General features: G+C 69.1%; 85 protein-coding genes (1 of these 85 running past the window's edge). 43 read left to right on the forward strand and 42 right to left on the reverse strand.

Going from position 1 to position 115,343, the window contains the following annotated elements; all coding sequences use genetic code 11:
- Positions 1–195 (reverse strand): cellulose binding domain-containing protein (locus tag JOD27_RS33550; protein ID WP_239570141.1); only part of this gene is annotated, 195 nt, incomplete at its 3' end.
- A 370-nt stretch (positions 196–565) separates the two neighbouring features.
- On the opposite strand from JOD27_RS33550, the gene JOD27_RS33555 reads away from it, so the two are divergent.
- From JOD27_RS33555 to JOD27_RS33585, 7 genes are all read left to right on the forward strand, one after another.
- Positions 566–1,330 carry a pectate lyase gene (locus JOD27_RS33555; protein ID WP_204766340.1) on the forward strand — a complete coding sequence of 255 codons (765 nt, stop codon included), beginning with the start codon at positions 566–568 and terminating at the stop codon, positions 1,328–1,330.
- A gap of 603 nt (positions 1,331–1,933) precedes the next feature.
- Positions 1,934–2,818 carry a cellulose binding domain-containing protein gene (locus JOD27_RS33560; protein ID WP_204766341.1) on the forward strand — a complete coding sequence of 295 codons (885 nt, stop codon included), beginning with the start codon at positions 1,934–1,936 and terminating at the stop codon, positions 2,816–2,818.
- Between the two features lie 40 nt (positions 2,819–2,858).
- Positions 2,859–3,860: a TerC family protein gene (locus JOD27_RS33565; protein WP_204766342.1), complete on the forward strand. Its 1,002-nt coding sequence runs from the start codon at positions 2,859–2,861 to the stop codon at positions 3,858–3,860.
- Between the two features lie 51 nt (positions 3,861–3,911).
- Positions 3,912–5,339, forward strand: a complete 1,428-nt coding sequence (locus JOD27_RS33570) for a hypothetical protein (RefSeq protein WP_204766343.1) — start codon at positions 3,912–3,914, stop codon at positions 5,337–5,339.
- Positions 5,339–5,935, forward strand: coding sequence for a VOC family protein (locus JOD27_RS33575; RefSeq protein ID WP_204766344.1), 597 nt, complete (start codon positions 5,339–5,341; stop codon positions 5,933–5,935). The genes JOD27_RS33570 and JOD27_RS33575 overlap by 1 nt, the downstream gene beginning before the upstream one ends.
- Positions 5,936–5,978: 43 nt before the next feature.
- The gene (locus tag JOD27_RS33580; RefSeq protein ID WP_204766345.1) at positions 5,979–6,557 is read left to right on the forward strand and encodes a TetR/AcrR family transcriptional regulator; all 579 of its coding nucleotides are present in this window, start codon (positions 5,979–5,981) and stop codon (positions 6,555–6,557) included.
- Positions 6,554–8,140 carry a CocE/NonD family hydrolase gene (locus JOD27_RS33585; protein ID WP_204766346.1) on the forward strand — a complete coding sequence of 529 codons (1,587 nt, stop codon included), beginning with the start codon at positions 6,554–6,556 and terminating at the stop codon, positions 8,138–8,140. The genes JOD27_RS33580 and JOD27_RS33585 overlap by 4 nt, the downstream gene beginning before the upstream one ends.
- A gap of 3 nt (positions 8,141–8,143) precedes the next feature.
- Here JOD27_RS33585 and JOD27_RS33590 read toward each other — a convergent pair whose 3' ends face one another.
- Positions 8,144–9,214, reverse strand: coding sequence for a serine/threonine-protein kinase (locus JOD27_RS33590; protein ID WP_204766347.1), 1,071 nt, complete (start codon positions 9,212–9,214; stop codon positions 8,144–8,146).
- 35 nt (positions 9,215–9,249) lie between these two features.
- Positions 9,250–9,837, reverse strand: a complete 588-nt coding sequence (locus JOD27_RS33595; RefSeq protein WP_204766348.1) for an NADPH-dependent F420 reductase — start codon at positions 9,835–9,837, stop codon at positions 9,250–9,252.
- Positions 9,838–9,903: 66 nt separating this feature from the next.
- On the opposite strand from JOD27_RS33595, the gene JOD27_RS33600 reads away from it, so the two are divergent.
- Together JOD27_RS33600 and JOD27_RS33605 are read left to right on the forward strand one after the other, a co-directional pair.
- Positions 9,904–10,275: a winged helix-turn-helix transcriptional regulator gene (locus tag JOD27_RS33600; protein ID WP_307830479.1), complete on the forward strand. Its 372-nt coding sequence runs from the start codon at positions 9,904–9,906 to the stop codon at positions 10,273–10,275.
- 88 nt (positions 10,276–10,363) lie between these two features.
- Positions 10,364–10,771, forward strand: coding sequence for a hypothetical protein (locus tag JOD27_RS33605; protein WP_204766349.1), 408 nt, complete (start codon positions 10,364–10,366; stop codon positions 10,769–10,771).
- Between the two features lies 1 nt (position 10,772).
- Here the strand turns inward: JOD27_RS33605 and JOD27_RS33610 are convergent, their stop codons facing one another.
- Positions 10,773–11,780: a LacI family DNA-binding transcriptional regulator gene (locus JOD27_RS33610; RefSeq protein ID WP_307830480.1), complete on the reverse strand. Its 1,008-nt coding sequence runs from the start codon at positions 11,778–11,780 to the stop codon at positions 10,773–10,775.
- Positions 11,781–11,905: 125 nt separating this feature from the next.
- On the opposite strand from JOD27_RS33610, the gene JOD27_RS33615 reads away from it, so the two are divergent.
- From JOD27_RS33615 to JOD27_RS33650, 8 genes are read left to right on the forward strand one after another with little or no spacing between them, the layout of a single operon-like run.
- Positions 11,906–13,405 (forward strand): sugar ABC transporter ATP-binding protein, encoded by a 1,500-nt coding sequence (locus tag JOD27_RS33615; protein WP_204766350.1) that lies wholly within the window; start codon positions 11,906–11,908, stop codon positions 13,403–13,405.
- A complete protein-coding gene (locus tag JOD27_RS33620) occupies positions 13,402–14,436 on the forward strand; it encodes an ABC transporter permease (protein WP_204766351.1) in 1,035 nt (344 codons plus the stop codon). Before JOD27_RS33615 ends, JOD27_RS33620 begins: the two co-directional genes overlap by 4 nt.
- A complete protein-coding gene (locus JOD27_RS33625) occupies positions 14,429–15,388 on the forward strand; it encodes an ABC transporter permease (RefSeq protein ID WP_204766352.1) in 960 nt (319 codons plus the stop codon). Before JOD27_RS33620 ends, JOD27_RS33625 begins: the two co-directional genes overlap by 8 nt.
- Entirely contained in the window at positions 15,385–16,446 is a 1,062-nt protein-coding gene (rhaS, locus tag JOD27_RS33630; RefSeq protein ID WP_204766353.1) for a rhamnose ABC transporter substrate-binding protein, read from the forward strand. The genes JOD27_RS33625 and rhaS overlap by 4 nt, the downstream gene beginning before the upstream one ends.
- Complete coding sequence (locus JOD27_RS33635) at positions 16,443–16,760, forward strand: L-rhamnose mutarotase (RefSeq protein WP_204766485.1); 318 nt, start codon at positions 16,443–16,445, stop codon at positions 16,758–16,760. The genes rhaS and JOD27_RS33635 overlap by 4 nt, the downstream gene beginning before the upstream one ends.
- Positions 16,761–16,778: 18 nt before the next feature.
- Complete coding sequence (gene rhaI, locus JOD27_RS33640) at positions 16,779–17,933, forward strand: L-rhamnose isomerase (protein ID WP_204766354.1); 1,155 nt, start codon at positions 16,779–16,781, stop codon at positions 17,931–17,933.
- Complete coding sequence (locus tag JOD27_RS33645) at positions 17,933–19,957, forward strand: bifunctional aldolase/short-chain dehydrogenase (RefSeq protein WP_204766355.1); 2,025 nt, start codon at positions 17,933–17,935, stop codon at positions 19,955–19,957. The genes rhaI and JOD27_RS33645 overlap by 1 nt, the downstream gene beginning before the upstream one ends.
- Positions 19,958–19,965: 8 nt before the next feature.
- Entirely contained in the window at positions 19,966–21,279 is a 1,314-nt protein-coding gene (locus JOD27_RS33650; RefSeq protein WP_204766486.1) for a rhamnulokinase, read from the forward strand.
- On the opposite strand, the gene JOD27_RS33655 is transcribed toward JOD27_RS33650, so the two are convergent.
- Genes JOD27_RS33655 through JOD27_RS33670 form a run of 4 tightly spaced genes read right to left on the reverse strand, consistent with a single transcriptional unit; the run spans position 21,227 to position 25,814 of the window.
- Positions 21,227–22,906: an amylo-alpha-1,6-glucosidase gene (locus tag JOD27_RS33655; protein ID WP_204766356.1), complete on the reverse strand. Its 1,680-nt coding sequence runs from the start codon at positions 22,904–22,906 to the stop codon at positions 21,227–21,229. The two genes, JOD27_RS33650 and JOD27_RS33655, sit on opposite strands and share 53 nt — an antisense overlap.
- Before the next feature lie 11 nt (positions 22,907–22,917).
- Positions 22,918–23,721, reverse strand: coding sequence for a carbohydrate ABC transporter permease (locus JOD27_RS33660; protein ID WP_204766357.1), 804 nt, complete (start codon positions 23,719–23,721; stop codon positions 22,918–22,920).
- Entirely contained in the window at positions 23,718–24,596 is an 879-nt protein-coding gene (locus tag JOD27_RS33665; protein WP_204766358.1) for a carbohydrate ABC transporter permease, read from the reverse strand. The genes JOD27_RS33660 and JOD27_RS33665 overlap by 4 nt, the downstream gene beginning before the upstream one ends.
- Complete coding sequence (locus JOD27_RS33670; RefSeq protein WP_204766359.1) at positions 24,597–25,814, reverse strand: sugar ABC transporter substrate-binding protein; 1,218 nt, start codon at positions 25,812–25,814, stop codon at positions 24,597–24,599. It lies immediately after the preceding gene.
- Between the two features lie 168 nt (positions 25,815–25,982).
- On the opposite strand from JOD27_RS33670, the gene JOD27_RS33675 reads away from it, so the two are divergent.
- Together JOD27_RS33675 and JOD27_RS33680 are read left to right on the forward strand one after the other, a co-directional pair.
- The gene (locus tag JOD27_RS33675) at positions 25,983–26,996 is read left to right on the forward strand and encodes a LacI family DNA-binding transcriptional regulator (RefSeq protein WP_204766360.1); all 1,014 of its coding nucleotides are present in this window, start codon (positions 25,983–25,985) and stop codon (positions 26,994–26,996) included.
- 125 nt (positions 26,997–27,121) lie between these two features.
- A complete protein-coding gene (locus JOD27_RS33680) occupies positions 27,122–28,351 on the forward strand; it encodes an SGNH/GDSL hydrolase family protein (protein ID WP_204766361.1) in 1,230 nt (409 codons plus the stop codon).
- On the opposite strand, the gene JOD27_RS33685 is transcribed toward JOD27_RS33680, so the two are convergent.
- The 4 genes from JOD27_RS33685 to JOD27_RS33700 form a co-directional block, all read right to left on the reverse strand.
- A complete protein-coding gene (locus JOD27_RS33685) occupies positions 28,335–31,412 on the reverse strand; it encodes a family 78 glycoside hydrolase catalytic domain (protein ID WP_204766362.1) in 3,078 nt (1,025 codons plus the stop codon). The genes JOD27_RS33680 and JOD27_RS33685 overlap by 17 nt on opposite strands.
- Positions 31,413–31,682: 270 nt before the next feature.
- Complete coding sequence (locus tag JOD27_RS33690; protein ID WP_204766363.1) at positions 31,683–31,931, reverse strand: hypothetical protein; 249 nt, start codon at positions 31,929–31,931, stop codon at positions 31,683–31,685.
- Positions 31,921–32,463 carry an RNA polymerase sigma factor gene (locus tag JOD27_RS33695; protein WP_204766364.1) on the reverse strand — a complete coding sequence of 181 codons (543 nt, stop codon included), beginning with the start codon at positions 32,461–32,463 and terminating at the stop codon, positions 31,921–31,923. Before JOD27_RS33695 ends, JOD27_RS33690 begins: the two co-directional genes overlap by 11 nt.
- Positions 32,460–33,941 carry a sodium:solute symporter family protein gene (locus JOD27_RS33700; protein WP_204766365.1) on the reverse strand — a complete coding sequence of 494 codons (1,482 nt, stop codon included), beginning with the start codon at positions 33,939–33,941 and terminating at the stop codon, positions 32,460–32,462. Before JOD27_RS33700 ends, JOD27_RS33695 begins: the two co-directional genes overlap by 4 nt.
- Positions 33,942–34,030: 89 nt before the next feature.
- Here JOD27_RS33700 and JOD27_RS46245 point away from each other — a divergent pair, with 89 nt between their 5' ends.
- From JOD27_RS46245 to JOD27_RS33715, 3 genes are all read left to right on the forward strand, one after another.
- Positions 34,031–34,258 carry a DUF3311 domain-containing protein gene (locus JOD27_RS46245; RefSeq protein WP_275591870.1) on the forward strand — a complete coding sequence of 76 codons (228 nt, stop codon included), beginning with the start codon at positions 34,031–34,033 and terminating at the stop codon, positions 34,256–34,258.
- Positions 34,255–34,584 carry a hypothetical protein gene (locus JOD27_RS33710; protein WP_204766367.1) on the forward strand — a complete coding sequence of 110 codons (330 nt, stop codon included), beginning with the start codon at positions 34,255–34,257 and terminating at the stop codon, positions 34,582–34,584. The genes JOD27_RS46245 and JOD27_RS33710 overlap by 4 nt, the downstream gene beginning before the upstream one ends.
- Before the next feature lie 86 nt (positions 34,585–34,670).
- Positions 34,671–36,767: a carbon starvation CstA family protein gene (locus tag JOD27_RS33715; protein ID WP_204766368.1), complete on the forward strand. Its 2,097-nt coding sequence runs from the start codon at positions 34,671–34,673 to the stop codon at positions 36,765–36,767.
- A 63-nt stretch (positions 36,768–36,830) separates the two neighbouring features.
- On the opposite strand, the gene JOD27_RS33720 is transcribed toward JOD27_RS33715, so the two are convergent.
- The 5 genes from JOD27_RS33720 to JOD27_RS33740 all read right to left on the reverse strand — a co-directional run bounded on the left by JOD27_RS33720 (position 36,831) and on the right by JOD27_RS33740 (position 46,871).
- Positions 36,831–38,681 carry a DUF1996 domain-containing protein gene (locus tag JOD27_RS33720; protein ID WP_204766369.1) on the reverse strand — a complete coding sequence of 617 codons (1,851 nt, stop codon included), beginning with the start codon at positions 38,679–38,681 and terminating at the stop codon, positions 36,831–36,833.
- Between the two features lie 94 nt (positions 38,682–38,775).
- Complete coding sequence (locus tag JOD27_RS33725; protein WP_307830481.1) at positions 38,776–39,846, reverse strand: beta-galactosidase; 1,071 nt, start codon at positions 39,844–39,846, stop codon at positions 38,776–38,778.
- 432 nt (positions 39,847–40,278) lie between these two features.
- A complete protein-coding gene (locus JOD27_RS33730; RefSeq protein ID WP_204766371.1) occupies positions 40,279–41,409 on the reverse strand; it encodes an HNH endonuclease signature motif containing protein in 1,131 nt (376 codons plus the stop codon).
- 349 nt (positions 41,410–41,758) lie between these two features.
- Positions 41,759–44,017, reverse strand: a complete 2,259-nt coding sequence (locus JOD27_RS33735; protein ID WP_204766372.1) for a cellulase family glycosylhydrolase — start codon at positions 44,015–44,017, stop codon at positions 41,759–41,761.
- A gap of 145 nt (positions 44,018–44,162) precedes the next feature.
- Entirely contained in the window at positions 44,163–46,871 is a 2,709-nt protein-coding gene (locus JOD27_RS33740; RefSeq protein WP_204766373.1) for an immunoglobulin-like domain-containing protein, read from the reverse strand.
- A gap of 475 nt (positions 46,872–47,346) precedes the next feature.
- On the opposite strand from JOD27_RS33740, the gene JOD27_RS33745 reads away from it, so the two are divergent.
- Positions 47,347–48,642 carry a jacalin-like lectin gene (locus JOD27_RS33745; RefSeq protein ID WP_204766374.1) on the forward strand — a complete coding sequence of 432 codons (1,296 nt, stop codon included), beginning with the start codon at positions 47,347–47,349 and terminating at the stop codon, positions 48,640–48,642.
- Here JOD27_RS33745 and JOD27_RS33750 read toward each other — a convergent pair.
- Entirely contained in the window at positions 48,639–49,241 is a 603-nt protein-coding gene (locus JOD27_RS33750; RefSeq protein WP_204766375.1) for a DUF4386 domain-containing protein, read from the reverse strand. The genes JOD27_RS33745 and JOD27_RS33750 overlap by 4 nt on opposite strands.
- A 46-nt stretch (positions 49,242–49,287) precedes the next feature.
- On the opposite strand from JOD27_RS33750, the gene JOD27_RS33755 reads away from it, so the two are divergent.
- The gene (locus JOD27_RS33755) at positions 49,288–49,947 is read left to right on the forward strand and encodes a TetR/AcrR family transcriptional regulator (RefSeq protein WP_204766376.1); all 660 of its coding nucleotides are present in this window, start codon (positions 49,288–49,290) and stop codon (positions 49,945–49,947) included.
- 24 nt (positions 49,948–49,971) lie between these two features.
- Here JOD27_RS33755 and JOD27_RS33760 read toward each other — a convergent pair whose 3' ends face one another.
- On the reverse strand, positions 49,972–51,471 hold the full coding sequence (locus tag JOD27_RS33760; RefSeq protein ID WP_204766377.1) for a discoidin domain-containing protein: 1,500 nt from the start codon (positions 51,469–51,471) through the stop codon (positions 49,972–49,974).
- Between the two features lie 517 nt (positions 51,472–51,988).
- The gene (locus JOD27_RS33765) at positions 51,989–53,005 is read right to left on the reverse strand and encodes a LacI family DNA-binding transcriptional regulator (RefSeq protein ID WP_204766378.1); all 1,017 of its coding nucleotides are present in this window, start codon (positions 53,003–53,005) and stop codon (positions 51,989–51,991) included.
- Between the two features lie 437 nt (positions 53,006–53,442).
- On the opposite strand from JOD27_RS33765, the gene JOD27_RS33770 reads away from it, so the two are divergent.
- Together JOD27_RS33770 and JOD27_RS33775 are read left to right on the forward strand one after the other, a co-directional pair.
- Entirely contained in the window at positions 53,443–55,692 is a 2,250-nt protein-coding gene (locus tag JOD27_RS33770; protein WP_204766379.1) for a rhamnogalacturonan lyase, read from the forward strand.
- Positions 55,689–56,690 carry an SGNH/GDSL hydrolase family protein gene (locus JOD27_RS33775; RefSeq protein ID WP_307830482.1) on the forward strand — a complete coding sequence of 334 codons (1,002 nt, stop codon included), beginning with the start codon at positions 55,689–55,691 and terminating at the stop codon, positions 56,688–56,690. The genes JOD27_RS33770 and JOD27_RS33775 overlap by 4 nt, the downstream gene beginning before the upstream one ends.
- A 130-nt stretch (positions 56,691–56,820) precedes the next feature.
- Here the strand turns inward: JOD27_RS33775 and JOD27_RS33780 are convergent, their stop codons facing one another.
- On the reverse strand, positions 56,821–58,581 hold the full coding sequence (locus JOD27_RS33780; RefSeq protein WP_204766380.1) for a rhamnogalacturonan lyase: 1,761 nt from the start codon (positions 58,579–58,581) through the stop codon (positions 56,821–56,823).
- Between the two features lie 153 nt (positions 58,582–58,734).
- On the opposite strand from JOD27_RS33780, the gene JOD27_RS45410 reads away from it, so the two are divergent.
- Positions 58,735–58,860, forward strand: coding sequence for a LacI family DNA-binding transcriptional regulator (locus JOD27_RS45410; RefSeq protein ID WP_239570146.1), 126 nt, complete (start codon positions 58,735–58,737; stop codon positions 58,858–58,860).
- On the opposite strand, the gene JOD27_RS33790 is transcribed toward JOD27_RS45410, so the two are convergent.
- The 4 genes from JOD27_RS33790 to JOD27_RS33805 form a co-directional block, all read right to left on the reverse strand.
- The gene (locus JOD27_RS33790) at positions 58,832–61,507 is read right to left on the reverse strand and encodes a cellulose binding domain-containing protein (protein WP_204766381.1); all 2,676 of its coding nucleotides are present in this window, start codon (positions 61,505–61,507) and stop codon (positions 58,832–58,834) included. The two genes, JOD27_RS45410 and JOD27_RS33790, sit on opposite strands and share 29 nt — an antisense overlap.
- Before the next feature lie 95 nt (positions 61,508–61,602).
- On the reverse strand, positions 61,603–64,440 hold the full coding sequence (locus tag JOD27_RS33795; protein ID WP_204766382.1) for a glycoside hydrolase: 2,838 nt from the start codon (positions 64,438–64,440) through the stop codon (positions 61,603–61,605).
- Position 64,441: 1 nt separating this feature from the next.
- Positions 64,442–65,854 (reverse strand): BNR repeat-containing protein, encoded by a 1,413-nt coding sequence (locus JOD27_RS33800; protein WP_204766383.1) that lies wholly within the window; start codon positions 65,852–65,854, stop codon positions 64,442–64,444.
- A 25-nt stretch (positions 65,855–65,879) separates the two neighbouring features.
- The gene (locus tag JOD27_RS33805) at positions 65,880–66,218 is read right to left on the reverse strand and encodes a hypothetical protein (protein WP_204766384.1); all 339 of its coding nucleotides are present in this window, start codon (positions 66,216–66,218) and stop codon (positions 65,880–65,882) included.
- Positions 66,219–66,460: 242 nt separating this feature from the next.
- On the opposite strand from JOD27_RS33805, the gene JOD27_RS33810 reads away from it, so the two are divergent.
- The 6 genes from JOD27_RS33810 (at position 66,461) to JOD27_RS33835 (ending at position 75,055) form a co-directional block, all read left to right on the forward strand.
- The gene (locus JOD27_RS33810) at positions 66,461–70,123 is read left to right on the forward strand and encodes a glycoside hydrolase family 2 TIM barrel-domain containing protein (RefSeq protein WP_239570149.1); all 3,663 of its coding nucleotides are present in this window, start codon (positions 66,461–66,463) and stop codon (positions 70,121–70,123) included.
- A 550-nt stretch (positions 70,124–70,673) separates the two neighbouring features.
- On the forward strand, positions 70,674–72,206 hold the full coding sequence (locus tag JOD27_RS33815) for an amino acid adenylation domain-containing protein (protein ID WP_204766386.1): 1,533 nt from the start codon (positions 70,674–70,676) through the stop codon (positions 72,204–72,206).
- Positions 72,203–73,432, forward strand: a complete 1,230-nt coding sequence (locus tag JOD27_RS33820; protein ID WP_204766387.1) for an FNR domain-containing protein — start codon at positions 72,203–72,205, stop codon at positions 73,430–73,432. Before JOD27_RS33815 ends, JOD27_RS33820 begins: the two co-directional genes overlap by 4 nt.
- 10 nt (positions 73,433–73,442) lie before the next feature.
- Positions 73,443–74,216 (forward strand): enoyl-CoA hydratase/isomerase family protein, encoded by a 774-nt coding sequence (locus JOD27_RS33825; protein WP_204766388.1) that lies wholly within the window; start codon positions 73,443–73,445, stop codon positions 74,214–74,216.
- Positions 74,217–74,225: 9 nt separating this feature from the next.
- A complete protein-coding gene (locus JOD27_RS33830) occupies positions 74,226–74,735 on the forward strand; it encodes a sigma-70 family RNA polymerase sigma factor (RefSeq protein WP_204766488.1) in 510 nt (169 codons plus the stop codon).
- The gene (locus JOD27_RS33835; RefSeq protein ID WP_204766389.1) at positions 74,732–75,055 is read left to right on the forward strand and encodes an anti-sigma factor family protein; all 324 of its coding nucleotides are present in this window, start codon (positions 74,732–74,734) and stop codon (positions 75,053–75,055) included. The genes JOD27_RS33830 and JOD27_RS33835 overlap by 4 nt, the downstream gene beginning before the upstream one ends.
- A gap of 73 nt (positions 75,056–75,128) precedes the next feature.
- Here the strand turns inward: JOD27_RS33835 and JOD27_RS33840 are convergent, their stop codons facing one another.
- Genes JOD27_RS33840 through JOD27_RS33865 form a run of 6 tightly spaced genes read right to left on the reverse strand, consistent with a single transcriptional unit; the run spans position 75,129 to position 80,862 of the window.
- Positions 75,129–75,842: a cupin domain-containing protein gene (locus tag JOD27_RS33840; RefSeq protein WP_307830483.1), complete on the reverse strand. Its 714-nt coding sequence runs from the start codon at positions 75,840–75,842 to the stop codon at positions 75,129–75,131.
- On the reverse strand, positions 75,836–76,723 hold the full coding sequence (locus JOD27_RS33845; protein ID WP_204766390.1) for a DUF6807 domain-containing protein: 888 nt from the start codon (positions 76,721–76,723) through the stop codon (positions 75,836–75,838). The genes JOD27_RS33840 and JOD27_RS33845 overlap by 7 nt, the downstream gene beginning before the upstream one ends.
- Entirely contained in the window at positions 76,705–77,787 is a 1,083-nt protein-coding gene (locus tag JOD27_RS46935) for a Gfo/Idh/MocA family protein (protein WP_204766391.1), read from the reverse strand. The genes JOD27_RS33845 and JOD27_RS46935 overlap by 19 nt, the downstream gene beginning before the upstream one ends.
- Positions 77,784–79,091, reverse strand: a complete 1,308-nt coding sequence (locus JOD27_RS33855) for an ABC transporter substrate-binding protein (RefSeq protein ID WP_204766392.1) — start codon at positions 79,089–79,091, stop codon at positions 77,784–77,786. Before JOD27_RS33855 ends, JOD27_RS46935 begins: the two co-directional genes overlap by 4 nt.
- Positions 79,092–79,106: 15 nt before the next feature.
- Positions 79,107–79,949, reverse strand: a complete 843-nt coding sequence (locus JOD27_RS33860; protein WP_204766393.1) for a carbohydrate ABC transporter permease — start codon at positions 79,947–79,949, stop codon at positions 79,107–79,109.
- A complete protein-coding gene (locus JOD27_RS33865; protein ID WP_204766394.1) occupies positions 79,939–80,862 on the reverse strand; it encodes a carbohydrate ABC transporter permease in 924 nt (307 codons plus the stop codon). The genes JOD27_RS33860 and JOD27_RS33865 overlap by 11 nt, the downstream gene beginning before the upstream one ends.
- Positions 80,863–80,994: 132 nt before the next feature.
- On the opposite strand from JOD27_RS33865, the gene JOD27_RS33870 reads away from it, so the two are divergent.
- A complete protein-coding gene (locus JOD27_RS33870) occupies positions 80,995–81,801 on the forward strand; it encodes a C39 family peptidase (RefSeq protein ID WP_204766395.1) in 807 nt (268 codons plus the stop codon).
- Here JOD27_RS33870 and JOD27_RS33875 read toward each other — a convergent pair.
- Complete coding sequence (locus JOD27_RS33875; protein ID WP_204766396.1) at positions 81,762–83,639, reverse strand: phosphatase PAP2 family protein; 1,878 nt, start codon at positions 83,637–83,639, stop codon at positions 81,762–81,764. The two genes, JOD27_RS33870 and JOD27_RS33875, sit on opposite strands and share 40 nt — an antisense overlap.
- A gap of 115 nt (positions 83,640–83,754) precedes the next feature.
- Positions 83,755–85,722: a hypothetical protein gene (locus JOD27_RS33880; protein WP_204766397.1), complete on the reverse strand. Its 1,968-nt coding sequence runs from the start codon at positions 85,720–85,722 to the stop codon at positions 83,755–83,757.
- Positions 85,723–86,062: 340 nt separating this feature from the next.
- Here JOD27_RS33880 and JOD27_RS33885 point away from each other — a divergent pair, with 340 nt between their 5' ends.
- From JOD27_RS33885 to JOD27_RS33900, 4 genes are read left to right on the forward strand one after another with little or no spacing between them, the layout of a single operon-like run.
- Complete coding sequence (locus JOD27_RS33885) at positions 86,063–87,019, forward strand: carbohydrate ABC transporter permease (protein WP_204766398.1); 957 nt, start codon at positions 86,063–86,065, stop codon at positions 87,017–87,019.
- Positions 87,009–87,845: a carbohydrate ABC transporter permease gene (locus JOD27_RS33890; RefSeq protein ID WP_204766399.1), complete on the forward strand. Its 837-nt coding sequence runs from the start codon at positions 87,009–87,011 to the stop codon at positions 87,843–87,845. Before JOD27_RS33885 ends, JOD27_RS33890 begins: the two co-directional genes overlap by 11 nt.
- Before the next feature lie 30 nt (positions 87,846–87,875).
- Complete coding sequence (locus tag JOD27_RS33895) at positions 87,876–89,177, forward strand: ABC transporter substrate-binding protein (RefSeq protein WP_204766400.1); 1,302 nt, start codon at positions 87,876–87,878, stop codon at positions 89,175–89,177.
- Positions 89,178–89,199: 22 nt separating this feature from the next.
- The gene (locus JOD27_RS33900; RefSeq protein WP_204766401.1) at positions 89,200–93,303 is read left to right on the forward strand and encodes a glycoside hydrolase family 38 N-terminal domain-containing protein; all 4,104 of its coding nucleotides are present in this window, start codon (positions 89,200–89,202) and stop codon (positions 93,301–93,303) included.
- Between the two features lie 63 nt (positions 93,304–93,366).
- Here the strand turns inward: JOD27_RS33900 and JOD27_RS33905 are convergent, their stop codons facing one another.
- From JOD27_RS33905 to JOD27_RS33930, 6 genes are read right to left on the reverse strand one after another with little or no spacing between them, the layout of a single operon-like run.
- Positions 93,367–94,920, reverse strand: a complete 1,554-nt coding sequence (locus JOD27_RS33905) for a glycoside hydrolase family 43 protein (RefSeq protein ID WP_204766402.1) — start codon at positions 94,918–94,920, stop codon at positions 93,367–93,369.
- A gap of 13 nt (positions 94,921–94,933) precedes the next feature.
- On the reverse strand, positions 94,934–95,953 hold the full coding sequence (locus tag JOD27_RS33910; RefSeq protein WP_204766403.1) for a glycoside hydrolase family 10 protein: 1,020 nt from the start codon (positions 95,951–95,953) through the stop codon (positions 94,934–94,936).
- Positions 95,954–95,976: 23 nt separating this feature from the next.
- On the reverse strand, positions 95,977–99,036 hold the full coding sequence (locus JOD27_RS33915; protein WP_204766404.1) for a glycosyl hydrolase 115 family protein: 3,060 nt from the start codon (positions 99,034–99,036) through the stop codon (positions 95,977–95,979).
- 25 nt (positions 99,037–99,061) lie between these two features.
- Entirely contained in the window at positions 99,062–99,877 is an 816-nt protein-coding gene (locus JOD27_RS33920; RefSeq protein WP_204766405.1) for a carbohydrate ABC transporter permease, read from the reverse strand.
- Between the two features lies 1 nt (position 99,878).
- Positions 99,879–100,853 (reverse strand): carbohydrate ABC transporter permease, encoded by a 975-nt coding sequence (locus JOD27_RS33925; protein ID WP_204766406.1) that lies wholly within the window; start codon positions 100,851–100,853, stop codon positions 99,879–99,881.
- Positions 100,853–102,136, reverse strand: a complete 1,284-nt coding sequence (locus JOD27_RS33930) for an ABC transporter substrate-binding protein (protein ID WP_204766407.1) — start codon at positions 102,134–102,136, stop codon at positions 100,853–100,855. Before JOD27_RS33930 ends, JOD27_RS33925 begins: the two co-directional genes overlap by 1 nt.
- Before the next feature lie 132 nt (positions 102,137–102,268).
- On the opposite strand from JOD27_RS33930, the gene JOD27_RS33935 reads away from it, so the two are divergent.
- The 4 genes from JOD27_RS33935 to JOD27_RS33950 all read left to right on the forward strand — a co-directional run bounded on the left by JOD27_RS33935 (position 102,269) and on the right by JOD27_RS33950 (position 109,700).
- Entirely contained in the window at positions 102,269–103,282 is a 1,014-nt protein-coding gene (locus tag JOD27_RS33935; protein WP_204766408.1) for a LacI family DNA-binding transcriptional regulator, read from the forward strand.
- A 16-nt stretch (positions 103,283–103,298) separates the two neighbouring features.
- Entirely contained in the window at positions 103,299–105,602 is a 2,304-nt protein-coding gene (locus JOD27_RS33940) for a beta-xylosidase/alpha-l-arabinosidase (RefSeq protein WP_204766409.1), read from the forward strand.
- 407 nt (positions 105,603–106,009) lie between these two features.
- The gene (locus JOD27_RS33945; RefSeq protein WP_204766410.1) at positions 106,010–107,098 is read left to right on the forward strand and encodes an aldose epimerase family protein; all 1,089 of its coding nucleotides are present in this window, start codon (positions 106,010–106,012) and stop codon (positions 107,096–107,098) included.
- 82 nt (positions 107,099–107,180) lie between these two features.
- Positions 107,181–109,700 (forward strand): NPCBM/NEW2 domain-containing protein, encoded by a 2,520-nt coding sequence (locus JOD27_RS33950; protein WP_204766411.1) that lies wholly within the window; start codon positions 107,181–107,183, stop codon positions 109,698–109,700.
- Positions 109,701–109,756: 56 nt separating this feature from the next.
- Here the strand turns inward: JOD27_RS33950 and JOD27_RS33955 are convergent, their stop codons facing one another.
- The 3 genes from JOD27_RS33955 to JOD27_RS33965 form a co-directional block, all read right to left on the reverse strand.
- Complete coding sequence (locus tag JOD27_RS33955; protein WP_204766412.1) at positions 109,757–112,477, reverse strand: ABC transporter substrate-binding protein; 2,721 nt, start codon at positions 112,475–112,477, stop codon at positions 109,757–109,759.
- Positions 112,478–112,601: 124 nt separating this feature from the next.
- Positions 112,602–113,348, reverse strand: a complete 747-nt coding sequence (locus tag JOD27_RS33960) for a class I SAM-dependent methyltransferase (RefSeq protein ID WP_204766413.1) — start codon at positions 113,346–113,348, stop codon at positions 112,602–112,604.
- A 24-nt stretch (positions 113,349–113,372) separates the two neighbouring features.
- On the reverse strand, positions 113,373–114,491 hold the full coding sequence (locus tag JOD27_RS33965) for a substrate-binding domain-containing protein (protein WP_204766414.1): 1,119 nt from the start codon (positions 114,489–114,491) through the stop codon (positions 113,373–113,375).
- A gap of 103 nt (positions 114,492–114,594) precedes the next feature.
- Here JOD27_RS33965 and JOD27_RS33970 point away from each other — a divergent pair, with 103 nt between their 5' ends.
- Positions 114,595–115,343 carry the 5' portion of an ABC transporter substrate-binding protein gene (locus tag JOD27_RS33970; RefSeq protein WP_204766415.1) on the forward strand. The gene runs 577 nt beyond the window's last position, so only the first 749 of its 1,326 coding nucleotides appear in the window; the start codon lies at positions 114,595–114,597; its stop codon lies off the right edge, out of view.

Raw genomic sequence — 115,343 nt, forward strand, 5'->3', positions numbered from 1 at the left:
GACCCGCTGCCCGTCCGGGAACGTCCACGTGAGATTCCAGCCGTTCAGCGCGTCACCGTCGTTGCGGATCGTCGCCGTCGCACCGAAACCGGTGCCCCACTCGTTGGTGATCTGGTAGGTGACAGTGCAGGCGACCGCCGCGGGTGCCGCCACAGCGGGCACACCACCGATCACCGTCACAGCCGCGATCGTCATTGCCAGTGCTCGTCGAGTCATGCCGCGCCGCCTCTCGACAACTGGGAGCGCTCCCAGATTTCACGGCACTGTAACGTGGGCCACGTCGGCCAAGCGGCGGCACTCAAAGTAGTCGCTCCGCCACTCAGAGCTGCGGATTGCGCCCTCCGATGCAAGGATCGTTGGTCCGCGCGTTTCTCTTACCGGCCTCTTGCTGCTCTCTTCGAGTGGTTTCTCTGGGAACGCTCCCGGAGCGCCAATAGCACGTACCCAAACGACCCGACAATTCGACGGTTTTCGATTCGAACTGTCGACGATAATTGACAGGAAACAGATACCCCGCACTACCATCTTGAATTACCGCCGCGCATCCGAAGCAAACGGAGCGCACATGAAGAAACTCGCAGCAATGGTCTTCGTCGCTGCGCTGGCCACAATGCTCGCACCCCAGGCGCAGGCCGCGGGCAGCACGTTTCCCACGCCCACCGGACCGAAGCCGGTCAGCGCGACCATCAAGGTGCCCTCCGGCACCTACGACGGCGGCATGAAGCGGTTCTACGGCACCGGGAACCTCGGGTCCGGAGGCCAGAACGAGAACCAGGACCCGATCTTCCAGCTCGCGGACGGCGCTACGCTGAAGAACGTGGTGCTGGGCGCCCCCGCCGCGGACGGTGTGCACTGCCTCGGCACGTGCACGCTGACCAACGTGTGGTGGGAGGACGTGGGCGAGGACGCGGCCACGTTCAAGGGCACGTCGTCGTCGCAGACCATGACGATCAACGGCGGCGGCGCGCGCAAGGCGTCCGACAAGGTGTTCCAGCACAACGGACCGGGCACGATGTTCATCCGCGACTTCCAGGTGGACGACTTCGGCAAGCTCTACCGGTCCTGCGGCAACTGCAAGAAGCAGTACCAGCGCAACGTCGTGCTGGAGAACATCACGGCGTTCTCGCCGGGCAAGACACTGGTGGGCATCAACACCAACTACGGCGACACGGCACGGCTCTCCAAGATCACGATCGTCGGCGACAGCAGCCGCAAGATCGTCGTCTGCGAGAAGTACCGCGGTGTCACGAGCGGTGAGCCGACGAAGATCGGCAGCGGCCCGGACAGCACGAACTGCCTCTACAGAACGTCCGACGTGACGTACCGCTAGTGAAATGGCCCCCGGGATGAGTTCCCGGCGGCCATTTCCTCACCATATTTCGACAGTGTGCGAACCGATGTGCTCGAAATTCCAGTCGTCACCGATTCCCGGCGACGACGAAAACGACGCTTCTCCGTTTTCGTCGAGGCTTGCGCGAGACGAGATCCCACGACGCCGTGTTGACGAACCCCAGCGCGCGATCCGTGAACCCGCCACCCGATCCCGTTGCCGCTGAGCCATGAGCCGCCACAAGCCGTTCCCGGTCCCACGGTCGTGCCCGCCCAGCATCTGCCGCACGTGCCTGAGCTTGGCCGCGAGCCGGTAGAGCGGCTCGGTGCCCGTACCCTTCGATCCCGAAATCGACAAAATTCGATTCGAACAATTCGAAATGACCTGCACACCCGGCCACTCGTGTGTCAGGTGACATGCTCATCACGATCTGTCAGGTTGTCGCACCATGTTTCGACGACACCACCAGGGCGTTCGATGTGATTCGACGGCCAGATCGTCGAACGGAACTTGTCAGTCTCGTATTGACCGCACCCACCGTCTGGTCTAACTTTCCCGGCCATTGCCCAGCTCCACTCGTACCACCGCAGTACCGGGGGAAGAATGAGACCCAGATCGACCGTTCTGGTGATCGGCGCGATATTCCTGGTGACTGGATGCACCGGCACGCCCACTCCGATCGCGGCCGGACCGCCGTCCAGTCACCACCTCGTCGCGCCGCCGACCATCGCGAACACGCTGACCGTCCAGGGGGTGGAGGACGGCCGCACCGTCCTCCTGTCGGACGGCACGCGGATCCGCATGGCCGGGCTCGCCGCGCCGGAGGAGTGCTGGGCGGGCGCCGCCACCGCGTTCGCCAAGGCGTTCCTGCTCGACAAGCCGGTGAAGGTCGAGCCAGGCGATCCCACGACGGTCGACGAGGTCCCGTTGTGGCTCGCGGACGGCACCGAGTACGCGTTGCTCGCCGTCAGCCAGGGGGTGCTGCGCCACGCCTCGCCGCACGACGCGGCGTTCCGCGACGCCGAGGACGCCGCCGCGAAGGCGGGGCTGGGCCTGTGGGGTGATCCCTGCCGCGGCCGGCCCAAGGGACCCACGAGCACCCCACCGCAGCCCCCCGCCGCCCCCACGCCGAACCCGGCGCCGACCACGACCACCGCCGCTCCGGTGTTCGGGTGTGCCATCACCTACCGCGTCACCTACCGCTGGAACACTGGCTACAACGCCGACGTGACGATCATCAACACCGGGAACGCGCCGATCTCCGGCTGGACGCTGCGCTGGACGTTCACCCGCGGCCAGATCGTGACGGACATGTGGAACGCCACGGCCAAGCAGTCCGGCGCCGAGGTGAGCGCCACCAACGTCTCCTACTCCGCCACCATCGCGGCCGGAGCCTCCCAGCTGGTCGGGTACACGGGAAACCTCCGCGCGGACAACCAGGACCCCATCGGCTTCTCGGTCAACGATCACCCGTGCGAGATCCGGTAACGTCCTTTTAAGACGGACAGGACTTCTCGGAGGAATGGCTGTGCTGGAGATCAGCGGACTGACGTGGGCGGTCACGATCGGGTTGATCGTGCTGCTGCTGGCGGTCGACCTCGTGCTCGCCGCGTGGCGGCCGCACCGGATCGGCTTCCGTGAAGCCAGTCTGTGGTCGGTGTTCTACATCCTCGTCGCCGTCGGCTTCGGCGTGTGGTTCGCGATGGCGCACGGCGGCGAGTTCGGCGCGGAGTACTTCGCCGGGTACATCGTCGAGAAGAGCCTGTCGGTCGACAACCTGTTCGTCTTCGTGATCATCATGACGACGTTCCTGGTGCCGGAGGAGCACCAGCACAAGGTGCTGACGTTCGGCATCGTGCTCGCGCTGATCATGCGCGGCATCTTCATCGCCGTGGGTGCGACGCTGCTGTCGTTGTTCTCCTTCATGTTCCTGCTGTTCGGACTGCTGCTGATCTACACCGCGGTGCAGCTCTTCCGGCACCGCGACGAGGACCCCGACGTCGAGAACAACGTCGTCGTGAGGACCGCCCGCAAGCTCCTGCCCGTCACCGACGACTACGTCGGCGGCAAGATCTTCACCCGCGTCGACGGCAAGCGCATGGCCACTCCTCTGTTCGTCGTGCTGGTCGCGATCGGCGGCGTCGACCTGCTGTTCGCGCTCGACTCGATCCCCGCGGTGTTCGGCGTGACCGAGGAGCCCTACATCGTGTTCACCGCCAACGCGTTCGCACTTCTCGGCCTGCGCGCGTTGTTCTTCCTCGTCAAGGGTCTGCTCGACCGGCTGGTGTACCTGTCGGCCGGTCTCGCGGTCATCCTCGCGTTCATCGGCGTGAAGCTGATCCTGCACTGGGGCCACGTCGACGTCTCCGCCTCGGTTCCCGAGGTGCCCACCCCGCTCAGCCTGGGCGTGATCATCGCCATCCTCGTGGTCGTAACCGCCGCCAGCCTGATCAAGACCCGCAACGACCCGGCGGCCAAGGCGCACCCCGGTTCGCTGCGCGGACATCAGGAACCCAGCGAAACGGACTGACACCGTGGGATGCTGCCCCTTACGCGATCCCGCCGATCTCGGAGGTGCGCCTTGGGTGCCGGCACGTACGGAGACGCCGCCTACCGCTTCCTCGTTCCCGGCGCGCCGCACCACAAGCGCACCGACTCCGACCTGTTCCCTGCCTTCGACTCCGCGCGTGCGGCCACGCTCAACGTGTTCCGGGCGAGGCCCGGCGTCCAGCGCCCGAGCCTGATCTCGTCGTGGTCGGGGACGATCGAGAGCCTGCTGCTGTCGTTCCCCTCCTACGGGGTGCACGCCGCCGAGCTTGCGGCGGGCTACCGCTCCGTGATCGACGCGATGAGGGTCGGAACCCGGTTCGTCGTGGTACACCACGAGAGTGACCGGCAGGTCGTCGAGGGGTGGTTCCGCGGGCACCCGGCCGCGAACGTGTCGTACGTGCCGATGCCGGACTACATCGACTTCACCGACTGGGCCGAGGACGGCTACCTGGCGCTCGTCGACGCCGACGACGAGACGAGCCTGACGTACCTGCTGGAGCCGTGGTCGTTCCCGCGCTCGGGCGACTCGCTGATCGCGGACAGCGTCGAGGAGCACACGTCCGTGCGGGCGAGCCAGGCGCCGCTCGTGTTCCAGGGCGGCAACTGCCTCATCGGCGACGACTTCTGGCTGCTCGGCACCGACTACTTCCTCGACACGCTGGAGCTGATCCGCAGCGGTGAGCTGCCGATCAGCGTGCCGGAGGGACGCACGGAGGTCGAGTTCGTCCGCGAGCTGTTCGGCAGGCACGTCGACAGCGGACGCGAGCTCCAGCTCGTCGGCACGAAAAGCCCTCTGGGACTGAAGAAGTACTACGCGACCGTGGAGAACGGACAGTACCTGCTCGACCTGCCCGGTGGCGGCACCGGCGACCTGCAGCCGATCTTCCACATCGACATGTTCGTGACGCTGGCCGGTCCCGGCGACGACGGCCGGTTCCGCGTGCTCGTGGGCAGCCCTGCGCTCGCCGACTCCGCGCTCGGCACGAAGTCGCCGTTCGCCCTGCAGACCGCCTACGACGAGATCGCGGCCGAGTTCGACCGGCGCGGGTTCGCCGTCGGGCGCAACCCGCTCGTGCATCGGCCCCAGATCACCCAGCGGCTCACGTTCGCGGCGCTGCGCGACTTCGCCGGCACGCCGGACGGCGCCGAGCTGCGTCAGGTCGTCGCCGAGTTCACCGCGGCGGGCGCACGGCCGGAGACCACGATCCAGGTTCGGTCGTGGCACCACATCACCTGGAACAACTGCCTGGTGGAGAACAGTTCCAGCGCGGGCAGGACCGTCTACCTGCCGACGTTCGGGCACGGCGAGCAGGCCGACCTGGCGGTGATCGACGAGGAGATGGAACGGCTGTGGACCGGCATGGGGTTCACGGTGGTCCGGCTCGCCGACTTCAACGCCTTCGCGAGCAGGCTGGGTGTCGTGCACTGCATCAAGAAGTACCTGGGACGGGGTGCGTGATGATCGACCACCTGATCTACGCCGCGCCGGATCTGGACGCGGCGGTGGACGAGGTCGAGGAGCGGTTCGGCGTGCGGGCCGAGGGTGGTGGTCAGCACCTCGGGCTGGGCACGCACAACCGGTTGCTCGCGCTCGGACCGCGGACGTACCTGGAGATCATCGCTCCGGATCCGCGCCAGCCGGAGCCGGAGCTGCCACGACCGTTCGGAGTGGAGGGTGTGACGCGGGCGGGCCTCGTCGGCTGGGCCTTGTCGTGCGACGACATCGAGCAGGCACGAGAGGCGGCGGCTGTCGCGGGCTTCGACCCCGGTGCCGTGATCGACGGGCAGCGGCAGACCGCCTCGGGCGAGGTGCTGCGGTGGCGGCTCACGTCGAACGCGCTCACCGGAGGCGTGGTCCCGTTCCTGATCAGCTGGGGCGACACGCCGTCACCGGCGTTGTCCGCGCCGGCCGGGCTCGTCCTGGAGTCGCTGCACGTCGAACATCCCGATCCGGCGTTGATCACGCCACGGCTGCGCGCTCTCGGGGCCGACGTCGAGGTACGGCTCGGTGCCTCCGCCCTCGTCGCCTCCATCTCCGGACAAGAACTCAGATAAGTAACACTTGACTACTTAGTAACACTTGCGCACGATCTGCGGCATGGATCTGCACGAGGTCGAGCCTGCGCGTGATCCACGGGTGCGCCGCACCCGTGCGGCCGTGCTGCGGGCCGCCTTCGACCTGGTCACCGAACGCGGCACGACGGCGGTCACGATCTCCGAGATCGCCGAGGCCGCGGACGTCAGCCGCCGCGTCGTGTACCAGCACTTCGGCGACCTCGACACGGTGCTGCTGGAGGCCGGGCTCGACCTCGCGCGGCGTGAGCTGCTGCCCCGTCTCACCGACTTCCGCGACGTCGTGGACGGGCGGACGGAAACCCTCGTCCTGGCCCGCCACTTCGCCGACCACAAGGTGTTCTACCGCGCGCTGCTGACCGGGTCCTGCGCCCACGCGCTGGACCGCGGTCTGATCAGCCTGATGCTGCGGGTCAACCGGCCCGGCATCGAGCACCTGTACGGCGACCGGCTGAGCCCTCAGGCCGTCGACGACCTCGCCGCCTTCATCACCGGCGGCGCGGGCTCGTTCGTCACCGCCTGGGTGATCGAGGGCGCGCACGATCCGGAGGCGTTCACCGACCGGTTGATCGCCGTGATCTCCGTTCTGATGGAGGCTCGATGATCAGCCATCTGATCGAGCGCAAGCTGAAGCTCTCACCACCGCTGACCCGCGACGTCGTGGTGCAGAAGGATTTGCGCGTGCCGATGCCCGACGGCGTCGAACTGCTGGCGGACCGGTGGATGCCGCGCTCCGGCGGCGACGGGCTGCCGACCGCGCTGGTCCGCTCCCCCTACGGCCGCCGCCTGTTCGGTCAGATGCTCGCGCGGCCACTGGCCGAACGCGGCTACCAGGTCGTGATCCAGAGCACGCGTGGCGGGTTCGGCTCCGGCGGCACGTTCGACCCGATGGTCCAGGAACGCGCGGACGGGCTTGCGACGCTGGACTGGCTCGTGGCGCAGCCGTGGAGCGACGCGATCGTGCTGTACGGGCTGAGCTATCTCGGCCACGTGCAGTGGGCGGTCGCCGACCAGTTGCCGCCACAGGTCAAGGCGATGATCCCGATCGTGACCGAGTCCGCGCTGACGCTCGAGTTCCTGCGCCCCGACGGAATGTCACTGGAGACACCGTTCGGCTGGGGTGTGCTGGTCGGCACCCAGGAACGCTCGCTGGCGTTCCTGCGCAAACCGCTCCAGGACAAGAAGACCGCGCGGGCACTGCGGACGCTTCCGTTGCGCGACGCCGATCTCGCGGCGTTGGGCGAGCGTTCCGCCTACATCCAGGACATCCTCACCCACGACGCCGATTCACCGCGGTGGGAAGGACTCGACCACAGCCACCGGGTCGAGGGCGTCACCGTGCCGGTCAGCTCGATCGGCGGCTGGTACGACATCTTCCTGCCCGGTCAGCTGCGTGACTTCCAGGTGCTGCAGGCGAACGGCCACCCCGCCCGGCTGACCGTCGGCCCGTGGACCCACGCCGAGTTCAACTCCACGCCGATCGACGAGGCCGTCGAGTTCGGGCTGGCCCACGCCCGCGGTGTGCAGCCGCCGGACCGCGCGCCCGTGCGACTGTACGTCATGGGCGAGGAAGCCTGGCGCGACTTCTCCTCGTGGCCGCCTCCCGGATATTCGCCGCGGCGCTTCCACCTGGGTTCCGGTGGTGTCCTGACCACGGAGTCTGGCGAGTCCTCAGTGGACACCTACCGGTACGACCCTGCCGACCCCACTCCGGCGGCGGGCGGTGTGCGCCTGGCGGCGGACAGCGGCCGCGTCGACAACACGGCGCTGGAGGACCGGCAGGACGTCCTCACCTACACCACGCCCGTGCTGGACGCCGACGTCGAGGTGATCGGCGAGATCAGCGCCGAGATCTGGTTCTCCTCCAGCCTTCCGCACGCCGACGTGTTCGTGCGGCTCTGCGACGTCGATCCCGACGGCCGGTCGTGGAACATCTGCGACGGCCTGGTGAGCCTGACCGGGGCCGACGAACCCCAGTGCGCCACCGTGCGGTTGTGGCCGACGGCGTACCGCTTCCGGCGTGGGCACCGCATCCGCGTGCAGGTGTCCAGCGGCGCTTTCCCGCGCTACGCCCGCAATCCCGGCACCGGAGAGCCCCGCGCCACGGCCACCACGTTGCTCGCGGCCGACCAGACCGTCCACCTCGGACCGGAGCGGCCGTCCGCGATCACGCTGCCGGTCGCCTGAGGTTCACTTCTTGGCCTTGCCCTTGCCCTGCTTGGCCTTGCCGGGCCTGGCCTTGGGCTCGACCTGGACCGTGACCGTCTGCCGCTCGACGACGGGCGCGGGCTGGGTGGACGTCGGCGGGGTGGGGGTGGACGTCGGCTGCGTGATCGCCGGTGGTGCCGACTCCGCGGGCGTGGCCTCGTACTGCACCACGAGCCCCGTGCCGACGGCGGCGGCCAGCACCACCGCCGAGGCGGCGGCGAGGACTCCGCGGGAACGCCGGGGAATCGGCGCCACGAGTGTCGGCGGACCCGAACCGCGCAGGATGTCGGCACACTCCCGCGCGGACGGGCGACGACCGGCGGACAAAGACGTCATCAACGACAACAACCGGGCGAGGTCGAACGGCAGATCGTCTCCGATCACGGGCGGCCGGTGCAGCCTGGCCACCGCCGCCTCGATCTCCGCGCCCTCGTACTCGCGGTGCCCGGTCAGGCATTCCAGCAGCACCAACCCGAGCGCGTACACGTCGACCGCCGACGTGATCTTCCCGCCACGCACCTGTTCCGGCGCCAGGTACGCCGCCGTGCCGACGACCTGATCGGCCCGCGTCAACCGGGCACCGTCCACCAGCCGTGCCAGACCGAAGTCGGCCAGGCGCGGAACGTCGTCATCGTCGAGCAGGATGTTGGACGGCTTGACGTCGCGGTGGACGATCCCGCGATCGTGCACGTGAGCCAGCGCGTCGGCCAGCGCCGCTCCGAGCCTGCGCACCTCGCCGACGCCCATCGGCCCGTTGGCGATCCGATCACGCAGAGTGCGGCCGTCGACCAGTTCCAGCACCATGAACGGTGTGTCACCGCTGGTGTCCGCGTCGTACACGGTCACCAGTCCCGGATGCGACAACGTGGCGAGCGTGCGGATCTCGTTGTCGAACCGCCGCGCGTCGGCCGTGTCGCCTTTGCGGCGGAACAACTTCACCGCGACATCCCGTGCCAGCACGACATCCCTGGCCCGGCGCACCTCCGCTACGCCGCCGGTGCCCAGCACCTCACCCAACCGGTAACGGTCGGCGAGGAGTCGCCTGTCCGACATACCAGAAGGTTCCCCCTGAACGGGTGATCCAACCGTCAGTCCGGGATCGCGAACGCGGCCTCCAGCGGCGGCAGCACGGCACGGGCATCGGCGCCCGCGAACCACATCCCCACCACGAACGCCGACATCGCCTCCAGGTACCGCGCCCGGTTCAGCCCGCCCGCACGGACCGGCTCCGCCTCCAGGTCGCGGACCAGTTGCTCGACGGCCGCGAGCGCCTCCGCCTCATCACCGCACAACGGGACCGCCAGCCGGCGTCCCTCGAACATCCGCTCGTCCGCCTCCCACACCTCGGCGGCACACAGGTTGAACGCCTTCACCACCCGTGCTCCCGGTGCCAGCTGTGCCACCCGTTCGGCGACGGCGTCCTCGCTCAGCACCATGGAGCCGTCGTCCGGCTCGAAGGCGTTCGTGCAGTCGATCAGCGCCTGCCCGTCGAAGTCCGCTTGTCCCAACACTTCCGCCAGCGCGGGCACGGGCACCGCCAACAGCGTCACGTCGCCGAACTCGGCGGCCGCGCGGACCTCGCCGCGCCCGCCGTACCGGATCTCGTGACCTGCCGCGGCCCAGCCGTTGCCCAGTGCCCGTGCCATCTGTCCCGCACCGATGATTCCGATTCGCATGCCGCAGACGCTAGGAAACCCGAAAGGCACCTCCAGGTGCGCAACGGCACTGGCAGGCTGAACGCCGTGACGATCGAGGAGAGGGATCTCGGGCCGTACGGCGACTTCGAGGCGGACTGCCCGGCCAGGATCGCGGTCGACCTGTTCGGCAACTCCTGGCTGACGGTGATCGTCTACACGTTGCGCGACGGCCCGATGCGGCCCGGTGAGCTCCGCGCCACCATCGGCCACATCAGCCAGAAGATGCTCACCCAGACGTTGCGGCGCATGGAGAGCATGGCCCTCGTGGAACGCCGCCGGTACGCCGAGGCGCCGCCACGCGTCGAGTACGAGCTGACCAAGGCCGGACGGGATCTGCTGGTGCCGATCTTCGCGCTCGGCGAGTGGGCCGACGAGCACGGCGACACCGTCCGGAACGCGTTGTTCGGCGAAACCTGATTGTTTGGCCCCTCGCTCGCTTGATCACACCGTGGCTAATGTCGCTGTGCGGCCGCGACAACCGCCAACAACAACGAGGTGGAGAATCATGCGTGCAATTCCGACGTTCGTGCTGACCGCCGCCGCAATAGTGGCCACGGCATTGCCGGCCGCAGCACAGGTCGATGCCGCCGTCGCACTCGCGCCGCAGGGCAGGCTCGAGGCACGGGGTGCCGCGGTCAGCGTGCCGGTGCGGGTGGTGTGCCAGAAGGGCGCGACCGGGTCGCTGTGGGTGCAGGTCACGCAGAACGTCCGCGGCGAGCTCGCAATCGGCGAGAAATACACGCCCAGCGTTCCGTGCACCGGCCAATACCAGAGGGTCGACGTGACCGTCGTGTCCCGCACGAAGGCGTTCCGGCAGGGCGTCGCATTCACGTCCGGTTCGCTGAACGTCTATCTTCCGCCGGACCAGTCGAACACCGTGGAAGAAGACCGCGAAATGATGCTGGTCCGGTAATTCAGCGTTTGATCGCACTCGATGCACGGACCACGAGCTCCGGCTGGAACTTCACGTGCCGGTGCTCGTGGTCCGGCTCGTTCTCGGACAGCAGCAGCTGGGCGGCGGTGCGGCCCAGCTGCTCGCGCGGCTGGCGTACCGACGTGAGCGGCACCGCGGCGGCCGCGGCGAACTCGATGTCGTCGTAGCCCACCACGGCCAGGTCGTCCGGTACGCGCAGGCCCTGCTGCGTCATCGACTGGAGCAGGCCGAGGGCGAGCAGGTCGTTGGCGCAGAACGCGGCGGTCGGGCGGCGTGACGACGGCAGTCCCACCAGCCGCTCCCCCGCGCCGCGGCCTTCCGCCACCTGCAGGTCCTTCGTCTCCAGGAACGTCAGCGCGTCGGCGGGCAGGCCCGCGTTGGCCAGCGCGCGCAACGCACCTGAGTGGCGGTCACGCACCTGCTGGATCGACAGCGGGCCGCCGATCATCGCGATGCGGGTGTGGCCGGCCTCGATCAGGTGGGTCATCGCGAGCTCACCCCCGAGGACGTCGTCGACGGCGACCGAGCAGCGCGTACCGTCGGTCGACTCGCGGTCGACCAGCACCAGCGGGGTGCCGCGTTCGGCGAACTGCGCGCTGTCGCCGTCGACCGGGGTGATCAGGATGCCCTCGACGCGCTGCTCGTGCAGCAGCTCCAGGTACTCGCGTTCGCGGCCGTCGTCGGAGGCGCTGTTGCACAGGAACAGCGCGAAACCCGCCTCCCGGGCCGCGTCCTCCACGCCGCGGGCGACGTCGGTGAAGAACGGGTTCGCCGCGTCGAGCACGACGTAGGCGATCACCCGGCTGCGGCCCGCGCGGAGCTGGCGCGCGGACTCGTTGCGCACGAAGCCCAGCTCGGCGATGGCGGCCAGCACCCGCTGCCGTGTGGCGGGGGCGACGACGTCCGGCCTGTTCAGCACGTTCGAGACGGTCGCGTTCGACACCCCGGCGTGCTGCGCGACATCGCGGATGCCCACTGACGGCTTCACCGGCGGCTCCTTTGTTGAAACGTGACAACGAATCGTACCCCGTGTCTCTTGACACGGGGCCGCGGCGCACTCAGAGTTCTCGTAACTCAGCCGTTAAAACGTTTCAACATCGAGGAGACGTCAACGTGGACCGACCTCCCGTGGTAGCGCTGGACGAGGTGAGCAAGTCCTTCGGCGCCGTCCGCGCGTTGTCCGGGGTGTCGCTGCGGCTGCTGCCGGGCGAGGCCCACGCGCTGCTCGGGGAGAACGGCGCCGGCAAGTCGACGCTGATCAAGACGCTCGCCGGGGTGCACCGGCCCGACGGGGGGCACGTGGAGGTCGACGGCGAACCGCGGAGGTTCTCCGGTCCTGCCGACGCGCTCGCCGCGGGCATCGCGATCATCTACCAGGAGCCGACGCTCTTCGGTGACCTGTCGGTGGCGGAGAACGTCTTCATGGGACGCCAGCCGCTCGGGCTCGGCCGCCGCATCGACGTCGCAGAGATGCACGCCCGCACGTCGGAGCTGTTCTCCCGCCTGGGCGTCCGGCTCGACCCGGCACGACCGGCGCGCGGGCTGTCCATTGCGGACCAGCAGCTCGTCGAGATCGCCAAGGCGTTGTCGTTCGACGCCCGCGTGATCGTCATGGACGAGCCGACCGCGGCCCTGTCCGCCCACGAGGTGCAGCGGCTCTTCGGTGTGGTGCAGGCGTTGCGCGACCAGGACGCCGCGGTGCTCTTCGTGTCACACCGGCTCGACGAGGTGTTCGCGTTGTGCCAGCGGGCGACGGTGTTGCGCGACGGCGAGTTCGTCTGGTCGGGCACGCTCGACGACGAGACCCCGGACTCGCTGGTGCGCCTGATGGTCGGCCGCGAGCTGTCGCAGCTCTTCCCCAAGGAGGACACGACGGCAGGCGAGGTTCTCCTGTCCGTGCAACGACTCACCCGCGAAGGCGTGTTCACCGACGTGTCGTTCGACGTCAGGGCGGGCGAGATCGTCGCACTGTCCGGACTCGTCGGCGCCGGGCGCAGCGAGGTCGCACGGGCGGTGTTCGGCATCGACCGTCCCGACGGCGGCGCGGTGCACGTGCGAGGCCGGAAGCTGAAGTACGGCTCCCCCACCGCCGCCATGGCCGCGGGAATCGGGTTCGTGCCGGAGGACCGCCGCCAGCAGGGACTCGTGATGGACGCGTCGATCGAACGCAACACCGCGCTCGCCTCGCTCGGCCGGTTGTCGAAGTTCGGGTTGCTCCGGCGGAGCTCCGAACGGGCTCTGGCGCAGGACTGGGCGGTGAAGCTGCGGCTGAAGTTCGCGCGGTTGAGCGACCCTGTCGGTGTCCTGTCCGGCGGCAACCAGCAGAAGGTCGTGCTCGCCAAATGGCTGGCGCGCAAGCCGTCCGTGCTGATCGTCGACGAGCCGACGCGCGGCATCGACGTCGGGACGAAAGCCGAGGTGCACCGCTTGTTGTCGGAACTGGCCGGGCAGGGCGTGGCCGTGCTGATGATCTCGTCGGAACTGCCGGAGGTGCTCGGCATGGCAGACCGCGTGCTGGTGATGCACGAAGGCCGGTTGGTCGAGGAGCTTCCCCGCGCCGAAGCGACCGAAGAACGCGTCGCGCTCGCCGCCGCCGGGCAGGTGACGCGATGACCGCCGCGACCGCGGTGGCCACCCGCCGCACCGCCGCCCGCCGCCTCTCCACCCGCGTGGGCCGCGTCCGCGAGCTCGGCATCGTCGTGGCGCTGGCCCTGGTGATCATCCCGACGGCGATCGTGAACCCGAGGTTCGTCCAGGCGCAGAGCCTGCGCGATCTCCTCCTCAACGCCTCGATCGTCGCGTTGCTCGCCGTGGGCCAGACCTTGGTCGTGGTGACCAGGAACGTCGACCTGTCAGTGGGTTCGGTCCTCGGCCTCTCCGCTTTCCTGACCGCGCAATGGTTCGCCGACCACCCCGGCACCCCGCTGCTCGCGGGCATCGGGTTCGGCGTCGCGGTCGGCCTCGCGTGCGGGCTGCTCAACGGCCTGCTCGTGGCACTCGGCAACGTGCCCAGCCTCGTCGTCACCCTCGGCACGCTCTACGTGTTCCGCGGCATCGACTACGCGCTCGCCGAGGGCAGGCAGGTCAACGCCGCCAACCTCCCGGATGCGCTCCTGGACCTCGGCAGCAGCCGCGTCCTCGGCATCCCGATCCTCGTCCTGATCACGGTCGTGGTCATCGCGGCCGCCGCGCTCTACCTCCACTCCTACCGGTCCGGCCGCGAGCTGTACGCGATCGGCTCCAACCCGGAGGCCGCCACCCTGGCGGGCATCCCGGTCGCCAAGCGCACGCTCGCGACGTTCGTCCTTTCCGGACTGATCGCGGGCCTCGCCGGAGCGTTGTGGGTCGCCCGCTACGGCACGGTCGACGCGGCCGCCGGCACCGGCCTGGAACTCCAGGTCGTCGCGGCCGTCGTGGTCGGCGGTGTCGCGATCTTCGGTGGCTCCGGGACCGTGGCCGGTGCCGCGCTCGGCGCCCTCCTGCTCGGCACGATCACCAGCTGCCTGGTGGTGCTGCAGATCCCCGCGTTCTGGCAGCAGGCGATCGCGGGCGCGCTGCTGATCAGCGCCATCACCGTCGACCGGCTCCTCGCGCTGCGGCTCGCGAAGGCCCTGCGCACCACGGAAGGAACCAGCCATGCGTAACCTCCTGCGGTGGGAGACCGCGCTGGTGTTCCTGCTGATCGTCGTCGCACTGACCGGCCAGGTCAGCACGGACGGCTCGTTCCTGTCCGGCGGCAACCTCTTCTACCTCGGCCTCGACATCGGCGAGATCGCTCTCATCGCCCTCCCGCTCACGCTGGTGATCGTCGCGGGTGAGATCGACCTGTCCGTCGCCTCCGTCCTCGGCCTGTCGAGCGCGTTGATCGGCTGGCTGTGGAACGCGGGCTGGCCGCTCGAGACGATCCTGCCGACGGTCATCGTGGTCGGCGCGCTCTGCGGAGCGTTCAACGGTCTGCTCGTCACGAGGCTCGGACTGCCCAGCCTCGCCGTCACGATCGGCACGCTCGCCCTCTACCGCGGCCTCGCGCTCGTCGTGCTGGGCGACACGGCGGTCGCGGACTTCCCGGCGAGCTACACGTCGTTCGGCACGGCACCGGTGCCCGGCACCGACATCCCGTACCCGATCGTGCTCGCGGTGATCCTCGCGATCCTCTTCGGAATCGCGTTGCACGCCAGCTCGTTCGGCCGATCGGTCTACGCCATCGGCGCCAACGAGGAGGGCGCCCGCTTCTCCGGCATCAGGGTGAAGCGGATCAAGCTGATCCTCTTCGTGCTCGCAGGGGCGGTCGCCGCGATCGCCGGCATCGTCTACACGTTCCGCTTCTCCAGCGCCCGCGCGGACAACGGCGTCGGGCTCGAACTGGCCGTCGTCGCCGCCGTCCTGCTCGGTGGCGTGTCCATCTTCGGCGGCAGGGGATCGCTCTTCGGCGTGCTCGCGGGCGTGCTGCTGCTGGGCGGTCTGCGCAACCTGTTGATCCTGCAGGACACCTCCACGGAGGTCCTCACCATCGTCACCGGCCTGCTGTTGCTGGTGAGCGTTCTCGCCCCGTCCCTCACCCAACGCGTCGCAACGCTACGAAAGGCCCACTCATGAACACACGTCTTGTGCTCGCCCTGGTGGTGTCCGGAGCCGTCGCCCTCACCGCCTGCGGTGGCACCACCAAGGACAGCGCGGGCCAGCAGACCGGCGGCGCCACCAACGCCGCCAAGGCCGACCCGAACGCGGCGCTGAAGGAAGGCCTCAAGATCACGTTCCTGCCCAAGCAGGTCAACAACCCGTACTTCACCGTGGCGCAGAAGGGCGCGGAGAACGCGGGCACGGCGATCAAGGGCGAGGTCAAGGCGACCGGCCCGTCCGACGCGGCCGCCAGCTCGCAGGTCACCTACATCAACACCGCCGCGCAGCAGAAGCAGGACGCGCTGGTGATCTCCGCGAACGACGCCAACGCCGTCGCGCCCGCGCTCAAGTCGGCGCGCAGCCAGGGCCTCAAGGTCGTCACGTTCGACTCCGACGCCGCGCCCGACGCCCGTGACGTCTTCATCAACCAGGCCACGTCGCAGGAGATCGCGGCCGGCCAGGTGAAGCTGATCTCCCAGGCGACCGGCGGCAGCGGTGAGATCGCGATCCTGTCGGCGACCCCGAACGCCACCAACCAGAACGCGTGGATCGAGGTCATGAAGACCGAGCTGGCCAAGCCCGAGTACTCCGGCCTCAAGCTCGTGGAAACCGCGTACGGCAACGACGACGACCAGACGTCGTTCCAGAAGACCCAGGGTCTGCTGCAGGCGCACCCGAACCTCAAGGGCATCATCTCGCCGACCACCGTCGGTGTCGCGGCCGCCGCGCGTTACCTCAGCTCGTCCGAGTACAAGGGCAAGGTCCAGCTGACCGGTCTCGGCACGCCGAACCAGATGCGCAAGTTCGTGCAGGACGGCACCGTGAAGGACTTCGCGCTGTGGGACCCGAGCAAGCTCGGCTACCTCGCCACCTACACCGCGGCCGCGCTCGCGTCCGGGCAGATCACCGGTGCGCAGGGCGAGAAGTTCAAGGCCGGTGACCTCGGCGAGTACACCATCGGCGCCAAGGGCGAGATCGTGCTGGGCCCGCCGACGGTGTTCAACTCCGGCAACATCGACAAGTTCGACTTCTGACCGTGCGGATCTGCTTCACCCTGCGGGTCCGGCCCGACCGGATCGACGAGTACAGGGCTCGGCACCGCGAGGTGTGGCCCGAGATGCGGGCCGCCCTCAGCGAGGCGGGATGGCGCAACTACAGCCTCTTCCTCGCCGAGGACGGCCTGCTGATCGGCTACCTCGAATGCGACGACTTCGACGCGGCGCTGGCCGAGATGGCTCGCACGGAAGTCAACGCGCGGTGGCAAGCCGAGATGGCGGAGTTCTTCGTCGGTGACGGCAACCCCGACGAACGGATGCGGCCGCTGGACGAGGTCTTCCACCTCGACTGAAACGCTTTGGGGACAACGATGAGTGTGAAGGACGCGCTGCGCGAGCAGCGGATCGAAACCCCCTCGTGGGCCTACGGCAACTCGGGGACGAGGTTCAAGGTGTTCGCGCAGCAGGGAGTTCCGCGCACGCCGTACGAGAAGATCGACGACGCGGCGGTGGTACACCGGCTCACCGGCGTCGCGCCGACGGTCGCGCTGCACATCCCGTGGGACAAGGTCGACGACTACGGCAAGCTGGCCGAGTACGCGCGGGACCGCGGTGTCGCGCTCGGTGCCATCAACTCCAACGTCTTCCAGGACGACGACTACAAGCTCGGCAGCGTGTGCCACCCGGACGCCGCGGTGCGCCGCAAGGCGATCGGGCACCTGCTCGAGTGCGTCGACATCATGGACCAGACCGGGTCGCGGGACCTGAAGCTGTGGTTCGCCGACGGTCTCAACTACCCAGGGCAGGACAACATCCGGGCCCGTCAGGACCGGCTCGCCGAGGCGTTGCGGGAGACGTACGAGCGGCTCGGCGACCACCAGCGGATGTTGCTGGAGTACAAGCTCTTCGAGCCCGCGTTCTACACGACCGACGTGCCGGACTGGGGCACGGCGTACGCGCACTGCCTGCAGCTCGGCGAGAAGGCGCAGGTCGTGATCGACACCGGGCACCACGCGCCGGGCACGAACATCGAGTTCATCGTGTCGTTCCTGTTGCGGGCGGACAAGCTCGGCGCGTTCGACTTCAACTCGCGCTTCTACGCCGACGACGACCTGATGGTCGGTGCGGCCGACCCGTTCCAGCTGTTCCGGATCATGCACGAGATCGTGCTGGCCGACGCGCTGAAGCCGGCCGCGGGCATCGCGTTCATGCTCGACCAGTGCCACAACCTGGAGCCGAAGATCCCGGCGATCATCCGTTCGGTGCTCAACGTCCAGGAGGCCACGGCGAAGGCTCTGCTGGTCGACCACGAGGCGCTGGCGGCCTTCCAGCAGGACGGTGACGTGCTCGGCGCGAACGGTGCGTTGATGGACGCCTACAACACCGATGTCCGCCCGCTCCTGCGTGAGCTGCGCGAGGAGATGGGCCTCGATCCCGACCCGATGGCCGCGTACCGGCGGTCCGGGTACGCGGAGCAGATCGTCCGTGAACGAGTCGGCGGCGAGGCCGCCGGGTGGGGTGCGTGATGAGTCAGGTCCAGGCGCTGCTGGGGCGGAGCAACCGGCTCGGAGCCGACCCGCGCAACACCAACTACGCGGGCGGCAACACCTCGGCCAAGGGCGAGGAGCTCGACCCGGTCACCGGGCAGCCCGTGGAACTGGTGTGGGTCAAGGGATCCGGCGGTGATCTCGGCACCCTCACCGAGGCAGGGCTCGCGGTGCTGCGGCACGACCGGCTGCGCGCGCTGACGTCGGTCTACCCCGGTGTCGAACGGGAAGACGAGATGGTCGCCGCGTTCGACTTCTGCCTGCACGGCAAGGGAGGCGCGGCGCCGTCGATCGACACGGCCATGCACGGCCTGGTCGACGCGGCCCACGTCGACCACCTGCACCCGGACGCGGGCATCGCGTTCGCCACGGCCGCGGACGGCGAGGCGCTCGTCAAGGCCTGCTTCGGCGACCGGGTGGTGTGGGTGCCGTGGCGGCGGCCCGGTTTCCAGCTGGGGCTGGACATCGCGGCGGTCAAGCGGGACAACCCGCAGGCGATCGGCGTGATCCTGGGCGGGCACGGCATCACGGCGTGGGGTGCGACGAGCGAGGAGTGCGAGGCCAACTCGCTCGACATCATCAACACCGCCCAGCGCTACCTCGACGAGCACGGCCGCGCCGAACCGTTCGGCCCGGTCGTCCACGAACCGCTCCCCTCGGGCGAGCGCCGCGTGCGGGCCGCCGAGCTCGCACCGGTGGTCCGCGGTCTGGCGTCCACGGACTCGCCGCAGGTCGGTCACTTCACCGACAGCGACGTGGTGCTGGACTTCCTGTCCCGCGAACGGCACGCGGAGCTGGCCGCGCTCGGCACGTCGTGCCCCGACCACTTCCTGCGCACCAAGGTCCGGCCGCTGGTGGTCGACCTGCCGCCGACGGCACCGCTCGAAGACGTCGTCGAGCGGCTGGAACACCTGCACGAGGCCTACCGCGAGGACTACCGGGCCTACTACGAGCGGCACGCCGAGCCGGACAGCCCGCCGATGCGCGGCGCCGACCCGGCCATCGTGCTCGTGCCTGGTGTCGGCATGTTCAGCTTCGGCAAGAACAAGCAGACCGCGCGCGTCGCCGGCGAGTTCTACGTCAACGCCATCAACGTGATGCGCGGCGCCGAATCGGTCTCCCGGTACGCGCCGATCGAGGAGAGCGAGAAGTTCCGCATCGAGTACTGGGCGCTCGAAGAGGCCAAGCTGCAGCGGATGCCGAAGCCCAAGCCGCTCGCCACCCGCGTCGCGCTCGTCACCGGCGCCGGATCGGGCATCGGCCGGGCCATCGCGCGGCGGCTGGCCGCCGAGGGCGCGTGCGTCGTGGTGGCCGACCGCGACGGCGACAGCGCTCAGGAGGTCGCCGAGGGAATCGGCTCGACGGACGTGGCCGTGGCGGTCACGGTCGACGTCACCGACACCGCGGGCATCGCCGAGGCGTTCCGGGCAGCGTCGCTCGCGTTCGGCGGCGTGGACCTGGTGGTCAACAACGCGGGCCTGTCGATCTCCAAGCCGCTCGCCGACACCACGGAGGCGGACTGGGACCTGCAGCACGACGTGATGGCCAAGGGCTCGTTCCTGGTGTCGCAGGCGGCCGCCAAGGTCATGCGCGCTCAGCGGATGGGCGGCGACATCGTCTACATCTCCAGCAAGAACGCGGTCTTCGCCGGCCCGAACAACGTCGCGTACGGCGCTGCCAAGGCCGACCAGGCGCACCAGGTCCGGTTGCTGGCGGCGGAGCTCGGCGAGGACGGCATCCGCGTCAACGGCATCAACCCGGACGGCGTGGTCCGCGGCTCCGGAATCTTCGCCGGCGGCTGGGGTGCCCAGCGAGCCGCGGTCTACGGCGTGCCCGAGGAGAAGCTCGGCGAGTTCTACGCCCAGCGCACCCTGCTCAAGCGCGAGGTGCTGCCCGAGCACGTGGCCGCGGCGGTGTTCGCGCTGACAGCGGGCGACCTGTCGCTCACCACAGGCCTGCACGTGCCGGTCGACGCCGGTGTGGCCGCGGCGTTCCTGCGATGACGGCGGTGATGTCAACCGTCGCCGCCGTCGACCTCGGCGCCTCCAGCGGCCGCGTGCTGCTGGGCCGGGTCGGCGACGGCAAGCTGCACGCCGAGGAGGTGCACCGGTTCCCCAACGGGCCGGTGCGCCTGCTCGGCAGCCTGCACTGGAACGTCCTTTCGCTGTACCAGGAAGTCCTCGTCGGTCTGCGGCTCGCCGCCGAACTCGGCTCGGTCGGGCTCGACAGCATCGGCATCGACAGCTGGGCGGTCGACTACGGTCTGCTCGACGCACGTGGCGCGTTGCTGGGCAACCCGGTGCACTACCGCGACTCCCGCACCGAGGGCATCACACCGCCGGACGGCCTGTACCAGGTCAACGGGCTGCAGTTCCAGCCGTTCAACACGATGTTCCAGCTGATGGCAGAACCGCTGCTGGCGCACGCTTCGCAGCTCCTGCTGATCCCGGACCTGCTGTCCTACTGGCTGACCGGTGAACGCGGCGCCGAGTACACCAACGCGACGACGACCGGCCTGATCGACGTCCGAAGTGGACAGTGGTCGGCCGAGCTGACCCGTGACCTGCCGAAAGGCCTGCTGCCGGAGCTGCGCCACCCCGGCGACCCGGCGGGCACCCACGAGGGCGTGCCGGTCACCGCGGTCGGCTCGCACGACACCGCGTCCGCCGTCGTCGCCGTGCCCGCCGGGAACGACAGGTTCGCCTACATCTCGTGTGGCACGTGGTCGCTGGTCGGCGTCGAGCTCGACTCCCCCGTGCTCACCGAGGAGAGCCGCGCCGCCAACTTCACCAACGAGGGCGGCGTCGACGGCACGATCCGCTACCTCCGCAACGTGATGGGCCTGTGGCTGGTGCAGGAGTGCCTGCGGCACTGGGGGACCCCGCTGGAGCCGTTGCTGCGGGAGGCCGCCGACGCGCGAGGCACCGTGTTCGACCCCAACGACCCGGTGTTCCTGCCGCCCGGCGACATGCCCGCGCGGATCCAGCGGCAGTGCGGGAGGACCATGACCAGGCCCGAGATCGTCCGGTCCATTCTGGACAGTCTCGCGCTGGCGCACAGGGACGCCGTCGCGGACGCCCAGCGGTTGTCCGGCAAGGAGGTCGAGGTCGTGCACATCGTCGGCGGCGGCTCGCGCAACGAGTTGTTGTGCCAGCTCACCGCCGACGCGTGCGGTCTTCCGGTGATCGCGGGGCCCGCGGAGGCGACCGCGCTGGGCAACGTGCTGGTGCAGGCGCGTGCCGTGGGTGCGGTCCACGGCACGCTCGCCGACCTCAGGACGTTGGTGCGGGAGTCCCAGCAGCCGCGGCGGTATCTCCCCCACTGAGCAGGAGGTAGGCGGCGGCCGTCCAGGTGTAGGCCCGGTCGCGCAGACCCTGTCCGGTGAGCGCGTCGAAGTTCTCGGCGAATCCGGACTTCTCGCAGGTCGCCCGGAACCGCGCGCTCACCTCGTCGGCCAGCTCCACCGCGCCACCGCGGCGCAGGCCGTCCTCGATCAGCACGGTGGCCGGGGCCCACACCGGGCCCCGCCAGTAGCCGTCGGCCTCGTAGTACGGCGAGCCGGTCAGCTCGGTGGCGGGTCCGACGTCGGTCAGGTGCTCGGCGACGCCGTCGCACAGCCGGTCGAAGATCTCGCGCGGCAGATGCTCGCCCAGCACGACCGGCATCAGGTCGAGCAGGCTCGCGGTGGCCCTCAGCTCCCCCGACGCCACGCCCCGGCTGACGAACCTGGTGCCGTCCCACAACTCCCGCAGCAGCGCGGACAGCATCTCGTCGGCCCGCTCGCCCCACGGGGTGCCGTCGCCGATCTCCGCGCCGAGCACGGCCAGTTCCTTCATCTGCAGCACCAGGAACGCGGCGAGGTCGGCCGACTCGACGAGCCGTTCCTCCCGGAACACCGTCGAGTTGTCCCAGCCGCTGTCGTTGCCGTGCTCGTAGTACGGCAACGGCCGGCCCGGCGCCCGCCGGTGGTCGAGCCAGAACGACGTCCACGCCGACAGCTGGTGGTAGGCCAGTTCCGGGTCGGGCAGCCCGCCGGGCAGCCGTTCGCGCAACCGGCCGATGGTCCAGCCGTGGATCGGCGGCTTCACGAAGTTGCGCAGCACCTCGGAGTGCGTGATCGAGTCCGGCAGCGCGCCCTGCGCGTCCTGGTGGTCGAACACCACCTGGAACTGGTGCCAGGCGAGCTCCGGTGCACCGGGTGCGAGGGCCAGCGCGTTGAAGCAGTGGTCCCAGCTCCACACCTTGTCCATCCAGTGCTTGGACATCAGCACCGCCGGACGCGTCACGAACCCGGCCGGGTCGACGGTGGCCGACCAGATCACGTAGCAGGCCAGTTCGGCGGCGGGTGCGCGGGACGGCGCGACAGCCTCGACGTACCGCCCGAACTCCTCGCGCACGGCACTCACCACGTCGGCGAACTCCGTGTCGGAGCGAAACGGCGACCGTGCCGTGGTGAACTCCTCGATCACCACCTCCCACGGTTCCTCTCCCAGCACGACCGCACGGTCCGCGGTCGCGAGCTCCTGCTCGCCGGTGTCCTTCGACTGTCCGGAAAGGACGGTGACGCGGAAGCGGTGCCCGGTCTCGTAGGACGTGAACACCGCGCCACCCGCCGGTTCGGCGAAGAAGTACGTGCCGGTGAACGGCGTGAGCGTCCGTTCGGCGGCCGCGATGCGCATCCCCAGGCCGTTGCCCGAGATCCGGAGCGTGTCCGGAGCGGAGAACACCGCCTGGATCTGCGCCCCACCGCTGCGCCACGTCAGCACCGCCGGATCGGCGACGATGGCGGCGGGCCGCGACGGCACCAGGGACAGCACGGCGTGCATGCCGTTGCGGTGCGACACCACGTGCACATCCTGCGCGTACCTCGCCAGCCCCACCACCGGCGAGAGGCCGAACCACGCGCCGGACCGGCTGAACGGGATCTCGCGCACGGAGAACTCGGTGGCCACGGGTCTTCCTTTCAGTCCTTGACGGCACCGGAGGTGACGCCCGCCGCGACGTAGCGCTGGGCCACCACGATGAGCACCGTCGCGGGCACGGACGCGACCACGGCGGTGGCCATGATCGAGTTCCACTCCTGGTTGTTGTTGCCGATGTAGCGGTAGATGCCGAGCGTGAGCGGCTGCAGCCGGCCGCCCGAGTCGAGCGTCGCGGCGAAGAGGAAGTCCGACCACGCCCACAGGAACGAGAACAGCGCGGCGGTGACCACGCCGTTGCGGCTCGCGGGCAGCACGATCGAGACGAACGACCGCCACGGCCCCGCCCCGTCGATCCTGGCCGCCTGCAGCACCTCGTCGGGCACGGACGCCATGAACGAGGTGAGGATCAGCACGGCGAACGGCACCGCGATGGTCGAGTCCGCGAGAACCAGTCCCCACACGGTGTTCGTGACGCCGAGCTTGACGTAGATCCCGTAGAAGCCCAGCGCCATGATGATCCCCGGGATCATCTGCGCGACCAGCAGCACGAACCCGAGCGCCCGCCGTCCGGCGGGCCGGAGTTTGGCGAGTGAGTACGCGGCCGGTGCCGCCAGTGCCAGGGTCAGCACGACGGTCCCGAGCGCGACGAGCAGACTCGTGCCGAGGTACGGCACCTGCTCGCGCAGCACCCGCTCGTAGCCCTCCGTCGTGGGATGGACCGGGATCAGGCTGGGCGCCTTGCGCATGTCGCTCAACGGCGTGAGCGACACGTTGACCATCCAGTAGACCGGGAACAGCATCACCGCGGTGAGCAGCACGCCGACCGGTGTGCGCCAGGACCTCATGCGAGCTCCTGCCTGCGCTGCACGCGGATGTAGAGCAGCCCGGCGATCACCGCGATCAGGATCAGCACGTTGCCGACGGCGGCGCTGGGCCCGAAGCGCGGCAGCATGTTGCCGAACCCGAGCTCGTAGGACCAGGTCGCGAGCGTGGTGGAGGACCCGCTCGGCCCGCCCTTCGTCATGATCCAGATGACGTCGAACACCTTCAGTGTGTACACCAGCCCGAGCAGCAGCGTGATCGCGGAAACCGGGCGCAGCAACGGGAACGTGACGTGCCAGAACGTCTGCCAGCCGCTCGCACCATCCAAAGAGGACGCCTCGTAGACCTCGCGCGGGATGTTCTGCAGCCCGCTGTAGAGCACGACGAGGTTGAACGGGATGCCGATCCAGATGTTCGCGATCGTCACCGACACGAGCGACCACTCCGGCGAGGTCAGCCAGTTGACCGGCCCCAGGCCCACGACCTTCAGCGCCGCGTTGACCAGCCCCGACTCGCTGTTGAGCAGCCAGGCCCAGGTCGACGCCGACACGATCAACGGCAGCAGCCACGGCACCAGGAACAACGCGCGCAGCGTCGCCGACAGCCGGAAGCCGCGGGCGAAGAACAACGCCGCCGCGAGACCGATCGTGTACTGGAAGAACAGCGAGACCAGGGTGAACAGGACGGTGTTGAGCAGCGCGGTGCGGAAGGTCGGGTCGCCGAACACTACTGCGTAGTTGGCGAACCCGACCAGCGGCGCGCCGCCGTGGACGAACGACCGGACGGTGTACCCGCGGATGCTCAGGTCGACGTTCGTGAACAGCGGATACGCGTAGCACACCAGGAGGTACGCCACGAGCGGGACCAGGAAGGCCCACCCCGCCAGCCTCGCCCGCACCTACTTCACCGCGGCCTGGGCGTCCCGCAACGCCGCTTCCGGCGCCTTCGCACCGGTGAGCGCGGCCTGCACGGCACCCCACAGCGGCTGCGAGATCTTCGGGTACTTCGTGCCGAGGTTGTCCCCGGTGCGTCCCTTGGCGTTCTTCACCGCCTCCACCCACACGGCCAGGTCCTGCTGGGCCGAGACCTGTTGCTGCTGCACGGAGGGCACGGCCGAGATGTAGGTCAGCGCGGTGTCCGCGGCCAGCACCTTGTCCGGCGCGGTGAGGCAGGAGCCGATGCGGCCCGCCTTCGCCTCGGTGTCCTTGTTGTCCTGCGCGGGAACCGTGACGAACTCGCCACCCGTCGGCGCGGGCGCGGTACCTCCGGTGCGGGCGGGGATCGCGATGACGCCGTACTCGAACCCGGCCTTCTTCGCGTTGCCGAGCTGCCAGGTGCCGTTCTCGGCGAACGCGTACTCGCCGGTGGCGAATTCCTGCCAACTCGTGGTCTGGGTGTTGTTCACGACCGAGTTCGGCGCGTAACCGTTGTCGAGCCAGGACTTCCACAGTTCCAGCGCGGCCTTGCCGGACGGCAGGTCGGTCAGCTTCCCGCCCGCGCCCCAGAACCACGGCAGGAACTGGAAGGTGCCCTCCTCGGTGCCGATCGCGGAGAAGGTGATCCCCTTCTTGCCCGCGGCCTTCACCTTGGCCAGCGCGGCGTTCAGCGAGTCCCAGTCCTTCACCGAGGCCGGGTCGACTCCGGCGGCGGCCAGCACGGCCTTGTTGTAGTAGAGGGCCAGGGTGTTCGCGCCGATCGGCACGCCGTAGGTCTGCCCCTCGACCGTCCCGGCGGCCACCAGGTTCGGCGAGACCTGCCCGGCGTCGAGGCCGACGTCGGAGTTCGCCTTCAGCACTCCTGCCTCGACGAGCGTGGACACCACCGGATTGTCGACCACCAGCACCTGCGGCGCGGTGCGTTGCTGTGCGGCGAGCAGGACCTTGCTGGTCAGGTCCGTGGTGTCGTAGGCCTGACGCTGGATCTTGACTCCTGCCTCCGTCCCGCACTTCTCGATCGTCTTCACCCACTCGGACTCGGCAGTGAACTGCGGGTACGGATCCCAGACGGAGAAGGTGTCCGGTGTCGCGGTGGTGGCGGGCGTTGACGAGCACGCCGCCACGGACACGACCAGGCCCAGCGCGGCCAGCAGACGTGCGGGTACAGGTGCGGAGAACATGGAGGTCCTTCCTGACGGCTTCGCTGACGACAAGAGGTCGAACCGGTTCGACGCCGAAGAGCGGCGTCAACGTAAACCCCGCGTGTGATGTCGTGCAAGAGGGAAAGTTCTACGATGGCGCACAGTCGAACCGGTTCTGGAGAACCGAGCCGGAGACGGGATGCGCGCATGAACATCGGAGAGATCGCCAAGCGGGCCGGGGTGTCCCGCAGCACCGTGTCGTACGCGCTGAGCGGGAAACGGCCGGTGTCCGCGGCGACCGCCCAGCGGATCAACGACGTGATCGCCGAGCTCGGCTACCGCCCCAACGCCAGCGCCCGCGCGCTCGCCGAGGGACGCACCCGCACGTTCGGGCTGGTGATACCGCCCGCGAGCACCCGGCTCACCGACGTCCAGCTGGCGTTCGTCGCGAGCGTCGTGGAGGCCGCCGCCGCACACGACCACGACGTGCTGCTGTCCCCCAGCGGAGGTGATCACGACCGGTCGTTCGAGCGGATCGTCACCGGCCGCCGCGTCGACGGCGTGATCCTGATGGAGATCCTGCTGCAGGATCCGAGGGTCGAGCGGCTGACGAGCGCCGGGCTGCCGTTCGTGACGATCGGCCACGTCGAGCATCCGGCCGCGTCGTGGTGGGTCGACGTCGACTACAGCGGGCTGATCACCCATTGCGTCCGCCACCTCGCCGACCTCGGCCACTCCGACGTCGTGCTGATCAACCGGTCCGACGAGCTCGTCGCCGCCGGCTACGGCCCGGCTCTGCGCGCGACGACGGCGTTCACCGAGACCGCTCAGGAGTGCGGCATCAACGCGCACACCGTGTGCTGCGCGGACGAGCCCGCCGCCGGTGTCGCGTGCTTCGAGGACATCAGGACCCGCTGGCCGGAGGTGACGGCTGCGGTCACGATCAACGAGGCGGCGCTGCCCGGCGTGCAGCGCGCGTTGCACAGCGCCGGGCTCGACGTGCCGAGGGACTTCTCCCTCACCGGCGTGATCGCCGACCGGCTCGCGGAGGACTTCCACCCACCGCTGACGGCCGCGGACGTGCCCGCCGGTGACATGGCCAGGCTGGCCGTGGACCTGCTGCTGGAGCAGATCGGCGACCCGTCGGCGACGCCGCGGCACAGCATGCTCGCACCGGCGATCACGTTGCGGTCGAGCACGGGAGCGCGCCGCGGGGCGTGAGGGTCGCGAACCGGTTCGATATCGAAAACTTTCGAAAATGAATTTGCGTCCATTTGTCAATTGACGCTCATTTGCGCGCACTTCTAGGTTGATCTTTCGGTCTCCTTTTCCGAAAGGTGTGGAAGATGCGCAGGCGCTCGTTCCTCGGTCTGGCCGCCACCGGTGTCCTCACCCCCGCCGTCGCCAGAGCGGAGGCCTCCGGGCGGACCGGCTGGGTGAACACCTGGACGTCCATGCCGCAGCTGTGCGAACCGGGCAACATGCCGCCTCCGCCGTTCACGCAGGACGGTCTGGTGCTGGCCGATGCCACGCTGCGCCAGACCGTCCGGGTCACGGTCGGCGGACGGCGAATTCGGTTGCGCTTCTCCAACGCGTTCGGGGGCGCGGTGCTGCCGATCACCGCGGTCACCGTCGCGTTGCCGAAGGACGGCCGCGCGGGCGTCAGCGCGATCCAGCCGAACACGCTGCGGCGCCTGACGTTCAACGGACGGTCCTCGGTGGACGTTCCGCGCGGCGCACTGGCGGTGTCCGACCCGCTCGACTTCCCGCTGGCGCGCGGATCGATCCTCACGGTCACCATCTATCTCGCGCGCGGCCAGGCGTCCAACGACATCACCTCGCACCCCGGCTCACGCACCACGTCGTACCTGTTGGCGGGCAACCACACCGAGGACGCGGACCTGACGGGGGCGACGCCGGTCGACCACTGGTACTTCTTCAGCGGCATCGAGGTGGTCTCCACCGCGTCGGCCGTCGTCCTGATCGGTGACTCGCTGACCGACGGCCGCGGTTCCACCACCAACGGCAACAATCGCTGGCCCGACCAGTTCTTCGACCGGCTGCGCGGCGACGTCGCGGTGCTCAACCAGGCCGCCGGCGGCAACCGTGTGCTCAACGACGGCCTCGGCCCCAGCGTGCTGGCCCGGCTGGACCGCGACCTGCTGGCGCAGAGCGGCGTGCGGTGGCTGCTGCTGTTCGAGGGCGTCAACGACATCGGCACGGCGGCGACGACGGAAGCCGCCCAGAAACAGCTGGCAGACGACCTGATCGCCGCCTACCAGCAGATCCTCGAGCGGGCCCACGCGCACGACATCAAGGTGTACGGCGCGACGATCACCCCGTTCGGAGCCAGCTTCTACGACGAGGGCTTCCGCGAGGAGTCCCGGCAGACCGTGAACCGCTGGATCCGCACGAGCCGTCGGTTCGACGCCGTCATCGACTTCGACGCCGCCGTCCGCGACCCGGCGAACCCGCGGCAGCTCCTGCCCGTCGCGGACGTCGGAGACCACCTCCACCTCAACCCCACCGGCTACCGCATGCTCGCCGAAGCGGTTCCCCTCAAGCTTTTCCGTTGAACGTCCACCGACCGTGCGGCACGGTCTTCACCGCCGAGCCGGGCACGTGCACCTCGGCGGTGGAGCCCACCGGCACGTCGACGGTCAGCCGCAGCACACCGTCGACCTTGGCCCACGCCACACCGATGCGTCCGCGCACGCTCTCGAACTCGAGCCGCGCCCACGACAACCCGGTGGTGGCGTTGGGCCGCACGGTGAACGTCCGATAACCGGCGTCGCCCGGCACCAGCCCGGCCACGTGCTCGTACAACCATTGCGCGACAGTGCCTTTGAAGTAGTGGTTGCGCGAACGCGTTCCGGTGTCCCACATCTCCCACATGGTGTCGGCGCCGTTCGCGAACCAGTGCCCCCAGCTCGGGTACGAGCGCTCGGTGGCCATGGCGTGCGCGACGTCGGCGTGTCCGTTGTCGCTCAACGCCTTCAGCAGCACGCTCGCGCCCAGGCAGCCGACGTTGACGTGGTCGCCGTTGGCCTTCACCTCGGCCGCGAGCCGGTCCGCGACCGCCTGGACGGACCCGGCGGGCACCATGCCGAACGCCAGCGGAATCGCGTTGGAGGTCTGCCGGTAGCCGTCGTCCTTGGCCGTGCGGTAGTAGCCGTCCAGGAACGTCTTGTTGAACTCCGCCAGCAGGTTCGCGGCGACCTCGCGATAACGCGGCACCGGTTTGCCGATCGCGTCACCGAGTTCGGCGGTGTGCAACAGGGAGCGGTAGAGGTAGGCGCTGGCGGTGAGCCGGGTGTCCTCGGGCGGAATGCCTCCGGAGCCGGGTGGCAGGAAGTCGCCGAGCGCCGTGACGGCGAGCCCGTTCTGCAGCCTGCCGATCTCCCAGTCGAGGTAGCGGGTGAGCACCGGCCAGTGCTGCACGGGCAGCCTGTCGTCGCCGTAGATCCGGTACATCTCGCGCAGCACGAACGGGTACACCGTCGTCCACTCCGGCGCGGGCGCGAGCTCGCGGTAGCCCCAGCCGCCGCTCGGCACGATCACCGGCAGCTGTCCCGCCGCGTCCTGGCTGTCCGCGAGGTCGCCGAGCCACTTGGTGAAGAACTTCGCCATCCCGAACTCGGCGAGCATCGACGGCGCGCCGACCTGCGCGTCGCCGGTCCAGCCGTTCTTCTCGTACGTCGGGGTGTCGGTCGGGATGCCGTGCAGGTTGTTCAGCACGGTGCGGCGCATCGCGGCGTCGTACTGCTCGAACAACGGCTCCGAGCACTGGAACGTGCTCGCCCGCTGGACGTCGGAGTGCACGACCCGGCCGACGAGTCGTGGCGCCTCGCTCAGGCCGGTGACCTCGACGTAGCGGAAACCCTTGTAGGAGAACTTCGGTTCCCAGGTCTCCTGCCGGCCCGCGCAGACGTACTCGTCGAGCTGGATGCGGCTGCCGGTGACGTGCCCGTTCTCCATGTGCACGGTGCCGTCGGAGTTCAGCGTCTCGCCGTGCTTGAGCCGGACGACGGTTCCCGCGGGTGCGGTCACCGTGATCTGCGTCCAGCCGGACATCGTGCGCCCCATGTCGGCGACGAACACACCGGGCTTCGGGCTGGTCGTCGTCGGTGTGACCGACTCGACCACGCGGATCGGTTCGTGCTCCTGCGCTTTCAGCGTGCCCTTCGGAGCGGGCCTGACCGGTGCCGGGAGCCATTTGCTGTCGTCGAAGCCGGGTTTGGTCCAGTTCTCCTGGGCGAGGCGGGCGTCGTAGGTTTCGCCGGTGTAGAGCGAGTTCGACACCGTGGGCCCGTCGGTCAGCCGCCACGACTCGTCCGAGGTGATCGTCGTGCGCGTGCCGTCGGGGTGCTCGATCTCCAGCTGTGCCAGCAGTTTCGGCTCGTCGTGCCACGGCGGGTGCTCCCAGCGCCACACGTTCGGTGTCTTCATGCCGTAGAACCCGCGCCCCAGCGTGACACCGATCGCGTTGCGCCCGGCCCGCACCAGCCCGGTGACGTCGTGCGTCGCATACAGAACCGTGTTGTCGTAGTCGGTGAAACCGGGATCGAGCACCCGGTCGCCGACGCGCCGGCCGTTGATCTCGGTCTCGTGGTAGGCCAGTCCGCAGACGTACAACCTGGCGCTGCGCACCGGCTTGCTCAGGCTGAACTCCTTGCGCAGCAACGGCGCGGGTTGCTCCTTGACCGTGACGTTCGCACCCCACGGCCCTTGCCCGTACGGGTCGAGGACGGTGGCGACGGCCCATCCCGAGTCGTCGAACCCCGGTGTCTGCCACCCGGTCTGCTCGGTGTCTGCGACCTTCCAGCCGGGCCCGGTGACGACCTCGCGCTGCCCGTCGGGCAGCTCCACCAGCAACCGCAACAGGAACCCGGCCGGTCCGGGCGATCTGTTCGTGGCGCGCGCGGCCAGCACGATCTGCCTGCCGTTGAGCAGCCGCGTGACGTCGGCGCGCTGGCCGACCTTCCACACGTCCGTCTGCTCCGGCACGTGCAGCGCCTCAGACCCGTTGACGTACAAGGTGAAGTCGTCATCGGCAGTGGCCACGAGCCGCGCTCTGACCGCCTCCGCCGGCAAGTCGACCCGAGTGCGGAACCACCGGCTTTCCGGAGGCGTTGTGGCCGACCAGATCCACGAGGCACCGTCGAACCCGATCGACGAGTCCGCGGCTCCGATCCACCGCGCCTGCCACGGCGTGCCGAGCAGCGCCGTCTCCCACCAGCCGTTCGCGCTCCACGCCGACGACTTGTTCGCACCGTCCCAGACCCGCACGCGCCAGTGGTACCGCGTGCGCGGCTTCAACCCCTTGCCGCCGTAGGCGATTCCGGCGGTGCGGTCCGAGCTGACCCGCCCGGACTGCCACACGTCCGCCCGTCCCGGCGCGGTGCCCACCTCGATCTGATAAGCCGTCTGGCGGGCACCGGTGCCGCTCGCAGCGAGCACCCAGCCCAGCCGCGGCGCCGTGACGTCGGTCCCCAGCAACGTCTCCGCGTATTCGACGGTGGTGCGCAGGACGCACAGCCCGCCCGCCTTCTCCTGCCCGGCCTGCGCCACCCCGACCGGCAACGCCGTAGCGGACAACCCGGCCGCCGATGTCTTCAGGAACACCCGTCGCCGCACGTCGTCTCCACCTTCGTCGCTGGATGAAACGTTTCAATCACTGAGGTGCCAGTCAGCGTCGTTGGGCATGAGAGGACACGTCAAGACGTTCGAGGGAAGCCTGTCCACAACTGGACAGCCGATTGAAACGCTTCAATCCATCCGCGCAACCCCGCTGTCGGCAAACGATGAACGGCGACCTTGGGAAGCGATCTTCGGGGGTGCGCGCGTGTGCGGCGGGTCGACGTACACGCGCGGCACGACCAGGGACTCGCGCTCTTGCGCGTCAGGTCAGCGCGTGTGGGTGGGGTCGGTGAAGATGATGTGCTGGTCGGGGCGGGCGTCGTTGAGCGCCCAGAGCGCGATGCCGTTGGTGGCGAGGACGACCGCGGTGGCCAATGCGGCGACGATCAGCCGGCGGCGGCGTTCCTTCCGGCGCCAGCGGGACCGCACCTGGCGGTAGGCGTCGGGGGACGTGGTCACCCCGGAGGCGACCGTGCGGAGGGCCTCTTCCAGCCGTTGTTCGCCGCTAGTCGTCATCCTGTCCCTCCAGCACCTTGCCCAGTTTCGCCATACCGCGCGCGGTGTGGGCCTTGACCGCCCCCGCGCTGATGCCCATCGCCTCTGCGATCTCGACCTCCTTCAGGCCCAGCCAGTACCGCAGCACCAGCGCCTCGCGCTGCCGTTCCGGCAACGAGCGCAGCGCCGCCACCAACGCGCGCTGGTCGTCGCGCACCATGGCCTGGGACTCGGCGGACGCCACGTCCTCGCGCACCCACTCGACGTGCTTGCGCACGACCTGCAGGTGCCGGACGCGCATCCGGACCCGGTTCACGATGACCGCACGCAAATAGGGTAGCGCCGCCTGCTCCGAGCGCAGCCGCTTCCAGCCGCGGTGCAGCTCGCAGAAGGCGTCGGCGACCACGTCCTCCGCGTCGGACTCCGCGCCGAGCAGGGTGGCGAGCCGCACCAGTTCCAGGTGGTGGCGGTGGAACAACGCGGCCAGCGCGCTCTCCCGGTCGGCATCGCGGCCGGCGAGCGTCTCGACGGTGTCCGGCTGGTCCTCGCTCACCGGCGCCACACCGCGCTCACCGCGAACGCCACCACCAGGTTCACCGCGAGCGCGATCACGGCGGCGTAGATCTGCAGGCCGCCCACGAGCACGACCGCCGAGAACCCGCCGGAGGTCACCAGCAGGGTGCCCGTCAGCATGCCGACGGCCCAGCCGGTGAGCATGCCCGCGGGCGAGAGCCTGCGGGTGAGGGCGCCGAGCACGACCGCGGGGAACGTCTGCAGCACCCACACGCCGCCCAGCAGCTGCAGGTTGATCGTGTCCTGCGCGGCGAGCAGCAGCACGAAGCCGAGCGCGCCGAACTTCACCAGCAACGACACGAACCGTGCGATCGACGTCTGCTGCTTCGGAGTCGTGTTCGGGTTGACGTACTCCACGTAGACGTTGCGGGTGAACAACATCGCCGCGGCGACCGACATGATCGACGCCGGCACCAGCGCTCCGATCGCGAGCGCGCCGAAGACCGCGCCCGCCGCCCAGCCCGGCATGATCTGCGTGATCATCGTCGGTACGGCGAGCTCGGCCCGGCCCTGTGCGACGACCACGCCCAGCGCGTGCGCGGCCACACCGAGCAGCGCGAACAGGCCCAGCAGCGCCGTCCACCCCAGCAGTGCCACGGAGTTGCGGCGCAGCACCTGCTCGCCGCGCGCGGCGAACGCCGCAGTCAGCACGTGCGGGTACATCAGCAACGCCAGCGCCGAGCCGACCGCCAAGGTCACGTAGGCGGTGGACAGCCCGGGATCGAGGTGGGTGGTGACCACCCCGGCGTCGACACCGGCCGACACGAGGTCCGGCGAGCCGGTCGACCGGCGCTCCGCCGCGGCGAACAGGCGGTCGGGCGGTCCCAGCAGCACCACGATCACCACGATCGCCGCGAACACCAGCACGCCCTTGAGGAAGCCGATCACGGCCGCCGCGCGCAGCCCGTTGCGGTACGTCGCCACCGCGAGCACCGCGAACACCACGCCCAGGATCACGTCACCGGTCACGCCCGCCGGGTAGACGCCGAGCACGGTCAGCACCGTGCGGATGCCCAGCAGCTGCAGGGCCACGTACGGCATCGTGACGAGGATTCCCGTCAACGCCACGGCGAGCGCCAGTCCCGGCGAGTCGTACCGCACCCGCACCACGTCCGCGATCGTCACCGCGCCGACGTCACGGGCCTCCCGCCACAGTTTCGGCAGCAGCCAGAACGCCAGCGGATACACGATCACCGTGTACGGCAGCGCGAAGAAGCCGATCGCACCCTCGGCGTAGACGACGCCGGGCACTGCCACGAACGTGTACGCCGTGTAGATCGTGCCATCGAGTAGGAACCACGTGGTGACGGTGCCGAACCGGCGGCCGGCCATCGCCCAGTCGATCGGCGTCGGCAGCACGTCGGCGCGGTAGAACCAGCGGGCGGCCACCGCCACCGCGGAGGTCAGCACGAGGACGGCCCCGAACGCGAGCAGCGCGGGCACGTCGACTCCGGTCACGACTCGTCCTCCTCGTCGGGCACCGGCGCAACATACGCGACAAAAAATTTCCGCGTCTGGTTAAACCGAACGCGTCACCCGCGCAACTCATGGGAAACACTCGACGAGGAGGTGCGACAGTGCGGCCGCGAAGTTCCGCATCGACAGTGGTCCTGCTGGTGTTGCCCTGCATCACCGCGATGGCGGTGCCTCTGTACGCACGGACCGAACCTCGCCTCGTCGGCGTGCCGTTCTTCTACTGGTACCAGTTCGGTTGCCTCATCGTCACCGTGCTGTGCCTGTCCGTAGCGCTGCGGCTGCACCCGGAGGACAAGTGACGTTCCGGCTGGACACCTTGGCGCGCAACGAACTCCGGCCGAACGAGGTCGTGGTCGTCGACTGGCACGTCACCGGGATGTGCTGCGCCGACTCCGGTGAGTTCTCGGTGCGCGTGATGCGCCGCGCCAAACTGCACCGCGGCCTCCGGGCAGTCGACGCACTACCTGTGGGCGCCGTCTACGCGCATCCCACCGCCTGGGCGCATCTGGCCGCTCGCGACGTCACGGTGAGCTGCCGTCGCATCGGGCCGATCCGCTGGTTCACCACCGACCTGCCACCGGACGCGGGCCTGCGCGCCTGCATGGGCCGCCTACCGCCCGCGTAACCGAAGAACCACCCGCCCACCGACCGCTCAGCTGGAGCGGCCGGCCGGGTTCGCGCACTCTTTTTCAACGCTGACAAGGAGTTCCATTGAACAAGACCAGGTTGCGATCCGTCCTGGTGTGGACGGTCGTCGCCGTCGTGGGCGCGGTCGCCTGGGCGGTGCTCGCGCTGTCCAGAGGCGAGAACGTGTCCGCGGTGTGGCTGGTGGCCGCGGCGCTCGGCTCGTACGCGATCGCCTACCGCTTCTACGCGCGCTTCATCGCCAAGCGCGTGCTGCAGGTGGACGACACCCGAGCCACCCCTGCGGAACGGCTCGACGACGGCGTGGACTTCCAGCCCACCGACCGCCGTGTCCTCTTCGGACACCACTTCGCCGCGATCGCGGGCGCCGGTCCGCTGGTCGGCCCGGTGCTGGCCGCGCAGATGGGCTACCTGCCCGGCACGATCTGGATCATCGTCGGCGTGATCTTCGCCGGCGCGGTGCAGGACATGGTCACGCTGTTCTTCTCGATGCGCCGCGACGGCAAGAGCCTCGGCCAGATGGCCCGCGACGAGATCGGCCCGATCGGCGGCGCGGCGGCACTCGTCGGCGTCTTCGCGATCATGATCATCCTGCTGGCGGTGCTGGCGCTGGTCGTGGTGAACGCGCTGGCGAAGTCGCCGTGGGGCACCTTCTCGATCGCGATGACCATCCCGATCGCGCTGTTCATGGGCTTCTACCTGCGGGTCGTCCGGCCCGGCCGGGTGGTCGAGACGAGCGTCATCGGCGTCGTCCTGCTGATCGCCGCCATCCTGGCCGGCGGCTGGGTGCAGACCTCCGCCTGGGCCGGATTCTTCACGCTCGAGCCGAAGACGCTCGTGCTGTGGCTGGTCGGCTACGGGTTCGTCGCCAGCGTGCTGCCGGTGTGGATGCTGCTCGCACCGCGCGACTACCTCTCCACGTTCATGAAGATCGGCACCATCGTGCTGCTCGCTGTCGGTGTCCTGGTCACCGCACCCGTGCTCAAGACCGAGGCGTTCACGGCCTTCGCGTTCAGCGGCACCGGCCCGGTGTTCACCGGGTCGCTGTTCCCGTTCGTGTTCATCACGATCGCCTGCGGTGCCCTGTCCGGTTTCCACTCGCTGATCGCGTCGGGCACCACCCCGAAGCTGATCCAGAAGGAGTCCCAGGTCCGCCTGATCGGCTACGGCGCGATGCTCGCCGAGTCGTTCGTCGCCATCATGGCGCTCATCGCCGCGTGCATGCTCGACCCCGGCATCTACTTCGCGATGAACTCCCCCGCCGGCGTCGTCGGCACGACCGTACAGACGGCATCGGAGGCCGTCGGCAACCTCGGCTTCACCATCACCCCGGCCGAGTTGCAGGCCGCCGCGGCCGCCGTGCAGGAGGGCACTCTCGTCGCCCGCACCGGTGGCGCACCCACGTTCGCCGTCGGCATGTCCGAGATCTTCTCCGGGTTCCTCGGCGGCGCCGAGATGAAGGCGTTCTGGTACCACTTCGCGATCATGTTCGAGGCGCTGTTCATCCTCACCACGGTGGACGCGGGCACGAGGGTCGGCCGGTTCATGCTGCAGGACGGCCTCGGCAACGTGTGGAAGCCGTTCGCACGGGTGTCCTGGCGGCCGGGGCTCTGGATCTGCAGCGCCGCCGTGGTGCTCGCGTGGGGCTACTTCCTCTACGCCGGTGTGAGCAACCCGCTGGGCGGCATCAACCAGCTGTTCCCGTTGTTCGGCATCGCGAACCAGCTCCTCGCGGCCATCGCGCTGACCGTGTGCACCACGCTGCTGATCAAGAGCGGCCGGGTGAAGTGGGCCTGGGTCACCGGAGTCCCGCTGGCGTGGGACGTGGCGGTGACGCTGACGGCCAGCTGGCAGAAGGTGTTCAGCTCCGACCCGAAGCTCGGCTTCTTCGCGCAGCGGGAGCGTTACGCCGACGCGCTCGCCCAGGGCAAGCTCCTCGCCCCGGCCAAGAACACCGACCAGATGCAGGCGATCATCACCAACTCCACAGTGGACGGCGTGCTGGCCGCCGTGTTCGCGCTGCTGGTGATCATCGTCATCCTCGACGCCGTGCGGGTGTGGCGAACGGCTCTGCTCGGCCCAACTCCCCCGACCACCGAGACACCGTACGTCGCCTCGACTCTGCCCGAGCCACCCAAGCTCACGGACCTCGTCGCGCGGTGAGCGATGAAGGCTCCTTCATCCACCGTCACGTGGATGAAGGCGCCTTCATCGTCTAAACGACGGTCAGGAGCACTTGCGCCCGTCGTTCACACACTTCACGATCTGCCCCATCGTCTCCTCGGAGTTGACGTTGGCGTAGTCGTTGTGGTCGGAGAACGGGTTGTGGTTCTCCTCGGGGAACGCGTCGAGCTGGTACTGGCCCTTCTCCTGGACGTCCTTCGGGATGTCGTAGGAGATGCTGATCCGCAGCTGCGGGATCGCCTTGAAGCCCTTCGGGCACGCGCCGGTCTTCTGGTCGGCGAACCGCACGTGGTCGCGGTGGTTGGCACTGTCGGTGTTCTTGCCGTCCCAGCACCCGGCGAAGTTGTGCACGCGCGTGACCTTGCTGCCGTTCGGGCAGATCACGTACTTGTCCGACAGCCGGTCCTCGAACCCGCTGCACGTCCACGTGGCGCGGGCGTTGGCGGGGCCGCGGCTGGTCGGCTTCGCGTCACCGACGATCATCTTGAGGAACTTCGGCATGGCCGTGACCTTGCTGGTCGCGTTGCCGCGGTACTCGATCTTCACCTGGGCCGGGCGGACGATCTTGCCGTTGTTGCCGACGAGCTCCAGGTTCGGACCGGACGGAACCGCGAGGCCCGCGTTGCCGCCGTTGTTGTTGCCCCCGTTGTTGTTACCGCCACCGTTGTTGTTCCCGTTGTTGCCGCCGTTGCCGCCGTTGTCGGTGCTGAGCTTGCACGGCGCCAGGCGCTCCAGACCCTGCGGCTTCTGGGCGTTGCGGCCGATCGCGATGGCCATCCGGTCGATCGTGGCGACCCGCTTGTCCTTCAACGGCCCGAGAATGGCGTTGTTGATGAAGTTCGGGCCACCCTGTCCCTTGGTGGTGACGATCCGCTGGTTCGCCTCCGCGATCTGCTTGTCCAGCAACGCGAGGTTGCGGTCCACCTCGGCGATCGCCTGGTCCGGCACGGCACCCAGCGCGCCGCGCACCGAAGGACACTTGACGGTCGGCGTGGCGTCGTCACCGGAGCCGCCGGGCTGGCCGGCGAGCTTCTGCGGAGCCTGTCCGTGACCGGCGTGCTCGTCCGAGCCGCCGTGCTGGCCGCTGAACTTGCGCGGGGCCTGACCCTTGTCACCGTGTCCCGCGCCGAAGAACAGCTCGCACTCGGCGAGCGAGGTCAGGTTCGGCTTGGGCGCGCTGCGGCCGATCGCGATCGCGATGCGGTCCAGAGTGGCCACTCGCTTGTCGCGCAACGGACCGAGGATCGCGTTGTTGACGAAGTTCGGGTCGCCGGGGTTCTCGTTGCGCGCAGCCCGATCATTGGCCTCCTTGACCTGCTTGTCCAGCAGCTCGAGGTTCCGGTCGACCTCCTCCTTCGCCCGCTCCGGCACCGCGGGCAGCCGGTCGGAGACCGACGGGCAGGCGATGTGCGGCGGGCCTGCCTCCTTCACCTTGTCCGGGCTGGAGCCGGACGAGTTCTGGTTGGCCTTCGGGTTGATCCGCACGACCGGCCAGAAGTAGGACGACTTGTCACCGTTCTTGCAGGTGGTGTCCGAGTCAGCCAGGCTGTCGTCCGTCGATTCGGCGCTGATCGACAGGTTGCCCACGAAGTCGTGGACGTGCTGGGCTCCGTGGGGCAGACCAGGCTGAGCGACCGGGTTGTCGGCGCTGAACTTGCCGTTCTCGTTCGTGCCGCAGTCGACCGTGAACACTCCGCCGGCGCCGTTCTGCTGCACCTTCGGCTCGACGACGTTCTTGCCGACCTGCTCAATGCGCACGAACGCGCTGACTGGCGCCGGCTCGCCGTCCTTGGCAGCCAGTGCCACGGTGGCGGTGCCGGCGGCCACCACGGCCACCGCCGACAACGAGGCGATCAGGCGGAACTTCCGCCTGTCGGCTTCCCGGTGTGTCATTCGTCCTCCTCGCTCATGCCGTGCATGATCGGGAATACGTGCACCGCCGCCTTTCGGCTCAACTGTGATTTCCGCGTCACAAGTCGTTAAGAACTCAAGCCTCGTTCGGGTAGAAAGCGCTTTCCGTTTCCGGCGTGCCGACCATCACCCGAACCGCACCGGGAGGTAACGCGACGTGACTGTCCACGCTCTCACCGACCAGCAGCTCGCTCCCGGTGGCGGGGACCAGCTCCGTCCACGGGCCGTGGTTGATCGCGAACAGGTGCCGCCCCCGCTCCACGACCTCGACGTCACGCGGCAGATCGCGCGACGAGATCCCGGCCTCCGCACCCGCCGCCAGCAGCACGGCGTCGAGCCCGTCCTCCCCCAGGCAGGCCGACACGTGCCAGGCGCTGCCCTGCCCGACCGCATGTCTGGTAACAGTGGGCAATCCGGCAGCCGGTCCATCCACAGAGGACCAAATGGCCGCCGCACCCCGCATGGTCACGACCTCGGACCACTCGGCGCCCGTCAGCCCGTTGCCCAGCCGCACCCTCTCGCCCGCGCGGAGTGGCGTGAACTCCTCCACCGTCAGACCCAGCACCTCGCGCAACGCTCCGGGGTGCGGTCCGTCGTGGACGGTGTGGTGCTCGTCGACTATCCCTGAGAAACACGACACGACCAGGACGCCGCCCTTCTCGGGGTAGCGGTGCAGGTTGACCGACGCGGCGTCCGTCATCGAGTACAACGCGGGCACCACGACGAGCGGGTAGCCGGACAGATCCGCCTCCGGGTGGGCGAAGTCGGCGGTGAGGTGCTGGTCGTAGGTGGCGGTGTGCCAGGCTTCCGCTCGCTCGCGGGCGTCGAGGCCGGTGCCCCGCTGCGCCCACCACGACTGCCAGTCCCACAGCAGCGCGACGTCCGCCACGACGCGGCGGCCGCGCAGTGGAGCGAGCACGCCGAGATCCTGGCCGAGTCGCACGACCTCCTGCCAGGCTCGGCTCTCCGTGCCGACGTGCGGGAGCATCGCCGAGTGGAACTTCTCCGTACCGAAACGGGAAGCCCGCCACCGCAGCAACGACACCAAACTCTCCCCATTGATCACCACCGATGTGCAGGGAGTCGTGAGGTCGCGACCATGACGGACAAAGCGCCACGTCTCCCGTGGCACTGTGTCCCGTGGCACTGTGTCCCGCGTCTGCAGGGTGGGCCCAACGTGAGCCTCGCCGCCGGGGAGGCGGTCGACACGACCACCGGCACACCCTCCCTGACCTGGGTTTCGCGGCTTCGCCGACCCGGTACATGCCCTCCTTCGTCGGGCGTGTACCGGACCGAGTTCTGTGGCCGGGTTGCGCAGGTGGTTGCGGGGCGTGGCCGGGCGGCGTGCGACGGGCGCCGGTTGCGTAGGTGGTCGCTAGGGCGCGGGTTGCGTTTGTAGAGATGTCCCTTGGGATTGTTGGCTGCCGGTCGTGAAGGTGGTCGCCACCGGGCGGGAGATGTCCCGTGCGAGATCTGGGTTGTTCGGCTGCCGGTTGTGTGAGGGGTCGCCGAAGCGCGGGTTGCGATCCGAAGGATGTCTCGTGGGGAGCGCAACCCGGTGCCGGGCGGTGGGCGTGGTTCAGAACGGTGGTGGGTCGTCGAAGACCGGTTCCGGTTCGCGGCGGTAGGTCTTCCCCGCCGGGCTGCGGAACTGGAACGTGCCCGGCGTGGGCTGGACGACCTGCCAGGCGGTGCGGTGTTTGACCCGGTGGTGATGCCTACAGAACGGGCCCAGGTTCTCCTGCGAGGTCGGGCCCAGCGGGAACGGCACCGTGTGATCGAGCTCGGACTGGTGCGCGGGCCGCATGCAGCCGGGGAACCGGCAGGTCCGATCCCGCACCCACACGAACCGCCGCAACCGCGCCGGTGGCCGGTAGGTGCTGGTGCCGAACTCCAAAGCCTCCCCGGTGACCGGGTCGGTCAGCAGCCGCCGCCAGGTCGCGTCCCCAGCCAGCTCCCGCGCCAGATCGGCGGTGATCGGGCCATACCCGGCGAGTTCGCCGGGCTGCTCGGACAGGCCCATCAGGGTGGCGGCGGACACGGTCACGTACATCTCGACCTTCACCGCGCTGGTCCTGTCCGGCGTGGCCAGCAGCAGGTCGGCCACCACGTCGGCGCGAATCTGGTCCAGGGTGCGGGGGTCGTCGGGGTGCTGCAGGCCGCGGGCGATCGTGTCGACCCGGTCGTAGCACGCCGCGGCCTTGTCCAGCGGCAGATACGCCCACAACCGGGCCATCTGGTCGGGAAGCGGATCGACCCCGGTGCAGCGCTGGGATTTGCGCGTCTCCGCCCGGTCCCGGTGCCCGTCGGGGTCGACGCGCATCACCACCCGGCTCGCCAGCCGCCGCACCTGCGCACCGGTCTTGCCGTCGGCCTTGGCCAGCACACTCTCCTCGACCTGCGCCGCCAGGTCCGCCGACAACGGCATCGTGGTGTCGTAGAGGACGCGGGCCTTGTACAGGTCGATCTCCCCCTTCTCCAGGGCGTCCAGCGTGCGCGGCAGCTTGGACGCCAGGTCCAGCGCCAGCGCGATCTGGTTGGCCGTCCAGGCGGAGGTCCAGTGCATCGCGGCGGCGATCTCGGCGTCGAAGAACTCCTCACCCTCACACGCGAGCGCGTACTCGGCGAGGATCCGCAGACCCTGCGCCTGATGATAGGCGACCTGTTTCTCGTGATAGGCGAGAGCATCGAGAACCTCGACGACATCCATACCCCCAATTCTATTCGAGATCAAAAACAGAAAAGGCGGATCAGGGCTACACCATCGTGTGAAAACTGCAGGTCACACACCCCTATAGCACCGTATACCCGCCATCTCTCTAGACGCCACGCAACCACTAGAAACCACGCGCGCACCCGGAACCGCAAAAACGAAAAATGACCACGACCCGCAACCACCTACGAAAACCGGCCACGGAAATTCGGTCCGGCACACGCCCGACGGAGAAGGGCATGTGCCGGGTCTGCGAAGCCGTCAGACCGGGTCGGTCCACCGCACCGAGCATCGAGAAGCAGAAACCACCGGCCCCTGGCGTGGTGACGCCAGGGGCCGGTCCTCGTCAGCCTGTCGTGCACGTGCTTCCGTTGAGCGTGAACGAGGTCGGCGTCGGGTTCGACCCGCTGTACGTGCCGTTGAACCCGATGCTGACCGACGCACTCGGTGCCAGCGTGCGGTTCCAGGTCAGGTTGGTCGCGGTGACGTTGCTGCCGGACTGGGTCCACGTGGCACCCCAGCCGGGCAGCGTGACCTTCTGGCCGTTCGCGTAGCTGAAGGCGAGGGTCCAGCCGTCGACCGCGCTGGTGCCGGTGTTCGTGATGGTCACGCTCGCGGTGAACCCGTTGCCACCGCCCCAGTTCTGCGGCGAGTAACCGACCTTGCAGGTGCCGGAGCCACCCGCGCTGGTCGTCGCCGTCACGATGCCGGAGTTCGCCGAGACGTTCCCCGCGGCGTCCCTCGCCCGCACCTGGTACCGGTAGGTGGTCGACGGGCTGAGGCCGCTGTCGGTGTAGCTCGCCGACGACGCCGACCCCACGAGCGCGAACGACCCGCCGCCCACCGCGCGGAACACGTCATAGCCAGTGACACCAACGTTGTCGGTCGATGCCGCCCAGCTCAACGTGAGGCCGGACGACGTCACACCCGACGCCGTCGGAGTGCCCGGTGTGGACGGTGGCGTCGTGTCGCCACCACCTCCGCCGCCGAAGATGGTGGCTTCCTTCGACGTCTGCCGAACGCCGTTGGCACCGTTGAGGAAACGCTCGCCCCACGGCGTGAGGCTCGCCGGGTTGAAGGAGTTGGTCATGTCGAGGTAGGCGACGTCGCTGCTGTTGCCGCTCCACGACCAGCCGAGGTACCCCAGCCCGCGTGCCTGCGCCTGGGCCATGATCGTGTCCTCGTCCGGATTGCCGTCGGAGTGGTTGTGCCCGAACTCGCCCACCACCAAAGGCAGACCGGCGGTGCGGAACGCGTCGAAGTACGCGTTGATCTCGGCGGCCGTGTCGTAGACGCCGTACATGTGGATGGAGAACACCGTGTTGCGCTGCGGGTCGGCGTTGAACACCGAGGCCGCGTTGTCGCGCATGATGTTGCCCCAGTCCTGGCCCCACATCGGCGCGTCGGCCATGATCAGGTGCTGCAGCCCTGCGCCACGCAGCCGGGTGATCGCGCTGCTCGTCGCGCTCGCCCAGGTGGCGCTGACCGAGGCGTTGTTGCCGAACGGCTCGTTGCCCAGGTTGATGACGACGTAGTTCTCCTGTCCCTTCAGCACGTTGGCCACCCCGAGCCAGTACGTCGCCGCCTGGTCCAGGGTCGCCGCACCACTCTGCTCGCCGTATCCCGTGGTGTCGTGGACTTCCAGTACGCAGATCATCTTGTTCTGCTTGCACAGCGAGATGGCGTTCGTGACCTCGGCTGCCGGTGTCGGCCCCCACCGTTGGCCGCTGCCGAGCACGACGCGGACCGTGTTGGTGCCAAAGGACTTCATGTCCGCGAACGCCCTGTTCTGGGTCGGGTACCAGACGTAGGCGTGGTTCACCCCGCGCATGACGAACGGGCTGCCGTTCGCCTCGACGACCCGCGTACCCTCGACGTGCAGGCCCACTGCAGGGGTGCTGCCACCGCCCAGCGCCGCGACCACCGCGGGGTACCAGCGGTTTTCCATCTTCTGGATGCCCGTGGTGCTGTTGGGGTGGACGCCGTCCGTGGTGTCCCCCGCCGTGTCGAACCCGGTCCACTGGTCGACGACGGTGATCGGTGACGCGGCGGTGCTGTTCGCCTGCGCCCAGCCGGGAATCGCCGCGTTCAGGTCGACGACCCGCTGCCCGCACGCTGTGCAGTTCGACGGGTTCATCGGGATGATCTTCGCGACGATCAGCTTGATCGCGGGGTTGTTCGCCCGCATCTGGCCGAGCATCGTGGTGTAGGCGTTGAGGATCGACTGCGCCGGGATGTTGTTCCAGACGTCGTTGGTGCCCAGGTGCATCAGCACGATGTCGGGCCGCGCCGAGGACAGCCAGCCGGGAAGCTGGTTGTCCCGCACGATGTTGGTCGCGAGGATGCCGCCGTGCCCCTCGTTGTCGCCGTCGTAGGTGAACCCGCAGCCCGGCGCCGGGAGTGAGCCGACGAAGTCGACGTCGGTGTGACCGGTGTCCTGCAGGTGCTTCCAGAGCAGTGCCCGCCAGCAGCCAGGCGAGCCGGTGATGGAGTCGCCGAGGGCCATGATCCGCGCGGGCGCCGCGGCGTTCGCTGTCGGAGCGAGGACAACGGTGGCGGCCAGCAGCACGCCGGCCACCGCCGCTCGGAGAGTTCGCCAGGTCATACGACCTCCTGAGGAAATGTCCGTCAGTGCACCCCGATTCTGGGAGCGCTCCCAGACGCTGGCGTACCGCCGACTGGCGCACGACGCGAACCTGTCCGATCCGGACAACCCGGTGACATCGGATCGTCCGGCAGGACAAGCCTTCTCAGCGCTGACCCATCTCCGGCGCCGTCAGGACGCGGTTCCACACCGTCAACCTGCGCATCTTGCCCTTGAAGTACCGGCCGCCGAGTTCACGCGGCATCGTTGTCACACCGTCCACTCGCGCGAATTCGACGCTGTTGTCGAACAAACGCACGGTCCCGTTCGACAACGTGTACGTGATGGTGTGCCAGCTGCCGCCCGGCAAGGCGTGCGCGCTTCCCAGATCCCACAACGAAGACGCGGAATCGATCCACACCTGTGCTGACACGGTCATCGCGTCCAGCCCGGCCGTGAGAGTGCCCGGCAGGTCGAGGTAGCCGTCCGTGCCGCCGAAGACGAGTCCGGCCGACGAGCGGCTGACGTCACCGCGAATCGTTGCGGTACGGCCGAATCCGGACTCATCGGCGACGGCCGTACCGACACCGCCCGTCAGGTCGTAGTCGACCACGACGCCCTTCTTGGTGGCGCGCACCGGTGGCGGGCCCTGTCGCAACCGGTCGAGCTCGGCCATCGACACCGGCAGCACGGTGCCGTGCCGCGGTTTCGCCGGCAGCTGGTAGTCCGCCGGGATCGACCAGTTCGGGTTCGCCAGCGAGTCCGTCACGAACGGCAGATAGCCGCGACGCGGCGTCTCGTCCATGAACACGTAGAACTTGCTGCCGTCGTTGGACTTGAACGCCGTCGGGCCCTCGACCCAGTCGGTGCCGACCCCGGTGCGGATGCAGTCGTCGACGAGCTCCCAGTTGCGCGGCCCGGTCCCCGGCAGGTCGACCGCCCGCAGGTCCCTCGAGCGCTCCAGCACGATGTCCCGCTGGCACGACCCGATGACCTTCTCGTCGGTGGTGAGCCGGTAGTAGTACTCGCCGTCCCTGATGACGGTGGAGTCGATCACGCCACGGCCGGGGTCGTTCCAGACCTGCGGGCGGGTGAACGTGCGGAAATCGCGGGTGGTCGAGTACATCATCCGCGGGTACGTCGGGCCGGTGTGCTCCGCATCGGTGTACACATTGGACGCCCAGTAGACGACGTAGGCGCCGATCAACGGGTCGTACGTGGCTTCCGGGGCCCACGTCATGCCGGCCGTCGCGTCCGACACCAGGACGTGCCGCTGCTCCGACCACGTCACGAGGTCCGTCGACTCCCAGATCTCCAGATACCTGCTGCCGTGCCGCATCGCGGCGTCCCAGCCGCGCCCGTCGTTGATCTGCAGGTCGGTCGCGACGAGGAAGAACCTGTCGCCCTCGGGACTGCGGACGAGGAACGGGTCGCGCACGCCGGTCTCGCCGTACTTCGACCTCAGCACCGGACGTCCGTCGTTGAGCTCGTCCCAGTGCAACGGGTCGTTGCCCCGGCTCACCGCGAAGTGCACCTGCTCGGAGTCCTGGGTGGCCTCGCCGGTGAAGTACGCGAACACGTACCCCTCCATCGCCGCCTTCTTCGGCAGCGGGAGGACGGTGAGCGTGAAGTGGCGGGTGCCGGTGGTGTAGCCCTTCGTCGCCCTGACCGAGAGGCGGGCTTTGCGCGGCTTGGCGCCGGCGGGCGGCCTCGTCACCTCGCCCGTGGCGGTGACGACGCCGGGATCCTTGCTCTGCCAGGTGAACGTGACGTCGCGGGCGCCCTTGGCGGGCAGCGTGATGTTGCCCCTGATCGCGTCCTCGTCGTGGATCACGAGGTCCTTCAACGCGTTGTCGACCTTCTGCCGGTCGGTGATGTCCTCCAGCACCGTCACGGTGAAGTCGCGTTTCGCGGTGTACCCGGCGTACGTGGCTGTCGCGGTCAACGTCACCGTCGCGTTGCCCGTCCGCGGCGCGGGCCGCGTGACGACCCCTGCCGCCGAGACCACGGAGGGCCTGCTCGACTCCCAGGAGATCGCCGAACCACCCACCGCCCTGGCGGGCAGCGTGAGGTCCTCGGTCACGGCCGAGGTGTCGCCCAGGTCGAGCGCCGCGACGTCGGCGGCTGGCCGTCCGGACGCGGTGGTCCTCCCGAGCTCGCGTGTCTCTCCCGCGCTCAGCGCACGGCCGTAGAGCCGGAAGTCACGCAGCCTGCCCTTGAGGTACCGGTCGGACGGGTAGACCGAGCGGCCGAGGTAGTTGGCCGTGGTGGTGCCGTCGCCGATGGCACCGGGAGTGGTCGTCACACCAGTCTTCCTGGCGACCTCGACGCCGTCCTCGTAGAGGATCGCGGTGCCGCTGCCCAGCGTGTAGGTGATCGTGCGCCAGCTACCGCGCGCGAGGTCACGTCCACTGTCGACGGTCTGCTCGGTCGACCAGTTGCCGCTCGCGATCGAGGCGCGGAACTGGTTGCCCGTCGCGAACAGATAGCCGTTCCCGGTGTCGTTCAGGGTGTTCCCGAGGCCCCAGACGAAGTACGGGACGGACTGGTCGGTCGCGAGGTCGACCTGAACCGAGACCGTGACGTCGGTGAGGCCGCGCAGCACGTTGTCGGGCAGGCGGACGTGACCGTTCGTGCCGCCGAGCCGGAGACCCTCCGCGCCCAGCCACGCGGTGTCGCCGCTGACGGTGCCGTCACGGCCGAAGCCGGACGTGTCGGCCACCGTGGCGCCGGAGGTCTGGGTGAGGTCGTAGTGCACCACGAGGCCCTCGTCGAGCGTCGCGGCCGAGCTGGTCGTGACCGAGATCGCGAGCCCGCCCGAGGTGAGGGCGACGGCGAGCAAGGCCGAGGTGAAGGTGAGATGACGAAAGGACATGCCGGCCTTTCCCGACGGGCGCGCGACGGCGCCCGGAGCAGGGTGAAAAGGGAGAACACGCGGACAGTCCCTGAAGTGAGCGCAAACATAGCCGCCGCTCGATAGGCCGTCAATTCACTCGGAGGGCGGGGTCCGACCCACCCTCCGAGTCGTCGTTTGCCCAGGTTCTCCAGTGACCGCTGGGCTGCCGCCAGGCCGGCCTTCGGCGTGACGGTCCCGTCGCAGATCTCACCGACGATCGTCCCGAACACCTTTTGCATGATGCCCCACTCGTGAACCCGTTGCGGTCACGAGGCGCCGAGGCAACCGGAAGCTTGCGCGGAGATCACGAATGCGGCGCGGCGCGGCCACTTCGTCGATTCGACGTCGAATTCGACGGATTCCGCCGAAACGAGGACTTTGTGACCGCTCACAAAGCGTGGATCATCATGCCGCGTTCCCGTGTTGCGAACGCTCCGACCCTGCGAGGAGCAGCATGCGACGATCGACCCTGCTCGCCATCCCTGTCGTGCTGGCGACGCTCGTGACTCCGGCCCACGCCGCCACCGGCGGCAGCTTCGAGGTGCTGACCTACAACGTGGCCGGTCTGCCGGAAGGACTCTCGTCCGGCAACCCGGCGGTGAACACGCCGTTGATCAGCCCTCGCCTGGCGCCCTACGACATCATCAACGTCCAGGAGGACTTCAACTACCACGCGGCCCTGTACGCGGGCGACAACCACGCCTACCGCACGCCGACGAGCGGCGGCGTGCCGTTCGGCAGCGGCCTGAACACGCTGTCCCACCTGCCCTACAGCGATCTCGAACGCACGAAGTGGTCGTCCTGCAACGGCACGGACTGCCTGACGCCCAAGGGCTTCACGTACAAGCGGATCAGGCTTGCCGACGGCGTCTACGTCGATCTGTACAACCTGCACCCCAACGCGGGCACCGAGAACGCCGACCTCGCCGCGCGCCGGTCGAACATCACCCAGCTGTCGCGGTTCATCGCCGCGAACTCGGCCGGCAACGCCGTCATCGTCATGGGCGACACCAACACCCGCTACACCCGTGCCGAGGACAACATCCGCGAACTGGTCACCACCAACGGCCTGACTGACGCGTGGGTGCAGCTCGAGCGCGGCGGCCAGGCACCGGCGGCTGGTGCTCCGGCACTGGTGTGCGACCCGGCGGCGCTCACCGACTCGTGCGAGGTGGTCGACAAGATCCTCTACCGGGGCAACCGGCAGATCACCCTGACCGCGCGGGACTACCGCAACGACAACCGGGCTTTCGTGGACGCACAGGGCAAGCCGCTGTCCGACCACTACCCCATTGCCACCAGGTTCGACTGGACCGCCGCCGACAACATCCGGCTCAGCGCCGAAGCAGGCGGCCCGCACGGGACCCCGTTCACCGACCTCGCGGCGGTCGACCTGGGTGAGGTGCGGTCGCTGAGCCTGCGCGGCGGCAACCGGTTGGACCAGGTGTCGTTCACGCTCGCCAACGGCACGACGTTCAGCCACGGCGGCAACGGCGGCACGGCGACGACGCTCACGCTCGAACCCGGTGAGCACCTCGTCTCAGCGAAGCTGAGCCAGGGCCAGTACAACGGCCACACGCGCGTGTTCTCGGCGGCGTTCACCACCAACCGGGGCCGCACGCTCTCGGCGGGCCGGGCGACCGGCGAGACGATCACCGTGACCGCGCCCGCCGGGTGGCGCATCGCCGGGTTCACCGGCCGGTCGGGCGACGAGGTCGACCGGCTCGGTGCGATCTTCGTGCCGGCCTAGGAGATCACCGCGTTGCTCGGGCGCGGGCGGAGTGAACGTACGCCAACCATTACCAGCCAAGCACTCCAGAGCAGGTAACCGGCGAAGTTCACGACGTCCGCGCCCGGCACGTGCAGCGGTGTCAGCACACCACTGGCGATCATCACGGCGGACGGCCAGCCGAGCCACGGCGCGATGTGCAGAGCGCGGACGATCGCCACCGTCCAGGCCGCGGTGAACAGGTAGCCGAGCGTTTCGCCGACCACCACACCCAGCACGACGCTGAGCGTGTCGAACGTGGCTCCGTCGGTCAGGTGCGGCACGAGCAACGGCCATCTGAGCAGGCCGACGACCTGCACCACGGCCGCCGTGACACCGATCCACGCGGTGCGGCGGTGCAGCAGCAGCGCGAGTGGGGCCAGCAGTGCCGCGCTGAACGCCAGGAGCGCGAACTGGCTGCCGATCACACCCGCGTTCGCCTGAAAACGGCTCATCGCGTCGGGATCCCGCAGGATGTCCGGGTAGTCGAACGAGGCGCTGAGCAGCACGAATGACGCGTTCGCGGCGACGACGGCCGTGAACGCCAAGGCAGCGGTCCATCTCTGTACGGTGTCCAGCATTCGCTGAGTCTGTACGCTGTACAGAGATCGAGTCAAGGGGGTTGGAGTGAAGCCTGGTCCCAAGCGGTCGCTGTCCGAGGAGGCGATCGTCGGTGCCGCGCTGAAGCTGCTCGGCGAACGCGGAGGGGATGCCGTGTCGATGCGCAGCATCGCCGGAGAGGTCGGGGTGGCGCCGAACGCGATCTACACCTACTTCCCCGACAAGGCGGCGGTGCTGCGGGCCGTCGTCGACCGGCTCATCGGCGAGCAGAGCCTCGACGTGTTCTCCGATCGCACAATGCCGTGGCGGCACCGGATCCGAGAAGTCGCACTCGGGTTGCGCGCCCGGCTGCTCGACCACCCCGGGGCCACGCGGTTGCTGCTCGGCGCGCCGATGGACGGCCCGAGGGCGCTGGCGTACGGGGAAAAGCTGCTCGATCTCCTCGCCGAGGCCGGACTGTCCGAAGAGGACGCGGCGCGGGCGTCCTACACGTTGATCGTGTACCTGCTCGGGTCGATCGCGCTGGAGGCCGCCGAACTCGACCCGGCCGCCCCCACGCCGCCGGAGGACGACCGGATCGCGCAGCGGCGCAAGGGTTTCGAGGCTATTCCCGCGGAGTCGTTTCCGCGCACGGCGGCGAGCGTGGACGTGATGGCGGCCTACATCTCGACCGACCAGTTCCTGTGGGGGCTGGAGAGGGTCCTCGACGGGCTGGTTCGCGACTGACCCGCCGAGGAAGTCCCTCGGGAATCAGTGCTCCAGCAAGGAAACGCTGGTGCGATAGCCGGAGTCGCCGACGTACGGCACCGGCCGTCCGATGCCGACGGTGACCGTGACGTCCTTCCCTGCGATGTCACCGGTCGGGAAGTAACGGCTCGGGATCAGCCCGCCAGGACACCAGCTGCGCGGGTTGCTCGTGGTGTTGTTGCGGAAGATTCCCGGATTGCCGTCCGGGCTGTACTGCTCCAGGTTCGCGCAGTCCACCGCGGTGGAGAACGAGCCTACCCTGGTGCCGTTCACCGACACGGTGACCGTGGTGTTCGAGTACTCCTCGCCGCCCGCGACGGAGCCGTAGCCGGCGATCACCAGGGCGATGTCGCCGCGATTGCCGGTGGCGGTGTGCCGGACCGGGCCCGCGGTGATGGAGTTGGTGGTCTCGCGAACGCCGGAGATCATCCCCGCCACGTCGTGGTCCCGCGCGGTCAGTTCGACGCTGGAGATCAGCGACATCGAGTACTTGAAACCGATCGCCTTGAACTCGGGCGTGACCTCGGGGTGCGAGTCGCACGGGTCACCGCCGTACGGGTTGGAGCCGCCGCCGATGCCGAGGTACACGTCCTTGTCCGGATCGGCCAGCGCACCGGCGTACGGACCGAGGTCGGCATCCGGGAAGGTGTAGTTCGCCTTGGCGCCGCGCCAGTAATTGCTGAACGGGGTGATGAAGTCCTGCAGGGTCACCCTCGGCGTGGTCGCGGTCGGCGTCGTGCCCTTCGGCACGGCCACGTAGAACACCGTGCCGATCCGGTCGTAGTTGTCGCACTGCGCGTGATAGCTCACCCGCACCCGGAGATCGTCACCGATCAACGCTTTCTCCGCGTCGGTCAGCTTCCTCGCGAACTCGGTGCCGCGGTTCCACATCAGCACGCCCGCGGGCGGGGTGTAGCCGACCGGGTCGTTGCTCGTGTAGATGCCGAACTGCGGGATGTGGTCGAACACCGCGATGGTGCCGCCGCCGGGCGTGCCGCTGCTGGTGCCGTACACCTCGAACTCGTAGATCCTCGCGGCGGTGTCGGCGGTCTGGGTCGGTGTGGTGACGACGAGTTTGGCGTAGCGGGCGTTGGTCGCGGCGATCGGGTGCGTCGTCGTGCTCGCGGTGTTGTTCGTGACGGACGCCGCCGTGGTCCACGTGTTGCCGTCCGTGGACAACTGCACGGCGAACGCCTTGGTGTTGTACGTGGTGGACTCGCCACCGGCGCCCGCGTGCTTGACGGTGAAGCCGGTGATCGACGCGGGCACGCCGAGATCGACCTGCAGGTACTTGTTGCTCGCCGTCGAGCACCACTTGTCGCTGTTGCCACCGGTGACGCTGCCGTTGACGGCCTTCTCCGGTCCTTCCGTGCTCGCGCACGCGGCGGAGCCCGTGGCCGGCCTGTTCAACGCCAGGTTGGTGTCGGCGGCGACCGCGGCCGGCGAACCGGCCAACAGGGACAGGGCCGCCACACCCAACGACACTTTCGTCCGAAGCGTCATGCGAAACCTCATTCGTTCGGCAGGGAGAGGTTGTCGAGCGCCCACGTATGTGAACGCTGATCACAACGACGATCGAACATTCGACAAACCTTGCTGAGCAAGGAAAAGTCGGGTTACGGCGCGATGGGAACGTTCACATTCAACTCGCCCGGTTCACCCAGGACGGGGTGCTGCGGTTCGAGGGCAGGCGCGACGCCCAGTCTCGGTCGGGCCGCACTGGTTGCCCACCACCAGGCCTGTTCGCCGAACTCGCGGGTGCGCCGGCCGCGTCGGCGTGGGCCGCGGGGCAGCGGATGTACCGCACGGGCGACCTCGTCCTCCACCGGCCGCTATCACCGCGCACAGCAGCACACATTCAACTGTCGGGCCGGTCGTCGGCAGCCCCCTACCCGGACCCCGCGCGTCACCATGACATCCGAGGCTGCGCCGCAATGGGCCGAGGCGTACTTCGCGGCAACCTCCGGCGGCCGCAAGAGGTTGCCGCGAAGTACGACCCTGACCGCGCGTTCGTGTTCGCTCAGGCCGTGCCGCGGTGACGCAGGCGCGAGGCGGTGCTCGCGCGGCCGGACAGCTTGGGCGGCAGGAGTGTCAGCGGTGCGGTCGGATGCCCGTTCAGCCTGGCGACGAGCAGCTCCATCGCCTGCCGTCCCAGTTCCTCCGCGGGCAGCTGAACGGACGTCAGCTGCATCTGTTCCGCGAGCTCGTCCGGGCAGATCGCCACGACCGCCACGTCGTCGGGCACCCTGCGTCCCAGCGCGCGCAGGCTTCCCGCCACCCAGCCGAGCGCGGCCTCGTTGTGGACGACGAGGGCGGTCATCGCCGGTTGGGTACGCAGCAACGAGCGCACGGACGCCAGTACCGACTCGTAGTCGTCCTCCGCCGGTAGCGCTGTCGAGGCGATACCGCGCCGCATGGCCGCCGCGCCGAACCCGGCCATCGTGCGCTGCGCGTAGCCGGTGTTGCGCTGGTACACGACGCTCGGGGCGCCGAGGAACCCGATGTAGCGGTGGCCGAGGTCGGCCAGGTGGTCGACACACCGAGCCCCGGCGGCCTCGAAGTCGAGGTCCACACAGGTCAGTCCCTTGACCGCCGCCGGACGTCCGATGAGGACGGACGGCTGTCCCATCTGCCGCAGCAGCGGCACGCGGTCGTCGTCGAGTTCCACGTCCATCACCAGGAAACCGTCGACCTGGGCGCTGCCCGCGACCCTGCGCAGGCCCTGCGCTCCCTGGTCCGCCGTCACCAGCAGCACGTCCATGTCGTGCCTGCGCGCTGTCGTGACCGCCGCCGTCACGAAGCGCATCAGCACGGGCAGGTGCACGCCGGGACGCAGCGGCAGCACCAGCGCCACCACGTTGGCTCTGCTCGTCGCGAGCGCCCGAGCGCCGGCGTGCGGGTGGTAGCCCAGCAGCCGGATGCTCTCCCTGACCTTGGTGCGGGTCTGCGGCGAGATCGACCGCTTGCCCGTGAGCACGTAGGAGACGGTGCTCGGCGCTACGCCGGCATGCCTCGCCACATCCGCGATGGTGACCACGTCGGCACCTCCGAGTGTTGAAGCGTTTCGACAACATTACGGGCGGGTGATGCCCTTCGTTCACCACCGAAGGTGGGAACGTTCACATTCACGATTGACAGTCGAATTCGAAGCCGGACATGCGGGTTTTCGGCGACCGGAAGGTGATGATCAGGCCAGGCGCACGGGCCGGAATCCTCCGGGACCGTGAACGTGCACAGCACCTCCTCGGCGTCGAGACTTAATCGAATCGCTTCGACCCGACAACGTGAACGTGGCACGGCTCACAGTGGCCGTCAAGAAGCGGCGCTTCCGTTCGACTTGTTCGACACGGGTTCCGTCGAACAAGTCGAACTGCCCGCCCGATTCGACAATTCGACAGGAAAACGCTTTCCACGTTGTGCTGCAACACATTCGGAGCCTTGCGTCAGTGCCGGGAACGGGTCATCGTAGCCGCCGTGGATCTGCGACGAAGCGTTCTGCTCCCGCTGGTGGTCACGGCCGTCCTCGCCGGACAGCTGCCCGCGTCCGCACACCTCTCGCCGGGAGAACGCCTCGACCGCGGACTCGTCGCGGCCACCACCTCCGGCGGCGTGCACCTGAGCTGGCGCCTGCTCGGGCAGGAAGCCACCGGTGCCACGGCGACTGGTGTCGCCGGGCCTGACTTCGCGGTCTACCGCAACGGGAAGCGCATCGCGACCGTCACCGACAGCACCACGTACGTCGACACCGGCGCGACTTTCGGTGCGCGCTATCAGGTCGCTCCCCTGCGGCACGGCGTCGCGCTGGGATGGAGCAAGCCGGTCACGGCGTGGACCGAGTCGCACTACGACCTGCCGCTGCACAAGCCCGCGGACGGCGTGACACCGGCCGGTGAGCGCTACACCTATTCCGCCAATGATGTCAGCGTCGGCGACGTGGACGGCGACGGGCAGTACGAGTACGTCGTGAAGTGGGATCCCAGCAACTCCAAGGACGTCTCGCAGGTCGGCTACACCGGGCCTGTGTACCTCGACACGTACCGGTTCGACGGCACCCTGCTGCACCGGATCGATCTCGGCGTGAACATCAGGGCAGGCGCGCACTACACCCAGTTCCTGGTCTACGACTTCGACGGCGACGGCCGCGCGGAGCTGATGACGAAGACCGCGCCGGGCACCAGGGACGGACGCGGACGGTACATCACGATGCCGCGCGAGGACGTCCGTGCCGGGTACCGGAACACCGACGACTACCGGCTCAGCCCCGACGGCTACCGGACCCACCTGATCGACGTGTTCCGCGGCTGGCACACCCATCCCGAGGTCGTCGCCGGCCGATGGCCCAAGACGCTGGAGCAGGCGTTCGGCATCGAACAGCGCTACACCTATCCCTTGTCCACAGAGGACTCTGCCGCCCTGGTGGACTACTTCATCGACGTCTACGCGCCGTCCCGCAGTGCCAACAACAAGCTGCGCCAGTTCGCGGGGTTCATCGTCGACGGCCCGGAGTACCTGACGGTGTTCGACGGCGCCACGGGACGCGAGCTGCAGACCGTGCGCTACGAACCGGGCCGCACCGACGACGGCCTCCTGTGGGGCGACTACGCGATGCCGCGCATCGAACCGGGCAACCGCGTCGACCGGTTCCTGTCCGGAGTCGCCTACCTGGACGGCGAACGACCGTCCGCGATCTTCGCCCGCGGCTACTACACCCGTTCCACCGTCGCCACCTACGACTGGGACGGCAGGCGGCTGCACAAGCGCTGGCTCGTCGACAGCGGCTGGGTGCCGATGACGAACCCGTTCCGCGACACCCCGCACGGCCGTGACGGCACGAACCCGAGCCACGCCGAGCTCACCACGCAGGGGGCGCACTCGTTGAGTGTGGCCGACGTGGACGGCGACGGCCGTCAGGAGATCATCTACGGTGGTGCGACGCTCGACGACAACGGCGCACTGTTGTACAGCTCCACCGGCGTGCTGCCACCGGGCAGTGCGGACCCGGGAGCCACGGTTCGGGTCGGTCACGGCGACGCCCTGCACGTCACCGACGTCGACCCGAACCGCCCCGGCCTCGAGATCTACATGGTCCACGAAGGCGCGAGGTATGCCCCGTACGGCTACGCACTGCGCGATGCGAGAACCGGCGAAACGATCTACGGCGCGTATTCCGGCATGGACACCGGCCGGGGCATGGTCGGCGACGTCCGCCCGGACGTGCCGGGCATGGAGACGTGGGCCTCCATGCCGAACGGCTCTGACTCGGCCGGCATCTGGAGCGCGGACGGCCGCCGGCTCGAAACCCGTTCTCCCGGAACGAACATGAGCATCCGCTGGGCCGGCGATCTGACCAGCCAGATCGTCACCGGCGCCCAGGACGTGACGCCGGCGATCGAAGACTGGCGGCGCGGCACGATGCTCACGGCCACCGGAACCCGCGCCAACAACGGCACCAAGGGCAATCCTTCCCTCGTGGCCGATGTTTTCGGCGACTGGCGTGAGGAACTCCTGATGCGGACCCAGGACAGCTCGGCGTTGCGCTTCTACGTCAGCACCGAACCGACGAACCACAAGATGTACACGCTCATGCACGACCGCCAGTACCGCGTCGAGGTCGCCCGCCAGCAGACCACCTACAACCAGCCGTCGTACCTGGGCTTCTACCTCGCCTCGGACGTCGACTGGTCGCGCGTTCCCCTGCCATCGCACCGGAAGGTCGCACCGTGAAACTCCTGGTCGCAGCAACGGTTCTGCTCAGCACCGTGGTCGTGGTCCCGGCAGCCTCGGCCGCCACCACGAGCACGCCCACCGACCCGAACGTCAGGTACTTCGGCCGCTGGAACACGAACTCGTCGAGCGCCTACGTCTCGGAGTGGGCAGGCGCCTACCTCGTCGTCGGTTTCACCGGCCGCACGGTGAAGCTCAAGCAGCGCCGCGCCATCGACTTCTTCGTCAGCATCGACGGCGGACCCGACGTGTCCTACGTGAACCGAACGGGCACCGTGGACCTCACCCCGACTCCCCTGGCGGCGGGCAACCACACGCTGCGCGTGTCCTACCGCCCGATCGCGGGCTCGTACAAGGGCGACGCGGTGTACCAGGGCATCGAGATCGACTCCGGTGCGAGGACGTTCGCGCCCACCGTGCCGTCGAAGATCATCGAGTTCGTCGGCGACTCGATCACCGTGGGCCAGCAGTCGTCGAAGCAGGCGCTCACCGCGTACGGCTGGCTGACCGGCGAGAAGCTCAGGACCGGCCACACCCAGATCGCCGTGGGCGGCGCGTGCCTGCACCCGGCGGCCGACGGCTGCCTGAGCATGCGCGAGGGCTTCCTGCGCACCGGCCTCGCGCTGGACGCCCCCGCGTGGAACTTCGACCGTTATCGGGCGAACGCCGTCGTGATCAACCTCGGCACCAACGACGTCGGCCACAGCGTCACCAAGGACCAGTTCCGCGCCTCCTACGTCACGCTGCTGCAGCGAGCCCGCCAGAAGTACCCGAACGCGGCCATCTTCGCGCTGGGCACGTTCCGCAAGCGGTACCTTCCGGAGACCCAGGCGGCCGTGCAGACGCTCAACGACGGCGGTGACCGCAACGTGTACTTCGTGAACACCGAGGGCTGGATCAACGAGGCCACCGACACGACGGACAACGTGCACCCCAACGACCAGGGCCACCGCAAGATCGCCGACCGGCTGGCACCGATCGTGGCAGCGAAGATCTGAGCACCTGGCCGGAAGTTCCGTCCGCAACCCGCGCCTCGTTGGTAATGACCGGCGCAGGCGCCCAGCCTGCCCGCCGCCGACCCCAGCCGCATCGCCGTGACCGGTGGTGTGCAGTTGTCCTCCAGGACGATCAGGGACTGGCGAAGCTCGGGTGCGGCGGCTGGTTGTAGGCCGTGTTCTGCCACGCCACCGCTTCCCGGTACTGCCTGTCCTCCATCAGCGACGGCCGCCGGATCGTCGTCGGCTCGGTGGTGGAGTAGATGCGCAGCGCCCGGCTGTCCGAGGTTCGCCAGATGACCTCCTCGCGCCAGTCGCCGAGGATGTCGGCCTGCAGCGCCGGCGTGGACTTCGTGCCGTTGTTGGAGGCCACGTCCGACCCGGTGAGCAGCCGCGTGTCACCGTTGGGGCCGTACTTGTCGATCGTGGTGCCGTTGAGCAGCTCGCGCTGCGCGTCGCCGTCCCACCAGATCACGAAGTTGGTCGACCCCGGTTTGCGCGCGGCGACCTGGGCGCCCGTGGTGGCGCTGCGCAGACCGCCGACCGCCGACGACCACGCCTCCGCGCCGGGGTTGCCTGCCCAGATGTCCGCGGCGACGGCACGGCCGTTGTCGCAGCCGCACGACGGCGCACTCCAGATGATCTGGCCGGTGCGCGCGTCGCCCATCCAGTGCGCGACCTCGTTGGTGTGCTCGGACGGCTTGAAGACCTCCAAACCGGGCCTGGACGGGATGAAGTCGCCTACGTGCAGGGCGTCGCCGTGGTGGGTGCCGTTCTGCCACAGGCCGCGGCCGTTGTCGTCGATCGCCATCGAGCCGTAGATGATCTCGTCACGGCCGTCGCCGTCCACGTCGGCCACCGACAGCTGGTGGTTGCCCTTGCCCTCCCACGCCGACCGGTTCGACTGGGTCGCCGAGTCGAACGTCCAGCGCTGCGTGAGCTGCCCGTTCCGGAAGTCCCACGCCGAGATCACGCTGCGGGTGTAGTAGCCACGCGCCATGACGATGCTCGGCCGTGAACCGTCCAAATAGGCCGTTCCGGCGAGGAAGCGGTCGACCCGGTTGCCGTAGCTGTCGCCCCACGACGAGACGTTTCCGCGTGGTGGCACGTAGTTCTCGGTGTCGAGCACCGCGCCGTCCGTGCCGCGGAACACCGAGAGGAACTCCGGCCCGGTGAGGATGTAGCCGTCGGAGTTGCGGTGGTCGGCGTTCGCGTTGCCGATCACCTGCCCGGTGCCCGACCGCGTGCCATCCGCGGTCTTCACGGCGATCTCGGCCCTGCCGTCACCGTCGTAGTCGAAGACCTGGAACTGGGTGTAGTGCGCGCCCGCCCGGATGTTGCGGCCGAGGTCGATCCGCCACAACCGGGCGCCGTTGAGCTTGTACGCGTCCAGGTACACGTTGCCCGTGCGGCCCGCCTGCGAGTTGTCCTTGGCGTCAGCGGGATCCCATTTGAGGACGATCTCCCACTCGCCGTCGCCGTCGAGGTCACCCACCGACGCGTCGTTCGCCACGTAACCGGATCCCGGGATCTGCAGGGGAACGTCCCGGCTCGTCGCGAGGGTGCCGACGGACCGCGTGGCCGCCGATTCCACGCCTCCGCTCACCCGTCGCACCGCGTAGGACGCGGTCGCGGGCGCACCCGCGTCGAGGTAGCTCGTCGCCGCCGTCACCGGCGCCCGGTTGACCTTCACCCCGTCGCGGTAGACGTTGAACGCCACGTCAGCGGCGTCGGAGCCGAGCAGCCGCCACGACACGAAGTTGCCGTCGCCGTGGACCGACCTGATGCTGACGAGTCCGCGATCAGCCGAGATCGCCGGTTCGCTCGCGACCGCGGGAACACCGCCCGCGACGAGAATCGCCGCCAGCAGCACAGACGCCGTTGCCCGTCTCATGAACCCGCCCTCCAGAAATTGAAACGTTTCATCGGAACGAACGTTAGCGTCGAACAAATCGAATGCCGGGGCGGCAATTCTTCGACCTGCGTTCGACGTCGAGGCGGACGTAGCCCCCTGAAGTCGCGGCGACGACCAGGGAACGGAGACCGGTTGATCACAATCGAGGACGTCGCCAGGCACGCGGGCGTGTCCGCCAGCACGGTGTCGTACGTGCTCAGCGGCAAGCGCGAGCGGCCCGGCAGCACCGCTACGGCATGGTGCACGGCCGATCGTTGAGCGTGAACGCCGCAGGCTTCGCGTTCGTGCCGGTCCAGCTTGCGGTGAACCCGAATCCGACGGTCGCGTTCGGCTTGATCTCGGCGTTGTAGCCCTGGTCGGTCACGGTGACCGCGGCGCCGGTCTGGGTGTGCCTGCCGTTCCACAGCTGGGTGATCACCTGGCCGTTGGGGAACGTCCACTTGAGCGTCCACCCGTTGATGGCCGCCGATCCGGTGTTGGTGATCTCGACGCCACCCTGGAAGCCGCCCTGCCACTGGTTCGGCACCGTGTACTTCACCGAGCAGCCCGTTCCCGGCTGGCTCGTGGTCGTCGTCGTGGTCGTGGTGGTCGTCGTGGTGGTCGTGGTCGTGGTCGTTGTGGTGGGCGGGGTTCCGGTCATGTCACCGATCACGACGCCACGACCGTTGGTGCCGAGGTAGACGCGGCCGTACACGCGCGGGTCGCCGGTGATCGCGTCCCCGATGTTGCCGTACTGGTGGCGGTCGTCGTTGATCCGCACCCAGCTCGCGCCCGTGTCGTCGGACCGGAAGACGCCTTTGACGCCACCGGCTTCGCCGATCAGGTACAGCGCGGGGTAGGTGCGTCCCGGCCCCGCCTTGCCGAAGCCGATGTTGAGCGAGCCCGCCACACCGGAGACCTTCGCGAAGCTCGCGCCGGAGTCCGTCGAGTGCCACAGCCCGCCGGTGCCCGCGAGCCAGACGTCGCCTTCCTTGCCCGCCACGGCTTTGAAGCGGGCCGACTCGGGCAGACCCGTCGCCGCCGTCGCGGTGAACGCGGCGCCGCCGTTGGTGCTCACGTAGAACTTCCCGGCGGAGAACCCGTAGAACTTCATCGGGTTCACCCGGTCCGACTCGACGGCCGCGCCCGCCGGGATGCCGGTCGACGCCGTCCACGAGTTGCCGAAGCCGGTCGCGTGGTGCACACCGGCCCCGGTGGGGCTCCAGACGAACCTGCTGCCGTCGGCCGCCGCCGCGACGGTGCCGCCACCGGTCACGCCCCCCGGTTCCTGGCCCTGGAACCAGTTCGCGCCGCCGTCGGTGGAGAACGCCACCCGGTTGTCGTTGGGCCTGCCGGCCTTGTCGAAGTCACCGACGCGCACCATCGTCGCCGGGGTCAGCTCGGCGTAGTCGAGACTGCGCGTCGTGGTGAAGTAGGGCTGGGTGAACATCCTGGCCGGCACCCGGTCCAGCCGGTCGTGCCGGAACCCGCCGATGTCGCCCAGCGCGCTGATCAACGGCGCACCGGACGGCGGGCTGATCAGGTCGGTCACCGCGGTTTCCTCGAGGCCTGCCGCCATCGGCCTGATCGTGAACTGGGTGCCGCGGTCCCACGCCGTCAGGTCGGTGGTGCCGTAGATCGTGGCGCCGGTGCCGTACATCAACCGGTCGGAGTTGAACGGGTCGATCTCCACCGACTCCGTCATCCAGCCGAGCTTCGGTGACGTCTCCGGCGGCGCGGGGTTCGCGCCGAGGTCGAGCCACGGCGAGGCGCTGATGTCCATCTTGTAGCGGAAGCTGCGGTCGGGATAGCTCGTCCAGTCCCAGACCCGCGTCCAGGTGGCGCCGTAGTCGGTGCTGCGGAAGAACACCACGTCCGGCCACCACGCGATCTGGGTGGCGCCCATGAGCGTGCCGGGCTTCTTGCGGTCGACGGTCAGGCCGCTGTAGCCGAACGTGTTGTCGGCGCTGGTCGACGGCACCGGGCTGATCCGCGTCCACGCCCCGGTCGCGGTGTTCAGCTTCCAGACGTCACCCTTGGCGCCGTCGTACGGACCGCCGGTGTCGCTCGTGGCGAGGTAGAGCGTGTCGCCCTGGAGAACTCCCTTGTGCGGCAGGAAACCCGTCGGCTGACCCGCCACGCGTTCCCACGTCGTACCGCCGTTCGTGCTGCGGTAGACGTTGTTCTCCTTGTCCGCGACGCCCACATAGATCGTCTGCGTCGCCGACCCGGCGGATCCGGTGCGCGGGTCGAACGTCACCCACAGCACGCCCTGGTTGTCGGTGAGATACCCGTTGGGGTCGTTGGGGTCCTGGACGTAGTTGCCGGGGTTCGGGAAGGACGTGACCTGGCCCCAGGTGGCGCCGAAGTCCGTGCTGCGCCACAGGCCCTTGCCGCTCGGCGCGCCGAAGTACAGGACGCTGTTGCGGTTCGGGTCGATCGCGAGCCGCTCCCCCATCCCGCGGCCCGGCATGTTGCCGCCGACCTTGAACGGCAGCGGCGTGGTCTGCCATGTCGTGCCGCGGTCGGACGAGCGCAGAATGGCGCCGTTGTTGGGATCCCAGCTGTTGGTGTACATGCCGGCGGCGACGTACACGCGGTTCGGGTCGACGGCGTCGGTCGCGAGGCTCGCGACCCCGTTGAGGCCCCAGTTGTCGAGGCCGACGTGGTCGAGCAGCGGAATCCATCTGCTCGTCTGCTGGTTCCACCGGTACGCGCCGCCGATGTCGGTGCGCGCGTAGATCAGGTTCGGCTCGCTCTGGTTGAACACGATCCCGGGAACGAAGCCACCGCCCGCGATCTCGGCGTTGCCCCACGAGTACGTCTCGGCCGCTGCCGCCGACCGACCCGCGCCCGTCGTGTGCGCCACCACGACGAGCGCGGACATCGTCACCGCCGCCAGTGCGCCTGCGAGAGCTCTCCGCATTGAGAATCCCTTCTCGCCGATTTCGGAGAAGCGTCCCTCTCAGGCACTCGTCAATTCAAACAAACCGCATATTTCGACTCGATTCGATCGCGAATTCACGCAGGTGCTTTGGCGAACACCTCGATCTCGCCGAGGGTCAGGTATCCGGCCGGGCGTGCGGTGAGGACGACGCGGACCGCCGTCGCCGACACGTTCAGTGGGACCTCCGTCCGCACGCCGGTGACCTCGACCTCGCCGCTCGCGTCGACCCACGAGCCGTCGGCCGTGCGCACCTGAACCTTGGCGCTCTTGGCGATGCCGCCCTCGCCGTCGCGGTAGGAGTGCACGGCGACTCGGGTGAGATCACGTGTCTTCGGGAAGGTGTACGTGATGGTGTCGGACGGGTTCTTGGTGCCGGACTTCCAGTTCGACCACGCTTTCTCGTCCGTGACACCGTTGCGCAGGCGTTCCGCGGAATAGCCGGACTCGGTGTAGGTCGCGGCGACCGCCACCGCCGGGTCCGGTGCCGCGTTCACCTCGACGGGTTCGGTGACCTCCACGACCGCCGTGGCGGCGACGGTGCTGCCGTCGACGACCTGGGCGCGTCCGTTCACCGTCACCGTGCCGACCTTGTCGAACACGGCAGGTTCCCACGTGACGGGCAGTTCGGCTTGCCCGCCTCGCGTGCCGATCCCGGTGACGGTGGCGGGAAGATCCGGTTGCCCGCCGACGTACGTCTTGGCACGAGCCGGAACCGTGGACGCGATCGTGTCGACGGTGACCACGGCCAGCGCGGACAGCTTGTGCCCCAGCGCATCCGTCGCCGTCCCGCGTACCCGGACGGTGCCGGGCCGGTTCCACCGCGAGTCGGACGGGACTTCCCACACCACGGGCAGAGCGCCCCGTGCGCCGTCGCGATAGACCGGCGTCACGGTGGGCGGCAGTACGGGCCGCAGCTTCGGAACGGTGAACGCGGCGGCGTCCTGGGTCCGCAGCACGGTTTCGTCCGTCACGGTCCACCGCTGGCTCGCGCCCGACGTCGGAGGCTTCGCCGCCACGGTCTCACCGTTCGCGTCGATCAACGCACCGGTGGCGACGTTGACGAACGTCCAGCTGCCGTCACCGGTCGTGGACATGATCCACTGCGCGGCGGTGTCCCCTGCCGACTGCAGCACGACAGCGTCGCCCACGGCCGCGAGCCTGGTGCCGGACACCGCGTTGACGATCTCGTAGCGCTCGCGGTTCCCGTTGCCGTGCCTGAGCTTGCGCACCGACCACAGCTGCTTCCCGCCGGTGGCATCGGTCGTGCGGGCGACGGCACGGGTCCAGTCGTCGGACGGCTGCAGCGACTTCCCGCTCAGGGCCAGCCGGTACACGTGGCCGGGCTGCACCAGCGCGGCGTCGCGGGCCACGCCGGACACCCCGTCGACGACGAACGTCGTGACCGACTTCCCGGGCACGGTCAGCGTCGCCGACCCGCCGGAGACCCGCACGGAAGTGCCGCGCACCAGGGCACCGTCCACGCTGGTCACGACCGGGGTGACCCGAGCGTTGGCCGACACGGTCCGGAACCGGGAGAGGTCGAGCGTGACCGCGCGGGCGGCCGTGCCGTTGTTGACGTGCACGACGTTCGCGCCCTGGCCGAAGCGTTTCACCGCGGCGGCGGTCGACGGGTCGTCGGTCTTGACGAACCTGTCGCCCGGCCTGACGAAGTGGGTGAAGTTGCGGATGGTGTTGAACTTGGAGTTCGTCTTGATGGGGCAGGACTCCAGGGTGTCGGTGGGCCTGCAGTTGAACGGGATGTGGACGCTGCCCCAGTTCTTGCCGGCCGCCTGCTGCGGGATCGAGTCCTCGACCGGCTGCCAGAACACCCAGGCCGACGGTTCGAGCTCGCGGATGTCGTCGAGCATCCTGGTCGCGATGCCCAGACCCGGTTCCATGCTCGTGTAGTCCGTGGTGCCGTTGCCCCAGGTGCCCTCGACCTCGCTCATCCAGAGCTTCTCGTTCGCGCCCTTGGCGATGTCACGCACGCTGGTGCGCTGACCGGTGCCGTACGTGTGCACGTTGAGCTGGTCGATCACCTCACGTGCCGGGCCGTAGCCGTTCCAGTCGCGCACGAACGTGCCGGGGTTGGTTTCGTCCATTGCGGACACTTTCACCTTCGACCGCAGCCGGTCGAGCGCACGCCGGGTCGCGAGCAGAACCTCCTGCTGCAGCTCGGGTCCGGCGTGGGCGCCCTCCTGGCGTCCGCCGGTAGGCTGGCCGTCGGGACCGATCTGCGTGCCCCAGTAGTTCGTGTTCGGCTCGTTCAACGGGGCGAGCGTGTCGAACTTGATGCCGTGCGCGCGTTCCAGCTCCTGCGTCACGCGCGCCAGGTAGGTGGCGAAGTCGTCGACGCGGTCGCGGCGGATCTGGTCGGTGTTCGCGTCGAACCCGCCCGAGACGTAACCGCTGACGGTCTGGAACCAGGGTGGTGAGTTGCTGAACGCCTCCCACTTCGTGACCCTGCGCTTGATCTGGTCGACCCACCAGCGCTGGTTGGCGTCCGCAGCGAAGTCCCAGTGATCGGGGTTGTCCGGCCGCCACCAGTCCACGTCCGCGCGCGTCGTGCCGGGCGGGGCCTTCCAGAAGCCGTCCATCGTCGCGCCGACCTTCATGTAGTCCTTGCGGACGTCCGGCGCGTTGCCACCGCCGATGTTGTAGCGCGCGATGTTGAGCCGCAGACCGTCGTCGCCGAACAGCAGGTCCACGAGCTTGCGGCGGATGGGCTCCGGATAACCGCCGGTGATGTTGGCCATCCAGACCAGGCTCGTCCCCCAGCCCTCGAACTCCGGCTGCTGGTAGGACGGGTCGACGCGGACCACGATCCCGTTCTGGGGCACCGGATCCGCCGCTGCCGCCGGGGTGCCGAGGCCCGCGGCGACGAGCACGAACGCCAGCAGGAGTCTGGCCACGTCAGGCCCCCAGCCGGAAGTCGGCGACGCGGATCGGCGACGGCGTCGTGCCGGTGGAGGCCTGCTGGTACTGCACCGACAGGATCCCCTGCGACGCCACACGGGACGTGTCGACGTTGACCTCGCCGAACGCCTGCAGCGACGGCCGATCGAACACCGTCGTCCAGTCCGTCCAGCCGCTGGCCTTGCTCGCCGCCACGATCTTGCCGCGCGGCATCACCAGGTAGGCGTTGTCACCGCGGTCGAACACGATCTTCGTGCGCTGCGTGTGGTTCGGCGCGACCGGTACCTCCATCTTGGTCCACCTGCCGTCCGCGCCGCGGAAGACGTGGAACGTGCGGCCGTACTGGGCGCGCTGCTGCGCGTAGTTCGACACGCACTGGGTGAACCGCCCGGGCACGTAGCTGATCACCACGTGCGGGCGGCCCTCGGCGTCCACGGCCTGGCTCTCCTGGTTCATCAGGCCGTGGTTCGGGTCGAGCGGGTCCACCACGAGGCCGGGCGAGGTGACGCTCACCGGCGTGCCACCCGTCGTGCCGACCACGGTCCCGGCGCCGTTGCGCCACGTCCGGCCACGGTCGTCGCTGTAGACGTAGCCGGTGTCGTGGTTGGTGAGCCCGCCGGGGTTGCACAGCACCCCGGCATTGCCCTCACGCCAGGTGAAAGCCGCGTGCAACCGTCCACTTCGGTCATACGTCAGGCCGTGCAGGTACATGTTGCGGGTGGTGGAGACGACGCCGTTCGGGCCGGTGTACGACCCGGTGGCCGACGACCATCCACCGAGCTTGCGCCACGTACCGCCGGAGTACTCGGCCAGCTCGTTGACACCGTTGCCGGACCCGCCGGTGCGGTAGCTGAACTGCAGCCTGCCCTCCGGCGTCACCACGAACTGCGGGTAGGTCATCGACCCGAGCTCGACACCGCCGAGCGTCCGCTGCACCTCGCCGAACGCGGCGGCGTTCCACTGCCCCGCGCCGATCGCGAGGCCCGGCGTCGACCGCACGTAGAACAGGCGCGTGTTGTGCGTGTCCATCGCGACGTGAATCGTGTTGTCCTGCGGGGAAATCCCCATCGAGATCACGTTGTGCGAGTCGTCGACGCTCAGCTGGTGCGGCAGCACGACGGACTCCCACCGGGTGCTGCCCACGGTGCGCCGAGCGATCACGGCGTTGCGGCTCGCCGTGTACCAGGTGGCGTACTGACGGCCCTGGTAGGTCAGGATCGCGTCCTGCTGGAACGAGTTGTTGTTGACCACCCCGTCGTAGGAGACGAAGTACAGCGCCGAGGGGTCCAGCAGCGTGTCACCGACGAGGCTCACCGCCGGTGCCGCCGCGGGCGCCGCGGATCCGGGCACCGCCGGCGTCGCCAGCAGCACCGCGGCCGCCAGCACGACCGGCGCCGTTCTGCGTTTCATCTTCCACGTCCTCTTCGTCGAGGGATCAGCGAACTTCCAGGCGGCCGTTGAAGGCGACACCCGAGCCGGGCACATAACCGTTGCAGGGCACCGAGGACGTGGCGCTCGTGTCGCCACCGGCCCAGGTCCACGGCCCGTAGCCGACGCCGATGAAGCGCAGGCCGGACGGGTAGGCGTCGTAGCAGTCCACCGCGACGCGGAACCAGAAGTCGCCGGCGTGCGCGGGACACGTGGCCGTGCCGCCGTTGGACGCCGAGCCCGGTACCGGCGTCACCGTGCAGCTGCTCGGGTCGGCGTGGCCGGCGGCGGGTGTGAACGTCACGAGCAGAGCGGCGGCGGCCAGACTCAGAACTGTCTTCTTCACGGATCCCCCAGTTGATCGTGGAACGGGCCTGCTGATCGGCAGCGTGATGTCGAACAAAATCGAACGCAAGAGACTCCTCGTTCGATAACAGGGCCTGGCTCTGTGAAGGCAGTGGACCTCGCGGCCCCTTGTCGCGTTCGACGTCGAACTGTTCACTTGTGTTCATTTCTGTCTGAACATGGAGGTTCAGCGTGCGGCGCGCGATTGTTCTTGCGACAGTCATGTTGGTTGCGGCGGGTTCGATGACACCGATCGCCGCCGCCGTCGATCCCCCACCCGACGTGCACACCTACCTCGAAGATCCGCGAAAGATCGCCGAGGGCCAGGAGCCGCACCACGCGTTGCTGCTCCCGCAGGCCGATGTCGCATCCGCCGTGCGCGGGGATGAACGCACTCCGTTCACGCAGTCGCTCGACGGCAAGTGGCGCATCGCCATGGCGGACAAGCCCGCCGACGTTCCGGCGCGGTTCTACGCCGACGACTACGACACGTCCGGCTGGCGCACCGTGACCGTGCCGCACACCTGGCAGACCGACGGCCTCGACCACCCGATCTTCCGCAACATCGCCACCGAGGTCCAGCCGGACGACCCGCCCCGCGTTCCCCGTGACATCAACCCGACCGGCGCGTACGTCCGCGAGTTCGACGTGCCCGCGGACTGGACGAAGCGCGAGACGTTCCTGCGCTTCGAGGGCGTGACGTCGGGCTACTTCGTGTGGGTCAACGGGAAGTACGTCGGCTACGACCAGGGCGGCTACACCCCGGCCGAGTTCGACATCTCCCCCGCGCTGCGACCGGGCCGCAACAAGATCGCCGTCCAGGTGCACCGCTGGAGCGCCGGTTCCTACCTCGAGGACTACGACCAGTGGCGGTACTCGGGCATCTTCCGCTCGGTGTCGCTGTACTCGACGCCCGCGACGTTCATCCAGGACGTCACGCTCAGGACCGACCTCGACGCCACCTACACCGACGCGACACTCACCGCGGACGTGGAGCTGGGCCACAAGCCAGGTGGCACCACCGGAAAACACCGCGTCACGGCCAGCCTGCGCGACTCGAAGGGCGCGGAGGTCGCTTCGGCGAGCCAGGAAACCGAGAGCAGTACGGCAAGTCTGACGATGCCCGTGCGCAACCCCGCGAAGTGGACCGACGAGACGCCGAACGTCTACACCGTCGTGCTCACGCTGACCGCGCCGGATGGCAAGGTCACCCACATCACCAGTGACACCACCGGTTTCCGCAAGATCGAGATCCGCGACCGCACGTTGCTGGTCAACGGCAAGCGCGTGCTGTTCAAGGGCGTCAACCGCGCCGAGACCGACCCCGACCACGGCCGACACGTGCCCAGGAAGGCACAGGAACGCGACGTCGCGCTGATGGAGCAGCTCAACGTCAACGCCGTCCGCACCTCGCACTACCCGAGCGACCCGTACCTCTACGACCTGGCCGACGAGCACGGCATCTGGATCGACGACGAGGTCGACATCGAGACGCACAACCACGAGAACTGCTCGCGGTGGTGCCAGGCCAACCAGCCGGAGTGGCGCGACGCGTTCATGGACCGCATGATCGCCATGGTCGAGCGCGACAAGAACCACCCGAGCGTCTTCATGTGGGACACCGGCAACGAGGCAGGGCTCGGCGCGCACCACTACGACATGGCGAAGTGGGTCAAGGCCGCCGACCCGTCGCGTCCGGTCTACCACCAGTCCAACAACCCCGACGGTGACGCGCCGTTCGCCGACGTGTGGGGCCCGCGCTACCCGTCGCCGGAGCGGTTCGCGGAGCAGGCGAAGACCACGACCAAGCCGCTGATCTTCGGCGAGTACGCGCACGCGATGGGCAACAGCCTCGGCAACTTCCGCGAGTTCTGGGAGATCATCCGCGCCAACCCGCAGACCCAGGGCGGGTTCATCTGGGACTGGGCCGAGCAGAACATCAGGCAGAAGACCCTGATCACGCCGGACACGTCCGGCAACAACATCACCGCGCTGCTGTCCGGCGCGCCGAAGCTCGTCGACGGCCACCGCGGCAAGGCGTTGTCGTTGTCCGGGCTCGACGACTTCGTCGAGGTCTACCGCGACCGCAAGCTCGACATCACCGGTACCGCGCTGACGCTCGACGCGTGGGTCAGGCCGGGCAGGTGGACCGGGCAGTTCCCGATCATCGCGAAGGGCGACCACCAGTGGACGCTCAAGATGAAGAACGAGACCACGCTCGAGTTCTTCATCCACAGCGGCACGTGGCGCGCGGTGCAGGCGAAGGTGCCGGCCGACTTCTACGGCAAGTGGCACCGGGTCAGCGGCACCTACGACGGGTCCGCGCTGCGGTTGTACATCGACGGTGCCGAGGTCGGGAACCTGCCGTTCACGGGCACGATCGACTACTCGGCGGCGGACGTGAACATCGGCCGCGACTTCGAGATGTCGTGGAACGACCCCTCGACGGTCGCCCGGCTCTCCGCCGGTGACGTCGACGACGTACGGATCTACGACCGTGCCCTGTCCGCGGCCGAGCTGAACGCTGCGACGCCGGTCGGCGGAGCCGTGCTCGCGCTCGACTTCGACCGCGTCCAGGAGAAGGGCACGCACTTCGCGTACGGGTCGACGCTGTCCGGTGTGGACGGTCTGATCAACACCGATCGCACACCGCAGCCCGAGACCCTGCAGATGGCCTGGGCGCACCAGCCGATCCGGTACGCCTACTCCGGCGGCGTGCTGTCGGTGACCAACGAACGCCAGTTCACCGGCACCGACGACCTCACCCTGCGCTGGCGGGTCACCGAGGGCTCGCGGACCGTCAAGAGCGGCCAACAGCCGTTGCGGGTGGCGGCCGCGTCGACCGCGCAGATCACCCTGCCGGTACCGGTCGACGACGCCGACCGCGAGCGGTTCCTCACCGTCGAGGCGGTGACGTCCGGACACGTTCTGGCGCACGACCAGTTCTCGCTGGGCGGCAGCAGGATTCCCGGCCTGGACAAGGCGCCGCTCGACTGGGGCCTCGTGTTCACCCAGGAGGACGCGAACAAGGTCACGGCGACCGCGGCCGGTGCGGCGTACACGGTCGACAAGAAGACCGGTGCGCTGACGTCGATCAAGTCGTGGGGCCGGGAGCTGCTCACGAGCGGGCCGAAGCTCGACGCGTGGCGGGCGCCGATCAGCAACGAGACCTACACCTGGGGCCGTGCCGAGGGCGAGGACTGGCGCAAGGCGGGCCTCGACAGGATGGAGACCGCGGTCACCGGTGTCCGGGTGGAGAAGGACGGCGTCAAGGCCACGCGGATCGTCGTGGACAGCAAGGTCGCCGCTCCCGGTGTGAGCGGGGCGTGGTTCGACCAGACGATGGTCTACACGGTCGACTCGTCCGGTGTGCTGCGGCTCGGGCACCGCGTGACTCCGCAGGGCGGCATGCGCACGTTGCCGTACCTGCCGCGGATCGGCGTCCAGCTGTCCGTGCCGGACCGCTACTCGACGTTCTCCTGGTACGGCCGGAAGGCGGAGAGCTACGTCGACCGCAAGGACGGCACGCCCATCGGGGTGCACACCAGCTCGGTGGCCGACCAGTACGTCGAGTACCACCGCCCGCAGGACCACGGCAACCACACCGACACCAGGTGGGCACTGCTCACCGACGGCCGCACGTCCGGCCTGCTGGTGTCGGGTGCGCGGGAGGTCAGCGTGACGCAGTACGACGACATCGAGCGAGCCGCGTACCCGTTCATGTTGCAGCGCAACAAGGGCTACGTCACGCTGCACGCCGACCACGCCGTGACCGGTGTCGGCGACACCCCGAACCCGGTGCGGCAGCGCAGCCAGGTACGGCCTGACAGCACCTACGAGTACACGATCACCCTGCGGCCGCTGACCTCGCAGGAGGCCTGGTCGGGCCGACCGGCGGGAGCCTGACCGGACGAGGTGGCCCCGGTCCCGGCCGGGGCCACCTCTCTTTCACACCGCGTCCGTCCGATGTAGACGTTGCGGGCGCGGTAGACCGTCTCCGCCGTCGGCTCCGGACTGCCCGACGAGCGGCTTGAACCAGTTCCTGTTGTCCCCCTTGAACTCCAGGATGTCGCTTTCGGGCGGCCAGCCAGAACGCAGGCCGCGTCCCGCGGGCGGACGGCGCTGGAGCTCACGTACATCCTCGCCGTGCCGTTGTGATCGGATCCCCAGGGACAGCGGCAGTTCCACGCCGACTCCGACGCGCCGCAGCTGCCGAAGGAACCCGTTCCGATCACGTCCTCCCACGCCGCGCGTGGGCAGGGGTCGTGACGCTCGCCAGGAGAACGAACGCGAAAGTGCTTGCTGCGATTCTCATCTTTTAACTGTGCAGTAAAAAGTTGCTGCGACGTGACAACATCGTCGATTCGACGGCCGGTTCGATTCGACGTGAACGATGTGAGGGTGTGTCTCGTTCAGAACGGGTGACCGCGCAACGCTGTAGAAAGGGCCTCCTGCAGTGAAAGCCGAGTTACTCGATTCCGCCCTGCACGACCTGTCGCCACTGGACCGCGCGTTGTTCCAGTCGTTCGGCGCAGGGCCGACCCGGATCCCGCCGTTCCACCACATCCACCATGCGGTCGAGAAACAGGCCGCCCGACACCCGGACCTGACCGCCGTGGAACACCTCGGCGAGTCGGTCACCTACGCCGAGCTGAACCGCAGGGCGGAACTGCTGGCCGAGTTCCTGACCCGCGCGGGTGTGCGGCCGGGCGAGTGCGTCGGGCTGTTCCTCACCCGGTCGATCCCGATGGTCGTCGGCATCCTCGGCATCCTCAAAGCCGGTGCCGCCTACGTGCCGCAGGACGTCCGCATAGCTCCGGAAGTCCAGTTGCGACACATCGTTCGCACGGCTCGGATCAACTTCGTGCTCACCACCGGCGAGCACCGTTCCTCGTTGCCGGACAGCCTCGGCACGGTCATCGCGATCGACGAGGTGCCCGACGCGACCGCCTTCCGCCGCACCCTCACCGAGGACTCGCGCGTCGCGGCCGTCATCTTCACCTCCGGTACCACCGGACGGCCGAACGGCGTCCAGGTCACGCACGCCAACCTGTGCAACGTCCTGCTCACCGCGCCGGGATGTCTCGGCGTCACACCGGGAACCAGGGTGTCGCAGCTGCTCAACATCGCGTTCGACATGGCGATGTGGGAGATCCTCGGCACGCTCGCCCACGGCGGCACGCTCGTCATCCGGGGCAGCGACATCGAGCAGACGGCGAGCACCGTGGACGTGGTGATCGCCACGCCCAGCGTGCTCGCGTCGCTCGATCCCCGCACGTGCCGTCGCGTTCGCACGGTCGCCGTCGCGGGCGAGCGGTGTCCGCAGGCGCTGGCCGACACGTGGGCGCGCCAGGCCGTCTTCCACAACTCGTGCGGCCCCACCGAGGTCACGATCGTCAACACGGTGCAGCGCTACGAACCCGGCGGCGCGCTGACCATCGGCAAGCCCGTGCCGAACACGACCGTGTACGTGCTCGACGAGAACCTGAGGCCGTGCCGCATCGGCGAGGTCGGCGAGATGTGGGCGGGCGGCGCCTGCGTCACGGCAGGCTATCTGGGTGATCCTTCGCTGACGGCGGAACGGTATCGGCCTGATCCGTTCCTGGGGGGCGATCACCTGATGTTCCGCACCCGCGACCTCGGCCGGTGGACCCGCGACGGCCAGCTGGAGCACCACGGCCGCACCGACGACCAGGTGAAGGTGCGCGGGTTTCGGGTCGAGCTCGACGCCGTGACGTCGGCGCTGGAACGGGCGGCCGACTGCCGCCGGGCCACGACACTGCTGCACAACGGGACGCTCGTCGGGTTCATCAGCCCGGCCAGCGCCGTGCCGGAGCAGGCGCGCAGGGCCGTGGAGGAGCATCTGCCCTACTACTGCGTGCCCACGCTGATCGTGCCGGTCGACACGCTGCCGACCACCGAGCGCGGCAAGGTGGACCGCAGGGCGCTCCTGTCGCGTTTGGACGGACAGAAGGAAACGGTGGCATGACCTCAGTTCACGCCATCAGCCTTCCGCCCGCCGACCGCTCGCTGCGCACGATCCTGCGCCGTCGTCCGTTCACCCACCACAACCGGCTCCTGGCCGCCGTCGTGCTGGTCAACGTCTGCTTCGCCGGCTGGGCCGGTGATGCCGACCGGGTGACCGCGCTGGTCGTCGCCAACCTCACGCTGGCCGCGCTCATCCGGCAGCAGCTCGTGATCAACCTGCTGTTCCGGCTCGCCACCAGCGTGCCGAAGCACTGGCCGCTGAAGATCCGCTGGACGCTCGGCAAGGTCTACCACTTCGGCGGAATCCACGTCGGTGCCGCGATCTGCGCCACCGCGTGGTTCCTCGTTCTCGCCGTCACCACCGCGGGACCGCCGTTCGTCCTGGCGCTCACGTGGACGATCATGGCGCTGCTCGGCACGTTGGTCGTGCTCGCACTCCCCCGGCTACGGGCCAAGCACCACGACCTGTTCGAACGGTCCCACCGGTTCGGCGGGTGGACGGTGCTCGTGCTGTTCGGTGTGCTGGCGGCCACGTCGAACCCCGTCTTCCTCTGGCCCCTCGCCCTCGTCGTGGCCAGCGTGGCGTTGCCGTGGCTGCGGCTGCGGCGGGTTCCCGTGCACATCGTCAGCCCGTCACCGCACGTCGCCCTGGTGTCGTTCGACCACGGCGTCACGCCGTTCGCGGGCTCGTCGACGACGGTGAGCCGCAACCCGTTGCTGGAGTGGCATTCCTTCGCCAACGTGCCGGCGCCGGGCCGCAGCGGTTTCCGGCTCACGATCTCCCGCGCGGGCGACTGGACGGCGAAGTTCATCGCGGACCAGCCGAGCCACGTGTGGGTCAAGGGCATCCCGACCGCCGGCGTGGGCAACATCGACAAGCTGTTCACCAGGGTCGTGTGGGTCGCGACCGGCAGCGGTATCGGCCCGTGCCTGCCCCACCTGCTCGCCGGCGACACGCCGTCGGTGCTGGTGTGGTCGACCCGCAGCCCCCGCCGCACCTACGGCGACGCGCTCGTCGACGAGATCCTCGGCGTGCAGCCCGACGCCGTCGTCTGGGACACCGGCACCAGCGGCAAACCCGACCTGGTCGCGCTGGCGTACGACGCCTGCAAACGCTTCGACGCGGAAGCGGTCATCTGCATCTCCAACCAACCCACCACCTGGCACGTCGTCGAGGAGCTGGAGGCCAGGGGAATCCCCGCCTACGGCGCCATCTGGGACTCGTGAGGAGACCACTGTGGACTGTCAGACACTCCTGCTCGACGAGCACGACGGCGTCGTCACGGTGACGGTGAACCGTCCGCCGGCGCGCAACGCGTTGTCCGAGCAGACACTCACCGAGCTCCGCGACCTCTTCCGGGATCTCACCGGTCCTCGCGCGGTCCTGCTCACCGGTTCGGAAGGTCCGGCGTTCATCGCCGGTGCGGACATCCGCGAGATGGCGGCGATGACTCCGGAGGAGGGCGAGAAGTTCGGCGCGCTGGGCCAGGAGGTGACCCGGCTCATCGAGCAGCTCCCGGTCCCCGCGATCGCGTGCGTCGACGGGTATGCGCTCGGTGGCGGTTGCGAGATGGCCATGGCGTGCGACTTCATCTACGCCACCCGCAAAGCGGTCTTCGGCCAGCCCGAGGTGCTGCTGGGCCTCATCCCCGGCTTCGGCGGCTGCGTCCGCCTGTTCCGCCGGGTCGGCGTGGCCAAGGCGCGCGAACTGATCTACTCGGGACGCCGCGTCGACGCCGTCGAGGCGCACCGCCTCGGTCTCGTCAACGAGGTGTTCGACAGCCGCGAGGAGATGTTCGCCGCCGCCCGGCGCGTGCTCACCGACATCGCCGCGAACTCCCCCGCCGCGGTCTCGGCCTGCAAGTCGGTGATCAACGCCGTGGACGGCCTGGGCGTCGCCGAGGGCCTGCGGGCGGAGCTCGAGGCGTTCCGCCAGGCCTTCACCACCGACGACATGCGCGAGGGCACGGCGGCGTTCCTCGCCAAGCGCACGCCCGAGTTCCGGCCCTAGGAGTGCGCCATCAACGACGACCACAGCACCCTGCTCCGCGCGCTGCACGACGGCCATGCAGAAGCGCTCTGGCGATACGCCCTCCGCCTCACCGGCGACGAACAACTGGCCGAGGACGTCGTCCAGGAAGCGCTGCTGAGGGCGTGGCGCAACCCGGGCATCCTGGACCAGGGCAAGGCTGCCTCCAAGGCGTGGCTCTACGCCGTTGCCCGCAACTACGCCATCGACGAGTGCCGCAGCGCCCGCGCCCGCTGGGAGGTCGGCTCGGCCCGCCCGCCCGATCGCCCGCGCTCCGACCACATCGACAAGACGCTGGACGCCTGGCTCATCGCCGACGCCCTGTCCCAGCTCAAACCCGAGCACAGGGTGGTGATCGTGCGGGCGTACTACCGCGGCGAGTCGATCGCGGAGCTGGCCGAAGCGCTGGAGGTGCCACCGGGAACGGTGAAGTCCCGCCTGCACTACGGCCTGCGCGCGCTGCGGCTCGCACTGGAGGAGAACGGGGTGACCGGGCGGTGACATGCCCGTTCCACGAGTGGGACGTGGCCTACGTGCTGGGCTCGCTGTCCCCCGGCGATCACAAGGCCTACGAACGCCATCTGTCCCTGTGCCCGCCCTGCGAACACGAGGTAGGCGGGCTCGCGGGCACGGCGGGGCTGTTGGCCCGCATGCCCGCGGAGTGGGCCGTCGACTCGCTCACGCCCGCACCGGAGGTCCCGGCGACCGTCCTGCCGCGACTGGTGCGGACGGTCAAACGGCGCACCCTGGTGTACTCCGCGATCGCCGTGCTGGTCGCCGCCGTGGTCGGCGCGGTGCTCTCGTTCCTGCTGTGCCCGTGAGCGCCCAGCAGAAGGGGCCCGAGCCGCTGGCTCGGGCCCTTCCCCGGCTCTCTCCTGAGAAGGGCCAGGCCTTTCAGTCGTGCGGCGACTTCCCCTCGGCGGGGTCGTGCACGTCGAGGCGGCCGCACATGCCGAACCGCTGAGGCGCCTCCGCACGCATCACGTGGATGTCGGCCTCCGCGAGGTGGCCGATGTCGCCGCCCCGCAGGAGGTCCAGGTGCTCACCGGTGCGTTCGGCCGACGCCAGCGCACCGGACCGCCACCGCTCCTCCCAGTCGTCGAGCACGCCCTGCTTCAACCGCACGGCGGAGCGGTAGAAGTCGTCCAGCGCGGCGTGATCACCGCCCGAAGCCTGTCGCTTCAGCTCCAGGAACCCCTCCAGGGCGAGGTCACGGCGTCGCCGGGTGGACTCCTCGTCGCCGGCCTGGGCGTGCTCCGCGTAGCGCGACGCGTCGGCGAGGACCTCGGCCGGGAACGTGAACACCGCGTCACCGGCCTCCGGCAGGCCGCTGTTCTGCATCACGACGAGTATCCGCAGGTCGCCCTCGTTGACCAGGCGGTGGATCGTGCCGGGCGTGAACCACGCGACGGTGCCCTCGCGCAGCGGGGTCTCGGCGAACCCGCGGCGGGTCAGCGTCTGCACGCTGCCCCGCCCGCCGATCACGTAGTAGCACTCCGCGCAGGTGAGGTGGACGTGCGGCGAGCCTCCGCACACGCCGTCCACCGTCGGCCAGTCGTACACCCGCAGGCCGGAGATCCCGATCCCGCCGGGAAACGGCGTCACCACGGGTGAGCCTCCACATAGGACTCCAGGCGCTCGCGGTCCCACTCGCCGGACGCCACGACGAGCCGGTAGCGCAGGGTCAGCGACTCACCGGACGCCACCTCGACGGTGTCGAAGAACGCGAACGACGGGTTGACCGCGGCGAACGGCGTGCTGCGCACGAACCAGTGCGTGTTCTTGTTGTCCGGGTGGTCGACGAACAGCAGCGTCGACACCCGGTCCACCTCGTCGTGCCGGCCGACGAACGCGAGCCATCTGGCGGCCTTGCCCATCATCTCCTGACCGGAGCCGCCGTCGGCCGCGATGACCGTGCCCTCGGTGAACGAGCGCGGGCCGCGCCAGAAGAACCCGGTGTAGCCCGCGAGCTCCCGGCCGTTGGTCGTCGGGCTGCCGAAGACCAGCGGCTCCTTGCGCAGGTTCGTCAGCGTGGTGGCGAACTCCAGCGTCCACGAGTCGTCCTCGACGTCGCGCACGGTGAACGAGCGCCGCTCGTCGACCCAGTGCTGGCCCGCCTCGGTGAACCAGGACAACAGCTCGTCGATCCGCAGCTCGTCGGAAGCGACCGTGAACTCCTCGTGCCGCATGGAACCGACATTCGGCAGCGCGACATAACCCTGGTCGCGCACGTAGGTGTTGCCACCCCAGAAGTTCTCGCCCGACACGTCGGTCGCGGTCATCTGGACGCCCTTGTGCCAGCGGTGGTCGTGCGGCCGGAACGCCGTCACCACGTCACCGGCCAAGGTGCGCACCGGGTGCAGGTAAGGCTTCGGCCCCTCGAACGCCGGCGTGTCCGGCCGGTGGACGTAGGTGAAGAGCTCGACGTCGCCCACCGACACGACGAGCACCTCGTCGTCCTGCCGACTGATCACCGGGCGTTCGCCCATGGGGCACCGATTCCTTCCATCGTCGGGTAGAACGGGCTGTCCGGGCCGATCTGGCCCGCCTTCACCACGGTGCCGGTGAACGCCGAGGCGTAGAGCGCCGCGATGAACTCCATGGTGTTCCGCGTGTCCGCCAGCGTCACCGGTGGCGTCTCACCACTGTCCAGCGCGTCGAGGAACGCCGCCAGCTGACACCCGTGGCCGCTGACGACCGTGGACTGCTCCTCGTGCCACCGAGTCGCGACGTCGTCGTGGCCAGGCGCGGGCGTCACGGTCCAGTGGGCGTCGGTGTAGCCGTACAGGTGCTCGACCTCGACCGTGGCGTGCTCGAAGTCGAACCTCAGCTGCGAGGTCTCCCGCGGCGACAACACCGAGTTGACCACCGACGCGACCGTGCCGTCGGCGAACGTCACCAGCGCCATCGAGACGTCCTCGGTCTGCACGGCACGCGACTGCCGGGCGGCGACCGCGCGGATCTCCTGCCACGGGCCCAGCACGGACAACATCAGGTCGAACTGGTGGATGCCGTGGCCCATCGTCGGGCCGCCGCCCTCGCTCTCCCACGACCCGCGCCACGGCACGTCGAAGTAGGCGCCGTCGCGGTACCAGAGGGTGTCGCTCTTGGCCACCAGCGACCGGCCGAGCGCGCCCTCGGCGATCAGGCGCCGCAACCGGTGAGCTGCGGGGCCGAAGCGGTGCTGGAACACCGTGGCGACCCGGCCGGTCGAGCTGCGTTCGGCCGCGATCAGCGTGTCGATCTCGCTCAACGACAGCGCGGGCGGCTTCTCCACGAGCACGTTCACGTTGGCGGCGAGGCATTCGAGCGCCAACGGCGTGTGGGAGCGCGGCGGGGTGCACACGTGCACCACGTCCAGCTCCTCCACGTCGAGCAGCGTCGCGAGCCTGGCGTGGACGCGCGGGACGTTCCACTCCTGGGCGAACGCTGCCGCGCGCCGGTCGTCCACGTCCACCACGGCGACCAGCTCGATGCGATCGCCCGCCGCCCGCAGCGCCTCGGCGTGGGAGACGGCGATCGCCCCCGTGCCGATGATGGCCGCGCGCCTCACTTCGCCGCGTCCACTTCGGACTGGACTTCCTTGATGAACGACGCTGCCGCGGCCTCGGGAGTGGCCCGGCCGAACAGCACGTCCTCGGTGTGCCGCTTCTGGATCGCGTCGAGGGTGCTGGCGCCGTTCGGGGTGATCCTGGGCGGGTCGCTGACCGGCACGGTGTCGAGGTACTCCTTGGCTGCCTTGTCGGTTTCCTTGAGCTGACCGGCGATCGCCTCGCGGATCTTCAGGTTCGCGGGCACACCGCGTTCGGTGAGCAGGATCTTGGCCGCTTCCTCGTCGTTGGCGAGGAAGCTCACGAACGCCGCCGCCTCCGCGGGGTGCTTGGACCGCGACGACACCGACCAGAACATCGACGGCTTGTAGTACGCGCCCGGCTTGCCCTGCGACTCACCCGGCAGCCGCAGCAGCTTCAGCTTGGCGCCGCTGGCCACGGTCAGCGCGGTGAGCTGCGTGTTCCACCAGAACCCGAACACCGCGGTGTTCGTCGCGGTCGCGGACTGGTTGAGGCCGGCGGAGGCCTTCTCGACGGTCACCGACGGCGGCGGCGCGATCCCGGCCTTGGCGAGGTCGGCGATGTAGGTCCAGTACTGCGTCGCGATCTCGGGCGGCAGCACCACCTTGCCGTCCTTGTCGAACAGCGCCTTGCCCTGCTGCCGCGCCCGGATGCTCAGCCCGGCCGTGTCGTTGATGCCCGGCGACTGCACGCCGAACACCTGACCGCCGCCCGCCTTCGCCACCTGCTCGCCGATGGCCTCCAGGTCGTCCCACGACCACTTCGTGTCGTCGGGCAGCGGGATGTTGTACTTCGCGAGCAGGTCGGTGTTGGCCATGATCGAGTACATGCCGAGGCCGACCGGCAGCCCGTACTGCTTGCCGTCGATCGCGCCGGTCGCGAGCGCCTTCTGGTCGAAGTTCGTGGTGTCGAGGTGCTTCTTGGCCTCGTTCAGGTCCAGCAGCGCGCCGCGCTCCGCGTAGGAGGCGATGTACAGCTCGTCCATCTGCATGATGTCCGGCGCGTCGTTGGCGGCCATCGTGGTGGCGAGGCTGTCCCAGTAGCCGTTCCACTCCTTGAACTCACCCTTGATGGTGATGTTCGGGTGCTTCTTCTGGAACATCTCGATGACCTGCTGGGTCCGCTTGTGCCGGTCGTCCGCGCCCCACCAGGTGAACCGCAGCGTCACCGGTTCCGCGGTCAGGTCTCCCCCGGCATCGGAACCGGAACCGCAGGCCGCGAGCAGCGACGCGGTCAGGGACAGCAGGACGGTCAACGCTGTGCGGCGCCGTGCCCCTCTGAACATGGCTGTTCCTTTCGGCTACTTGCCACCGGTCGTGGCGATCCCCTTGACGAGGTACCGCTGGCCGATGAGGAAGGCGAGGAAGATCGGGATGAGGGACACCACGCTCATCGCGAACTGCGAGCCCCACGAGGTGGCGACCGTCGAGTCGACGAACGTGCGCAGGGCGACCGGGACCGTGTACATGTCCGGGTCGGTGAGGTAGATCAGCTGGCCGAAGAAGTCGTTCCAGGTCCAGATGAACGTGAAGATCGTCGTGGTGGCGAGCGCAGGCGTCATCAGCGGCAGGATGATCCGCAGGAAGATCCGTGGATGGCCGCAGCCGTCGATGCGCGCCGCCTCGTCCAGCTCGCGCGGCAGGCCGCGGATGAACTGCACCATCAGGAACACGAAGAACGCGTCGGTGGCGAGGAGCTTCGGCACGATCAGCGGCAGGAACGTGTTCACCCAGCCGATCTGGGAGAACAGCACGTACTGCGGCACGATGATCACGTGGATCGGCAGCATGATCGTGCCGAGCATGATGCCGAACCACCACCGCTTGCCGGTGAAGTGCAGCCGGGCGAACGCATACGCCGCCATCGAGCACGACACCAGGTTGCCGATGATGCAGCCCAGCACCACGATCGTCGAGTTGACCAGGTACGTCCCGAACGACGGGGTGAGCGCGTTCCAGCCCTCCGCGTAGTTCTCGGTCTTCAGGCCGTCGAGGATCAGGCCGGGACTGCGGAAGATCTCGTCGTCCGGCCGCAGCGAGCTCACGATCATCCACAGCACCGGGTACAGCATCACGATCCCGATCAGGACCAGGCCGAGGTGCTTGGCCGGCACGAGCAGGCGCCGCCGGAGGTCAGTCGTCATAGAACACCCAGTACTTCGCCGCCCAGAAGTTGATCGCGGTGAACGCCGCGATGATCAGGAGCAGGAACCAGGCCAGCGCCGACGCGTAGCCCATGTCGAACCGGCTGAACCCCTGCTGGTACAGGTAGAGCGTGTAGAACATGGTCGAGTCGGACGGCCCGCCCGTGCCGTTGGAGACGACGAACGCCTGCGTGAACGACTGGAACGCGTGGATGATCTGCAGCACCAGGTTGAAGAACACGATCGGCGAGAGCAGCGGCAGCGTGATCCGCCAGAACTGCGACCATTTGCTCGCCCCGTCGATCGCGGCGGCCTCGTAGTACATGGCCGGGATCTGCCGCAGGCCCGCCAGGAAGATGATCATCGGTGACCCGAACGTCCAGACGTTCAGCACGATGAGCGTCGACAGCGCGGTGTCCGGGTCGGAGATCCAGCCCTTGCCCTCGACGCCGAAGAAGCTCAGCACGCGGTTCACCAGGCCGTCGGTGCCGAAGACCTGTGTCCACAGCACCGCGATCGCCACGCTCGACCCGAGCAGCGACGGCAGGTAGAACGCCGAGCGGTAGAACGCGAGCCCCCGCAGGCCGCGGTCGAGCAGCAGCGCCACGCCCAGCGCGCAGGCGAGCTGCAACGGCACCGACACGAGCACGTAGGTGAACGTGACGCCCAGCGCGTTGTGCAGCCGCTCGTCGCTGAGGATGCGGGCGAAGTTGTCGAATCCGATGAACTTCGGAGGCTGGATCAGGTTGTACTTCGTGAACCCGAGGCCGAAGGACGCGAGCACGGGGCCGATGGTGATGAAGATCAGCCCGGCGAACCAGGGCGCGAGGAACCAGAAGGCGGCTCTGTTGTCGCGCTTGCGCACCTGAACGCCGCCCCGGCGGAGCTGACGCAGTTCGTCCAACGCGCTCATGAGCTCCTGACCCCATCGGCTGGAAAACGCTTTCCGGAGTCTGCATCCGGGCATCACCAGCGTCAAGCAACGCCGTCGAACGGCGTCGAACGGAGTTGTCGAACGGAGACCTGCCCGTTCGACTGAAGTCCTTTGAGGACAGATCGGAACCCGGATCACCCTGCTGCTCACGGCGCGCGGGCGGCCCTGCTCGGCCCCGTCGTGGCGGTGGCCGGAATGATGATCCACGTCGTCGTGCGCAACGCCAGAACCGTCGCAGTGGAGGACCGTCAGGTGCGAGCAGTTCCCTACCGGGCGCAATGGGAGTCGCCAGACCTCATCGCCGACATCCTCGCCGGTGCGCTGCCCGCGGCCGACGACCCGCTGTGGGCTCGTTCCGGGGCGGACTCCGCACAGGAGTACGAGTTCTGGAGCTGGCGCGCCTGCGGGATGGCCTGTCTGAAGATGGCACTCGCGTACTGGGGCCTGGAGGAACCGCCGCTGGTCCAGCTGGCCGAGGAGGCGTCGTCCCACGGTGCCTACGAGCGGCATGAGACGGGCGTGCGCGGGCTGATCTACGCGCCGTTCGTTTCCTATGTGGAGCAGCGGTTCGGGCTGTCCGCACGCAGCTGCCCCGACCTGCCGCCGGACGCGCTGGCGGCGGAGATCTCGGCCGGCGGGCTGGTGCTGGCCTCCGTACACGCCGGCATCCGGCGGCCGGACACGACTCCCCCGCACCGTGGCGGGCATCTCGTGCTGGTCATCGGATGCACCGGCACGGAGGTGGTCTTCCACAACCCGTCCGGTGACCGCACGGGCAACCAGGCGTTCGCGACGGTCAGCCGGGAGGAGTTCGAGCGGTTCTACGCCGGACGCGGGATCGTGCTGGGCCCAGGGCGGCCGGGCCCAGCCACGAACGCTCAGCCGAGCACCCGCACCGAAAGCCCGTTGGGCCGGTAGCACGCCTGCACCTTGCGTCCGCCGCCCGCCACGGTGACCTGGGCGAACCGGCCGAGCAACGCGGGCGCCGCGAGCACCGGCACGACCGCGCCGACCGGCACGTTCCGCAGCGTGAGCTCCAGCGTGCCGCCGGTGAGGGAGATCGGGCGCACGGAGGTCAGCGCGGGGCAGCCTCCCCGCACGGTCGCCGCCAGCGTGGTGCCCGTGCCCTGCCGGTAGCTCCGCACGCGCACGTCGCCGGTCAGCCGCAACGTTCCCGCGCGGAGGTGGACGTCGCCCCTGCCGAGTGCGGACGGCGACGCGACAACCAGCGTGCCGCCCTCGACGCGGGTGTCGCCGGTGTAGGTGTTGGCCCCGGCCAGGGTGAGCGTGCCGGTGCCGCGCTTGACCAGCCCGCCACGACCGCCGATCGCGTTGTGCCAGGTGTCGGCGGCGTGGAAGCCGCCGCGGTTGGCGTCCATGTCGACGCGGACGTCCGAGTCGAACGCGCCGAATCCGTCGGCAGCCGCGAAGAGGTTCAACCTGCCCCAGTGCTCGGGGCCGTCGAGCAGGGCGTGCCCGGACGGCAGCGCGGTGGTGCGCAGGACCTCGCGCCGCTGGTTCGCGGTGAGATACGGCTGCCGGGTCTCCAGCAGCACCTCCGCGCCCTTCGGCACGGTCATCGGAATGCGCTTTCCGGTCTGCGGCAGGTCGTAGGTGAGCAGCGGCGCCACGAGCCGGGCGTTGGCCTCGCGGTCGGCGTACGGGTCGGTGGCCGTGCCCGCCGAGTGCGCGTACCCGAAGAGGTCCGCGCCGACGTGCTGGCGGAAGTACTCGCTCGCCTGCGTGCGGGCGGCTGCCTTGAGCGCGGCGTTCTGCGGGTCGGCCAGCGTGGCGGCGGCGAGCGCGGTCGCGAGGATCCGGCCGCCGATCACGTCGACCGGCGAGTGCATGCCCGCCGTGATCCGCATGTCGGACAGGTCGAACGCCCTGGTCACGAGCTCCTGGAACCGTTCGGGGACCGCATAGGCGAGCGCCAGGCAGGCCAGGTGCAGCGCGTTGGTGTGGCCGCTCGGGTAGCCGCCGTCCTCGGCCGGCTTCGTGCTGCGCTGCCGCAGCAGTTGCGGGGCGACCACGACGTCCGTGCGGTACACCGGATAGCCGAACTCGTCGGTGGCTCCGGTGGGACTGACCGTGCTGTCCGGGCTGAGCCGCCACGGCCGCGGGTACTGGTAGGCGGACTTCGACGGGTTGCCGGAGGCGAACGGCCCGCGAACCGTGTTGACCAGGGTGACGACCTGCCCCAGCGCCGAGTCCGGCGAGCCCGCGCCGAGCGCTGATCCCGCGGGAGCGTCCGGCGGCAACTTCTCATCCACAGTGGACGGTGGCGTGCCGTCCGGCGCCTCGATGATACCGGTGACGGCCTTGGCCCCGGTCTTGTACAACTCGGCCAGCGGGCCGAGCCCTCCGATAGCGGCGTAGCTCTGGTGCTGACGGTCCACGATGAACGCTCGCTTGGCCTGGTCGGCGGTGCGTGCCCTGGTGATCCGCGCGACGTGGCGGACGTTGGCGATGAGCACGTCCCGGTTGAGCACGACTCCGTTGTCCCAGCTGCTGCCGGTGCGCCAGAGGTCCTGCATCCCGGACAGGATGCGGACCGCCGCGTTGGTCTCCGGCGTCTGGTTGGCGGGCACGTTGGTGCGGTAGGAGTCGACGAACGGCGCCGCTCCCGTGGGCAGCTCTGCGGCGTTCGCTTCGAGGGCCAGGTCGAGCGTGGTCGGGCCGATCAGCAGGCCGGCGGACAGCATCGCCGATCGGCGCAGCAGTGTCCTGCGGTCGAATGCTTCGGCGGTGGTCATGTTAACGCTCCCAACAGTCCTTCAGGGACACGCGTGGCGACACGGAGAATGTCGTGCAGAATACGCAACGGAACCGGACCGTACTCGAACATCAGGAGGTGTGAGCGTTAACAGTTCACGCTGCGGCGATGCGCAGGACCGGCTCGCCGCCGACGTCGCCCGCCGGATGGCCGACCACCGCCGTGAAGAACGGGGTGCGCACCCGCACGCCGTCCGCGACCTCCTCGGCCGCCACCTCCAGCGTGACCGGCTCCGGCCCGTAGCAGAGCGCGAAAACGGCCCGTGCGTGCGGCGAGTCGGCGATCGGCGCGGCCAGCACGTGGTTGGTCGCGATCACACGACGCCAGCCCGCGTCCGGGTTGCCGTAGCCCCTCGGGTCGTCACCGAGCCAGAACGACAGCTGCTCCTGCGTCATGCCGGCGGTGCGCGGGTTGTTGAAGTACGCGGGGCCGTCCGGCGGGTTCTCCACGCGCAGCCCGGCGGCCGAGCTCAGCGCGAGCCCACCCGCGAGCAGCGTCCTCACCGGTCCGAGGGCACGCCAGGCATCGCCGAGGTCGAACGGTTCACCGCCCGGCTCGCTCACCGTCCGGATGCGACGCTGCCGCGCCCCCTCCGCCGCGGCGTAGGGCAGACCGGCGAGGAACGACAGCTCCGCGTTGATCGGCAACGCGGAGCGGTCGAGCACCGCGACCAGGAAGAGGCGTTCGCCGTCGGTGACGTACAACTGTTGCACCGAAAGCATGACCTGGTCCCAGGTCACCACCGCCTTGGTCACCAGCTTGGCGCCCAGCCCGCCTTCGTAGGCAGCGCGGACGCGCACAGGGCCGAGCGGCCGGGTGAGCAGCATCCTCCTGCCGTCGGCGTACTGCACGAGCGGTCCGATGCCGTGCTGGTGGTCCACGACGGACTCGATGACCGCGGTCCCTGCGGCATCGATCAAGTACGGGGTGAGCTGCCCGGTGAGCGAGACCGAGACCTGCCCGTGCCGCAGCGAGTAGCGGGTGTGCACGGGATCCGGCGCCGGCGCGCGGTACCACCGGTTCCCGTCGAGGAAGAACCACACCGTGGCGAAGGCGAAGTGCCCACTCGGCACGCCCGGTGTCGTCGCACAGAAGTAGGCCACCCGCCGGTCACCGAGGTAACGGCCGAGCTCCGCCTGGATGCGACCGCTGAAGAACCGCAGGCCGAGCATGCCCTCACACCCGCAGTGCTGCTCGCTGTAGCGGGGCCCGCCGTAGTCGAAGCCGCGGGCCGACAGCCGCGTCTCGAGGTGCCGGGCGATCTCGTCGCCGTCGTCGAGGAAGCACTGCTCGCCGCTCACCTGGTAGGCCCTCGCGAGGAACGTGAGCGAGATGGGCAGGTAGTTCTGGTCGTGCCCGGCGCCGTGCTCGACCGGCAGCCGCAGGTCGCGGTCGACGACGCGCTTGACCCTGACCTCACTGTGGTACAGGAACATCGCTTCGTCCACGATGGACTTTTCGGACAACAGGCGCCCCAGCGTCAAACCGGCCACCACGGCACCGATCGCCTGGTTCGCCGTCTGCTGGGGGTTGAACATGCTCGCCTCGACGAGCCAGCGCCAGAACCCGGTCGCCACCTCCGCGAGCGCGGTCCACTGGGCCTCGGTGATCACCTCGCGGCCGAACTCCAGCACGTTCACCGCGTGCAGCAACGCCCACACGGTGCTCGGCCAGTCGCCGAAGGGGTGGTCACCGGTTTCGAGCACGTAGCGGGCGTACGGCAGCCCGCTGTCGCGCACCAGCAGGAACGGCTCGCCGGGGTTGTCGGTGCGGAAGATGCGTTCGGCCAGCACGAAGTCCAGGCCGCGCCGGGCGGCGTCGGTCAGCTCGCGGTCGCGCCGGTCGCCCCGGTGCCAGGCCAGGCACAGCAAGGAGACCACGCCGAGCGCCATGTCACCGATGTCATCGGCAGCGGCCGGGTCCTCCAGGTTGCCGTCGGGACGCTGCCGGGCGAGCACCTCGGACACGGCTCTGGCGAGCACGGTCCGCAGCTCTTCGTCGTCGTCCGGCAGGTCGTGCACGCTCGCGTGCTGGCTCGGCAGATACACCGCGGCGGCGGTCATCGGTACTCCTCGCGGGGCGCTCGCCCAAGATCGTCTGCGGTGGTGGGCGTGCGTGGCCGGAGTGCTGCTCCTCCCCTTCGTCGTCGTGTGCGTCGCGGCTGGGACCCGCCTTGTTGGTTTAAACGTAAACTTGTTCACCCGGTCGGAGTCAAGACGCAGACCTCGAAAATTCCTTGGGCAACAAGGTTTCCAGAAGTTGTTCTTGACAGCCGGGTAACCGGTTCCTACAGTCCCGGAAAGCGCTTTCCAGCTCCCTGGGACGGACCACTGGAACCGCGCTGTGCGTGGCATCGGCAAAGCGGCCGAACGGTCCAGCGATGACGTCCCAGGAGTGGCACACATGTCAGACGACAGCGGCGTTGCCGTGCTCGACCCGCCTGTCAGCGAACAGGCGGCACCACCACCCGTGCGGCGCAAACGCAAGCGCCACAAGCACAATCTCGCGGGCTACGGGTTCCTCGCGCCCTGGCTGATCGGCCTGTTCGCGTTCACCCTGATCCCGATGGTGTACTCGCTGTACCTGTCGCTGACGAAGTTCAACCTGCTCACCGCTCCACAGTGGATCGGGTTCGAGAACTACACCCGGCTGTTCTCCGACGAGCGGTACCTGCAGTCCATCAAGGTCACGCTGCTGTACGTGGTGACGTCTGTACCGCTCAAGCTGGCGGCGGCGCTGCTGGTCGCCGTGGCCCTCAACCGCGGCCTGCGGGCGCTCGGCTTCTACCGGGCGACGTTCTACCTGCCGTCGCTGCTGGGCGCGAGCGTCGCGGTGTCGGTGATGTGGCGGCAGATCTTCTCCCGCGACGGTCTGGTCAACCAGTTCCTCGGGGTGTTCGGCATCCAGGGCGCCGACTGGATCGGCGACCCGCGGTACGCGATGTGGACGCTGGTGCTGCTGTCCGGCTGGCAGTTCGGCACACCGATGCTGATCTTCCTGGCCGGGCTCAAGCAGCTGCCGCAGGACCTCTACGAGGCCGCGGCGATCGACGGCGCCGGGCGGTTCACGGTCTTCTTCAAGATCACGCTGCCCCTGCTGTCACCCATGGTCTTCTTCAACCTCGTGCTGGAGACGATCAACGCGTTCCAGACCTTCACCCCGGCGTACGTGATCTCGAACGGCCTCGGCGGTCCGATCGACTCGACGCTGCTGTACACGCTTTACCTGTACCTCAAGGGATTCGGCAGCATGCAGATGGGCTACGCCTCCGCGATGGCGTGGGTGCTCTTCGCCGTGATCGGCCTCTTCACGGCGATCTACTTCTGGTCGGCCCGTAGGTGGGTGAACTATGCAGACTAAGAAGAAGAGGGTCCACTGGCGGGCGCACGCCGTGCTGATCGTCGTGCTCGTGGCGATGATCTACCCGATGGTCTGGCTGGTCGGCGCGTCGTTCAAGCCGGAGAACCAGATCTTCAGCACGATGAACCCGCTGCCGCTCAGCTTCACGATCGCCAACTACATCAGCGGCTGGACGGCCACGGGCACCTCGTTCACCGTCTACCTGGGCAACTCGCTGACGGTCTCGCTCTGCACGGTGGTCGCGAACGTGGCCTCCTGCTCGGTGGCGGCCTACGCGTTCGCCCGCCTGGACTTCGCGTTCCGGAAGTTCTGGTTCGGGCTGATGCTCGGGACGATGATGCTGCCGTTCCAGGCGACCCTGATCCCCCAGTACACGATCTTCTTCAACCTGAACTGGGTCAACACGTTCCTGCCGCTGGTGGTGCCGTACCTGCTGGCCTACGACGCCTTCTTCATCTTCTTGATGGTGCAGTTCATCCGCGGCATCCCGCGCGAACTGGACGAGGCGGCGGCACTGGACGGCGCCGGGCACGTGCGGGTGTTCTTCAGCGTCATCCTGCCGCTGCTGAAACCGGCGCTGCTCACCACGACGATCCTCACCTTCATCTGGACGTTCAACGACTTCCTGCGCCAGCTGGTCTACCTGTCCGACCACTCGCGCTACACCGCGCCGCTCGGCCTCAACGCGTTCGTCGACCGGGCCAGCGGGTCCAGTTACGGCGGCATGCTCGCGATGTCGGTGGTCACGCTCGTACCCACCGTCGCCGTCTTCCTCGTCTCACAGCGCCGTCTCGTCGACGGCGTCGCCACCACCGGCATCAAGTAACGCCTTTTCGCCGCCAAGAAAGGGAAACACATGTCCATTTCCAGGAGAGGGCTCTTCGGCCTGGCCGGTGGCATCGCCGCCGCCTCCGTCGCCGGGTGCGGTTTCGCGCCCACCAGCAGCGGTGGCGCGGCGAACAACTCGCTGACCTTCCGCTGGTGGGGCGGCGAGGCGCGCAACAAGGCGTACCAGAGCGCCCTGCAGATCTTCACGCAGAAGACCGGCACGAAGGTCGACGCCCAGTACTCCGGCTACGACGGGTACTTCAACAAGCTCAACACCGAGTTCGCGGGCGGCAACCCGCCGGACCTCTTCCAGATGGACACCGCACTCGTCAGCACCTACGCGGCCAAGGGCGTGCTGACCGATCTCTCCCAGTACATCCCGAACACCATCCACCTGGACACGCTGTACCAGGCGGTGCGCGGGGCGGGCGCGGTGGGCGGCAAGACCTACGGCGTGCCGTCCGGGTCCGGCTACGCGCCGGTCCTCTACGACAAGACCATCTTCGAGCAGGCCAAGATCCCCGTCCCCGCCGACACCTGGACGTGGGACGACTTCGGCCGCATCGCCGGTGAGCTGTCGAAGGCCATGGGACAGGGCAAGTACGGCGCACTGGACGCGTCCAAGGACGACTCCGGCGCGCTGCAGCCGTGGCTGCGGCAGCGCGGCAAGGACCTCTACAACGACGAGGGCAAGCTCGCGTTCACCAAGGACGACCTCGCCGAGTGGTTCACCATGTGGGACAAGCTGCGCAAGGCCGGTGCGATCTGCCCGCCCGAGATGCTGGCCAACACCGACTCCGCGGCCGGCAACCACCCGCTGATCTCGGGCAACATCGCGATGACCACCGGCTGGGGTCTCGCGCAGATGCAACCGCTGACCCAGCACACGCTCGACATCGTGGTGGTGCCGCGCGGAAGCAACGGCAAGACGGGGCAGGCGCTCAACGGCGGTGTGCTGCTGTGCATCCCGGTCAAGAGCAAGAACCCGGAGGCCGCGGCCAAGCTGATCGACCTCTTCGTCAGCGACATCGACGCGATCAAGGCGATGGCCCTGTCGCGCGGCATCCCGCCGTCGTCCAAGGCGCTGGAGGCCTTGACGCCGTCGCTGAGCGCGGCGGACAAGCGGGACGTCACGTACTCGCAGTACGTCGCCGACGAGGTGGCGAAGGACGGCCTGCCCAACGCTCCGACCGCGCCGCCCGGTTACAACGACGCGAAGACGGCGCTCGACGCGGCGGCCAAGCAGGTCGCGTTCGGCAAGATGTCCATCCCCGACGCGGTCGCGCAGTACTTCCGCGACGCCGAGGCAGCACTTCAAGGGGCCAAGTAACACAGTGCTGGACAAACCTGGGGTGGAAGTCGAGAGCACGGATCTGTTCGTCGGCCCGGTTTCCGCGCCACGCCAACTGGTCCGGGTCGCGGTCACCGTGCCGCGGCCCGAGCCGGCGTGGGTGCGGATCACCGGGCCGCTGGTCCGCACACCCGAGCCGGTACGGGTGGCGGCGGGGCAGGAGGACGTGGTGGCCGAGGTCGGTGTGGTCTTCTCCGCGCCGACCACGGCAGGCACCTCGTACCCGGCGACCGTCGTCGTCGCGCCGGTGAGCGGTGCCCCGCCGTTCGCCTGGGACGTCACCGTGACCGTCGCGGAGACCGGGTGGACGATGTGGATGGTCTCGCACTTCCACTACGACCCGGTCTGGTGGAACACCCAGGCGGGCTTCACCGAGACCTGGCTCGACCTGCCGGGCGCGCAGGCGAAGCGGATGCCGTTCCAGCTCTCGGCGTTCGACCTGGTGCGCGCCCACCTCGACGCGGCGCGCGAGGACGAGGACTACCGGTTCGTGCTGGCCGAGGTCGACTACCTCAAGCCGCACTGGGACGCGTTCCCCGGTGATCGCCACGACCTGCGCCGGTTCCTGCGCGAGGGCAGGATCGAGATCGTCGGCGGCAACTACAACGAGGCCAACACCAACCTGACCCACCCGGAGTCGACGATCCGCAACGCGGTCTACGGTGTCGGGTTCCAGCGCGACGTGCTGGGTGCCGATCCGCAGTCCGCGTGGATGCTCGACGTGTTCGGGCACGACCCGTCGTATCCGGGGCTGATGGCGGACGCGGGGCTGTCGTCGAGCGTGTGGGCGCGCGGGCCGTGGCACCACGTAGGGGCCAAGCGGCACACCGGTGACATCACCAGGATGCAGTTCCCGTCCGAGTTCGAGTGGATCTCGCCGAGCGGCCGCGGTGTGCTCACCGCCTACCTCGCCGATCACTACGTGGCCGGGTGGGACATCGAGCGCAAGTCCGATCTGGACGAGGCCATGGCGGAGGCCTACCGCCAGTTCTCCACGTTGCGCAAGGTCGCGGCCACGCGCAACGTGCTGCTGCCGGTAGGGCACGACCACAACGTGCCGTCCCGGTTCTGCACGGAGATCCACCGCGAGTGGAACGCCCGGTACGTCTGGCCGCGCTTCGTCGTCGGCCTGCCCCGTGACTTCTTCGCCGCGGTGCGGTCCGACGCCGCCGCGCGCTCGGTGACGTTCAGCCCGCAGACCAGGGACATGAACCCGGTCTACACCGGCAAGGACGTGTCGTACATCGACACCAAGCAGGCCCAGCGCGCGGCCGAGGTGGCGGTGCTCGACGGCGAGCGGCTGGCGGCGCTGACCACGTTGCTGGGAGCGGGCTATCCGGCGTTCGCACTGGACAAGGCCTGGCGCCAGCTGGTGTACGGCGCGCACCACGACGCCATCACCGGCACGGAGTCCGACCAGGTCTACATCGACCTGCTCACCGGCTGGCGGGAGGCCGACGAGCTCGGCCGTTCGGTGCTGGACGACGCGATCACGCGCCTGGCGTCCCGTGCCGACACGGCAGGGCCGGGCGAGGCCGTGATCGTCGTCAACGCCCTGGCCTTCGCGCGTGACGCGGTCACCACCGTGACCGTTCTCCTGCCTGGGTTCCGGGGTGCGCGAGTCACGGACGCCGATGGCCACGAGGTCGCCGCGGTGACCGAGGCCGTGGTCAGGCACCCGGACCGCACGCTCGAACTGACGCTGACGTTCGTGGCGCGGCAGGTCCCCGCGAACGGCTACCGGGTGTACCGCGTGGTCGACGCCACCTCGCTGCCGCCGTTCTGGATGCCGAAGACCGGTGCTGCCATCTCCTCGTCGTCGTTCGTCGTGGAGGCCGATCCCGAACGCGGCGGCGCGTTGTCCCGCGTGTACGACGTCGTCGCCGGGCGCGAACTGGTGCGCCCCGGCGGCCTCGCGGCGGAAATGCTCGTGCAGGAGGAACATCCGGGCCATCCGGTGTGGGGCGAGGGGCCGTGGCACCTGCTGCCCAAGGGTCCCGGTACCACCGCCGGTCAGGCCGACGTGCACGTCGAGACGAGCCCCGTCGGCGAACGCATCGTCAGCCGCACGATCCTCGGTGATCTGCGGATCACGCAGCACGTGACCCTGTGGCGTGATCTGCCACGCGTCGACGTCCGGTCCTTCGTGGACGGTTCGATCGGCCGGGACCGGTTGCTGCGCAGCAGGTTCGCCTTCGACCTGCCCGGTGCGCTGCCGGTGGCCGAGGTCGGGTTCGCCGCGGTCGGCCGGTCGTTCGGCTTCCCCGACGTCGACGCTGCCACGCACCTGTGGACGCTCGACAGTCCGGCGCACACCTGGGCGGGCCTCTCCGCACCCGTGAAGTTGCGCCTGTCCAACGGTGATCTGCACGCCATCGGCGTCGCCGAGGTCATCACCGAGGGCGTCACCGACGGGGCGAGAGACCTGATGGCCGCGCTGGTCGCCAAGGGAGTCACCGCCACCTGCACGCGTCCGGCCGGTCCGCGCTACGGCTCCCTCGACGTCGACTCCAACCTGCCCGATGTGCGCATCGTCGTGGGTCACAACGAGTTCACCGCCGCCGTGCTCGACAGCGCGCCCGAGTACCTCGCGGCGCTCGACGAGACGGGCAGGGTGTTCGTCCCCGCCTCCTATCCGCGGGCACAGCAGTGGGTGTCGAACGCCGACCTGCGCGGACCGCGCGACCTGCCCGTGCTGATCGTCATGGACGCCGAGGCGTTGACCGCCGATCTCGCCGACGGCTGCGTCGAGGTCGCCGGGCCGGGCGGTACGACAGACCCCGCGACCGACTACTCGGTGGCCGTCGTCAACCGCGGCACACCGGGGTTCGTCGTCGCTCCGGACGGCACCCTGCACGTGTCGCTCATGCGGTCGTGCAGCGGCTGGCCCGCCGAGGTGTGGATCGACGGCGACCGCCGCACCGTGCCGGACGGGTCCAGCTTCGCATGGCAGCACTGGTCCCACACGTTCGAGCTGAGCGTCGTCGCCGGTGCCGGCGACTGGCGCGAGGCTGGGTTCGCCCGTGCCGGGCAGGACGTCAACCACCCGGTGCACGCCCGCCACGTGCCCTCGGCCGCGGGTGATCTGCCGGCCGAGCTGAGCCTGCTCGCCGTGTCGCCGCCCAGCGTGCTGCTCACCGCGGCGAAGACCCGCGGCAACCCGCTCGCGTCCTGTGCCGACGACCACGGCTCCGAGCTCGCGGTGCGGTTGTACGAGTCGACCGGCACACCGGTGACCGCGTCCGTGTCGCTCCACGGAGGCATCGGTGCGGCGTATCGGACCGATCTGTTGGAAGAGCAGGACCTCGAACCGCTGACAGTCCACTCAGGACGTACCGAGGTCGCGCTCGGCGCGGCGGACGTCGCCACGCTTCGGATCGTGCCCGCGTCCGCACTCCCCCACACACCGGCCGAGTCCGTCGAACCGGTCCAGCCGATCTACACGAAGTACTGGCGCCACAACGCGGGCCCGGCCCCGATCGGCAACCTCCCGGTGACCGTGCACGTCACCCCGTCGTTCACGCGGCTGGCCCCCGGCACCACCGGCCAGGCGCGCGTCACGGTCAGCTGCAGCGGCGTCCCCGCCAAGGGACGCCTGGAGTTCACCGACGGCCAGTCGTGGGACTACGACCTCGCCGCCGGTGAGTTCGCCGAGTTCACCGCCACCCTCAGGGCCCGGCCGGGCCGTCACCTGCACTCCGCCCGCATCCGCGACCATCTCGGCCAGGTGCTCGAGGACACCGTCGAGGTGGTGTCCGGCCCCACCACGGACCGGGAGCTGGTCGACGTCCTGCTCAGGGCGGGCGCCCTGCTGCTCGCCGCCGGTGAGCACTCGCTGCTGCCGGTGACGTTGCAGAACCGGGTGCAGAGCGAGGTGCACGGTGAGGTCACGGTGGTCAGCCCGTTCGGCACGTGGGGTGACGACGTCACGATCGGTCCGCGCACCCAGCCGTTCGTGATCCCGCCGGCAGGCAAGATCACCGTGCCCGTGACGGCCACGGCGGCGCCCACCGCCCGGCGCGGCGGGCACTGGTGGACCATGGTCCGGGTGGCCGCGCACGGCAGGCTGTACTACTCGCCCGCGATTCCCGTCAGCGTGAGGTGATCGCAGGAGCCAGCCCGGCATCTGCGGCGGGTGCGGCCGCCACGAACGGCCGCACCCCGACTGTCATGACCCCGATCTCTCGCCCAGAGCGCGATAGGTGAAGCTGTCGAAGTCGGCCCACGAGTGGCTCGGCTCGCCGTCGCTGGTCGCGTAAAGTCCGATGTGGACACCGGTGAACCCGCCCGCGACCGGCGTGCTGAGCACCCGCCCGTCGAACGCCTGCCCCAGCAGCTGCCACTCGCCGGAGCCCGACGCGATCAGCGCCTGGTGACCCTGGCCCACCGCCTCGAAACCCAGCCGCACGGTCCCCTCCTCCACCTGAGCGGTCGCGAGCACCTCCTCGCGTCCGCGGATCCGGCGCACGAGGGTGACCTGGCGGTCCGCACCGAGCAGCAACCGGATGTGGTTGTCGTTGTTCTGCAACAACACCAGCCCGGCGGCCTCGGCCGGCCCGTCCGGTTCGAACTCGAGCACGCACGACGCGTGGAAGTTCTGGTGTTGCTGGCGCCGCACCACCGCGCTCGGCGTGACGAGGCCGGTGATCGCCTCCGGCCGGAGGCGGAGCCGCAGGTGGCCCGGCCGTTCGGTCAGCGACCAGAACTTCTCCTCCGGTGTGCGCAGGAACATCCAGGCCGGGCCGAGGTCCGGCGCGTCGAAGTCGTCCGTCGGCGATGGCTCCGACCACGGGTGCACGAGCAGGTCCGGCACGGGATAGGTGGCCTCGACGCGTCCGGTGCCGGGGCTGAACACGGGCCCGCCGTTCTCCCACGACACCGGCACGAGGAAGGTCTCGCGGCCCAGGTTGTAGTAGTAGCCGCCGTACGGGCGCACCGCGAGCAGCACCGCGTACCACTGGCCGTTCTGCGTGCGCACCAGGTCCGCGTGCCCGGTCGCCGCGATCGGGTGCGCACGGCCGAGGTGGCGATGGGTCAGCACCGGGTTGAGGCGCGAGCCCCGGTACGGCCCGGTGACCTCGTCGGCGAACGCCACGACCACCGAGTGCTCGAAGTCCGTGCCGCCTTCCGCGCACAGCAGCACGTACTTGCCGTCCACTTTGTACAGATGCGGCGCCTCTGCCCACACGGCGTCGTGCATCGCGCCGTGGAACAGCACGTGCTCCTCACCGACCAGCGAGAGCGACTCGACGTCGAACTCGCGCAGGTAGACCTCGGTCCGGCCGTCGCGAACCTCCCTGGTGGCGGTCCACCAGGCGCGGCCGTCGTCGTCGAAGAACAGCGACGGGTCGAACCCCGCGGCGTCCGGCAGCCAGTGCGGCTCCGACCAGGAGCCCTCCGGATCCGTGGCCGTCACCACGAAGTTGCCGGTCTGACCCGTGCCGCCGACCAGCGTGCACACCACGTAGAACACGCCGTCGTGGTGACGGATCGTGGGCGCGTACAGGCCGCCGGAGGCCTTGACGCCCTGCAACGGCAGCTGGGAAGGCCGGTCCAGCACGTGCCCGGCGGGACGCCAGTGCACCAGGTCCCGGCTGTGGTAGAGCGGCAGGCCGGGGAAGTACTCGAAGGTCGAGGTGACGAGGTAGTAGTCCGGTCCCACCCGGCACACCGAGGGATCGGGGTGCGAGCCGGGCAGGACCGGGTTCGAGAACTGTGTCAAGTGGACACTCCAGCTACGGGTTGATCCTGGTGTAGGCGGGCTTCGGCCTCAGGTTCGAGTCGAAGAGGCAGGCAGCGCCCTCGCCCGGGAACGTGCCGGGCACCCACGAGTGGCGGTCGGTGTAGCCCCACGTCGTGAACTCGACACACCGCGAGACGGCGTGGCAGTCGTCCCAGATCTGCTTGAACATGGTCGCCTGCTGGTTCAGCTTGTTCTGGTCGGCAGGCAGCGGGATGCGCACGTCGGCCTCGGTGATCGCGATGTCGACGCCGAGCGCGGCGAGCCGTTCGAGGTTCTGCCGGAAGCCGGACGGGTAGCCGTACTTGGTCGCGAGGTGCGTCTGGATGCCGACGCCGTCGATGGGCACGCCCTGCTGCTTGAGCGTGCGCACGAGGTTGTACATGGCGTTGCTCTTGGCGTTCATGCCTTCGGTGTTGTAGTCGTTGATGTACAGCTTCGCCGACGGGTCGGCGGCGCGGGCCGCGCGGAACGCCTCGGCGACGAATCCGTCACCCAGTCGCGTCTGGAAGATCGACTGCCGGCGCGAGCCGTTCTCCTCGAAGATCTCGTTGACGACGTCCCACGCGCGGATCTTGCCGCGGTAGCGGCCCATCTCGGTGTTGATGTGCTGCTGCACGACGTTGCGCAGCTCGGCACCGCCCAGGTTGTTCAGCCAGTTCGGATACTGGCTGTGCCACACGAGCGTGTGCCCGCGCACGGTTTTCCCGTTCTGCTGGGCGTAGTTGACGATCGCGTCGGCACCGGACCAGTTGAACTGGTTGCGGTTCGGTTCGACGACCGCCCACTTCATCTCGTTCTCCGGCGTGACGTTGTCGAACTCCCGCGTCAGCACCGACCGGTAGTCGGCCTGGCTGCCCAGGGGCCCTGCGGCCACCGCGCTGCCCACGTACCTGTTCGTGATGTCCTTCAACGGCCCCGCCGCCGACGCGGGAACCGCTTGACCCGCCGCGATTGCGGCCGCCGCCGCCGCAATCGCGAGGATCCGCCTGCCAAGGGGTGCGTGCAACTTCATTGTCGCTCCTTGAGGGGTTTTGCTTACAACCGCTTGCTCTCCGGCGGTCCGAGGTAGCTCGGTCGCAGCCCGCCGGTGTCCACGACCAGCTTCTGCACCACTACGGTGGGATCGACCATCCAGAACCTGAGCACGTGCGGGCCTGGTGCCCCGATCACGTGCCGGGTGGCGGTGCGATTGACGTTGTCGGAGGTCAGGCGCTCCCACTGCCGGTTCATCCCGGTGTGGTCGGCGCCGGTCGCCGCGATGACGTCGACGACCTGAGGCGCAGCGTCGTCGAACGAGACGGCATAACGAAGTCCTGGCGTCGGCAGCACACCCGCGCGAGGCGAGAGGTACGCCCACACGGTCACCTCGCCGGGAGTCAGCAGCGTCATCCGGTACTCCAGCCGCGGCCCGCGACCGGGTTCGTGGCTCGCCGCCGTCACCGGGAACGGCTTCATGCCCGCACCGGTGCGGCCGATTCCGGGGATGCGCCGCCACTTCACGTCACCGGCAGCGACGTTCGCGCTGCAGTGCTCAGCCTCGATCGACACGTAACCGTTGGCCTCGATGAAGCCTTCGCGCCACGCCCGCGGCACGTCCGGATTGCTGACCACGGCCTCGACGGTCACCGTGCGACCGGCACCGGACACCACGATCGGAACGCGGGTCCTGCCCTTCGGCGCCCGCGACCAGTCGACGTGCAGCTCAGCCCGCAGCTGCTTCTCCACCCTGCCTCGGGGTGGTGTCACCACGAGCCACGGCACCGCGACGCGGATCGAGCAGTCGAACGGTTGCCCTCCCCGGTTGAAGACGTCGACGAACTGCGCGGGCTGGCTCTGGAACGGGCTGAACTCCGGCAGCACCGGAGTGTCCGTGCAGGACGGCCACCATTGGTCGGATCCGTCGATCGCCACGCCCATCTCGGCCGGGCCGGTCACCGTGATCCGCTGCACCGGCGGGAAGATCTCGTCCGGCAGGGCGACGTTGTCCTTCTCCGGCTGCTGCCACGGCGCGTTCGGGCCGTACCGCTCGACGTCGCCGTACCCGATGTGCGGCTGGGTCTGGAAACCACGCCACTTGCCACCGGCGATCTGGGTGTTGAACCGTTCGGCCAATGCGAGATCGTCGGCGAACCGCGCTTCGGCGGTGAGGGCGAGATCGTTGGCGAGCACCCTGCCCTGCTTGGCGTAGAAGATGTTCGTGAACTCCGCGCGCCGCAGCTCGTACAGGTTCGCGGTGGCCTTCACCTCATAGAGCACCATCTCGAAGAAGGCGTCCTGGTACGCGGCGGGCAGCCGCGCGGCGATCCGCTCGGCACGCTCCCCCAGTTCGCGCCACTCGTCCGTCACACGGTCGAGCTCGCGGTAGTGGACGAGGCTGAACGGCGTCTGCTTGTCGTCGTAGAGGATCGTGCTGCCGTCCACCGTGATCCTGCGGTTGAGCAGTTCGGGTTTGCGCCGTGCCTGGAGCCTGCCGTAGGTGTTCAGCAGCGCGGCGATCGCCACGGCGGTGCGCCTGCCGAAGTTCTGCTCGGCGAAGTCGCGCTCCCACACGGGCAGCCGTTCCAGCGGCATCGGCCGCCAGGCCTGGTCCAGGAAGAACTGCGCGGGCAGCTCGTTGCCCTTGAAGTCACCGACGTTGGCCACCCACAGCCGGGAGACACCGTACTCGGCCGCCTGGTTCAGCTGCTCCCACACGTTGGCGATCGCGCACGTGTCGACCCACTTGTAGTTGCGGCCGACGCCGACGTAGTCGAAGTGGTAGTAGAGGCCGTAACCACCGCCACGCGGTGGCAGCGACCGGTCCGGCAGCTTGCAGAGGTTGCCCCAGTTGTCGTCGGGGAACACGACGGTGACGTGGTCGGGCGGGCGCAGTCCCTTCTCCCAGTACCGCATCACCTCCTTGTAGAGCGTCCACACCTGTGGCACGGAGGCCGGGTCGCGGCCGGTGACGGCGGCCAGCACCTCCTGCTCGGCGCTCAGGATCGACCGCATCAGCTCGATGCTGTCGCCGTCGGGCAGCCGGGTGTCGCCGTTGCCGCGCATGCCGACGGTCACGACGCCTTCGAAGTCCTCGTCCACCATGCGTTTGATGCCGTCGGCCCAGTAGGCCTTGATGGCGTCGGGGTTGCGGCGGTAGCTCCACTCCCCCGTGCCGCCGTACGGGTCGTGGCCCGGCGTGACGATGTTGCCGTCCGCGTCGCGCACCGCCGCCACGGCGTGCCGGTTCCACTCCTCGATACCGCGCATCATCGGGGCCTCGTGCGAGGTGCCCATGACGATGCCGTAGCGCTTGGCGGTGGCGTGGTTGAGCGGGTCGTCCTCGGCGAACGCCCGGCCCCACACGGCGGGCCAGACGTAGTTGCCCCTGAGCCGCAGGACGGTCTCGAAGATCTTCTCCCAGAACTCGTGGGTGAAGCCTCCGGGATGTCCTGGAGCGTGGCCGGGACCGAAGTAGCGCGGCGCCCACGTGCCCAGCGCCGGGTTCTCGTCGTTGATGAAGATGCCGCGGTACTTGACGAACGGCGTGCCGAGGCTGTGCCGTCCGGAGTCCACGTGCAGCTCGTCTCGGTGCTCCGCCGGCACGTCGTCCCACCAGTACCAGGGCGAGACGCCGATGCGCCGCGAGATGTCGTAAGCGCCGTAGATCGTGCCGCGCGGGTCACTCCCGGTGATCACCAACGCACGTCCGCCGCCGGTGCGGACCACTTCGGTGAGCGAGGTCTCCCACTTGCCCGCGATGTCGGTGACGTCGAGCTTTCCCGCCGCCACCAGGCCGTCCACCAGGCGGCTGCGGCCGAGCGAACCGATCAGCACCACGTCCCCGGCGGGGATCGTGTCGGCGACCAGCGCGGGTCTGACGCCGGTGACGCGCTCCATGTCGGTCCGCAGGTCGTCCGCGACCCGGAGAACACCGGGATGATCACCGCCGCTGACCACGAGCGTGGCCGCTTTTCCCTTCGACACCAGCGGAAAGCGGCCGGAGCCGCCCTGGCTCGTCACGTGCTCGGCGGCGACCGCGGGAGTCGCCGTCGTGCCCACCGCCGTCAATGCCGCGAACAGTTGCAGGAAATGTCGTCGCGCGAGGTCCGAGTTCATCGTCGAACTCCTCAGAAAGCAGGGATCAGCCCTTCACCGAACCGGTGAGACCGCCGACCATGCGTCGCTCCGCGAGCACGAAGAACGTGAGCGCGGGGATCATGGACAGCGCGGTGAAAGCGAGGATCTTCGCGGTGTCCTGGCTGTGCTCGGACTGGAACATCGCCACGCCGAGCGGGAGCGTGAAGTTGGTGGAGTCGTTGAACACGAGCAACGGCAGCAGGAAGAAGTTCCAGCTGCTGACGAACGCGAGCACGGACACGGTGGCCAGCGCGGGCCTCGACAGCGGCAGCAGGATGCGCCAGAAGAAGCCGAGCTTGGCCGTTCCGTCGAGCAGGGCGGCGTCCTCCAGCTCGATGGGGATCGCGTTCATGAACGGCCGCAGGATCACGATCGTGATCGGCAGGGAGAACGCCGCCTCTGGCAGGGCGACGCCGAGCGGGTTCTCCAGCAACCCGAGCTGGCGCAGCCACAGGTACAACGGCAGCGTCGCCACCCCGAGCGGGAACAGCAGACCGAGCGTGAACAGCGTGTAGAACGCCTCGCGGCCCCTGAACGCGTAGCGGGACAACGCGAACGCCGCCATCGAGCCGAAGCCGACCGCGAGCGTCGTCGCGACCACCGCGATCAGCGCGCTGTTGCCGAGCAACCGCCAGAAGTACGGCGATCCCAGCACCTCGATGTAGTTGTCCCACACCCACGGACCGGGCAGCCCGGCCGGCGCGCGGTTGATCTGCGCCGTCGTGCGGAACCCGCCCAGGATCACGAACAACAGCGGCACCACCGTGATGCCGATGACGGCGAACGCCGCGAGGTACCCGACTCCGTTGCGACGTGACATCTCAGTTCACCGCCCTGGTCAACGCGCCGTCGGTGTCCCGGCGCAACGCGAACCTCTGGTACAGCAAGGCGAACGTGAAGCAGATGATGAAGAGGATCACCGCGACCGCGCTGCCGAAGCCGAACTCGTAGCGCTTGAAGCCGTGGTCGATCAGGTAGGTCGCCATGGTCGTGGACGCGTTGGCGGGACCGCCCAGCGTCATGATCCAGACCAGGTCGAACAGCTGCAGCGACCCGATCACCGCCAGGAAGATCCACACCCGGATCGTCGGCCCCAGCAACGGGAGCACCACGTGCCGGGTGGCCTGCCAGCTCGACGCGCCGTCGAGCGCCGCGGCCTCCCGCAGCTCCGCCGGAATGCCCTGCAGACCGGCCAGCAGCAGGATCACGCCGAACCCGATGTACTTCCACGTGATCACGACGAACAGCGAGTAGAGCACGATCTTCGGGTCGGCGAGCCACTGCTGCACGGCCCAGCCGAGGCCGGCCCCGCGCAGCACCTGGTCGACGAACCCGCCCGGCTGCAGCATCAGCAGCCAGATCACCGCCGTCACCGCCTCGGACAGCACGTACGGCGCGAAGACCACCATCCGCAGGAACGTCCGGCCGCGCAGCTTCCGGTTCAGCAGCAGCGCGAGGCTGATGCTGAGCGGGAGCTGCACGATGATCGTGAGCGCCGCGATGATCAGGTTGTGCGCGATGGCGCCCTGGAACACGTCGCCGGAGAAGGCGTCGACGTAGTTGTCGAGACCGACGAAGTCCGTCAGCGGGCCGAAGCCGTTCCACGAGTAGAGGCTGTAGAACGTGGCCACGCCGATGGGGACCAGCACGAACCCCACGAACAGCACCAGCCCCGGTGCCAGCAGGAGTGCGAGTTCCAGGCGTGTGCGTGTGCGGGACCGCCGTGGGGTGCCCCCAGCCCGCGGCGCGTGCGAGCTGGGGGCGGTCAACGGCCGCGCGCTGGTCGCGGTGCTCATCACTTGTTCCCGGCGGCTGCCTTGGTCACCGACTGCACGATGGTGTCCGGACCGCCTTGGCCTGCGAAGAAGTTGGCGATGGCGTCGTTCAGCGCCTGTCCGACGTTGGTCGGGAAGGCGATGTCCAGGTAGAACTGCAGGTGCGGCGCGTTCGCCGTGTACTCCGCGATCTGCTTGTGCGTCTCGGTCTTCAGCGACGCCACCGCGGCCGGGTGCACCGGCAGGCCGGAGCCCGTCGCGGCGAGCTTCTTCTGCACCTCTTCGCCCACCAGGTAGCCCAGGAAGTCCGCGCACGCCTTGGCCGCTCGCGACGTGCACGAGAAACCGTCACCGCCGCCGAGCACGGCCTTCGGGTCGCCCTGCCCGCCCGGCACCGAGGGGAACGGGAACCAGCCGACCTTCGAGTCCAGCTGCTTGTCCTCGGACAGGGCCTGCATCACGTCGGGGTTCCAGTCGCCCTGCAGCTCCATGGCGGCCTGGCCGTTCGCGAGCATGCCCGCGGAGCTGCCGGCGCCCTGCTGGGCCGGTGTGCCGACGAACCCGTCCTGGAACGGCTTGGTGTCCAGGAACGTCTTGAGGTTCTCGCCCGCCTTGGTGAAGCACGGGTCGGCGAGCTCGGTCTTCTCGACGGCCTTCTTCAGGGCGTCGACCGAGCACTGGCGGATCGCGAAGTAGTTGAAGTAGAACGCGTCCGGCCAGCGGTCCTTGCCGCCGACCGCGATCGGCACGAGCTTCGCGGCCTTCAGCTTGGCCACGGCCGCGTTCAGCTCGTCCAATGTGGACGGCGGACTGGTGACGCCGGCGGTGGCGAAGAGGTCCTTGCGGTACCAGAACCCGACAGCGTGCATCTGGTACGGCACGCCGTACTGCTTGCCGTCGACCTGCCAGCCCTTCGCCGACTGGCCCAGCGGGCCGACCCAGCTCGACGACGCCTGCGTGATGTCGGCGATCTTGCCGGAGCTGAGCTGCGACTTCAGCGAGCCGCCGCCCCACTGCTGGAAGATGTCCGGCGGTGTGTTGCCCTGCAGCGCGAGGGGCATCTTCGTCTGGAACTGCTCGTTCTGCAACGGCTCGATCGTGAACGAGACGTCCTGGTGGGTCTTGTGGAAATCGTCGGCGATCTGCTGCCAGATCGTCTTCATGGGTTCGGTGGTCCGGTTGTGCCACCAGGTGAGGGTGACCGGACCGTTGGCTGATGCGTCGCCACCGGAGCCGCTGCAAGCGGCGAGCACGAGTGTCGCTGCGGCGGCGAGAGCGACGGACAACTTGTGCACAGAGCGCATTGGGGTCCACTCCTGACGACGTCGGCCGGTTGGACGGAGAGAAATGGTGCGTGCGACGGCAGTCACAATTGCGCGTCGATCTCGCTGTGTCAATCGTTGTCGATAACGTTTTACACGGCTAGTCTCAGCCCCGTGCCCCCACGCTCCCGTGTCACGATCCGTGACGTCGCCGCTCAGGCAGGCGTCTCGGTGGCCACCGTGTCCAAGGTCCTCAACCAGCGCTACGGCGTCTCCGCGGACACGTTCGCGCGGGTGCAGGCCGTGATCAAGGAGCTGGGCTACGAGGCGAGCCTGGTCGCGCAGAGCCTGCGCAACCACCGCACGAACGTCATCGGGATCCTGGTCGCCGACATCGAGCCGTTCAGCACCGAACTGCTCAAGGGCGCGGCGGATGCCATCCGCGGCACCGGTTTCGAGCTCGTCGTGTACTCGGCGGGCGGACGCACCGGTGATCCGGAGGGCTGGGAACAGCGTTACCTGACGCGGCTCAGCGGCACCCTGGTCGACGGCGCCGTCCTGGTCACGCCCGCGGTCGACCTCGAAGGGCTGCCGGGCACCCCGGTCGTGGCGGTCGACCCGCACACCGGACGGGCGGCGCTGCCGACCGTCGACTCCGACAACCTGACCGGTGGCAGGCTCGCGACCGAGCACCTGCTCGCGCTGGGCCACCGCCGGATCGCGCTGCTCACCGGCCGCGAGGACCTGAAGTCCGCCCAGCAGCGCGAAACCGGCTACCGCAGAGCGCTCGTGGCCGCGGGCGTGCCGGTGGACGAGGACCTGATCCGGCGCGGCGACTACGACCACGACGTCGCCGCGGCGTCGGCCCACGAACTGCTCAGCGGCCCCGACCGGCCCACCGCCGTGTTCGCCGCCAACGACATCACCGCCATCGCGGCCATCGAGACCGCGATCGGCCTCGGCCTGCGAGTGCCCGACGACCTGTCGGTGGTCGGCTTCGACAACATCCCCGAATCCGCGCTGTGCACACCGCCGCTCACGACGGTGCAGCAGCCGATCCGCGAGATGGGCCACCGCGCGATCACGTTGCTGGTGCGCCTCATCAACGGCGAGACCCCGGACGACACGCACATCACGCTCGGCACCGAGCTGATCGAACGTCATTCGACCCGCGCGCTGCCCTCCTGACTCTCCTGGAGATCATGTGACGACCGAAGCCACCACCTCGGGCGAACTCTGGCGCGACCCGCGCGTCGCCACCGCCGACCGCGTCCGCGATCTCATGGCGCGGATGACCGTGCGCGAGAAGGTCGCGCAGCTGTACGGAGTCTGGGTCGGCATCGACTCCGGCGGCGAGGTCGCGCCGCACCAGCACGATCTCATCGTGGAGCCACCGAGCCTCGAAGACCTGAGCCGGCACGGCATCGGTCAGCTCACCCGCGTCTTCGGCACCCGCCCGATCGCACCGGAGGTGGGCGCGCACAGCCTCGCCCGCACCCAGCGTCAGATCATCGCGGGCAACCGGTTCGGGATTCCCGCGATGGTGCACGAGGAATGCCTCACCGGCCTCGCCGCGTGGCAGGCCACCGTGTACCCGTCACCACTGTGCTGGGGCGCCACGTTCGATCCGGACCTGGTGCGGCGCATGGGCGAGCACATCGGCCGTTCGATGCGCAGGCTCGGCGTGCACCAGGGCCTCGCTCCCGTGCTCGACGTGACACGGGATCTGCGCTGGGGCCGCGTGGAGGAGACCATCGGCGAGGACCCGCACCTCGTGGGCACCATAGGCGCCGCCTATGTCGAGGGCGTCGAGTCGACGGGCGTGGTGGCGACGCTGAAGCACTTCGCCGGGTACTCCGTTTCCCGCGCCGGCCGCAACATGGCGCCGGTGTCCATCGGTCCGCGCGAGCTCGCGGACGTGATGCTGCCGCCGTTCGAGATGGCGCTGCGTGCGGGCGTGCGTTCGGTGATGAACTCCTACACCTCCAACGACGGCGTGCCGGTCGCGGCCGATCCTGCGATGCTGACCGACCGGCTGCGCGGTGAGTACGGCTTCACCGGCACGGTGGTCGCCGACTACTTCGCGGTGGCGTTCCTGTACCGGCTGCACGGTGTGGCCGCGGACCGTTCCGACTCCGCCGGCCTGGCGCTGGCCGCGGGCATCGACGTCGAACTGCCCACTGTGGACTGTTACGGCGAACCGCTGCTGGCGGAGATCGAGGCGGGCCGGGTCGACCTGGCCCTGGTGGACAGGGCGCTGGAACGCGTGCTGCGCCAGAAATGTGAACTCGGGCTGCTCGACCCCGACTACTCCCCCGAACCTGACGCCGACGTCGACCTCGACGACCCCGCGTCCCGTTCGATGGCCCGCGAGGTCGCCGAACGGTCGATCGTGTTGCTGCACAACGACGGTGTGCTGCCATTGCACGGCAAGCGCCGCATCGCCGTCGTCGGACCGCGAGCGCACGAGCCCGGCGCGTTGATGGGCTGCTACTCGTTCCCGTTGCACGTCGGCGTGCACCACCCGGACGTGCCGGTCGGCCTCGAGGTGCCGACCGTCGTCGAGGCGTTGCGCGCCGACCACGAGGTCACGTTCTCCCTGGGCTGCCCGGTGCTCGGCGGCACCGACTCCGAGATCGCCGCGGCCGCCGAGGCGGCCCGCGAGGCGGAGGTGTGCGTCGCCGTGCTCGGCGACCAGGCCGGGTTGTTCGGCGGCGGCACGTCCGGCGAGGGCTGCGACGCCACCGACCTGGTGCTGCCCGGCAGGCAGGAGGAGCTGCTCGAGGCGTTGATCGCGACGGGCACGCCGGTCGTCCTGGTGCTGCTGTCCGGCCGCCCGTACGAGCTGTCCCGCCAGATCGACCGCCTCGCCGCCGTGGTGTGCGGCTTCTATCCCGGTGAGGAGGGCTCCGCCGCCATCGCCGGAGTCCTCAGTGGACGGATCAGCCCGTCCGGCAGGCTCCCGGTGAGCTTCCCCGGCGCCGGTTCGTCCCAGCCGTCGACCTACCTCACTGCGAAGCTCGGCGCCCGCAGCGAGGTCAGCACGGTCGACCCGACCGCGCTGTTCCCGTTCGGGCACGGCCTGTCCTACGCGCCCGTCACGTGGGTGTCGGTCGAGGCCGACTCGCAGGAGTGGCCGACCGACGGCACCTGCCGCGTCGTCACCACACTGCGCAACGACCACGAGATCAGCACCACCGAGGTCGTCCAGATCTACCTGCACGACCCGGTGGCCGAGGTCGCGCGGCCCGTGCGCCAGCTGATCGGCGCGGTCAAGGTCGATCTCGAGCCCGGCCAGACGCGCACGGTGAGCGCCGTGCTGCACGCCGATCTCACGTCCTACACCGGGCGGGCAGGTCATCGCCAGGTGGATCCTGGCGGCGTCGAGCTGTGGGTCGGGCGGTCGAGCGCGGACGTTCACGCCGCTGTGCCGCTCACGCTGACCGGTCCGGGTCGCCGGGTCGGGTTCGATCGCACGATGGTCCCGGCGTTCGAGATCGGCGGCTGACCGGCCACACCGCTCCCACGACATCCCGAACCCGCACGACACCCGACCGTCCAACTCGGACACCCGCTGACACGCGGCCGGAAGATCAGGGTTCGTCGGCCGGCACCAGTGACGGGTTGTTCACCACCGCGGTACGGCGGAGTGGTGAGCGCGAGCCTGGGACTCGTCGGTCGCGTCGGCGTGCAAGTTCGGGATGAAGGTTCCCTTCATCGACCCCAAGTGGACGAAGGTTTCCTTCATCGAGATCAACGAGGGCCAGAATGCAGCACGTCTCGCCGGTCTCGGACGCCGAGGTTCGACCGCACGGTCCCTTCGGCGCCCGAGATCGGTGCCTGTCCCACACCACTCGCAGTGTTAGCGCTAACATCGGTCGTCGTACACCTCGGTCCCGACGAGAGGCACCGCCGATGCACCGCTCCGACACCGCCACCCCCACGGTCAGCCCCGAGCTCTTCGGCCGGATCGGTGACACGGACGTCCACCGGTTCGAGCTGACCAACCCGGGCGGCGTCACCGCGCGCATCCTCGACCTCGGCGGGGTGATCCAGTCGCTGGACGCGCCCGGCCGCGACGGCGAGATGAAGAACGTCGTGCTCGGGTTCCCGACCCTCGACGGCTACGTCGCCAACAACCGGCCGGACGCGGGCCGCGTGTTCTTCGGCGCGTTGATCGGCCGGTACGCCAACCGGATCGGCGGTGCCGCGTTCACCCTCGACGGCGTCGAGCACAAGCTGTCGGCCAACGAGAACGGCAACAGCCTGCACGGCGGTGTCGCGGGCTTCGACACGCACGTGTGGCAGGCGAACCCGTTCACCGACGCCGACGGCGCGGGGGTGCGGCTCAGTCATGTCAGCCCGGACGGCGACCAGGGCTTTCCCGGCCGGGTCACGGTCGCGGTGACGTACCGGCTCGACACGCGCAACCGGCTGAGCATCGGCTACCGCGCCGAGACCGACGCGCCGACCGTGGTGAACCTGACCAACCACACCTACTGGAACCTCGCCGGTGAAGGCTCCGGCGGCATCTACGACCACCTGCTGACCATCCGTGCCGGGGCGTACTGCCAGGTCGACGACGCGCTGATCCCCGTGGGGCTGCCCGCGCCGGTCGGTGGCACGCCGTTCGACTTCCGCGAGCCGACGCCGATCGGCGCACGCATCGACGCACCGCATCCGCAACTGCTGCTCGGGCACGGGTACGACCACAACTGGGCGCTCGACGAGCCGGGATCACTCGCCGCGCGGGCGCACGACCTGGGCTCCGGGCGGGTGCTGTCGGTGTGGACCACCCAGCCGGGCCTGCAGTTCTACTCCGGCAACTTCCTCACGCCCGAGCTGATCGGCACGAGCGGTCACCCGTACCGGCGCGGCGCAGGTTTCGCGTTGGAGGCGCAGCACTTCCCCGACTCGCCGAACCGTCCCGACTTCCCGAGCACGGTGCTGCGGCCCGGTCAGACCTACGAGCACGAAACGGTCTACGAGCTCTCTATCGGGTGAGGTCCCACCATCGGCTCTGTCGCCGCGCCTGATCATCGTGGTTGCCTGGAACAGCAGGGCATCCGGAGGTGAGGGGGCCGTGATGAGTGGGAAGATCGCTGTGCTCGTGGCCGCGCTGTGGGCGAGCGGAATGACCGCGTCGGCGGCGCAGGCGGCTCCCGCTGATCCGGTGAGCGCCTGCGCCCTGCCGAAACAGGCAACCACGAGCGAAAGCGTCCCAGCCGACTGGTCCACGTTCGCCGCGACGACGGGAACGGTCAAGGCAGCCGTGCTGTTCCGCGGTTCGTGGGACGTCGACGCCGAGCTCACCAAACTCGAGGAGGCAGAGCGGTTCTACGCGACCGCCTCCTACGGCCGCTACAAGCTCGAACTCGTGCCGTATCGCACACCGGTCGACATACCCGATCCCGTCGCACCGGCCTCGGCCTGGGCCGAGGCGGCGAAGCGGGCCGACCCGGACTTCGACTTCTCCGGCATCAGCGCCGTCTACCTGGTCGACCGCGGCGCCCGCCGGTCGTACACGCAGGCGGACACCGTCACGCTCGACGGCCGGCCGATCACGGTCGGCGCGGTGATCGGCCCCGGCGACATCAGCACGCCGGCACGGGATCACTTCGCCTGGCACAAGTGGAAGCACGGCTGGCTCGACGACGACCAGATGTCGTGCGTGGCGACGCGGAACACCTCGGTGCAGCAGACGCTCACCCCGGTGGAGACCGCGGGCGGCAGCAAGGCGATCGTCGTGCGATACGGCACGACCCGCGCGTACGTGGCCGAAGTGCGTGCCAGGAAAGGGCTCGACAGCGGTGCGTGCGACACCGGTGTGCTCATCTACTCGATCGGCTCTGGCGCGCAGAGCGGTGAGGAACCCGTGCGGGTGCGGGACGCGAAGCCCCGCTCGGGTGGATGCGGCGGGAACGAGCTCGCCGACGCCGCGCACGACCCAGGCCAGTCCTTTATGGACTCACGCAGTCGGGTCCGCATCGACGTGGTCTCCCGCAGCGGCGACAACTACGTCGTGCGCGCGACCTACGGGCAGGACGGCCTGCACGCGGACGCGGTGATCAGCGCGCCCGTGATGGGCTGGAACAGCTGGAACCGGTTCGGCTGCGACATCAACGAGAACCTCATCCGGGAGGCGGCGCACGCCATCGTGGCGAACGGCCTCAACCGCCTCGGCTACAACTACGTCAACATCGACGACTGCTGGATGGCGTCCACAAGGGACGGCGAGGGCCGCCTGCAAGCGAACCCGGCACGGTTCCCGTCCGGCATCAGGGCGCTCGCCGACCACGTCCACGGCCTGGGCCTCAAACTCGGCATCTACTCCTCCGCCGGCACGCTCACGTGCCAGGGCTATCCCGCCAGCCTGGACAACGAGACCATCGACGCGCAGACGTTCGCGGACTGGGGCGTCGACCTGCTCAAGTACGACAACTGCCACAACCAGGGCCGCCCCGCCGCGGAGCGCTACGCGGCGATGGGCGAGGCGCTGAGGGCAACCGGGCGCCCGATCGTCTACAGCATCTGCGACTGGGGCCAGGAGGAGCCCTGGATCTTCGGCCCGCAGGTGGGTGGCGACTACTGGCGCACCACCGGTGACATCGTCGACAAGTGGGACACCGTGATGGACCTCCTCGACCAGCAGGTCGGGCTGGAGTCGTTCTCGAGCCAGGGTTCCTACAACGACCCGGACATGCTGGAGGTCGGCAACGGCGGCATGACCTCCGCGGAGTACATCTCGCACTTCAGCCTCTGGTCGTTGTTGTCCTCGCCGTTGCTGCTCGGCAACGACCTGGACTCCATGGACAGCACGACGCTCGCCATCATCCGCAACCGCGAGGTGATCGAGGTCAACCAGGACTGGGCAGGCTCGCAGGGCCGCAAGATCCGCGACGACGGCGCCGCCGAGGTGTGGGCCAAGCCGATGTCCGACGGCTCGGTCGCCGTGGTCCTGTTCAACCGCGGCGCCGTCGCCACGACGATCAGGACGTCCGCCGCGGAGCTCGGCCTGGCGGGCTCGTCGTCATACCGCCTGCGCGACCTGTGGACCGGCAGATCGGCTAGCACCACCGGCGCGATCTCGGCCTCCGTCGGGGCGCACGGCGTGGTGATGTACCGCGTGTCGCGCACCGGCACCCTCGCTCCCGGACCCGCAGAGGGCACGCACGAGGTCGGGAACATGAACTGGGAGGCGTCGACCAACAGCTGGGGTCCCGTCGAACGCAACACGTCGAACGGCGAGGAGGCCGCCGGCGACGGGAACACGCTCACCATCGAGGGCACCACGTACTCCCAGGGCATCGGCGCGCACGCCGACTCGGCCGTGCACCTCTACCTCGGCCGGGCCTGCAGCACCTTCAGCGCGCAGGTCGGCATCGACGACGAGGTGTCCGACGAGGCCGCCTCGGTCAGGTTCCTCGTGTACGGCGACGGAGAGCTGCTGGCCGACAGCGGCGTCAAGACAGCCGACCGGGGTCCGTCCACGCTCGAAGTCACCACCACCGGGTACGCGACGCTCGAACTGCGCGTCACCGACGCGCGCGACGGCAACCTCTTCGATCACGCGGATTGGGGCGATCCCGTTCTCACCTGCGACTGAAAATCGTCGAATTACAGTCGTCGCAGGCACCCCAGCCCTGACCACCGAGCCGGCGATCAGGGGCAGGGTGCGCTGTCCTGGAACCGGAACGTGCACACGGGATTCACCTCGGTGGCGTTCAGGTCGTTGATGGTCAGGATCGCGAGCGGCCGGTTCCGCCCGTCGCGCCCGTTGCGGAAGTCGACCCAGCCGGAGACGCCCTTGAAGCAGTTGGTGCTCGCCTGCGCGGCACAGTCGAACTCGCGGAACTCCTGCGCGACGGTCGCACGGTGCGGATTGCGTTTGTCGGGGTCGTAGAGGACCCGCGACTTGGTGCGAACCGCGGCGTAGACGTACAGACCCGCGGCGTCGTAGGCGGTGCCCACCCGTTCCCCGGTCCAACGGCGGTTGCCGTCGTGTTTCGCCAGCTCCTCCCCGAACGCCCGCCACGCCGGGGGCTTGTCGCCGCTCGGGGAGTAAAGGCGGTGCAGGCCCTTGCAGAACGTCATCATCGGGCGTTCGTAGTCCTGCCGGGTGGCCGGGTCGGGATCGCCCGTGGCGACACAGGAGTTGCCGGCGAGCACCACCCGGTTGGCCAGGGACACGTACCCCAGCGAGGCCCCTGCGAACTTCGTGGAACGACGGCTCTCCCCTTGGGCGATGAACCTCGTGATCGCGTCGTCGCCGATGACGGTCGGCCGGGTCGAGAGAGGGCACGTCTCCAGCACCTTGCTCAGGAAATCGGTGAAGCCCGTCTCGCGCCCGGCGTAGAACACGATGTCACCCGTGCCGCACCTGACGTCGGCGGTCGACGGTGTGCGCCACTGGCTGAACCGGATCGGGGCCGGGCCGGACTGCAGCGCCGCGAACTGGTCGTGCAGCGACTTCAGGTACTCGTCGGGCTCCAGTGCGAGGTCCGGGTGGAAGACCGTGACCGACTTGCCGGCGGAGGCCGCGTACTCCGCGATCAGCCTTGCCTGCGGGCCGTTTCCCGCCGAGAGCTGGAAGTACAACGACGACAGCGTGTGCAGCGACTCTCCGGTCAGAGTCGTCGCCAGCAGGGGGATGCCGTGCGCGCCCAGCACACCGATCGCGCTTTCGGTCTCGGCCACGGTGCGGCCTCCGCCGACGACGCCCATCACCGTGTCGTCGCGTTGTGCGAGCGGCACCACGAACTGGTCGACCGTGCGCCTGGCGTGTTTCATCTGGTAGCCGCCGTTGGCGATCACGATGCGCAACAACGGGTTCAGCGCGTCGTCGGTGGAGTTGCCGATCGTGTTGGCCTCCGCCTGCTGGATCAGGAGCCCGGTCAGCTCCTCGGCTTCCGCGTCGTCGGTGCCCTCCCTGGTCGTCGGATGCGTCAGCTCGGCGATGTAGACCAGCGTGAGCACGGGCCGGCCCGGGTTCTCCCCGTGCAGCCGATCGGCCACGGCGTTCTGCTCGAACACCGCCTCCTGTGCCCTGCGGAGCTTGTCGGTGCTGCCGAAGACGAAACCCGCCGCGCTGAAACCGATGCACTCGTTCGTCTCCGGCATCCAGGCGGTGGCCGCCGATGGCAGCTCGGCACCCCCGCACGGATCTTCCCGGAGCCACGCGGGGGCGGCGGCCGCCGCCGAGCCGATCAGCAGAGCCAGCACCGCCGCAACGCTCACCCATTTTCTCGCGAACCACGGCATCCGGCGCGGCTCCCAGCACTCGCCGACCTCGCCGGGGACGGCAGGCGGCCGGTCCAGCCGGACGGCGATGAACCGCGCCGTCGGTTCGAACTGCTGCCGCTTCCACGGCAGCCACTGCTTCCACGTCGCGACGGTCTTCTCGATCTTGCTGACCGGCTCGGCCGTCAGGTTCAGCTCTTCCGGTATTCCTGTCGCGGTGGCGACAACCAGCAGAGGGTCGTGCGCGCCCGTCTGGTTGCGCACGTCGTTGATCAGGCGCAGCAGCTCCCACCCGCCGTTGAGCTCGGTGATCCCGCGCAGCACCACCGTCACGTACCCGGTCCGCCGCCACCGGCGCAGCCGCCACGTGCGGGTGCCGTAGAAGAGCCGGAGGTCGCGCAGGAAGGCGTGCACCAGCAACAACTTCATCTGCCGCAGGTTCTCGTGCTCGCGGTTGTCGACGGTCAGCCGGCGCGCGAACCGCAGGAATCCCGCCGAGTGCGCGGGCACCATGTACGGCTGGCGCATCAGCCACCTCGGCTCGCCGCCGCGCAGGCCGTGCACCCACAGCCAGCGCCCCAGCACACGCGCCATCCTGGGTACCACCCTGGACAGCGCGAGTGCTTTGTCCGTGGTGACCGCGGCCAGCGCGGGCCCGATCACGTCCTCGCCCTCGTTCACAGGTGGCGAGTACCACTCGAGGAGCTTCCCACGCAGCGGCATCTGCTGGTCGCGGTCCAATGTGGACGCCTTGTGCCTGGTCAGCCAGTCCAGCAGCCGGAAGGTGTGAAAGGGGATCTCCCGGCCGGCCCCGTAGCGGTCGGTGCCGAGCTGGGTGACCAGCAGGTTGAGCAGCGGCAGCAGCGGGCGGCCCTCCGCGGCGTCGACGATACCGTCGTCCGCGCGCACCGCCGCCGACGGGACGAGCCTGCGCGGAGTGCGCCGCACCTTGGCCGGGTCGGGCCGGAGCCTCGACACCAGCACTTCCGCCACGACCTCCGTGGCGTCCGCCGGCCCGATGAGGCAGAGCAGCGGCAGTGCGTGTTCGCCGCGCAGATCGTCGCGATCCTCCTTCGGCCACCTCCACTTCGGCCGCTCGCTCAGCCGGCGGATTGTTCTCAGCAGGTCGTCCAGATCATCCATGCGACGTTCCCCAGATGGCCCTACAGGATCATCGAACCTATCCGGGACGAATCTTCCCGTAAACCTCTGGGGTCAAATGAGGGGGCGTTTTTCAGCCGCTCAGGTGAATCTGAAGCGCGTTGCTTCAGCTGGGAACAAAAGGCAACCGGTAGACCGAGACATGTGCTGCCGACTCGTCGGTGAACTCCCCGCCCGTCCAGTCCGCGTGCCTGCTCTCCAGTTCGAACCCGGCGATCTGCGCCATCAGGTCGAGCTCGGCAGGCCAGACGTAGCGGTGCGGTGTGCGGAAGAGGTGCGCCTCCCTGCCCTCGCCGAAGCGGAGGTGGTGCGAGGTCATGTGCTGGCGCACGAGGTCGTAGGTTTCCATTGCCAGGTAACCGGGTTCGGCGTGCCGGACCCTGGCCGGCTGCCCCGGTGGCAGGCTGCGCAACGCCGGCACACCGAGCTCGACCACGAACCGGCCGCCCGCCGTGAGGTGCCGCGCCGCGTTGCGGAAGCACTCGACCTGTTCGGACTGGTTCAACAGGTTCGAGATCGTGTTGAACACCAGGAAAACGAGGGAGAACTCGCCAGGCACGCGGGCCGTGGCCATGTCGCCGTTGACCACCGGAATGGTTGCCTCGTCGGCCTTTTCGCGCAGCACGTCGATCATCGGCTGGGACAGCTCGATGCCGGCGACCGGCACGCCGCGTCCGGACAGCGGGACGGCGACGCGGCCGGTGCCGATGGCGAACTCGAGCGCTCTGCCACCAGCCGCGAGGGTCGCGAGCCGGTCGACCATGGGATCCAGCACCTCCGGCGCGAACGCCCCGACGCCGGGCGTGTCGTACTGCGCTGCGGTTTCCGCGTCCCAGATGTCCTCTTGGCGCATGGCACCGATCTTGGTCCGGGACAGTCAGGACGTCCACTCGTTTTGCGGTTCCAGCGCGGTTCCGCACGACTCCCGCACCGTCAACGTCGGCCACAGCACCACCCGGTGCACCGGCCGGTCCAGCGGATCGGCCAGCCGTGCCAGCGCGAGCTGGGCGGCGAGCGCGCCGAGCCGGTGCTTCTGCGGCCGCACGGCCGTCAGAGGCGGATCGGACGCCGCCGCCACCTCGTCGTCGTACGACACGACGGCGAGGTCCTGCGGCACCTGGACCCCTCGGTCGCGGGCGCGTTCGAGCACGCCGATCGCCTCGCGGTCCGCGTGCACCAGGACCGCGTGCACGTCGGCGGCCAGGCACTCGTCGATCACCTCGTCGACCGCTCGTGTCCACTGTGGAGAGCCGTAGGGCGGCACGTCGAGCGCGGGAACGCCGTTGAACGGCAGGTCCAGCGACGACACGGCCGTCGTCCAGCCCGTGCGGATGGCGTCGGTGTGCGGGCTCTGCCGGGACGTGACCAGGCCGATACGGCGGTGGCCGAGCGTGGCGAGGTGGCGGACGGCGAGGCCCGCGCCGATCGCGTGGTCGGTCACCGCCGCGTCCAGCGCGATCGTGGGCAGTTCCGGTGGCGGAAGCCGTTCGACGAGCACGACCGGCACCGCCAGCGCGCCGAGCCAGCGCAGCAGTTCGACGCCCGCGCGGCCGGTCGTGCTCGGGGCGACCAGCAGGGTCTGCACACCGCGGTCGAGCAGTTCGTACACGCGACGGCGGTCCTCGGCGGCGTCGTAGCTGGACGCGCGCAGCACCAGCCGTCCGGCCGCCGCGGCGACAGCGGTCTGGGCGCCCTGGATCACCGCGGGCCAGTAGTACTCCACGGACGGCGCGACCATGCCGACGAGCGGGTGCGTCGGCGCGGGGCCCACCACGGACTGCGGTCCGCGTGGGAAGGACTCGGCGTGCTTGGGCATGGTGATGCCGCCGTGCACGCGCACCACCAGGCCGCGGTCGGCGAGCGCGGTCACGTCCCGGCGCACCGTCACCGCCGACACGCCGAGCAGGTCCACCAGGTCCTGCAATCGGACCGTGCCGTGCGTCCGGACGGCTCGCAGGATCAGCTCATGCCGCTGAGCAGCCAACTTCTGGTTCATCACTTCACTTCTGATCGGTTTCGATCGTTTCTGATCGTTTGGTTGACCGCTGAGTGTGCCACGAGGTGAGGTGTGCCACATCACTCCAGCAGGAGGGTCAGCAATGGAGCTTTCCCCAGCGCTGCGGAACCGCGGGCTCTCCCGCCGCGGGTTCCTGCGCGCCACCGCCGCACTGGGCGCGGCGGACCTGGTCGGCGGCTGCACGGCATCGGCCGCACCGCCGGGCGCCACCACCGTCAGCATCTGGTCCTGGTTGACCGGCATGGACAAGTACGTCGCCGCGTTCAACGCCGCGCAGAAGGACGTGTTCGTCGAGTTGCGGGTGATCGCAGCCGGGCTGTCCGGTGGCTACGCGCAGCAGACCAACGCGATCAGGGCGCACAACGCGCCCGACGTCCTGCACGTCGAATACCAGGGTCTGCCGCAGATCCTGCTCACCGGCGGGCTGCGCGACCTCACCGCGGACATGGCGGATCTGGAGAGCCAGTACTCGCCCGCCGCGTGGCGTGGTGTGCGCCCCGACGGCAGGACGTGGGGCGTGCCGATGGACCTGGCGCCGATGGTCTTCTACTACCGCAAGGACTTGTTCGACCAGCACGGCATCGCGTTGCCGCGCACGTGGGACGACTTCCGCGCGGCGGCCGCCGCGGTGAAGCAGGTCGACCAGCAGGCGCGCATCTGCTCGTTCCCGCTCAACGACGGCTCGTTCTTCGCGGGAATGTCCTGGCAGGCAGGCGATCCGTGGTGGACGGCGCAGGGCGACACGTGGGCCGTCGACATCGCCGGTGAGGGCACGCTGCGGACGGCGTCCTACTGGCAGTCGATGATCTCGGACAACCAGGTCGCCGGCGT

It is taken from the genome of Lentzea nigeriaca (assembly GCF_016907955.1).
GTDB classification, from domain to species: domain Bacteria; phylum Actinomycetota; class Actinomycetes; order Mycobacteriales; family Pseudonocardiaceae; genus Lentzea; species Lentzea nigeriaca.

Coding starts and splice junctions, on each gene's coding strand:
- JOD27_RS33555 (WP_204766340.1), top strand. CDS start 566: ATGAAGAAACTCGCAGCAATGGTCTTCGTCGCTGCGCTGGCCACAATG.
- JOD27_RS33560 (WP_204766341.1), top strand. CDS start 1,934: ATGAGACCCAGATCGACCGTTCTGGTGATCGGCGCGATATTCCTGGTG.
- JOD27_RS33575 (WP_204766344.1), top strand. CDS start 5,339: ATGATCGACCACCTGATCTACGCCGCGCCGGATCTGGACGCGGCGGTG.
- JOD27_RS33580 (WP_204766345.1), top strand. CDS start 5,979: ATGGATCTGCACGAGGTCGAGCCTGCGCGTGATCCACGGGTGCGCCGC.
- JOD27_RS33585 (WP_204766346.1), top strand. CDS start 6,554: ATGATCAGCCATCTGATCGAGCGCAAGCTGAAGCTCTCACCACCGCTG.
- JOD27_RS33590 (WP_204766347.1), bottom strand. CDS start 9,214: ATGTCGGACAGGCGACTCCTCGCCGACCGTTACCGGTTGGGTGAGGTG.
- JOD27_RS33595 (WP_204766348.1), bottom strand. CDS start 9,837: ATGCGAATCGGAATCATCGGTGCGGGACAGATGGCACGGGCACTGGGC.
- JOD27_RS33605 (WP_204766349.1), top strand. CDS start 10,364: ATGCGTGCAATTCCGACGTTCGTGCTGACCGCCGCCGCAATAGTGGCC.
- JOD27_RS33620 (WP_204766351.1), top strand. CDS start 13,402: ATGACCGCCGCGACCGCGGTGGCCACCCGCCGCACCGCCGCCCGCCGC.
- JOD27_RS33625 (WP_204766352.1), top strand. CDS start 14,429: ATGCGTAACCTCCTGCGGTGGGAGACCGCGCTGGTGTTCCTGCTGATC.
- rhaS (WP_204766353.1), top strand. CDS start 15,385: ATGAACACACGTCTTGTGCTCGCCCTGGTGGTGTCCGGAGCCGTCGCC.
- rhaI (WP_204766354.1), top strand. CDS start 16,779: ATGAGTGTGAAGGACGCGCTGCGCGAGCAGCGGATCGAAACCCCCTCG.
- JOD27_RS33645 (WP_204766355.1), top strand. CDS start 17,933: ATGAGTCAGGTCCAGGCGCTGCTGGGGCGGAGCAACCGGCTCGGAGCC.
- JOD27_RS33650 (WP_204766486.1), top strand. CDS start 19,966: ATGTCAACCGTCGCCGCCGTCGACCTCGGCGCCTCCAGCGGCCGCGTG.
- JOD27_RS33660 (WP_204766357.1), bottom strand. CDS start 23,721: ATGAGGTCCTGGCGCACACCGGTCGGCGTGCTGCTCACCGCGGTGATG.
- JOD27_RS33670 (WP_204766359.1), bottom strand. CDS start 25,814: ATGTTCTCCGCACCTGTACCCGCACGTCTGCTGGCCGCGCTGGGCCTG.
- JOD27_RS33675 (WP_204766360.1), top strand. CDS start 25,983: ATGAACATCGGAGAGATCGCCAAGCGGGCCGGGGTGTCCCGCAGCACC.
- JOD27_RS33680 (WP_204766361.1), top strand. CDS start 27,122: ATGCGCAGGCGCTCGTTCCTCGGTCTGGCCGCCACCGGTGTCCTCACC.
- JOD27_RS33690 (WP_204766363.1), bottom strand. CDS start 31,931: ATGACGACTAGCGGCGAACAACGGCTGGAAGAGGCCCTCCGCACGGTC.
- JOD27_RS46245 (WP_275591870.1), top strand. CDS start 34,031: ATGGGAAACACTCGACGAGGAGGTGCGACAGTGCGGCCGCGAAGTTCC.
- JOD27_RS33720 (WP_204766369.1), bottom strand. CDS start 38,681: ATGACACACCGGGAAGCCGACAGGCGGAAGTTCCGCCTGATCGCCTCG.
- JOD27_RS33730 (WP_204766371.1), bottom strand. CDS start 41,409: ATGGATGTCGTCGAGGTTCTCGATGCTCTCGCCTATCACGAGAAACAG.
- JOD27_RS33735 (WP_204766372.1), bottom strand. CDS start 44,017: ATGACCTGGCGAACTCTCCGAGCGGCGGTGGCCGGCGTGCTGCTGGCC.
- JOD27_RS33740 (WP_204766373.1), bottom strand. CDS start 46,871: ATGTCCTTTCGTCATCTCACCTTCACCTCGGCCTTGCTCGCCGTCGCC.
- JOD27_RS33745 (WP_204766374.1), top strand. CDS start 47,347: ATGCGACGATCGACCCTGCTCGCCATCCCTGTCGTGCTGGCGACGCTC.
- JOD27_RS33750 (WP_204766375.1), bottom strand. CDS start 49,241: ATGCTGGACACCGTACAGAGATGGACCGCTGCCTTGGCGTTCACGGCC.
- JOD27_RS33760 (WP_204766377.1), bottom strand. CDS start 51,471: ATGACGCTTCGGACGAAAGTGTCGTTGGGTGTGGCGGCCCTGTCCCTG.
- JOD27_RS33780 (WP_204766380.1), bottom strand. CDS start 58,581: ATGAGACGGGCAACGGCGTCTGTGCTGCTGGCGGCGATTCTCGTCGCG.
- JOD27_RS33790 (WP_204766381.1), bottom strand. CDS start 61,507: ATGCGGAGAGCTCTCGCAGGCGCACTGGCGGCGGTGACGATGTCCGCG.
- JOD27_RS33800 (WP_204766383.1), bottom strand. CDS start 65,854: ATGAAACGCAGAACGGCGCCGGTCGTGCTGGCGGCCGCGGTGCTGCTG.
- JOD27_RS33810 (WP_239570149.1), top strand. CDS start 66,461: ATGACACCGATCGCCGCCGCCGTCGATCCCCCACCCGACGTGCACACC.
- JOD27_RS33820 (WP_204766387.1), top strand. CDS start 72,203: ATGACCTCAGTTCACGCCATCAGCCTTCCGCCCGCCGACCGCTCGCTG.
- JOD27_RS33845 (WP_204766390.1), bottom strand. CDS start 76,723: ATGGGCGAACGCCCGGTGATCAGTCGGCAGGACGACGAGGTGCTCGTC.
- JOD27_RS33855 (WP_204766392.1), bottom strand. CDS start 79,091: ATGTTCAGAGGGGCACGGCGCCGCACAGCGTTGACCGTCCTGCTGTCC.
- JOD27_RS33860 (WP_204766393.1), bottom strand. CDS start 79,949: ATGACGACTGACCTCCGGCGGCGCCTGCTCGTGCCGGCCAAGCACCTC.
- JOD27_RS33865 (WP_204766394.1), bottom strand. CDS start 80,862: ATGAGCGCGTTGGACGAACTGCGTCAGCTCCGCCGGGGCGGCGTTCAG.
- JOD27_RS33875 (WP_204766396.1), bottom strand. CDS start 83,639: ATGACCACCGCCGAAGCATTCGACCGCAGGACACTGCTGCGCCGATCG.
- JOD27_RS33880 (WP_204766397.1), bottom strand. CDS start 85,722: ATGACCGCCGCCGCGGTGTATCTGCCGAGCCAGCACGCGAGCGTGCAC.
- JOD27_RS33885 (WP_204766398.1), top strand. CDS start 86,063: ATGTCAGACGACAGCGGCGTTGCCGTGCTCGACCCGCCTGTCAGCGAA.
- JOD27_RS33890 (WP_204766399.1), top strand. CDS start 87,009: ATGCAGACTAAGAAGAAGAGGGTCCACTGGCGGGCGCACGCCGTGCTG.
- JOD27_RS33895 (WP_204766400.1), top strand. CDS start 87,876: ATGTCCATTTCCAGGAGAGGGCTCTTCGGCCTGGCCGGTGGCATCGCC.
- JOD27_RS33910 (WP_204766403.1), bottom strand. CDS start 95,953: ATGAAGTTGCACGCACCCCTTGGCAGGCGGATCCTCGCGATTGCGGCG.
- JOD27_RS33915 (WP_204766404.1), bottom strand. CDS start 99,036: ATGAACTCGGACCTCGCGCGACGACATTTCCTGCAACTGTTCGCGGCA.
- JOD27_RS33920 (WP_204766405.1), bottom strand. CDS start 99,877: ATGTCACGTCGCAACGGAGTCGGGTACCTCGCGGCGTTCGCCGTCATC.
- JOD27_RS33925 (WP_204766406.1), bottom strand. CDS start 100,853: ATGAGCACCGCGACCAGCGCGCGGCCGTTGACCGCCCCCAGCTCGCAC.
- JOD27_RS33930 (WP_204766407.1), bottom strand. CDS start 102,136: ATGCGCTCTGTGCACAAGTTGTCCGTCGCTCTCGCCGCCGCAGCGACA.
- JOD27_RS33945 (WP_204766410.1), top strand. CDS start 106,010: ATGCACCGCTCCGACACCGCCACCCCCACGGTCAGCCCCGAGCTCTTC.
- JOD27_RS33950 (WP_204766411.1), top strand. CDS start 107,181: ATGAGTGGGAAGATCGCTGTGCTCGTGGCCGCGCTGTGGGCGAGCGGA.
- JOD27_RS33955 (WP_204766412.1), bottom strand. CDS start 112,477: ATGGATGATCTGGACGACCTGCTGAGAACAATCCGCCGGCTGAGCGAG.
- JOD27_RS33960 (WP_204766413.1), bottom strand. CDS start 113,348: ATGCGCCAAGAGGACATCTGGGACGCGGAAACCGCAGCGCAGTACGAC.
- JOD27_RS33965 (WP_204766414.1), bottom strand. CDS start 114,491: ATGAACCAGAAGTTGGCTGCTCAGCGGCATGAGCTGATCCTGCGAGCC.